At 39.4% G+C, this 115,343-nt stretch carries 88 protein-coding genes and 1 CRISPR repeat array (2 of these 89 cut by a window edge); of the genes, 41 read left to right on the top strand and 47 right to left on the bottom strand.

Features of this window, described 5'->3' with window-relative positions; genetic code table 11:
• The 3 genes from gyrA to KF872_03915 form a co-directional block, all read right to left on the bottom strand.
• Window positions 1-806 carry the start of a DNA gyrase subunit A gene (gene gyrA, locus KF872_03925; GenBank protein MBX2902683.1) on the bottom strand. The gene continues 1,768 nt to the left of window position 1, outside the view, so only the first 806 of its 2,574 coding nucleotides appear in the window; the start codon lies at window positions 804-806; its stop codon lies beyond the left edge, outside the window.
• Window positions 807-930: 124 nt separating this feature from the next.
• Window positions 931-3,564: a hypothetical protein gene (locus KF872_03920; protein MBX2902682.1), complete on the bottom strand. Its 2,634-nt coding sequence runs from the start codon at window positions 3,562-3,564 to the stop codon at window positions 931-933.
• A 101-nt stretch (window positions 3,565-3,665) separates the two neighbouring features.
• Window positions 3,666-4,973: a bifunctional folylpolyglutamate synthase/dihydrofolate synthase gene (locus tag KF872_03915; GenBank protein ID MBX2902681.1), complete on the bottom strand. Its 1,308-nt coding sequence runs from the start codon at window positions 4,971-4,973 to the stop codon at window positions 3,666-3,668.
• Between the two features lie 54 nt (window positions 4,974-5,027).
• On the opposite strand from KF872_03915, the gene KF872_03910 reads away from it, so the two are divergent.
• Entirely contained in the window at window positions 5,028-5,540 is a 513-nt protein-coding gene (locus KF872_03910) for a 3-hydroxyanthranilate 3,4-dioxygenase (GenBank protein ID MBX2902680.1), read from the top strand.
• A gap of 96 nt (window positions 5,541-5,636) precedes the next feature.
• Window positions 5,637-7,772, top strand: coding sequence for a carboxylesterase family protein (locus tag KF872_03905; GenBank protein MBX2902679.1), 2,136 nt, complete (start codon window positions 5,637-5,639; stop codon window positions 7,770-7,772).
• A gap of 183 nt (window positions 7,773-7,955) precedes the next feature.
• On the opposite strand, the gene trxA is transcribed toward KF872_03905, so the two are convergent.
• The 3 genes from trxA to KF872_03890 form a co-directional block, all read right to left on the bottom strand.
• A complete protein-coding gene (trxA, locus tag KF872_03900; protein ID MBX2902678.1) occupies window positions 7,956-8,276 on the bottom strand; it encodes a thioredoxin in 321 nt (106 codons plus the stop codon).
• Window positions 8,277-8,353: 77 nt separating this feature from the next.
• Window positions 8,354-9,436 carry a branched-chain amino acid aminotransferase gene (locus KF872_03895; protein MBX2902677.1) on the bottom strand — a complete coding sequence of 361 codons (1,083 nt, stop codon included), beginning with the start codon at window positions 9,434-9,436 and terminating at the stop codon, window positions 8,354-8,356.
• A 130-nt stretch (window positions 9,437-9,566) separates the two neighbouring features.
• On the bottom strand, window positions 9,567-10,319 hold the full coding sequence (locus KF872_03890) for an RNA methyltransferase (GenBank protein ID MBX2902676.1): 753 nt from the start codon (window positions 10,317-10,319) through the stop codon (window positions 9,567-9,569).
• Between the two features lie 12 nt (window positions 10,320-10,331).
• Here KF872_03890 and KF872_03885 point away from each other — a divergent pair, with 12 nt between their 5' ends.
• A complete protein-coding gene (locus tag KF872_03885) occupies window positions 10,332-12,677 on the top strand; it encodes a BamA/TamA family outer membrane protein (protein ID MBX2902675.1) in 2,346 nt (781 codons plus the stop codon).
• An 88-nt stretch (window positions 12,678-12,765) separates the two neighbouring features.
• The gene (locus tag KF872_03880) at window positions 12,766-13,299 is read left to right on the top strand and encodes a DUF1573 domain-containing protein (GenBank protein ID MBX2902674.1); all 534 of its coding nucleotides are present in this window, start codon (window positions 12,766-12,768) and stop codon (window positions 13,297-13,299) included.
• A 5-nt stretch (window positions 13,300-13,304) separates the two neighbouring features.
• On the opposite strand, the gene KF872_03875 is transcribed toward KF872_03880, so the two are convergent.
• Window positions 13,305-18,695 (bottom strand): gliding motility-associated C-terminal domain-containing protein, encoded by a 5,391-nt coding sequence (locus KF872_03875; protein MBX2902673.1) that lies wholly within the window; start codon window positions 18,693-18,695, stop codon window positions 13,305-13,307.
• Between the two features lie 79 nt (window positions 18,696-18,774).
• Here KF872_03875 and ruvX point away from each other — a divergent pair, with 79 nt between their 5' ends.
• The gene (ruvX, locus tag KF872_03870) at window positions 18,775-19,191 is read left to right on the top strand and encodes a Holliday junction resolvase RuvX (GenBank protein MBX2902672.1); all 417 of its coding nucleotides are present in this window, start codon (window positions 18,775-18,777) and stop codon (window positions 19,189-19,191) included.
• A gap of 20 nt (window positions 19,192-19,211) precedes the next feature.
• Here the strand turns inward: ruvX and KF872_03865 are convergent, their stop codons facing one another.
• Genes KF872_03865 through KF872_03850 form a run of 4 tightly spaced genes read right to left on the bottom strand, consistent with a single transcriptional unit; the run spans window position 19,212 to window position 22,050 of the window.
• Window positions 19,212-19,610: a hypothetical protein gene (locus KF872_03865; GenBank protein ID MBX2902671.1), complete on the bottom strand. Its 399-nt coding sequence runs from the start codon at window positions 19,608-19,610 to the stop codon at window positions 19,212-19,214.
• Window positions 19,607-20,431, bottom strand: a complete 825-nt coding sequence (locus tag KF872_03860; GenBank protein MBX2902670.1) for a hypothetical protein — start codon at window positions 20,429-20,431, stop codon at window positions 19,607-19,609. Before KF872_03860 ends, KF872_03865 begins: the two co-directional genes overlap by 4 nt.
• 44 nt (window positions 20,432-20,475) lie before the next feature.
• A complete protein-coding gene (locus KF872_03855; GenBank protein MBX2902669.1) occupies window positions 20,476-21,042 on the bottom strand; it encodes a sigma-70 family RNA polymerase sigma factor in 567 nt (188 codons plus the stop codon).
• Between the two features lie 51 nt (window positions 21,043-21,093).
• A complete protein-coding gene (locus KF872_03850; GenBank protein MBX2902668.1) occupies window positions 21,094-22,050 on the bottom strand; it encodes a transketolase family protein in 957 nt (318 codons plus the stop codon).
• A 131-nt stretch (window positions 22,051-22,181) separates the two neighbouring features.
• On the opposite strand from KF872_03850, the gene KF872_03845 reads away from it, so the two are divergent.
• The 10 genes from KF872_03845 (at window position 22,182) to rsmG (ending at window position 29,898) form a co-directional block, all read left to right on the top strand.
• The gene (locus KF872_03845) at window positions 22,182-23,387 is read left to right on the top strand and encodes a hypothetical protein (protein MBX2902667.1); all 1,206 of its coding nucleotides are present in this window, start codon (window positions 22,182-22,184) and stop codon (window positions 23,385-23,387) included.
• Between the two features lie 52 nt (window positions 23,388-23,439).
• Window positions 23,440-23,760 carry a hypothetical protein gene (locus tag KF872_03840; protein MBX2902666.1) on the top strand — a complete coding sequence of 107 codons (321 nt, stop codon included), beginning with the start codon at window positions 23,440-23,442 and terminating at the stop codon, window positions 23,758-23,760.
• 97 nt (window positions 23,761-23,857) lie between these two features.
• A complete protein-coding gene (gene yidD, locus KF872_03835; GenBank protein MBX2902665.1) occupies window positions 23,858-24,082 on the top strand; it encodes a membrane protein insertion efficiency factor YidD in 225 nt (74 codons plus the stop codon).
• 72 nt (window positions 24,083-24,154) lie between these two features.
• Window positions 24,155-24,547, top strand: coding sequence for a hypothetical protein (locus tag KF872_03830; GenBank protein MBX2902664.1), 393 nt, complete (start codon window positions 24,155-24,157; stop codon window positions 24,545-24,547).
• Between the two features lie 118 nt (window positions 24,548-24,665).
• The gene (locus tag KF872_03825; protein MBX2902663.1) at window positions 24,666-25,496 is read left to right on the top strand and encodes a FixH family protein; all 831 of its coding nucleotides are present in this window, start codon (window positions 24,666-24,668) and stop codon (window positions 25,494-25,496) included.
• A gap of 29 nt (window positions 25,497-25,525) precedes the next feature.
• Window positions 25,526-27,535 carry a TonB-dependent receptor gene (locus KF872_03820; GenBank protein ID MBX2902662.1) on the top strand — a complete coding sequence of 670 codons (2,010 nt, stop codon included), beginning with the start codon at window positions 25,526-25,528 and terminating at the stop codon, window positions 27,533-27,535.
• 57 nt (window positions 27,536-27,592) lie between these two features.
• Window positions 27,593-28,261, top strand: a complete 669-nt coding sequence (locus tag KF872_03815; protein MBX2902661.1) for a hypothetical protein — start codon at window positions 27,593-27,595, stop codon at window positions 28,259-28,261.
• 2 nt (window positions 28,262-28,263) lie between these two features.
• Window positions 28,264-28,800, top strand: coding sequence for a DUF4442 domain-containing protein (locus KF872_03810; GenBank protein MBX2902660.1), 537 nt, complete (start codon window positions 28,264-28,266; stop codon window positions 28,798-28,800).
• Window positions 28,801-28,875: 75 nt separating this feature from the next.
• Window positions 28,876-29,256 carry an ATPase gene (locus KF872_03805; GenBank protein ID MBX2902659.1) on the top strand — a complete coding sequence of 127 codons (381 nt, stop codon included), beginning with the start codon at window positions 28,876-28,878 and terminating at the stop codon, window positions 29,254-29,256.
• An 18-nt stretch (window positions 29,257-29,274) separates the two neighbouring features.
• Complete coding sequence (gene rsmG, locus KF872_03800; GenBank protein MBX2902658.1) at window positions 29,275-29,898, top strand: 16S rRNA (guanine(527)-N(7))-methyltransferase RsmG; 624 nt, start codon at window positions 29,275-29,277, stop codon at window positions 29,896-29,898.
• Window positions 29,899-29,973: 75 nt separating this feature from the next.
• On the opposite strand, the gene KF872_03795 is transcribed toward rsmG, so the two are convergent.
• From KF872_03795 to KF872_03765, 7 genes are all read right to left on the bottom strand, one after another.
• On the bottom strand, window positions 29,974-31,770 hold the full coding sequence (locus KF872_03795; protein MBX2902657.1) for an acyl-CoA dehydrogenase family protein: 1,797 nt from the start codon (window positions 31,768-31,770) through the stop codon (window positions 29,974-29,976).
• A gap of 75 nt (window positions 31,771-31,845) precedes the next feature.
• Entirely contained in the window at window positions 31,846-33,021 is a 1,176-nt protein-coding gene (locus tag KF872_03790; GenBank protein ID MBX2902656.1) for an acetyl-CoA C-acyltransferase, read from the bottom strand.
• A gap of 104 nt (window positions 33,022-33,125) precedes the next feature.
• The gene (locus tag KF872_03785) at window positions 33,126-35,564 is read right to left on the bottom strand and encodes a 3-hydroxyacyl-CoA dehydrogenase/enoyl-CoA hydratase family protein (protein MBX2902655.1); all 2,439 of its coding nucleotides are present in this window, start codon (window positions 35,562-35,564) and stop codon (window positions 33,126-33,128) included.
• A gap of 201 nt (window positions 35,565-35,765) precedes the next feature.
• Window positions 35,766-36,713 (bottom strand): methylenetetrahydrofolate reductase [NAD(P)H], encoded by a 948-nt coding sequence (metF, locus tag KF872_03780; GenBank protein MBX2902654.1) that lies wholly within the window; start codon window positions 36,711-36,713, stop codon window positions 35,766-35,768.
• Between the two features lie 64 nt (window positions 36,714-36,777).
• Complete coding sequence (locus tag KF872_03775) at window positions 36,778-41,463, bottom strand: PKD domain-containing protein (GenBank protein ID MBX2902653.1); 4,686 nt, start codon at window positions 41,461-41,463, stop codon at window positions 36,778-36,780.
• A gap of 168 nt (window positions 41,464-41,631) precedes the next feature.
• A complete protein-coding gene (locus tag KF872_03770) occupies window positions 41,632-43,152 on the bottom strand; it encodes a HAMP domain-containing histidine kinase (protein ID MBX2902652.1) in 1,521 nt (506 codons plus the stop codon).
• A gap of 7 nt (window positions 43,153-43,159) precedes the next feature.
• Complete coding sequence (locus tag KF872_03765; GenBank protein MBX2902651.1) at window positions 43,160-45,682, bottom strand: AsmA family protein; 2,523 nt, start codon at window positions 45,680-45,682, stop codon at window positions 43,160-43,162.
• A 112-nt stretch (window positions 45,683-45,794) separates the two neighbouring features.
• Here KF872_03765 and KF872_03760 point away from each other — a divergent pair, with 112 nt between their 5' ends.
• The 6 genes from KF872_03760 to KF872_03735 all read left to right on the top strand — a co-directional run bounded on the left by KF872_03760 (window position 45,795) and on the right by KF872_03735 (window position 51,435).
• Window positions 45,795-46,259: a hypothetical protein gene (locus KF872_03760; GenBank protein MBX2902650.1), complete on the top strand. Its 465-nt coding sequence runs from the start codon at window positions 45,795-45,797 to the stop codon at window positions 46,257-46,259.
• Between the two features lie 14 nt (window positions 46,260-46,273).
• Window positions 46,274-47,110 carry an SDR family NAD(P)-dependent oxidoreductase gene (locus KF872_03755; protein MBX2902649.1) on the top strand — a complete coding sequence of 279 codons (837 nt, stop codon included), beginning with the start codon at window positions 46,274-46,276 and terminating at the stop codon, window positions 47,108-47,110.
• A gap of 82 nt (window positions 47,111-47,192) precedes the next feature.
• Window positions 47,193-48,086, top strand: a complete 894-nt coding sequence (locus tag KF872_03750; GenBank protein ID MBX2902648.1) for a 3-hydroxybutyryl-CoA dehydrogenase — start codon at window positions 47,193-47,195, stop codon at window positions 48,084-48,086.
• A gap of 83 nt (window positions 48,087-48,169) precedes the next feature.
• The gene (locus KF872_03745) at window positions 48,170-48,802 is read left to right on the top strand and encodes a hypothetical protein (protein MBX2902647.1); all 633 of its coding nucleotides are present in this window, start codon (window positions 48,170-48,172) and stop codon (window positions 48,800-48,802) included.
• Window positions 48,799-49,494 carry an SDR family oxidoreductase gene (locus KF872_03740; protein ID MBX2902646.1) on the top strand — a complete coding sequence of 232 codons (696 nt, stop codon included), beginning with the start codon at window positions 48,799-48,801 and terminating at the stop codon, window positions 49,492-49,494. The genes KF872_03745 and KF872_03740 overlap by 4 nt, the downstream gene beginning before the upstream one ends.
• Window positions 49,495-49,575: 81 nt before the next feature.
• The gene (locus KF872_03735; protein ID MBX2902645.1) at window positions 49,576-51,435 is read left to right on the top strand and encodes a PDZ domain-containing protein; all 1,860 of its coding nucleotides are present in this window, start codon (window positions 49,576-49,578) and stop codon (window positions 51,433-51,435) included.
• Here the strand turns inward: KF872_03735 and KF872_03730 are convergent.
• From KF872_03730 to KF872_03705, 6 genes are all read right to left on the bottom strand, one after another.
• Window positions 51,432-53,099, bottom strand: coding sequence for a sodium/solute symporter (locus KF872_03730; GenBank protein MBX2902644.1), 1,668 nt, complete (start codon window positions 53,097-53,099; stop codon window positions 51,432-51,434). The two genes, KF872_03735 and KF872_03730, sit on opposite strands and share 4 nt — an antisense overlap.
• An 81-nt stretch (window positions 53,100-53,180) precedes the next feature.
• A complete protein-coding gene (locus tag KF872_03725) occupies window positions 53,181-54,164 on the bottom strand; it encodes a M23 family metallopeptidase (GenBank protein MBX2902643.1) in 984 nt (327 codons plus the stop codon).
• 146 nt (window positions 54,165-54,310) lie between these two features.
• Window positions 54,311-55,441: a serine hydrolase gene (locus KF872_03720; GenBank protein MBX2902642.1), complete on the bottom strand. Its 1,131-nt coding sequence runs from the start codon at window positions 55,439-55,441 to the stop codon at window positions 54,311-54,313.
• Window positions 55,442-55,512: 71 nt separating this feature from the next.
• Window positions 55,513-55,941: a GNAT family N-acetyltransferase gene (locus tag KF872_03715; protein MBX2902641.1), complete on the bottom strand. Its 429-nt coding sequence runs from the start codon at window positions 55,939-55,941 to the stop codon at window positions 55,513-55,515.
• Window positions 55,941-56,897 (bottom strand): PorP/SprF family type IX secretion system membrane protein, encoded by a 957-nt coding sequence (locus KF872_03710; protein ID MBX2902640.1) that lies wholly within the window; start codon window positions 56,895-56,897, stop codon window positions 55,941-55,943. Before KF872_03710 ends, KF872_03715 begins: the two co-directional genes overlap by 1 nt.
• Window positions 56,894-58,336 carry a gliding motility-associated C-terminal domain-containing protein gene (locus tag KF872_03705; GenBank protein ID MBX2902639.1) on the bottom strand — a complete coding sequence of 481 codons (1,443 nt, stop codon included), beginning with the start codon at window positions 58,334-58,336 and terminating at the stop codon, window positions 56,894-56,896. Before KF872_03705 ends, KF872_03710 begins: the two co-directional genes overlap by 4 nt.
• A gap of 81 nt (window positions 58,337-58,417) precedes the next feature.
• Here KF872_03705 and mtgA point away from each other — a divergent pair, with 81 nt between their 5' ends.
• Window positions 58,418-59,140, top strand: coding sequence for a monofunctional biosynthetic peptidoglycan transglycosylase (gene mtgA, locus KF872_03700; protein ID MBX2902638.1), 723 nt, complete (start codon window positions 58,418-58,420; stop codon window positions 59,138-59,140).
• A gap of 140 nt (window positions 59,141-59,280) precedes the next feature.
• Window positions 59,281-63,486, top strand: a complete 4,206-nt coding sequence (locus KF872_03695; GenBank protein ID MBX2902637.1) for a choice-of-anchor L domain-containing protein — start codon at window positions 59,281-59,283, stop codon at window positions 63,484-63,486.
• 99 nt (window positions 63,487-63,585) lie between these two features.
• Here KF872_03695 and KF872_03690 read toward each other — a convergent pair whose 3' ends face one another.
• Genes KF872_03690 through KF872_03680 form a run of 3 tightly spaced genes read right to left on the bottom strand, consistent with a single transcriptional unit; the run spans window position 63,586 to window position 67,166 of the window.
• Window positions 63,586-65,256 (bottom strand): acyl-CoA dehydrogenase family protein, encoded by a 1,671-nt coding sequence (locus KF872_03690; protein MBX2902636.1) that lies wholly within the window; start codon window positions 65,254-65,256, stop codon window positions 63,586-63,588.
• Between the two features lie 59 nt (window positions 65,257-65,315).
• Window positions 65,316-65,819 carry a DUF1905 domain-containing protein gene (locus tag KF872_03685; protein MBX2902635.1) on the bottom strand — a complete coding sequence of 168 codons (504 nt, stop codon included), beginning with the start codon at window positions 65,817-65,819 and terminating at the stop codon, window positions 65,316-65,318.
• Window positions 65,820-65,822: 3 nt separating this feature from the next.
• Window positions 65,823-67,166 carry a peptidoglycan synthetase gene (locus KF872_03680; GenBank protein MBX2902634.1) on the bottom strand — a complete coding sequence of 448 codons (1,344 nt, stop codon included), beginning with the start codon at window positions 67,164-67,166 and terminating at the stop codon, window positions 65,823-65,825.
• Between the two features lie 85 nt (window positions 67,167-67,251).
• Here KF872_03680 and KF872_03675 point away from each other — a divergent pair, with 85 nt between their 5' ends.
• Window positions 67,252-67,707: an NUDIX domain-containing protein gene (locus tag KF872_03675; protein MBX2902633.1), complete on the top strand. Its 456-nt coding sequence runs from the start codon at window positions 67,252-67,254 to the stop codon at window positions 67,705-67,707.
• Between the two features lie 4 nt (window positions 67,708-67,711).
• On the opposite strand, the gene KF872_03670 is transcribed toward KF872_03675, so the two are convergent.
• Complete coding sequence (locus tag KF872_03670; protein MBX2902632.1) at window positions 67,712-69,172, bottom strand: M20 family peptidase; 1,461 nt, start codon at window positions 69,170-69,172, stop codon at window positions 67,712-67,714.
• Window positions 69,173-69,310: 138 nt separating this feature from the next.
• Here KF872_03670 and KF872_03665 point away from each other — a divergent pair, with 138 nt between their 5' ends.
• Genes KF872_03665 through KF872_03655 form a run of 3 tightly spaced genes read left to right on the top strand, consistent with a single transcriptional unit; the run spans window position 69,311 to window position 71,232 of the window.
• Entirely contained in the window at window positions 69,311-69,964 is a 654-nt protein-coding gene (locus tag KF872_03665) for a phosphopantothenoylcysteine decarboxylase (protein ID MBX2902631.1), read from the top strand.
• Between the two features lie 3 nt (window positions 69,965-69,967).
• Entirely contained in the window at window positions 69,968-70,876 is a 909-nt protein-coding gene (locus KF872_03660; GenBank protein ID MBX2902630.1) for a DUF4835 family protein, read from the top strand.
• Window positions 70,877-70,878: 2 nt separating this feature from the next.
• Window positions 70,879-71,232: a hypothetical protein gene (locus KF872_03655; GenBank protein MBX2902629.1), complete on the top strand. Its 354-nt coding sequence runs from the start codon at window positions 70,879-70,881 to the stop codon at window positions 71,230-71,232.
• A 20-nt stretch (window positions 71,233-71,252) separates the two neighbouring features.
• On the opposite strand, the gene KF872_03650 is transcribed toward KF872_03655, so the two are convergent.
• From KF872_03650 to KF872_03640, 3 genes are read right to left on the bottom strand one after another with little or no spacing between them, the layout of a single operon-like run.
• Window positions 71,253-72,218 carry an NAD-dependent epimerase/dehydratase family protein gene (locus KF872_03650; protein MBX2902628.1) on the bottom strand — a complete coding sequence of 322 codons (966 nt, stop codon included), beginning with the start codon at window positions 72,216-72,218 and terminating at the stop codon, window positions 71,253-71,255.
• On the bottom strand, window positions 72,215-73,204 hold the full coding sequence (locus KF872_03645; protein MBX2902627.1) for an NAD-dependent epimerase/dehydratase family protein: 990 nt from the start codon (window positions 73,202-73,204) through the stop codon (window positions 72,215-72,217). Before KF872_03645 ends, KF872_03650 begins: the two co-directional genes overlap by 4 nt.
• A gap of 54 nt (window positions 73,205-73,258) precedes the next feature.
• Window positions 73,259-74,140 (bottom strand): urea transporter, encoded by an 882-nt coding sequence (locus KF872_03640; GenBank protein MBX2902626.1) that lies wholly within the window; start codon window positions 74,138-74,140, stop codon window positions 73,259-73,261.
• Between the two features lie 162 nt (window positions 74,141-74,302).
• On the opposite strand from KF872_03640, the gene KF872_03635 reads away from it, so the two are divergent.
• The gene (locus KF872_03635; GenBank protein MBX2902625.1) at window positions 74,303-74,779 is read left to right on the top strand and encodes a hypothetical protein; all 477 of its coding nucleotides are present in this window, start codon (window positions 74,303-74,305) and stop codon (window positions 74,777-74,779) included.
• A gap of 47 nt (window positions 74,780-74,826) precedes the next feature.
• Here KF872_03635 and KF872_03630 read toward each other — a convergent pair whose 3' ends face one another.
• The gene (locus tag KF872_03630; GenBank protein ID MBX2902624.1) at window positions 74,827-80,124 is read right to left on the bottom strand and encodes a T9SS type A sorting domain-containing protein; all 5,298 of its coding nucleotides are present in this window, start codon (window positions 80,122-80,124) and stop codon (window positions 74,827-74,829) included.
• 174 nt (window positions 80,125-80,298) lie between these two features.
• Between KF872_03630 and KF872_03625 the strand changes: the two genes are divergently transcribed.
• Window positions 80,299-82,737, top strand: coding sequence for an OmpA family protein (locus tag KF872_03625; GenBank protein MBX2902623.1), 2,439 nt, complete (start codon window positions 80,299-80,301; stop codon window positions 82,735-82,737).
• Here KF872_03625 and KF872_03620 read toward each other — a convergent pair.
• The 7 genes from KF872_03620 to KF872_03590 form a co-directional block, all read right to left on the bottom strand.
• The gene (locus KF872_03620) at window positions 82,730-83,554 is read right to left on the bottom strand and encodes an aminotransferase class IV family protein (protein ID MBX2902622.1); all 825 of its coding nucleotides are present in this window, start codon (window positions 83,552-83,554) and stop codon (window positions 82,730-82,732) included. The two genes, KF872_03625 and KF872_03620, sit on opposite strands and share 8 nt — an antisense overlap.
• Complete coding sequence (locus KF872_03615; GenBank protein MBX2902621.1) at window positions 83,535-85,034, bottom strand: hypothetical protein; 1,500 nt, start codon at window positions 85,032-85,034, stop codon at window positions 83,535-83,537. Before KF872_03615 ends, KF872_03620 begins: the two co-directional genes overlap by 20 nt.
• 6 nt (window positions 85,035-85,040) lie before the next feature.
• Window positions 85,041-85,337, bottom strand: coding sequence for a hypothetical protein (locus KF872_03610; protein MBX2902620.1), 297 nt, complete (start codon window positions 85,335-85,337; stop codon window positions 85,041-85,043).
• Between the two features lie 5 nt (window positions 85,338-85,342).
• Complete coding sequence (locus KF872_03605) at window positions 85,343-87,268, bottom strand: ATP-binding cassette domain-containing protein (GenBank protein ID MBX2902619.1); 1,926 nt, start codon at window positions 87,266-87,268, stop codon at window positions 85,343-85,345.
• 122 nt (window positions 87,269-87,390) lie between these two features.
• The gene (locus KF872_03600; GenBank protein MBX2902618.1) at window positions 87,391-88,161 is read right to left on the bottom strand and encodes a TPM domain-containing protein; all 771 of its coding nucleotides are present in this window, start codon (window positions 88,159-88,161) and stop codon (window positions 87,391-87,393) included.
• 26 nt (window positions 88,162-88,187) lie between these two features.
• Complete coding sequence (locus KF872_03595) at window positions 88,188-88,628, bottom strand: TPM domain-containing protein (GenBank protein ID MBX2902617.1); 441 nt, start codon at window positions 88,626-88,628, stop codon at window positions 88,188-88,190.
• Window positions 88,629-88,639: 11 nt separating this feature from the next.
• Complete coding sequence (locus tag KF872_03590; protein MBX2902616.1) at window positions 88,640-89,218, bottom strand: LemA family protein; 579 nt, start codon at window positions 89,216-89,218, stop codon at window positions 88,640-88,642.
• Window positions 89,219-89,435: 217 nt separating this feature from the next.
• Here KF872_03590 and KF872_03585 point away from each other — a divergent pair, with 217 nt between their 5' ends.
• The gene (locus KF872_03585; GenBank protein MBX2902615.1) at window positions 89,436-89,918 is read left to right on the top strand and encodes a tetratricopeptide repeat protein; all 483 of its coding nucleotides are present in this window, start codon (window positions 89,436-89,438) and stop codon (window positions 89,916-89,918) included.
• 8 nt (window positions 89,919-89,926) lie between these two features.
• Here the strand turns inward: KF872_03585 and KF872_03580 are convergent, their stop codons facing one another.
• Window positions 89,927-90,385, bottom strand: a complete 459-nt coding sequence (locus KF872_03580; protein ID MBX2902614.1) for a RecX family transcriptional regulator — start codon at window positions 90,383-90,385, stop codon at window positions 89,927-89,929.
• Between the two features lie 5 nt (window positions 90,386-90,390).
• The gene (locus tag KF872_03575) at window positions 90,391-91,428 is read right to left on the bottom strand and encodes a beta-ketoacyl synthase chain length factor (protein MBX2902613.1); all 1,038 of its coding nucleotides are present in this window, start codon (window positions 91,426-91,428) and stop codon (window positions 90,391-90,393) included.
• Window positions 91,429-91,487: 59 nt separating this feature from the next.
• Between KF872_03575 and KF872_03570 the strand changes: the two genes are divergently transcribed.
• The 3 genes from KF872_03570 to KF872_03560 all read left to right on the top strand — a co-directional run bounded on the left by KF872_03570 (window position 91,488) and on the right by KF872_03560 (window position 94,656).
• Complete coding sequence (locus KF872_03570; GenBank protein MBX2902612.1) at window positions 91,488-92,180, top strand: NAD-dependent deacylase; 693 nt, start codon at window positions 91,488-91,490, stop codon at window positions 92,178-92,180.
• A 65-nt stretch (window positions 92,181-92,245) separates the two neighbouring features.
• Window positions 92,246-93,937 carry a tryptophan 7-halogenase gene (locus KF872_03565; protein MBX2902611.1) on the top strand — a complete coding sequence of 564 codons (1,692 nt, stop codon included), beginning with the start codon at window positions 92,246-92,248 and terminating at the stop codon, window positions 93,935-93,937.
• Window positions 93,934-94,656, top strand: a complete 723-nt coding sequence (locus KF872_03560; protein MBX2902610.1) for a DUF1702 family protein — start codon at window positions 93,934-93,936, stop codon at window positions 94,654-94,656. The genes KF872_03565 and KF872_03560 overlap by 4 nt, the downstream gene beginning before the upstream one ends.
• Before the next feature lie 4 nt (window positions 94,657-94,660).
• Here the strand turns inward: KF872_03560 and KF872_03555 are convergent, their stop codons facing one another.
• From KF872_03555 to pbpC, 3 genes are all read right to left on the bottom strand, one after another.
• On the bottom strand, window positions 94,661-95,482 hold the full coding sequence (locus KF872_03555) for a T9SS type A sorting domain-containing protein (GenBank protein ID MBX2902609.1): 822 nt from the start codon (window positions 95,480-95,482) through the stop codon (window positions 94,661-94,663).
• A 37-nt stretch (window positions 95,483-95,519) separates the two neighbouring features.
• Complete coding sequence (locus tag KF872_03550) at window positions 95,520-96,545, bottom strand: SPOR domain-containing protein (protein MBX2902608.1); 1,026 nt, start codon at window positions 96,543-96,545, stop codon at window positions 95,520-95,522.
• Window positions 96,546-96,694: 149 nt separating this feature from the next.
• Window positions 96,695-98,995, bottom strand: a complete 2,301-nt coding sequence (gene pbpC, locus KF872_03545) for a penicillin-binding protein 1C (GenBank protein ID MBX2902607.1) — start codon at window positions 98,993-98,995, stop codon at window positions 96,695-96,697.
• Between the two features lie 140 nt (window positions 98,996-99,135).
• Here pbpC and KF872_03540 point away from each other — a divergent pair, with 140 nt between their 5' ends.
• From KF872_03540 to KF872_03520, 5 genes are all read left to right on the top strand, one after another.
• Window positions 99,136-99,759, top strand: coding sequence for a Fic family protein (locus KF872_03540; GenBank protein MBX2902606.1), 624 nt, complete (start codon window positions 99,136-99,138; stop codon window positions 99,757-99,759).
• A 373-nt stretch (window positions 99,760-100,132) separates the two neighbouring features.
• Window positions 100,133-100,501 (top strand): hypothetical protein, encoded by a 369-nt coding sequence (locus KF872_03535; GenBank protein MBX2902605.1) that lies wholly within the window; start codon window positions 100,133-100,135, stop codon window positions 100,499-100,501.
• The gene (locus tag KF872_03530; protein MBX2902604.1) at window positions 100,498-102,966 is read left to right on the top strand and encodes a T9SS type A sorting domain-containing protein; all 2,469 of its coding nucleotides are present in this window, start codon (window positions 100,498-100,500) and stop codon (window positions 102,964-102,966) included. Before KF872_03535 ends, KF872_03530 begins: the two co-directional genes overlap by 4 nt.
• Window positions 102,967-103,309: 343 nt before the next feature.
• Window positions 103,310-103,558, top strand: a complete 249-nt coding sequence (locus tag KF872_03525) for a type II toxin-antitoxin system ParD family antitoxin (protein MBX2902603.1) — start codon at window positions 103,310-103,312, stop codon at window positions 103,556-103,558.
• Window positions 103,555-103,797 (top strand): type II toxin-antitoxin system RelE/ParE family toxin, encoded by a 243-nt coding sequence (locus tag KF872_03520; protein MBX2902602.1) that lies wholly within the window; start codon window positions 103,555-103,557, stop codon window positions 103,795-103,797. Before KF872_03525 ends, KF872_03520 begins: the two co-directional genes overlap by 4 nt.
• Before the next feature lie 204 nt (window positions 103,798-104,001).
• A CRISPR array of direct repeats spans window positions 104,002-106,620; the repeat unit is 46 nt; unit sequence GTTGTAAATAGCTTTCAGAATGTATCTTTGACTTATTGGTAACAAC.
• A gap of 487 nt (window positions 106,621-107,107) precedes the next feature.
• On the opposite strand, the gene cas2 is transcribed toward KF872_03520, so the two are convergent.
• From cas2 to cas9, 3 genes are all read right to left on the bottom strand, one after another.
• Window positions 107,108-107,413 carry a CRISPR-associated endonuclease Cas2 gene (gene cas2, locus KF872_03515; protein MBX2902601.1) on the bottom strand — a complete coding sequence of 102 codons (306 nt, stop codon included), beginning with the start codon at window positions 107,411-107,413 and terminating at the stop codon, window positions 107,108-107,110.
• A gap of 35 nt (window positions 107,414-107,448) precedes the next feature.
• A complete protein-coding gene (gene cas1 / locus KF872_03510; protein MBX2902600.1) occupies window positions 107,449-108,381 on the bottom strand; it encodes a type II CRISPR-associated endonuclease Cas1 in 933 nt (310 codons plus the stop codon).
• Between the two features lie 204 nt (window positions 108,382-108,585).
• Window positions 108,586-112,257, bottom strand: coding sequence for a type II CRISPR RNA-guided endonuclease Cas9 (cas9, locus tag KF872_03505; GenBank protein MBX2902599.1), 3,672 nt, complete (start codon window positions 112,255-112,257; stop codon window positions 108,586-108,588).
• Between the two features lie 212 nt (window positions 112,258-112,469).
• Between cas9 and KF872_03500 the strand changes: the two genes are divergently transcribed.
• From KF872_03500 to KF872_03490, 3 genes are all read left to right on the top strand, one after another.
• Window positions 112,470-113,393, top strand: a complete 924-nt coding sequence (locus KF872_03500) for a metallophosphoesterase (GenBank protein ID MBX2902598.1) — start codon at window positions 112,470-112,472, stop codon at window positions 113,391-113,393.
• 208 nt (window positions 113,394-113,601) lie between these two features.
• Complete coding sequence (dnaA, locus tag KF872_03495) at window positions 113,602-115,038, top strand: chromosomal replication initiator protein DnaA (protein MBX2902597.1); 1,437 nt, start codon at window positions 113,602-113,604, stop codon at window positions 115,036-115,038.
• Between the two features lie 75 nt (window positions 115,039-115,113).
• Window positions 115,114-115,343: the 5' portion of a hypothetical protein gene (locus KF872_03490; GenBank protein ID MBX2902596.1), read on the top strand. The gene runs 157 nt beyond the window's last position; only the first 230 of its 387 coding nucleotides appear in the window; it begins with the start codon at window positions 115,114-115,116; the stop codon falls past the right edge of the window.

Genomic DNA, 115,343 nt, shown 5'->3' with positions numbered 1-115,343 from the left:
GATTTTACTACTTGGTAGGGAATTTCGGTGATAACAATTTGTTCGCGCCCGTTGGCTAAAGTTTCTATTTCGGCTTTGCCGCGCAGCACCACTCTTCCTCTTCCGGTTAGGAGGGCTTGGCGCACTCCATCGTAACCATAAATGGTTCCACCTGTTGGAAAATCGGGGGCTTTAACTACTTGTATAAGTTCCTCGATGGGGATGTCTTTATTATCTATGTACTTTACTATGCCGTCTATTACTTCTGTTAAGTTGTGTGGCAGCATATTGGTGGCCATACCTACGGCAATTCCCGAAGCGCCATTTACAAGTAAGTTTGGAATGCGAGATGGTAGAACAGTGGGCTCTTGTAAACTGTCGTCAAAATTAAGACGCATGTCCACAGTATCTTTTTCGATATCTTGGAGGATTTCGCCTGTAATTTTGCGCATGCGTACTTCTGTGTAACGCATAGCTGCGGGAGGGTCGTTGTCTATAGAACCGAAGTTTCCTTGCCCATCTACTAGCGGGTAGCGCAAACTCCAATCTTGTGCCATACGCACCATGGCATCGTAAACGGCTACATCGCCATGTGGGTGATATTTACCTAATACTTCTCCTACTATACGGGCACTTTTTTTGTAGGGTTTTCCGGCTGTTAATCCCAATTCGTTCATTCCGTAGAGTATTCTGCGGTGAACGGGTTTTAGGCCATCGCGTACATCGGGGATAGCACGGCTCACAATTACCGACATTGAATAATCAATGTAGGCGGTTTTCATTTCATCCTCAATGTTAATGGGGATTATTCTTGTATTATCTTCCATAAAATTCTTAACCGCGCGAAGTTAAGAAAACAGCCCTCTTTTTCACTTTAATTATACACAAATGTGGACTGCTGTGTGGCTAAAAATTGATGTAAAACAGGGTGTGCAGCTATAAACTTGGTAACTACCAAGGTTTTTTTAATAAATCTTTTGCTTTTTGCTCTGCTTCGCGCTTTATACGGTCTGCTTCTTGTTTTGCTTTTTGTTCTGCTTCGCGTTTTATTCTATCGGCTTCTTCGCGTGCTTTTTGCTCGGCTGCCTGCTTTTGTTTTTCAAATTCTTCTTGTGCTTTTTGCTTTACCTCGTTGGCTTTATCTTTTACGGTTTCAACTAATTGTTCTTTTACGTTTTCGCCCACCGATTTTCCTCCACCTGCACCAATATTTGTAAGTTTTATTTGTGGCTTGGAGGCAGTACCTGTTGCTTTTAAGAAAAACGAAACGGTTTCGGGCATTTTAAAAGGTACTCCGGGTATTTTGGGAATCATGTTTTGGGCGAGCGAAGCGGCATTGCCTAATTCGCTTTGCGGCACATCGAAACGGAGATCGTAATCTATGCTTTTATCGAATCCGTTTTTACCTTCAAAAGCAAGGGTGTAGTTTCCTAATTTTACGGTGGCCGGCTCTACGGCTACCTTACCGTCTTTAAACTTTAAAACTGTCCAGGCATTTTTAAGTTCGAGATTGCTGAGCGCCTGTATTTTAGCTACTTCGGCAACTTTCTGAAGAATAGGTAGGCCAACGATGCGCGCATTGGGGACTTCTACTTTGCCATCGCCTTTTAAAGAGCTTAAATCTACGCTCATATCGGGGTTTAAGCGGCCGCTTCCTTTTAAATCGCTGCTATAACTTCCTTGTATGTGTTGTATTACAGGCGCCATTTTTCCTGCCATATCTACTAACTTGTAGGTTTCCTGAATGTCGAAATTTTTAATGTCGTAAGAAAAAGTAACATCGGGTAGATTTAAATTTTTGGTGTTATAGCGGGCAGAAATAGTGGCATTTCCACCGAGTAAATTGGCAAATAGTTCTTGTAAATTAATGGCTTCGTCTTTTAACGAAATAGCGCCTCTTACGTTTGAAAGTACTAATTTATCGTAGAAGATTTTTCCTATCTGAGAGTTTGCCGTAAAGTTGATGGCTTTGGGCACTTTAAAGAAAGTAGCATTTGCTGTGTCTGCCGCTTTTGGTGTGTTGCTGCTGCCAGTTGGCGAAAGGAACTGGTTGGCATCTAATACATTGCTTTTTAGGTTGAGTGCGCCTTCTAGATCGCCTTTGCCAAAAGCATAAGCCATAAAATTGTTTAAGGTTCCATTGGCTTGGAAATCGCTCCGTCCAATTTGTGCCGATAAACTGTTTAATGTAACATTTTGCGGGTTGAAAGTTAATGCCATGTTGGGCACTTTTACAGGTAGTGGCGTAGAGGCTGCATCGTAAACTAAATTGGTGATTTGGGCATTTCCGGCAGCTTTAATGTTTTCGTAACGCTTGGCCGTAACATCGCTTTGTTTGCCTTTAAAATCTAAGTTGAGCAATAGCAACCCATCTATTTTCTTTAAACCTTCAATTGGGTAAAACTTGGGTACATTGGCAAGGTTTACTTTCCCTTTTATGGAGGCATCTACATTGGGATCGCTAATAGGAGTTTTAACTAAGATGCGCGCATCTACGGGTTCGGTACCTACATCTACATGCAGTTTAGAAACATTGATGATGGTAGCATCTAAGCTGCCTTGCGGTTTTGCAGCATTCATGGCAATTTGAATATTCTTAACAGCAGTTGGCAATGTTGGATATTGAAACATGGCATTTTCAACTTTAAGGTTTATGCCAAAAGCAGGATAATTTTCGCCTTTGTAGGTTCCTTTTGCAAAGCCATTAAATGCAAATTTTCCATCGGTTTTAATTTTGTCGAAATCTTTTAAAAATACTGCCGGAATCATTGATAGTACATTCTTAAAGGTGGTTTCTTTGGCATTGAATGTAATGTCGGTTGTAAGGTCGTTTTTGGTTTGCACAAAGCCGCTAAATTTCAACCCGAGTGCGTTTAGGGTAATTTCATTTTCTTTAAAGGTGTATTTGGCATTTGGGTTGTCTATTTCCATATCTACTTTAGCATTTAATTTGGCTTTATTTAAGTAGGTAATAGCGCCACTTTTTACTGTTAGTTCATTGATTCCTGTTTGGGTAGAAAATAGATAAATATCCTGTGTAACGTTGCCTGCTCCTTCAAAATTTAGGTTGTTTAGGGCTGCATAGGTGCTGCCTTTTTGGTCGTTGTAAACGATGTTCCCGTTTTTAATAATAATTTTTTTCAGCTCTGCTGCAAACTTGGTTTCGGTGCTGGTCTTTTTCTCCTCTTTAGATTTGGCGATATCCCAGTTGGCTTTTCCGGCATAATTTACCAGTGCATTCACTTTGGGTTCTACCACCTCTAATTTTAGCAACTTGTATTTAGTGCCGTTAAAAACACTCATTAAATCTACCGTAAAATTTAGGTGGTTGATGTGTGTGAGTGTATCGCCTTTAAACTCGTTGATGCCCACAACCGAAACATCGTTAATAGCAAAACTAAAGTTTGGAAACGACCGAATAAGCGAAAGGTCGAAATCGCCATAGTTTACTTTGGCATTCAGGTTTTCGTTGATTGCTTCTTTTACGGCTTCGTTTATTTTGTCTTTAAACAAAAACGGAACCGAAATTATTGCTGCAATTAAAAGTACAAAAAGTAGCCCAATGGCAAGAAGCACCTTCTTCATGAATGATTTTTTTTAAATGGATTTACAAGAGTTTCCGATTGCAAAGTAAGCAACCAAAACGCGAAAGAAATATTTTTATTTTGGAATTATGGATGCCGGAACTATTCTTTTTCAGTTAAAAAAGGAAAAGAGTTTAATATGTCGGCCACTAAAAAAATGCTGCCTGCAACTATAATTAAGTCGGTAGGTACGGCATTTTTTAGCGCTTCGTCTAATGCTGCTTTGGCATTGGAGAAATGGCTGCCCTTGAGTTTAAATGCTTGTGCAGCCTCTGAGAGTTCTTTTTCGTTTTTGCCGCGCGGCACGTTGGGCTTACAAAAGTAGTAAGTAGCATTGAGTGGCAGTTGGCTTAGTACGGGAGCAGTATCTTTATCGGCAACAGTACCAAAAACAAAGTGCAGTTGGGTGAAATGGTTTTGTGCCAATTGTGCTAATAAGTTACGAATACCGGCCTCGTTGTGGGCGCTGTCTAAAATTACTTTTGGATTGTTTTTTACTTGCATCCAGCGACCAATAAAATATGTGGTAGCACATACATTTTCCAATCCGTTTTGAAATGCTTTATGCGATATTTCTATGCCATGTTTTTGCAATACAACTAACGCAGCCAAAGCCGTTTGAATGTTTTTTTGCTGATATGCTCCAGATAAGTCGGTTTGATATGTATAAGGTATGCCACCGGTATGCAAGTATGTACCGCTTATACTTTGTTCTTCGAAAGAGGTAGCATTATTTATTTCGTGAGAAAAGTAAATTGTAGCATTTTGTTCTTTAGCTTTTTGCATAAACACCATTTCTGTTTCGGGTTGGCGTTCTCCAACAACCACAGGAGTATTTTTTTTAATGATGCCTGCTTTTTCTGTTGCAATTTGAGTTAATGTATTGCCCAAGAATTGCTGATGGTCAAAACTTATGTTGGTAATTACCGATAGAAGAGGTTCAATAATATTGGTGGAGTCTAAACGCCCGCCAAGCCCTGTTTCTATTATACAATAATCTACTTTTTTTTGCTTGAAATACTCAAACATCATGGCAGTGGTGATTTCAAAAAAAGAGGCATCTACTTTTTTAAAAAGCAACAGGTGTTTAGATACAAAATCGGTAATGAAATCTTCTTCAATAAATGCATTTCCAATTTTAATCCGCTCCCTAAAAGTGAGGTAATGAGGCGAAGTGTAAATGCCCACTGTATATCCTGCATGAATCAATACCGATGCAACAATATGTGTTACCGAGCCCTTGCCGTTGGTTCCTGCCACATGAATACATTGCAGGTCTTTTTGAGGATTGCCCAGTAAACTACATAACTGCATAATGTTATGCAGGTTTGCTTTGTATGCCGCTGCTCCCACACGCTGAAACATGGGAAGTTGATTGGTTAAATAATCTATTGCCTGCGTATAATTCATTGGTGCAATAATAATGTAGTACGCTTTTTATACTATTGCTTTAAAATAAGTTTTATGATTCAGCGGCCTTTTAGTTTTACAAAGTGGATAGAAGAACACCGCCACTTATTGAAACCTCCGGTAATGAACCAAGTGGTGTATAAAGACAATGAAAACTTTATTGTAATGGTGGTGGGTGGCCCCAATAAGCGAAAGGATTTTCATTACAATGAAACTGAAGAGTTTTTTTACCAGTTAGAAGGAAACATAGTGGTAAAAATTGTAGAAGATGGCAAAATTGTGGACATACATATAAATGAAGGTGAAATATTCTTGTTGCCCCCCAAAGTGCCGCATTCTCCCAGACGCCCCGCCAATAGTGTGGGTTTGGTAATGGAGATAAAACGTCCTGCAGATATGTTGGATGCTTTCCAGTGGTATTGCGAAAGTTGCAGTAGTTTATTGTATGAAGAAAAGTTGCCTGTACACGATATTGTAAAAGATCTTCCCGTTATTATGAATAAATTTTATGAGTCTGAAACATTGCGCACTTGTAAAAACTGCGGCACTGTAATGGAAAAGCCGTAGTTTTAAGATAGTTAAAACGGAATATCTTTTTTAGGACACACATTGTTCTCTTCAATAAAATTTTACATTCACATTCAATTAATAAATCGGTAACAAATGAAATTTTCTACAAAAATTAAATGGATGAGCTTGGCTGTGGGTTCACTGTTTTCAACAGTAGTAGCAGCACAAGTTTGCAGCGGAAGCGGCAGATACATTGATAGTGTATTTCCGGGCTTCACCAAAACAACGGTTACGTATTCTTCAACCAACCAGCAAATGGATATTTACCAGCCGCAGGGCGATACTGCTTCGCAGCGACCGGTAATTGTGTTTGCACACGGAGGAAGTTTTATTGGTGGCGATAGAAATGAATCTACGGTAACATCATTGGCACAGCGCTTTGCAAAAAGAGGCTATGTAACTGCTTCTATAGATTATCGCTTAGGTACAATCACAGATATGCTAGGCGCATCTACTGCTTACGATGTGGTAATAAAAGCTATCAGCGATGGTAAGGCTGCTATTCGCTATTTTAGAAAAGATGCAGCCGACTCCAATAAATACAAGATAAATCCAAATTTAATCTTTGGAGGAGGTAACTCTGCCGGAGCTGTGTTGTTTGTTCATTTAGGTTATATAGATAGCGTAAATGAAGTTACAACCGCAGCTATTAAAACTGCATTAAACAATAATGGTGGTTTTGAAGGAAATAGCGGTAATGCCGGATATTCTTCTAAAATAAATGCCATTGTAAATTTGGCCGGAGGTATAAACGATACTTCTTGGATTAGTGCAGGCAATATTCCAATGGTTAGTTTTCACGGTACTACCGATAATGTGGTTCCATACTACTGTGCAAATGCTCAGAATGGTTTAACACCTGTAACATTATGCGGCACAGGTTCTATGCAGCCAAGAATACTGAATTTGGGAATAGACAATGATGTATTGTTATTTCCTGGCGATGGGCATGTGCCATGGGAAGGTAATGCTACAAAGTTTAATCAGGTAGATGATTTAACCAAAACCTTTTTGTACCGCCAAGTATGCAATGCACTTTCCGGAGGGCCAAGCTGTAACACCGCTCGCTTTAAAGAAGAATTATTTACAGTAGATAGTGTAGAAGTTGAATATACCAATGTGCGTAGCGATAGAAACAAAATGGATATTTTCTATCCTAAAAACGATACTTCGAGCCGCAGACCTTTATTGCTGTTGATACACGGAGGTGGCTTCACCAGTGGCGATAAAGATGCCGATGTAGCAGTAAACTATATGAAGAAATCTTTTGCTAAAAGAGGTTTTGTTACTGCCTCTATTCAATATCGCTTAGCCGGCATTACCGATTTAGCAGACTCTACCAAAATGTTGCGCGAAGTAGTATGGGCAATTTCTGATGCTAAAGCTGCTATGCGCTATATGGCAAAAGATGCAGCTACTACCAATACCTATAAAGTAGATACCAATTTTATGTTTATTGGTGGAAACTCTGCCGGAGCCGTTCTTTCGGTACATTATGCGTACATTGATGATTTAAATGAATTGCCAAGCTATGTTAGAGATACCATGCTTGCCTATGGCGGATTAGATGGCAACAGCGGAAATGCAGGATATGCCTCTAATGTAAAAGCAGTAGTGTCTTTGGCCGGTGGTGTAAACAAAACTTCTTGGATTACCGATGCCAATGAACAACCAATTTTTATGGCTCATGGCGACCAAGATAAAACGGTTCCTTACTACTATGACCAGGTTTATCGCTACCCACCTTACAACTCTTTTACTTTAGTTACTTTATATGGTTCAGGAAGTATGGATACAGCATTAGCCAATCGCAATGTGCATCACGAACTTAAAACATTCCCCAATGACGACCATTGCCCTTGGAATAGCGATTTAGGAAAAATGGTTGAAGTTGATACTTTGGCAAGAAACTTCTTGTATCCAATGGTTTGCAGTAATTTCCCTGATGCTGCACCTGTGGCTCCAACAGGAGTTTCGGAAATTAACGTACCGTTTGCCGTTAGTATTTATCCTAATCCAAATACCGGGGAGTTCTTTATTAAAACAGACAATGTTGAAAGTAATTCTATGGTTGAAGTGTATAATCAAATGGGTCAGCAAGTAGCTGCATTGCCATTGCAAAATAAAATTACTTCGTTGAAGTTGAATCAAGCAGCCACCGGAGTTTATATTGTAAAAATTAGCAGCAATGGTGTTGTTAAGAACATCTCACGAGTTATTGTGAAATAAACGCTTATCTCTTTGCTTAAAAGGCTGTTTCTATAATTAGAAACAGCCTTTTTTGTTTTGTAAAAACTGAAAACGGTTTGTGCCTATGAAGATTGGAAACTGAAAGGCTGTGTTTAGGCATAAAAAAACTGCTTCCACAACTTAATGCAGAAGCAGTCTAAACTTCCAATATAAAAGCAAAAGTTAGTTTAGGTGTTTTTTCAAAATTTCAACAAAGTGATGTTTTGAAGCCGCTCCAACGTGTTTATCTACTACTTGTCCGTTTTTAATAAACAATACGGTTGGAATACTGCGGATGCTATATTTCATAGCTGTTTCCGGATTGCTATCTACATCTACTTTACCAACCACAGCTTTACCTTCATATTCTTTAGAAAGTTCTTCTACAATAGGAGCAATAGCGCGGCACGGACCACACCATTCTGCCCAAAAATCTACAATGGCAATTTTATCGCTTTTTAATACTGTTTGTTCAAAATTGCTGTCAGTTAATTGTAAGGCCATAATTTTTGTTTTGTGTAATTAAACGATTTGGTGATGAAAATATTTTAATGCGCAATTGCAATAAGTGCTAATAAAGTTTAAACTTGAAATACATCTACCGGAACTGTGTGTAGCCAACCAAATACATCTTCTGCTTTTCCGGAACGGATATCAAAATATCTTGCTTTCAGTTTATTAGATATTTCACGCCCTTCTACCGGAGGTAGTTCGTAATCTTCGCCTTTGTAATGGAATGTTTGAATAGGCGCAATGGTTGCTGCAGTACCTGTTCCAAACATATCTTCTAAAGAACCTTCGTGGTAAGCATTGATAACTTCGTCAATTGAAATATCGCGTTCTTGCACAATATAGCCTTCGTCTTCGGCAAGGCGAATCATACTGTCGCGCGTAACACCGTCTAAGATTGTTCCGGCTTCGAGCGAAGGTGTGATAATGATGCCATTAATGATTACAAAAATATTCATGGTACCAATTTCTTGTAAGTATTTATGGTGAATACCATCTAACCAAAGATTTTGGTCGTAACCCATTTTTTGTACATCGCGCATGGGCATCATACAAGCGCCATAGTTTCCTGCTGCTTTTGCAAAGCCAACTCCTCCCGGAAACGCACGTACATAATGGTGGTGTACAAATACTTTTACCGGCTTAGAGTAGTATGCGCCCACAGGGCAGCTAAACATGGCAAAGCGGTAATTTTCTGCTACTTTAATACCAACATATTTTTCGGTGGCAAACATGTAAGGGCGAATATACAGCGATGAATTAGGCTCGCGCGGCACCCAATTGTTATCTAAACTCAATAACTTATCCATTGCCGTAAAGAATAATTCTTCGGGAAAAGTAGGCATTGCCATTCTTTCAGCCGATATATTGAGGCGTTGTAAGTTTTTATTGGGACGAAAAACAATGGGATTTCCATCAGCATCACGCTCGGCTTTTAAGCCTTCAAACAAAGCCTGTCCATAGTGTAAAGCCGATGTAGCAGGGTGCATTGTAAAATCTCCAAAAGGAACAATGCGGCAATCGTGCCAATCGCCATTATAGTAGTCGGCAATAAAGATGTGGTCTGCAAAATGCTTTCCAAAGGGAAGATTTTTAAAGTCCACTTCTCCAATGCGTGATTGCGCAATTTTTTGAACGCTAATTTTGTAAGCCATACACAATATGTTTAGTTGCTTTCAAAAGTAGAATTATTTACCTTTTTTCTATGTCTTATTCATTAGGCAGTTAGCGCTACGGGGCTCGAAGTGCTGATATACAAAGGCTTTAACAGCCTCTTAAAAAATATCAACAGTTGTGGTGAACCCTTCGGTAAAATTCTGAAAGCATAATTCCGGTAGCTACGCCAGCATTGAGCGATTCTGTATTGCCCGTGCCGGGTATAGAGATCTTTAATTTTAAGAAGGGGAGCAATTCATCGGATATGCCGTGCGATTCGCTGCCAATTAAAAGTATGCCTTCGTGTGGTAAATCGGTTTGGTAAATGTTGTTGCCGTTTAAAACAGCACCAAATACCGGAGCCTTACTTTTTTCAAACAATTCTTGTAGTGAACCATAAAATAAGTTGGTTCTAAACAAAGAGCCTTTGGCGGCATTTACAACTTTTGGATTATAGGCATCTACACAGTGCTCGTTGCAAAAAATGGTTTTTACTCCAAACCATTCAGCAATGCGAATAATGGTACCGAGGTTGCCGGGATCGTTTATGTCATCTAGGGCTAAGGTTATTTTGCCTCTTTCGAGTTTGGGTTTTTCGGAAGTGGGAATGTGGGCTACCGCCAATACGCCTGTGGGGGCTTGCAGGGTTGAAATTTGGCTGAGTTCCTTTTCGCTTACTTCCACAATTTCAACGGAATCGGAATAAACGTGTTTGTTTTTCCAAAGCCACCAAGGTTCTGCATATAAGGTTTCCACCTGTAAAGGTGAATTAAATAATTCGCGTACTGTTTTATCTCCATCAACAATAAATCGGTTACTTAATTGGCGGTATTTTTTATGTTGCAGTGAAAGAAGAAACTTAATTTTCGTTTTTGTAAGCATATTTGCGTTCGAGTGTCGAAAGTAGGAATTTCGTTCAGCAATTGGTGTTTAATATTATTGGGAGCTGTATTGCTTTCAACATCGGCATGTTCGGTAACTAAAACTTTACCCGAAGGCAAGAATCTTTTACTGCGTAATAAAGTAGATGTAAAGCGTATTGTAAAGGTGGCGGAGCGCGATAAGTTGCGCGAGGATTTAACCACCATCATGCTGCAAAAGCCCAATAAAAGGTTTTTGGGAATTTTTCCGTTTAGGTTATGGTTTTACCTCACGGCATCAAAAGGTAAAGACAATAAGTTTAACCGATGGATAAAAACTAAAGTAGGGGAGCCGCCTGTAGTTTTCGATTCGCTTATTGCTTCTAAAACAGAAGTTTTAATGGAAAATTATTTGTGGAATTATGGTTATTTCGAAAACAACGTTTCGTACGAAACCAAAACCAATAAGAAGCGAAGAACTTCCATAACTTTTAAAATAGATCCGGGCAGAGTATGGACTTTGGGTGCTATTCGTTTTCCCATGGGCAATACCACCAGCGAGGGAATCACCCAAGTACGATCCGAACATACCCTGCTGCATTCAGGTGAAAGATTTGATGTAACCACACTTAAAGCTGAGCGCAGCAGGATAGAAAACGACTTGCGCAATAGTGGCTTTTATTTCTTTAATAAGGAATACGTTACTTTTGATTTAGATACTAACCGCGAAGCGCATACAGTAGATGTGCGCATTAAGGTAAACCAACCGATAGATGGAATTGAACACAAACCGTTTAGGCTGAATAAAGTAATTGTGTTTACCGATTACGAACACGGCAGTCCACTTACACTAAACGATGAGTATGATACAACGGCACTAAAAGAATTCAGGTTTGTTCAAAAGAAAGAGATATTTAAAAAGAGAATTTTGCGCGATGCCATTTTCTTTAGGGAGGGAGAACTTTTTACTCAGGATAACTACAGTAAAAGTTTAACGCGCTTAAACGAATTAGGCGCATTTAAATTTGTAAGTATAGAAATGCAGCGCAGCAAACGCGATACCAACTTGCTAAATGCGTTTGTGTATTTAACGCCCGCCAAAAAGCAAACCCTTACAGGAGGCGTAAACTTAAACCATAACTTTGAAGGGCTCACCGGTTTAGGTGCTAATGTTGGTTATCGCAACCGCAATTTGGCCAAAGGTGCCGACCAGTTGAACATTGATGCCAGTGCCAACGTGCAATTAAATTTTAGTAAAAAGCAATCTAAGATTGTATCTAAAGATCGCATAAACACCGTAGATGTTACCTTAGATGTTACATATTATCTAAATAGGTTTTTAGTGCCGTGGAAACCTAAAATACATGCCAACACTAATCCTAAAACGAGAATAAATGCACGATACAATTACGAGATAAGACGCGATTTTCCTAGCAATTACTCATTATACAATGCGCATAATATAGGTGTTACTTACGGTTATGAATGGAGCGCCCGAAAATTAGTTCGGCATTACTACAATCCAACCTTTGTGAACTTCTATTTCATAAATAAAGAAGATTCTTTTGTAAGCTTCTTAAACAAAAGACCGGCACTGAGCCGAAGCTACAACGAGCAAATTATTTGGGGAAGCAATTACACTTTTATACTCACCAACCAAAAAAGTAAATACGATATTTGGTACACGTATCTTAAATGTGCAGGTGAAGCGGCCGGCAATTTATTGGAACTTGGTTTTATAGCTGCTAACAAAGGCTATTCGCCCAACCAAACGTTTACTATTTTTAAGAGACCCTTTTCGCAATACGTTCGTTTTGAATTTGATTTTAGAAACTATTTTCGTTTAAACCGCCACAGCCAGTTTGTGATGCGGCAGTATATTGGTATTGGTGTGCCGTATGGCAATTCGCAACAGTTGCCCTATAACAAGCAATTTTTTGTAGGGGGATTAAATAGTTTGCGCGGTTTCCAAATTAGAGAAATTGGCCCCGGTGGCTATCGCGACAGCACTATTCAAATAGATAATCCGAGCAGCAACCAGTCTTCGCTTTTTGTGGACCAAACAGGCGATATAAAACTTGAAATGAATATTGAATTGCGTTTCGATATTTACAAATGGTTGAAAGGTGCTTTCTTTATGGATGCCGGAAATATTTGGCTGGTGCGCAACGACCCCTCGCGCCCTAAGGGCAACTTTGAGTGGAATAGATTTGTGAATGAATTTGGTGTAAACTTTGGTTCCGGTTTAAGATTAGATTTTAACTACTTTGTAATTAGGCTCGATTACGGGGTGCCAATTCGAGATCCGCGCATTGATAGCAATAATAAATGGACAATCAGAAAAGGACAATTTAACCTAGCAATTGGTTATCCTTTCTAACCGCATCTTCAAATTGTTTTAGAATTGTTTTGCTGTTTTCTTATGCAAAACAGTATATTTTTACTTCGTAGAAATTAACTCTTCTTATATGAAAAATGTATTGCTTTTTACATCCATTGCTGCAATCTGCGCTGCGGTGGGCGTGTATTATGTTTCAAACGAAAAGTTGGAGCAGCAAGATTTAAGGCTTGCTACTTTAGAGCGAAAAGTGGCAGAGGTGGAAGGACGCGTTTATTTTCAAGATGCCCACAGTGTAGCTAATCAGCAGTTGCAAAATCCGCCAACCAATATACCATCCACTACTATTTCGTTTGATAAAATGGAGCACGATTTTGGAACAATTAAACAGGGCGATAAGGTTAAAACCAAGTTTAAGTTCACCAACACGGGCAACGAAAATTTAGTTATAGTAAATGCCATTGGCTCATGCGGCTGCACGGTTCCAAGCTATCCAAGAGAGCCGTTGGCTCCAGGCAAATCGGCAGAACTTGATGTGGAATTTGATAGCAATGGCAAAGAAGGTGAACAATCTAAAACCATTACGGTTGAAGCAAATACAGAGCCTAAGCAAACTGTTTTAACCATTAAAAGCAATATTCTAACTTCTAAAAGTACCAAGTAGAAACATTAGCGAACTAATGTAAAACTGCCTTTGTAGTTATGAGTGCTTTTGTTGAAGAAGGTAACTTGCAGCAAATAAACATAAGTACCTGCAGGCTGCAATACACCTTGGTATGTGCCATCCCAACCAATATTTTCATTGCTTGAAACAAATACCATTTCGCCCCAACGATTAAACACTTTCCATTGAATGGTTTTTATACCAATTCCGAGTGGCAAAAGAATATCGTTGTTGCCATCGTTATTGGGCGAAAACACATTGGGCATATAAATAGTACCGCCTATTTTCACATTTATTGTAATCTGCGCTGTGGCACGGCATTGGTTGGAACCAATATAAGTTAAGTGATACGTAATGGTATCTGCCGGGTGTGCAATTGGGTGGGCGCAATCGTTGCACGATATATCAATATTGGGCTGCCATAAGTAGGTGGCGGGCGATGAGCCGTTTGTGATAACCGGATGCAAGCGTACGGCATTGTTTTCGTACACGGTGGTATCTTGCGGTAACTCGATAATAGGTGTAGGCAGTATGGTAATTTGTAAAGAATCGCTGGCGGTACAACCGTTTATATCGGTTACGGTTACGCTGTATATTCCTCCTGTGTTTGCCGTTGTGGTTGCCACAGTACTACCATTGCTCCATACGTATGTTGCAAATCCGGCAGGGGCAGCAAGCGTGGAGCTATCGCCTTGGCAAAAGCTAACATCGTTACCTATGTTTACTGTTACGGGTTGTGCAGATAGGAGTGTAGCTGAATCTTTTACGGAGCATCCTAATGAATCGCTTACAGTTACAACATACTTCCCGGCACTAAGGTTTTGTATAGCTGCTGCCATGGCTCCTGTGTTCCATACATAAGTTATAGTTCCATTTCCTCCTGTGGCATTTGCAGTAATACTTCCGGCATTTACTCCGGCACATCCAGGTTGCACAACATTTAAGGCTACACTCAAAGTATTAGCAATGCTGCCAATGGTTACATGAACTGTATCAATACAACTAGTGGAATCTTTTGCAAATACTACATAGTTTCCTGCTGTTAGGTTTAAGAAGTTGGATGAAGATTGGTAAGTGTTTCCATCTATGCTAAAAGTATATGGCGGAATTCCTGCCGTTGCAATATTGGCTTGAATACTGCCATTGGCTCCCGAACAGTCTGTATTGTTTGCAATAGCTGTTAATTGCAGGTTGCAACATCCGGTAGGCGGAGCCACAATAGTATCGCCAGTAACCATACAGTTATTATTGTCGGTAATGGTATAGTTGTAGGTTCCGGCACTTAAATTAGTAATGCTGTTTCCGGTAGCGCCATTGCTCCAGGTAACTGTTAATGTTCCTGTACCGCCAGTTGCAGTAATACTAATAGCGCCATCTCCACCTGCACAACTTTCAGCAGTAGCATTTACGCCACTTACGGTAGGTGCATTGGGATTAGATAAACTGAAAGAAGTATCTTTTACACAACTGTTGGCTGTATTGGTTATGGTTACACTATAGTTGCCTGCGGCTATATTTGAATTGTTGGCTGTAATGGCATTATTGCTCCATGTGTAAGTATAGGTAGCTATCGGTAAAACAGTAATGTTTATACTGCCATCATTGGCGCCACACGATGGTTGAACTATAGCCGCACTAATATTCCATGTACAGCAAACAGGTCCCGCAGCAACTGTGATATTTCCTGAAGCGGTGCAGTTGGCAGCATCGGTAATGGTTACTGAGTATGTATTGGGTGCAAGATTAGCAATAGCTGCACTGCTTGCTCCATTGCTCCATGCATAAATAAGTGTTCCGGTTCCTCCGTTTACACTTACGTTGGCCGTACCGTTATTGTCGCCAAAACAAGTTTCGGCAGTTGCGTTGATAGAGGTAATTACGGGTGAATTAGGAGCAGTAAAAACAATTGTTTGTGTTGCAGTACAATTATTGGCATCAGTTACTGAAATTATATAGGTGCCTGCTGCCATTCCTGTAACGGGTGCAGTGCCAGCTATTGGTATTACTTGAGTTTGTGGCGCACCTTGCCCATCATCAATTGTAATGGTGTAAGGTGCTGAACCGCCTGCTAAAGTAGCACTTACACTGCCGTTGGCTGTGCCGCAGCCCGGTTCTACTTTATTACTAAATGCAATACTTGGGCCATTGCTATTATTTAGGTTAATTACAGTATCTACACTACAAGCAGGATTGCCAACCTCTGCAACAGTTACAAGGTATTGCCCAGCGGCTAAACTGCTTTGTGTTGCTTGATTGGGTAGAGAATTGTTCCAAGTATAACTATAGGTGCCGGATGGAGATGGTGTTATTGTAATGGAACCAGAGTTTTGCCCACAATTAGGTTGAATTGTTGCAATATCCAAAGTTAAGTTACAACAGTTAGGCCCTGCTGCTATTACAAATTGAATTGTATCTGCGCAACCATTGGCATCTTGTACTTTTAATACATAATTATTAGGAGCAAGATTATTTACCGGAAAAGAAACTATTGCTGTTATATTACCGGGCGTGGCTGCCAGGGCATAGCTCCATTGCAGCGTTCCGGTGCCCCCCGTAACGGTTGCAGAGGTAAGTGCTCCGTTGTTTTGTCCGCTACAGGTTTCATTAGAAGTAGTTGGTGTGCCAATTACAGGAGCATTGGGTGCTATTAGCGTTAAGGTTTGTGTTGCTGTGCAATTATTAGCATCGCGAATAGTGATAATGTAAGTTCCCGCAGCTAAGTTATTTACAGGTGCTGTTCCTGCTATGGGGATGTTTTGAGTAACCGGAGCGCCTTGTCCATTATCTATTGTTGCAATATAAGGGGCGGTGCCACCTGCAAGTGTAATACTTACGCTGCCATTGGCTTGCCCGCAAGCAGGGTTGGTTTGGTTGCTAAGAGTTAGGGTAGGAGTGGTAGGTACTCCAATAGTTACAGTTCCGGTTCCGGTGCAGTTATTGGCATCGGTAGCTGTTACATTGTAAGTACCTGCTGCTAAGCTATTGGCAGTAGCGGTAGAACTTACGTTTGGACTCCAAGTATAGGTATAAGAACCACTACCTCCGGTTGCCGTAAATGTGGCAGAGCCACTATTGGCGCTTTGGCAGTTTGCATCTTGTTTGTTTTGTACAGAAACGGTAATGCTTGGGCATGTGCTACATGGATTTACGGAAGCAAGCGAAGCAATACTAATTACATTGCCGCCACTATCGCGCACGCGGATGGGGTAAGTTCCCGGAGGTGTAACGGTTGCAGTGCTTCCAAAACCTGTCCATGTAGTAGTTGGAGTGCCGGGACAAATAAACGGAATACAATTGCCGCCAGGGCAACTGCTACAATCTTGTATTGTTGATTGGCTTTCCCATGTATAAGGACTAATACCGCCAGATGCTGTTAAATTTCCATTAGGTTGCTTGCAAACAACAAGAGGAGTACAAACCTGCACCACAATTGTAGCAGAATCTAAAGAGCCACAAGCTAAAGTATAATAGACTTTAAAAGATCCGGCACCGGAAACTGCCGGACTAAACTCGCCCGTTGAAGCATTGCTTATTCCTGTGCCGCTCCAAGTGCCACCGGAGGTTCCGGCAGTTAGTATTTTAGGTGCATCGGATGTGCAATATGGACCGGCAGGTGCAATTGTTGCATTACAGCAATTGGTATTTACTATAGTTAGTTTTACATCGTCTTGGCCTTTGCAGCCTGCAGGGCTGGTTACTACTACTCTATAAGTAGTGGTTGAAGAGGGGCTAACGGTAATGGATGCATTTGTGCCTGCAGGTGCGGGAATGGCAGTTCCGTTTCCAAACAATGAAGGATTGGTGTACCATTGGTAGGAGCCACCTCCTGTAGCTGTAAGTGTTTTAGACTCTCCGGTGCAAATAGTTTGGTCGGGAATATTTATTGTGGGAGCATCTTCAACCGGAACGGTTACGGTTGCCGTAGCGGGGCAAGCGCCTTGAGTTACGGTAACGGTATAGGTAGTAGTAGTTTTAGGCGATACTGATACACTTGCACCTATTTGCCCATCGCTCCATTTGTAAAATCCACCTCCGGTTGCGGTAAGCGTTTGCGAAGCGGGCGTATAGGTATAACCAATTCCTAAAAATCCGGGACTGCGGCATATACCTCCGCTCGAACTTGCAGTAGCTGTTGGGCTAGTACCAATTACAATGTTGAAATTGGTATTCATATTATTCCCGCATAAGTCTAAAATATCTTGAGCGTGCAGTGCATAAGTGCCGATGGAGAGGGGTGGCGTTACAGTAACGGCTACGCTATTGGTACTATTGTTGGTGCAGTTAAGTGGATTTAATGAAACTGTATGACCGGGAATAGAAAAATCGGCAGCTTGTATAGTGCTGCAATCTACATACTCAGAAAAAAGCAATTCAAATTGAGCGGCAGTTGGACAAGCATTTGCCGAGGCATTCAGAATTACCGGAGGTGTAACGTCTGTAATGTTTACCGAGCTTGTTTCGTTTTTAAATTGAATGGTAAAACCATCGTTTGAGCCGCTGTAGAAATTGATACAAACGGCATACTTGTGCGTGGAGTTTACGGTTGGTCTTCGATTAAAACGATTACAATCTGAGCCTTTACTATCGGAAGAGCAATCGTTGCCGGTACAGGTGCCATAACTTTCACTACAGTTAACACTGCTTATACCTGTGTTGCCTGTATATTGGGAGTAGTTGCAACTAACTTGTTGGCGTTGTCCATTGCCGCAACCTGAGGTGATATCCCAAAGTACAAAGTCGTAATCGGTGCTTCCGGTGGGAGTAATTGTAAAGTCTAGTGCTCCATTTGCTTGTGGTTGAAAAGAATACCACACTGAGCCACCGGAGCCTGTGCCTCCATAGCAACTGCCATCATCGTCATTCACGGCTCCAAGGTCGGTATAAAGACCGCCAAGTGCAACAGCGGTAAGGTTTTGGCAAAGTGGAATGGCGCCCACACAATCGCTGGCGGGTTGGCTGCGTGCTGCTCCGCTTTTTTCTTGTGGGGTAGATTTTACCTGGCCTCTTATCTTGTAGTTTCCTTTTGCTAAATGCTTTGAAGGGAAAAATTCAAACGTTAAGATTTTACCTTTTAAGTTGGGAATTTTAGCATCGTGAAAAATTCCTAACAACTCTCCATCGGTATCTTTTCCTCTGTAAACTTTTAAAGAAGCCCCATCGGGAATATTGAAGGTTTCAAAATATACCTCTAATTGATTTTCGCCATGCAGCGTGGTAATGAAATATTCATTTTTAAGTTCGGAATTTTTGCCGCCATTATCGTATAAAACACCTTGAGTAACATGTAAGTGTCTTTCTTTTCCTAAAGTATATTCATTGGGTAATAATTGAGCAAAACCATATATACTGCTTGCCAAGAAACATAGCAGCGCTGTGGCCGATTTTCTAAAGTTCATTCGTCTGTTGTTTGTAAAATATGCTTATGGCAAACGTAACTAAAATTTTTAACCTAACATTGCATTCTTCACTTTGCGTATGGGGCGGATTTTGGCAATTGATTATGGGAAAAAAAGAACCGGTTTGGCAGTAACCGATCCATTAAAAATAATAGCCAGCGCATTAGAAACTGTAGAAACTAAGACGTTGAAAAAAACTTTGGTATCGTACTGTGCCAAAGAGGTGGTTGAAGCCTTTGTAGTTGGCAAACCATTTACCCGCGATTTTTCTGTGAATGAAATTGAAACCGAGATAGGTATTTTTGTTACTTGGTTGGAAGAAAAATTTCCCGATATAAAAATTTATAGAGTAGATGAACGCTTTACTTCTAAAATTGCATCGCAGACAATTCTAGCTAGTGGCGTAAATAAAAAAACACGCCAGCAAAAAGAAATTATTGATAGAGTAAGCGCTACAATTATTCTTCAAACTTTTATGGAAATGAAGCAGCCGTAAGTTAATGTTGCTGCATCAAACTATTTTCGATTTTCTTGTAATCTGCGCAGTAATTCTTTTTTAAACTTCTCTTCGGCACTTAGTAAAAGGCCAAATTTTTTAGCTCCAATTGCTTGTTCAAATTGTGGACGGTATTTTTTCTGAAGGTCTAATTTTTTTTGGTCAAATTCCATTTTTTTATCGGCAAATTGTGGGTCGTCTTCGCCTGCTGCATCTAGGCGATATGCTTGCCTTAGTGTTTTAAATTCGCCTCTGTATTGGTTGTAGATAGGCCAAAATTTTTGACCTTCCTGAGGTGTTAATTGCAAATAATCTGTTATGAATGCAACGCGTAGCGATTCTACGCGATCGTTTTGCGCCAAACTTGATTTGGTAAACGCAAAAAGTAGTAGGCAAATAGTTATGGTTATGTTTTTCATATTACCCTGTTTTTTTGTTGGTGTTTTTGTAAATCTAATATCATGTCTTCGTCTAATTCGTGCAGTAGTATTTCCTCTAATTTCTTTTCATCTATTGTTTGCTCGTTTATTATTACTACACTGTGTATTTCGCCCACTTTTTTCTTTATAGAATACTCATCAAACTCATCTAAATTCATAGAAATGTAGTTGTTTACCTCTGCGGTGCTTATGCGGTCTAGCTGATTATCTAATGCTGCAACGGTACCAATGCTTCTTTCGCTTTTGGTTTGCAGAAACCAAATGGCAATAGCTACCGAAAACAACGATGCAAATGCAAATACCAATTGCGGTTTAAAAAGTGGCGCTATAAGCGAATCAATAGTTTCGTTTATCTTATTCCACCACAAATTGGCCGATGAGGTTTGCGGGTGCCGGGTTTGAAGTTGTGCATATACTTGTGAAGGCAGTTGCTTAAAGTAATTTTGCGGCACTGCAAAAGCTTGTTGCTTAGGCAATGTGGCTAATTGCGGAGCAATTTCTTTAAGTTCCTGCTGTACTTCTTCTTTTCTTATATGGGAAAGAACCGTTGCTGCACTTGTTTGAAAGTATTGTTGGGGCAGTTCAAAAGATTGCTTTTTCCGGAGCGATTGCAACAATGGAGAAAGTGCTGGGTCTGGCAATTGTTCCCAAGCCTCTTCTTCCTTAATTCTAGAAAGCACGGTTGCTGGTAATTGCGAAAAATAGTTTTCCGGAACGGCAAACGAATTGCTAGGCTCCAAGCCCGAAAGCGTTGGTGCTATTGCTTTTAGTTCGTTTTGTATTTCGCTCCTGTTTTTCATTGTGCTAAAAATCCGGCTATGAGATATAATAAATGCTAAAAGGTTTAATCTTCTTTTAATAAAAATGCTTCTACTTTTTGTGCAGCGTGGTGATACGATGCTTTTAGTGCTCCAACGCTGGTGCCGAGCACTTCGCTCATTTCTTCGTAGGGCATTTCATCGTAGTAGCGCAATAAGAATACTTGTTTTTGTTTTTCAGGCAAGGTGTCTATTGCTTTTTGGAGTTTAAGTTCAATGGCATCGCCATTAAAATAAGGGTCGCTTTTAAGGTAGTTGGCAGGGCCGAAATTATTGTCTTCATCATCGTTGTTGCCGGAGTTGCCTTCAAATGGAATGGCTGCTTTTTTCTTTTTTACATTTAAGTGGTTGAGGGCTTCGTTGGTAGCAATGCGATAGAGCCAGGTATAAAATTGAGAATCAGCACGAAAGTTTTCGAGTGCACGCCATACCTTTACAAAGGTATTTTGTAGTACATCATCGGCATCATCGTGGTTTAATACCATTCTGCGAATATGCCAATACACGCGCTCTTGGTATTTTTCCATAAGCAGTGTAAATGCTTTTTCGCGTTGCCCGGCATGAAACAAATCTAACAGTTCGCTATCGCTCATTTATTCTAATTTTTACATGCTTTTTTAGGAGCAAAATAATTTTGAATGTATTTATTTTCTCTGAATTACTTTTTGTGCGGCTTCAATTACGTTAGAGGTATCTAAGCCATACTTTTGTAATAACTGATCTGGAGTTCCGCTTTCTCCAAAACTGTCGTTTACGGCTACAAATTCAATGGGCACCGGATGTTTTTTTGCCAGTAAGGTAGCAATGCTGCTTCCTAATCCGCCAATTACATTATGCTCTTCTGCAACTACTGCACATTTGGTTTTTGCTACCGATGTGAGTATGGCAGTTTCGTCTAATGGCTTAATGGTGTGAATATTGATAAGTTCTACTGAAACACCTTGTTCTGTCAATTGCTTGGCAGCTTCAATACTCTTCCAAACCAAATGCCCTGTTGCAAAAATGGTAACATCGCTTCCGGTATTCATTACCAGTGCTTTACCAATTTCAAAAGGTAAATCTTTAGGAATAAATATAGGCCATTTGGGGCGCCCAAAGCGTAGATAAACCGGGCCTTGGTGAGCGGCTGCGGCAACTGTGGCAGCATAGGTTTGGTTGTAATCGCAAGGATTAATAACGGTCATGCCGGGCAACATTTGCATCAAACCAATATCTTCTAAAATTTGGTGGGTAGCACCATCTTCGCCCAAGGTTAATCCGGCATGCGATGCGGCTATTTTTACATTTTTACCACTGTATGCAATTGATTGGCGGATTTGATCGTAAACTCTTCCGGTGGCAAAATTTGCAAAGGTAGTGGCAAAGGGAATTTTGCCGCCAATGGTTAATCCGGCAGCGATACCCATCATGTTTGCTTCGGCAATTCCACATTGAATAAAGCGCTCAGGAAAATCCTTTAAAAAAGCATCTAACTTTAATGAACCTGTAAGGTCTGCACAAAGTGCTACAACGTTTGGATTGGTTTTTCCAAGATAATGCATGGCATCTCCAAATCCGGAGCGGGTATCTTGTGAGCCGGTAGGTGTAAATTGATTAAGCATGGCGTTATTTTCAGCCTCAAACATACAATTCTCGGCAAAAGTGTTTCCCATGAGTGTGGATAATTTTATTCTGTGCAGGCGAAGTTTTGATAGTCGCTGTTTTTTATTTCAATTTTGCCCAAAATAGAAAAATGAAAAAGATACTATTAACGCTTTTAGTGCCTTCTCTTTTGGGAATAGGTGCTTGTAAAAAAGATACTACCACAACCGCCATTGAACCAGAAGCAATTAGTTGTAGCGATATTACGGCTAATAAAGTTTTAAAAGATAGGGGAGAAGGTATTGATTATACTTTAGACTGTGTGGTATCTGTTTTCGCCCAACTTACAATTGAACCAGGAGTGGTAATTCAATGTGGAGCCAATGCCGGGTTTTGGGTAAATAGTGGTGGTGCATTGGTAGCGGTGGGCACTGCTGCTAAACCAATCAATTTTAAGTCGAAGGCTGCTACACCGGGTTTGTGGAAGGGTATTTATTTTCAGAGCAATAGTCCATTAAATGAATTGAATAATTGCACAGTAGAAAATGCCGGAAGTGCAAGTTTTGATGGTGATTTAAGTAGTAAAGCAGCTGTGCGAGTAAGTGCTACGGGAAAACTTAAAATTACCAACACCAAAATAATTGGAAGCGGTTACGATGGACTGCTAATAGACGGAATAGTTTCGGAGCAAAACAATCCTATTGCTGCATTTAGTAATAATGAGTTTACGGAAAATGCGAATTATCCGATTTCTACTTTAGCTACTGTATTAAACAGTTTAGATGGAGCAGGAAGCCAATACCAAGGCAATACACAGAATAAAATTTTGGTGCGTGGCGGTGTTTTAGTTGGCACACATGTTTGGAAAAAACTGGCAGTACCTTATATAGTAAAAAATACGGTAGTGGTTGGTGATTATGGCAATGCCGGAGACCTAACCATTCAACCGGGTGTGGTGGTGCAATTTGCTTTGGATCAGGGCTTGACTATTGGTGATTATGCCAATAGTTCTTCCTTAAAGATTATTGGAACAGCAACAGAAAGAATTGTACTTACAGGTGAATCGTTATTGCCGGGTGCATGGAAAGGAATTGCTTTCCAAAGCAATAGTCCGCTGAATGAAATTAGGTATGCCGATATTAGCTATGCCGGAGCTTCTTCGTTTACAGGCAACACTAGCCAAAAAGGTAATGTGGTTGCCGGAGCATACAGTGCAGGAACTTTTAAGATAAGTTATTCTACTATTTCGGGAAGTGCGGCTTACGGAATTTATGTAACAATGCCATCGGCAAACATTGACACCACCAACCAAGTTACGTTTAGCAGCAATGCTTCGGGCAATTACTACAAGGAATAAACAAACAGTTTCAAAATTTATTTTAAACTTGTTTTCGAAATTGATACTAAAAATGAAATATCTAAAAATTCCATTCGCATTTGTAATCTTAGTTACACTCTTAACTTCTTGTGGAAAAGAACCTTCTGCATGTTTTTCTGTTGGTACCAGCGTAGATAGCTTGTATGTAAACCAGCCAATTTTGTTTGATGCTTCTTGTTCAAAAGATGCCACTCAGTTTAAATGGACATTCAGCGATCGCCCTGATAGCGTTTATTATTCAAAAATGTTTTACCGTTCTTTTGATTCTATTGATTCCAATATAGTTGTAAAACTTACGGCTATTTTAGGCGGTAGAGAAAACGAAAAAGAGCAAACCATATCTATTAAATAACTTTGTTCTTTATCTCATAGTTAAAAAGCCATTGAAATTTCAATGGCTTTTTAGTTTTATGCAACCAGTGTAATATTCATTAGTGTTGCATTCGAGCATGGTTAAAAAAATAATTATTGGTATTGTTGTTTTGCCCATAAGGTTTTACCAAGTATTTCTATCGCCTATATTGCCTCCATCGTGCCGCTATACGCCCACTTGTTCGCAATATAGTATTGAGGCAATTCGCAAACATGGTGTGTTTAAAGGAACATGGCTAGCTGCTAAGCGCATTGCAAGTTGCCATCCGTGGGGAGGGCACGGACACGATCCTGTTCCATAAAATGGATGTCATGTGATTTTCTGATGTAAGTCATCTTTTATCTCAATAATTGGATGTTATATTTGCCTGCAAATGAAGCATACTACCCATAGCTTTCTTTCTCTTCTGTTTATTCTGTTTTTAGCGGCAGGTATTATGGTTGAAAGTACTGGCAAGGGAGGCGTTTTAATTAGTTATTTAATAAACAAAGAATACATTGCTGTAAAGTTGTGCGAAAACCGCGCAAATAAATCGAAACACTGCAATGGTAAATGTTACCTTACCAAACAATTAAAGCAGCACGATAAGCAAGAAGACTCATCGGCTCCTGCTGCGCTTTTGTTTCACGAAGAAATTTTAATGGATATTCCGGAAGGCGGCTTGCCTTTTGCTTTTTATGAAGAGGATGAAACTTTGCAAGCGGATTACGCTCCATTTTTTTATGTTTCTCCTTTGTTCAATAATATCTTTCACCCGCCAGCATAATGTGTTATAGCTTGAACTATGTATAAACAATCTACCATTGAGGCAACGTTTGTAAATTGGTAGTTCAACACGTTTCTTAGTTGCCATTCTTTCTAAATTTTATTGAATACAACACGTTATGAAAAATTATTTTATGGCGGCAACAGCCGTTGTACTTTCAGCTATTATATTATCATCTTGTAAAAAAGAAAACAATCCCAACAAACAATATCCCATTCCTACGAACCTTAAAATGATGGCATCCGGCTATGCTGCGGGCGCTGCAACACGAGTTGAAGTGTATGCTGCTGATAGTTTTTTTACAGGCTACAATGCTTTGTTTATTGCACTGTACGATTCTGCTACTAACGAAAGACAAGTAGATGCTGATATTGAACTTTTGCCTATGATGACAATGATGGGTGGAATGGAACATTCTTCTCCTTTTGAAAATGCTACCAATTCTAAACCAACCGATGGTTTGTTTGAATGTGCTGTGGTATATTCTATGCCCAGCAGTACCGGAAATACATGGAAACTCAATGTTGTTGTAAAGAACAATAAAACAGGGTTGCAAGGAACCGCCAGCTTAGATGTAGATGTAGCACAGCCTGCTTTGAGCAGGCTAAAATCAATTACTACGCTAAACGATGGAACCAAATTGTTTGTATCCGTTGTAAAGCCATTTGTACCAATAGTGGGCGTAAACGATTTTGAAATTGCCATTCACAAAAAAGTGAGTATGACTAGTTTTCCGGCAGCCGACAATTACACCGTAACCGTAGATCCACAAATGCTTTCGATGGGGCATGGCTCTCCGCTAAACGAAAATCCGGTAATAGATAAAAACGGCCATTACAAAGGGAAATTGAATTTTACCATGAGTGGCGATTGGCGCATATTTCTTACGCTTAGTAATAATGGAACTGTTGCCGACTCTACTCTTTACTTTGATGTGATAATACCATAATGAAGCTATTTGTTTGTTTATTGTTTTTTTTGACTTTGCAGGCAGCACCTTCTAAGTGTGCTGCCGGGCAAAGCAATACACTCGAAGACTCTTCTGCAGTGCTTAAAACATTAGAGTTAAGCGAAGTGGTTGTGTGCGATCAATCGCATAGCAATGAAAACACGCAATCTGCCAATTTCTATAAAGCAAACAAACTTGCCACTACCGAAGATGTTTTGGCACGAATGATGGGCGTTTCGCTTATTAAGCGCGGAGCTTATGGTTTGGAGCCGGTGCTGAGGGCATATTCTGCAGGGCAAATAAATGTAACTATAAACGGTATGCGCATTTATGGAGCCTGTACCGACAAAATGGATCCGGCAACTATATATATAGAACCCAATAATTTGCAAACCATACACGCCACACATGGCGCATCGGGTAGTAAAACCGGAGCTTCAATTGGAGGAGCACTTGATATGGAAATGAAACAGGCTGCGTTTTCGCATTGTCGCAAAATTTACACCAACGCAACTTCTTCTTATAGCAGCATAAACAATGCTTTTAATGTAGCAGCTGCCGTTAATTTAAGTTTTGAGAAAGTAGCACTACGCGTTAATGGCACTTACCGAAAAGCCTTTAACTACCGAGCCGGTGGCGGAAGTTTGGTAAAGCATTCGGCTTATGAAAAGGTGAACTTTGGTACTTCGGTGGCATTTCGCTTACCTAAGCAACATAAAATTATATTGGATTATGTGGGCGATATTGGTTGGAATATAGGTTATCCGTCTCTTACAATGGATGCCGGCAAGGCAATTGCCAACATCGCCTCTGTGTCGCATGTATGGGTTTCGAGTAATTTAGTGGTAAGGAATATAGAATCTAAGGTATATTTCAATCATATATACCATGCAATGGACGATACGCAGCGCGAAGACACACTCATGCACATGGATATGCCGGGTTGGAGCTACACTGCAGGTTGGTTCTCTGAAGCAAACTTACAAACCAGTAGCCGTAATAAAATTAAGGTACGTGCAGATTATGCAGGAAATTTTTCGAAGGCAGAAATGACCATGTATCCCGAAAAAGGGCAACCTATGTTTATGCTTACGCTGCCCGATAATTTCCGCCATTTTGCCGGACTTTATGTTGAAGATATCTTTGAATTTTCTAAGCAGCAAAGCATACAATTGAATGCTAGAGTAGAATACATGCGTGCAGCGCTTGTGTCGGATTTTGCTCGCAAGCAAGCAAGTATTTTTTCGGCCGATACTGTTGTAAATAGAGTTACGCCCACGGTGAGTGCCAGCTATCATGCCTTGTTCAAAAAGTATTTCATCTCTAAGCTGTTGCTTTCCTATGGCGAGCGTTCACCTAATGCCGGAGAGTTATTTGGTTTTTATCTTTACAATCGTTTCGATGGGTTCGATTACATTGGCAATACCAAGCTAAAAAACGAACGCACCTTACAGACAGAGTGGAATATTGGGGCTGTACATAAGTATTTTAGCATTAGTGGAGCTGTGTTTTACAATCATATCTACAATTACATTATGGGAGCAAAGCAATCTGGTTTTAGTGCTATGACCGAGGGCGCTAGAGGTGTAAAGCAATTCGAAAATATGGGGCAGGCATTCATTACAGGAGTAGAAGGCAAACTACAGCTCAACGATATTAAAGGATTTAGAAGCATGCACACAGCAAAATACAGTTATGCTCAATTAACTAGCGGTGAGCCATTGCCGCAAATTGCTCCATTAAAATGCTATCACGTAGTGCGTTATTCAATAAAAGGCTGCCATATTCAAGCAGAAGCAGAATGGGCGCTTGCACAAAAAAGAGTAAATAGTTTATCGGGCGAAAGTGCCACACCTGCCTATGGTTTACTGCATTTGCGCACCGGATACCAATTACTATTGCAAAGCCATTTACTACAGTTGAATTTTGCAGTAGAGAATGTATTGGATACCAATTATCGTGAACATTTAGATTGGGGCAATATCCCGCGCCAGGGTCGTAATTTTATTGTTACACTCAGTTATGCCTTCAATCAATAACTTGTAGCAAAACACAGAGCGGTTACATTTGCTTTTGTTTGCTAAATAATTTATAGAATGAAACTTTTACTGGTATGCAATCATCGCGATATCATAAGCGATACACTGCAATGGTTTCAGCAACAACATGCTGTAATCAACGATAATAATATTGCATTTAAGCAGCATAAAATTGAAATTTTAGAAACCGGATTTGGTGGCTTTAAAGTGGGATTTCATCTTACGGAATGTATATTGAAAAGCCACTATAATTTAATTTTGAAGTTAAGCGAAGCACATGCGCTGATGGATAGTATTGCGGTAGGGCAGGTAGTAAATATCGTTCGCGATTTTCCGGCAAGCGATGGGAATTTGATTGAAGATTCGTTTAAAGATTTATACGACACAGGATATATGCACACTGCCGAACACCCGCACCAATTGGGCGGTTTGGTAAATAAAACCAACAGCTATTTGAATGTTTTTCTCCCTTACAAAAAAGTATTCAGTATTACATCAGCCATTAGCTCGCACCATGCCACACTCAAGAAAATTAGAATAGAGAAATATAAACCACATATAGAAACAGTTGATGGTATTTATTTTTCGTATCCTTGTTTATGGAAGCGCGTAAGTTTTTACCACTTAGCCGCAGTAATAGAGAACTTGGTAACTGGCGAAAAAAATATCGCTTTAGCCAAGCAAGAACTCAATAAAGAACTAATAGAAATTATACAGAAATTATAGATATGGAAACAACAACCATTCATCCTCAAGTACAGCAATATCAAGCCAATCAGCTCAAAGTTGATGCCGATTTTATTAAAACTGTGAAGAATCCCATCCTATTCAGATTGTTCCTTTTGCAAAAATTGCCCATGGGTTTTTTAGCAGGATTGAAAGTAAAATCGCTATCGAGCGAAGCCTGCGAAATTACAGTGCCATACAAATGGTTGAATAAAAATCCGTTTCGCAGCACCTACTTTGCAGTATTGGCAATGGCAGCCGAAATGAGCAGCGGCATGTTGAGTATGATGGGGACTTATAAATCGAAGCCATCGGTAGCAGTTTTAGTAACCGGAATTGAAGCCGAGTTTGTAAAAAAGGCAACCGGCATAACTACATTCTCTTGCCACGAGGGAAAACGAATACGCGAAACCATAGAAGAATCCATTGCTTCGGGCGAAGGAAAAACCTGCACTACTATTTCCAAAGGCATTTCTGCCGATGGAACCGTAGAGGCAGTTTTTAAAGTTACATGGAGTTTTAAAGCACGCAAAAGCTAAATCTTTACAATTAGAATTTTGCAGAAAGAAATAGTTTTCTATCATTGCCCCAATAGTTAATTAAAATCCATTGCAATGGCGCGCAAAAAATATACTTTAGAATACATTGTTCGTTCCTCTCCGGCTATTCTTTTTGAATTTGTAACCGAGCCTTCTGCGCTTGCACAATGGTTTGCAGACTATTGCGATGCACAAGAAGACGATTATATTTTTGGCTGGACCGGCCAATACGAAAAAGCCGAATTGCTGGAAATTGAAGACGATGAATTTGTGAAATACCGCTGGTTGAAATCTCCGGAAGATGAGTACTTTTCTTTTAAAGTGTACAAGAGCGAAATTAGTTTCGAAACTGTTTTAGAGATTACCGATTTTGCTGAGCAAAAAGAGATAAAGGATGCTACCACTTTGTGGGATAAGCAAATAGAAGATTTAAAACACGCCATTGGAGCTGCCTAAGCAAGGCACTTTTGATGTATGCAGTTGGAACACTATTTCCCTAATTTATCTGCCGAGCAATTACAGCAGTTTAGCAAGTTGCCCGAGGTTTATGCCGATTGGAATTCAAAAATAAATGTGATTTCTAGGAAAGACATGGAGTGCTTTATGGAGCACCATGTGCTGCATTCATTAGCTATTGCAAAGTATGTACAGTTTAGAGATGGTTCCAAAATTATGGATTTAGGAACCGGAGGCGGTTTTCCCGGAATTCCACTTGCTATAATGTTTCCCAATTGCAGATTTCACTTGGTAGATTCTATTGGAAAGAAACTAAAGGTTGTGCAGGCTGTTGCAGAAGAGGTTGGCTTAAAGAATATTTTTACCTTCCATAGCCGAGCCGAAGAAATGAATTACCAGTACGATTTTGTAGTAAGCCGTGCAGTAGCGCCTGCAAAAGATTTGTTGAAGTGGACAGGAAAAAAATATCTCTCCAAAAAATTAAATGCGGTACCCAACGGACTTATTTGCCTAAAGGGAGGTAATTTGGATGAAGAACTTTCGGGTGTAAAAGTATTGCAGAAAATAGCACTTACAGATTGGTTTGCTTCTCCGCATTTTCAAGAGAAATACTTGATACACATAAAAGGGAAGGAGTATTGATTTTTTTATACCTATATAAAAAAAGAGGCTGTTTTTTTAAGACAGCCTCTTTTTATTTTATGCCAATGCTTTCAATTAAAAGCAGTATGCATTTTCTTCAATCAATTTATCGGCAATACGTCTGCGAGCTGCAATAGTATTGTATGCTTCGTATTTTGTAAAGCGTTTTAAGCCCATAAGCATAATGCGCAACACATCACCTTCGTTGAAAGCGGTAATGGCATGTTTGCCCGAAAGGTTTATCTTTTCCATAGCATCGCTAATGTAAGTTTTAGCAATATCTATTTGCAGGCTGCAAGCATCTGCACCGCGGGTGTTTACTAATTTTTCTACACGTAGCAATACAGATTCACATGCATAGAGTTCAATGAGCATATCAGAAATATTCATGATAATTTCTTGCTCTTTTTCTAGCTTTTGCATGAATTTTTGAACGGCTGCTCCGGCTGTCATTAAAATGGCTTTTTTAGCATTTCTCAACGCCTTCCATTCTGCTGCAAAGAAAGAATCGTCATCGCCTGTTCCAAAATCTGGCACACTCATCAATTCTTTTTGAACGGCTAGAGCAGGAGTCATTAAATCCAATTCGCCTTTCATTGCTTTTTTCACCAATTGCCCAACACTTAGTAAACGATTGATTTCGTTGGTGCCTTCAAAAATTCTATTGATGCGCGAATCGCGATAGGCTCTTGCTACCGGATATTCTTCGCTAAATCCTGTACCGCCAAATACTTGTACGGCTTCATCTACCACAAAGTCTAATACTTCAGAACCAAATACTTTTAGAATAGCGCATTCGATAGAGTATTCTTCGGCAGCAAGTAGCTTAGCTTGAACACGGTCGGTTCCTTTGGCAGCAAGGGTTTCAATCATTTGGTCTATATCGCCAGCTGCGCGGTAAGTTGCCGATTCGCACACGTATGTTTTTATTGCCATTTCTGCCAATTTGTGCTTTATGGCTCCGAATGACGAAATAGGCACATTAAATTGAATACGTTCGTTGGCATAGTTTACTGCAACCGAAGTAGATTTTTTACTACCGCCTAAAGCCAATACGCATAGTTTGTAGCGACCGATATTTAATACGTTGAAAGCAATTTTGTGTCCTTTGCCAATTTCGCCCAATACGTTTTCGGCAGGTACTTTTACGTTGTTGAAAAACACTTGGCGGGTAGAAGAACCTTTAATGCCGAGTTTATCTTCTTCGCTTCCGAGCGATACGCCTTCGCTTTTGGCATCAACAATGAACCCTGTAAATTTATCGCCATCAATTTTAGCGAATACGGTAAAGATATCTGCAAAACCACCGTTGGTAATCCACATTTTTTGTCCGTTTAAGATGTAGTGTTTTCCATCTTCGGTAAGTACAGCTTTAGAGCGTGCACCTAAGGCATCGCTACCGGAACCAGGTTCTGTTAAGCAGTAAGCTGCTTTTATTTCGCCACTTGCTAAGCCCGGTAGGTATTTGTTTTTTTGTTCTTCAGTGCCAAAATACAAGATAGGCAGTGTGCCAATTCCTGTGTGAGCGGCAAATGCTGCAGCAAAAGAATGTCCTTTTCCTATTTCTTCGTTAATAACGGTATCGGTTACTAAATCGCTTCCCATTCCGCCATATACTTCGGGTACCGATGCGCCTAATAGACCTAGGTCGGCCGATTCTTTTAGGAGCTGAACTACTAAGGCATGATCGCCTTTATCTATTTTTTGAACGTTTGGAAATACTTTTCCTGAGATGAAATCTTCGGTAGTTTGACCGAACATTTTTTGCTCTTCGCTTATTTCATCTTTAATGGTTACGTTGTTCCAAGAAAGTTCTTTAATTAAAAATTCTCCACCTTTAAGAAGTGCTTTGGTTGATTGTGTTGTTTCCATTTTGTAAGAGTTGCTAAAGTTTGCCGGAGTTTGTGCTCCGGCAATATGCTTTTAAAAGAGATTAAATTTTTATGATTATAGTTTTTCGAATATTCCTGCAATACCTTGTCCGCCACCAATACAGGCAGTTACCATGCCATATTGTACGTTGCGTGCGCGTTGCTCTTCAAGAAGTTTCATAAATAAATAGGTGCCGGATGCGCCCAGTGGGTGCCCTAAAGCTACGGCTCCTCCATTTACATTTATGATGCTTGAGTCTAATTCTGCGGCTTTAATAACGCCTAAAGATTGTGCTGCAAAGGCTTCGTTTAACTCCATTAAGCCGATGTTACCCAAATTCATATTGGCTTGTTTTAATGCTTTTGGTATTGCAGCTACCGGCCCCATTCCCATAATGGTGGGATCTACACCTACTGATGCCGAAGTTACCATGCGGGCAATAGGTTTAAGGTTTAGTTCTTTTACTACTCTTTCGCTTACTACTAATACAAATGCAGCTGCATCTGATGTTTGCGATGAGTTTCCGGCTGTAACTTGTCCGCCATTTTTAAATACGGGTTTTAGCTTTGCCAAGCCTTCTAAAGAAGTGTCTTTGCGTGGGCCTTCATCGGTATCTACAATAAATTTGCGGCTTTTCTTTTTTCCTGCTTCGTAATATACTTCTTCTACTTCTACGGGTACAATAAATTCTTTAAACTTACCTGCTTCCATTGCAGCAATGGCCTTTTGGTGAGAGTTGAAAGAAAATTCATCGCTTTGTTCGCGAGTGATGCCGTATTTTTCTGCAATGTTTTCTGCGGTTAAACCCATACCGATGTAGTAATCGGGGTTGGTTTTGGCTACTTCGTAGTTAGGTACGGTTTTGTAACCAACGGTAGGTACTAAGGTCATGCTTTCGGTTCCTCCGGCAATAATTACATCAGCCATTCCTGAGCGGATTTTTGCAGTTGCCATTGCAATGGTTTCTACACCTGAACCGCAATAGCGGTTTACGGTAACGCCCGGTATTTCGATAGGTAGCGAACGAACGGCAACCCAGCGTGCCATTTGTAAGCCTTGTTCGGCTTCGGGAACTGCGTTTCCTACAATGAGGTCATCTACGCGTTTTGGATCAAATTCCGGTACTTTTTTTAGAAGATCTGTAATAGCATAATATGCCAAATCTACAGGTGTGGTGAAACGAAATCCACCTTTTTTAGCTTTTCCTATTGCTGTGCGCGATGCAGCTACAATGTATGCTTCTTGTGACATGTTTTTAGATTTTTAAGCCAAGTGCCAGCGTGTTGGTTGGGCTTGGCAATTATTTAAAATGTGATTGTTGTTTCTTTGTATTACTGGAATAAATTATTGGGTTCTTAGTTTCTTAATGGTTTGCCACTGGTTAAAATGCTTTGGATTCTTTCCAATGTTTTCTTTTCGCCACAAAGTTGTAAGAAGGCTTCTCTTTCTAAATCCAAAAGATATTGTTCGCTTACTTTTGTTTCGGCAGAAAGGTCGCCACCGCAAAGCACATAGGCTATTTTACGGGCAATTTTTTCATCGTGTTCGCTGGCATACTTTCCAACGCGGAACGATGCTGCACCTGCGTACAAAGCAGCTAAGCCTGTGCGACCCAATACGGCAATATCTTCGCGTTGTACGGGTTGGACGTAGCCATTTTCGTATAGTTCCAATACTTTTTCTTTAGCTTCTTTAATATGGCGATCGGCATTCATTACAATTTGGTCTTTTTTGCGGTCGAGTACGCCAATGCCAAAACCTTCTACTGCCGATGTTGCTACTTTTGCTGTGGCAATGGCTGTAAAACGTTCTGCCAATTGAGTAATTTGAGTATCGCCTGCATAGTAGGCATCGCTGGCGCGGAGTGCCATTTCTTTGGTGCCGCCACCGCCCGGAATTAAGCCTACACCTACTTCTACTAAACCAATATAAGTTTCGGCAGATGCTACGGCACTATCGCTGTGCATGGTAATTTCGCAGCCGCCTCCTAAAGTTAATCCTTTAATGGCGCTAACTACAGGTATTGAAGAATAGCGCAAGCGCATGGTTGAACTTTGGAATGCGCGGATGGCAAAGTCTAATTCATCGTATTCTTGTTCAATTGCCATCATAAAAATCATGGCAAGGTTGGCACCTGCACTAAAGTTTACGCCACTGTGCCCTAATACTACGCCTTTCCATCCTTGCGACTCGGCAATGTCTATTCCTTTATTGATGGCTTCTAATACTTCACCGCCCAATGAGTTCATTTTGGTATTCCAAGAAACATTGAGTACGCCATCGCCTAAATCGTCTATTCTGGCTCCGGTGTTTTTCCAAATTGGTTTGGTAGAAGATTGAATGTCGGAAAGGATAATAAAAGATTCGCGACCCGGAATGGTTTTGTATGATTTTGAAGGAATATCATAGTAAAAGCGTTTACCGTTTTCAATTTTGTAGAATGTAGAATTGCCTGCTGCCAAGAATTCATCTACCCAAGCGCCTAGTTTGAATCCGGCTGCTTTCATTTTTTCTACAGTTTCTTTTACGCCTACAATGTCCCACTGCTCAAATGGACCAAGTTCCCAACCAAAACCTGCGCGCATGGCATCGTCTATTCTGTAAAGTTCATCAGAAATTTCCGGTATGCGAAGGCTTACGTAGCTGTTTACGTAGAAGGATAATTTTTGAAGGAAATCGCCATGTTTATCTTTTGAAGCAGCAACTGCTTTTAGGCGTTTTGGTAGGTCTTCAATATTTTTTCCGATTTCGATGGTTGCCGATTTTGGTTTTCCTTTTGGTTGGTATTGAAGTGTTTTCCAATCTAAAGTTTCAAATGATTTTTTGCCTGCGGCATCTTTTGTTTTTTTGAAAAATCCTTGACCCGTTTTATCGCCATGCCATTTGTTTTCATCCATTTTTGTAATCCACTCAGGCACTAGGAATACATCGCGGTACTCATCGTTTGGAAGATTATCGTAAGCGCCTTTCATTACTTTAACCATGGTGTCTAAACCAACCACATCGGTAGTGCGGAAGGTGGCAGATTTTGGCTTACCAATTAAGGTACCTGTAAGTGCATCTACTTCATCTATGGTTAAATCCATTTCCTGCATAAGTTTAATTACAGCGCCAATGCTGAATACGCCTACGCGGTTAGCAATAAATGCAGGAGTGTCTTTACACAGTACGGTCTGCTTACCAAGGAATAAATCGCCAAAGTGCATGAAGAAATCTACTACTTCGGCATGGGTGTGTGCTGTAGGAATTACTTCTAACAAGCGTAAGTAGCGCGGTGGGTTAAAGAAGTGAGTACCGCAGAAATGTGCTTTAAAATCATCGCTTCTTCCTTCGGTCATTAAATGAATTGGAATGCCGGAAGTGTTTGAAGAAATAAGCGTTCCGGGTTTGCGGAATTTTTCAACTTTTTCAAAAACTTGTTGTTTGATATCAAGGCGTTCCATTACTACTTCGATAATCCAGTCGGCTTCTTTTACCCAACTCATGTTATCGTCAAAGTTGCCTGTTTTTATGCGCGATGCAAATGCTTTATCGTATGCAGGATTGGGATTGCTCTTTAATGCAAATGCTAAAGAGTCGTTTACTATTTTATTGCGAAGTGCCGGTTTTTTAGCATCTTCTTCGCTTAGGTTGAATGGTACAATATCGAGCAAAATTACTTTTAGCCCAATGTTGGCACAATGTAGTGCAATACGGCTGCCCATAACTCCTGAGCCTAACACCGCTACGGTTTTCACCTTGCGAGCTTTGGCAGGTGTTACATTCACCGCTTGTTTTTCTGTTGATGTTTCCATTTTGTTTGATTATGTATTTGTATAATTAGTAAATAGTTACTTGCCTGTTTGTTTCACGAAGTACTTATTCTTTTTTCATGAAACGTTTTACGAAACTACATATTCTTTTTTACCAAACAAGCGTTTGGTAAAAAAGTTGAAAAGGAGCTTTTATTATGAACATAATTCTTAAATAATTGAGTGGACGGGCGGTGGTTTAAACTAAAATACCGCTTTGGCAATTTCAATAGTTGCCTCACTTCGGCTCATAGTGTAATAGTGCAGGCAAGGCACTTTCTGTGCTTTCAAATCTTTAGATTGCGCAATTGCCCATTCTATTCCAACATGTTTTACTTGTTTATCGTCTTTGCATTTTTCTATTTCAATTACGAGTTCCTCAGGAATATCTATATGAAAAATTTTGGGCAGGTTGCGCAGTTGTGCTTTAGATGCAATTGGTTTTAAACCCGGAATAATGGGTACTGTAATGCCTGCTGCTCTGCAAGCATCTACAAATTCGTAAAACTTTTGGTTGTTGAAAAACATTTGGGTTACAATGTAATGTGCGCCACAATCTATTTTGTGTTTCAACCACTTTAAATCTGATTTTAAATTAGGTGCTTCAAAATGCTTTTCCGGATAGCCAGCAACTCCTATACAAAAATCGGTTTTGAGTTCATTCTCTGTTTCTTCATGTAGAAACCTGCCGTAGTTCATTTCTGAAACTTGCTGTACTAGCTCGCTGGCGTAATGGTGTGCTTTTTTATCGGTTTGCGATTTTCCTTTATCGGAATCGCCTTGTAGCAAGAGTACATTGTTTATGCCTAAGTAGTACAGTGTAAATAGTGCATCTTCGGTTTCTTCGGGTGTAAATCCATGGCAAATTAAATGCGGTACGGCATCTACATTAAACCGTCCTTTTATGGCTGCGCAAATTCCTGCAGTGCCGGGGCGCTTGCGAAGGGGAACTTCTTCTATTAGTCCGTCAATTCTCTTTTTGTATATTATTTCTTCGCGGTGGTATGTAACATCTACAAATGGAGGCTTAAATTCCATGAGTGGTTCAATTACATTCAGCAAATCGTCTATTATTTTTCCTTTCTGTGGTGGAAGTACTTCAAACGAAAATAGGGTGTTGTTGGCTTTAGCAATATGGTCTGTTACTTTCATGATAATACAAAAATGAGAAATGCTGCGTAAGAAAAAGTGAATAGATGCAAAACAAAAGCACGAACTATTTTACAAGTGTAATACTGCCTGTTTTGGTTACTTTTTTATTGTTTAAGAAAGTAACAGTTACAACGTAAACATAGGTTTCGGGCTCTTGCAGTTTGTTTTGATAGAAGCCATTCCAACCTTCGTTTATATGATGTCCTTCGTACACTTTTTCTCCCCATCGGTTAAAAATTAAGAATTCTAAATCCATTACATTGTTAGCATACACCATAGCTATATCATTCAGCCCATCGTTGTTGGGAGTAAATAGATTTGGCACATAAACTACCGGATTGTGCTCTACATTTATACGTGTATAAGCTGAATCTATACAACCTTTTTCGGTAGTGGCGTAAACGGTGTAAACAATATCGTTGTATGGATTTGCAATAGGGTTCTCGCAATCTATGCAGTTGAGTGCTGTTGCCGGAGTCCATTGCCAATGCGTAATATTAGAATAGTTGTAAGTAGGAGTGAGTGTAATATCTTCTCCAAGTTGTATGGTATCTTCCGCCACTAAGTTTACTGCAAATTTTACAGGGTTGGGAAGCAATACGGTTCTTATCAATTCGCATAAATTGGCATCGCTGACGGTTACGGTGTAATCGCCTTCTTTAAGATTGGCATTTTCGTGCTGATGCACTCCATTGCTCCAAACATAGCTGTATTGAGGAGTTCCTCCTGTGGCAAATGCACGTAATTTCCCATCGCTGCGACCAAAGCAAGAAATAGAATCTACCGCAATATACAAACTAAGCGAATCTGGTTGTGTAATAGTTACGCTTAGTGTATCGCTGCAACTATTGGCATCGCTGAAAGTTACAACATACTTTCCTGCAAATACATTTGTTTGAATAGCGCTGTTGCTTAATGCTGGAACCCAAGTGTAATTAAATGGTGCTTTTCCTGCTGTTGCTTGAAGGGTGATTTCGCCATCGTTTTGCGAAAAGCAACTCACATTTTTAGTTTGTGCCGTAAATGCAGGAATTTCAAACACCGATGTGCTTCCATAAGCGGTATCTGCACAGCTGTTGGCAAAGTTGGCAATCATGGTTATGTTGAAGTTGCCTGTATTGGTGTATTGCTTTTGTGGTGTTGATTGGTTAGAAGTAGATCCATCGCCAAAGAACCAAGTAAAATTAGCCGTTGGATATAGTACAGTATCGGTTTGGTTTACAAAAAGACTTGCATTGCCCAAGCACGTAGGTGCTACGGAAAAGAGCGCCTCGCCAACGGTTAATACAGTTACACTATCGGTAATAGTGTCGGAGCATTGTGCGGTAGAAGTTGCAACTAATACTACCGGATAAATTCCGTCTCCGGCATATAAATGTGTTGGGTTATCGTTAGTTGAAGTATTACCATCTCCAAAATTCCAAGTGTAGGCCAATCCGGCAGGAGAGGAGTTGTTGGTAAAGTTGGTATAATTGTTTTCGCACACTGTAGTTGAAGTAAAGGCAGCCGTAGGGTTTTGATGTACAGTTGCTACTTTTGTAATAGAATCAAAACAACTGTTGCCATAATCTAGCACCAACTTTACATTGTAATTACCATAAGTAGCATAAGTATGGGAAGTGTTTTGGGTAGCAGCAGTATTACCATCTCCAAAATCCCAAGCATAACTTGCTACGGTAGTTCCTGTTTTTAAAACAGACAAATCTGTAAAGATAGAAGGCGCAGTTTCGCATACTTCAGGAATGCTAAAGTCCATTACGGAACCCAAAATTACGGTAGCCGTTTGCGAAGCCGTATCTACACAACCTTTGTTGGTGGTAACTGTAACCGAAACGGTATAAGTGCCGGAGCTGCTGTAATTATGCGAAGCAGGAACAATAGAAGAGGTATCGCCATCGCCCCAATTCCAGTTATAGGAAAGCGTGCCGCTTGGCACCGATGAAGTATTGGAAGCTGCTAAGGTACTGTCGTTACAAACATCATTTATAGTAAATGCTGCGGTAGGGTTGGGGTTTACAGTTGCTACTTTTGTGATGGAATCTAAACAATTCTTGTCGGATGTAAGAACTAACTTAACTGTGTAGTTGCCATATGCTGCATATAGGTGTGTTGGAGATATATCGGTAGATGTATTGCCATCGCCCAAGTCCCACATATTGGTATAAGTACCCGATGCAATACTTGATAAATTAGTGAACGTAAGTGAATCTCCATCGCAAGTACTATCTGCTACAAAATCAGGAAGTGGTTTGGGAAAAACTTCTACCTGTTGGGCAAGTGTATCGTTACAGCCTTGGGGAGTAATAATAATTGAAGTAACAGTATAGACTCCAGGTGCTGCATAAGTATGAATAGGAAAAGTGTCTGAACTTTGGATACCATCGCCAAAATCCCAAAATGGAGTAGAGCCGGGAGGCGCACTTGAGGAAACATTAAACACAGTTGAATTGCCAAAACAAGTATCTGTTGCCGTAAAATCTACCGATGCGGTATCGTACACAATTATCTGTTTCGTTAGGGTATCAGAGCAACCACTATCTGTAACAGCAATATATGTAATGGTAAAAGTATCTACCGTTGTATACACATGTGAGGGTGAAAAAGCTGTATCGTTTGTGCTGCCATCGCCCCAAATCCACTGGTTCTGTATACTTCCGCTAACAACAGTGGTGTTATTTATTACATTGGCAGTACCATTAAAACAAACATCATTTACCGTGAAATCTTGATTTAGTAGAGGAAACACAGATACATTTTGTCGTACAGTATCTTTACAACCAAAGGAATCAATTACCGCTAATGTAACTTGAAATGTACCGGCAGAAGCATACGTATGATCTGTATAGTTTAATATGGCAGAGGTGTAGCTGTTTACATTGCCATCACCAAAATCCCAACTAAAATACTGTAAAGAAGTTGAAGCACTTGGCGTGAAACGAATCGGATTGCCAAAGCACTTGGGCGAAGTAGTAAAATCCACTTTGGGATCTCGTACTTTTATTGTGAAGGTATCGGGCATACCGGCACAAGCTACATTTTTGGCATATACAGAATAAGAAGTAGTTACAGTAGGCGATAACGTAATAGATTTGGCTGTATCTCCCGTACTCCACCTAATGGAATCTGTGCTGGTAACAGCAACTGTAATAGAAGAACCTATACAAATAGAGTCATCGGGCACATCGGTAATGGGAGGTCCCAAAATTTTTATATTGCCCGGAATAGTATCTTTATCGCAACTGTTTTGGCGTTGAATAATCATTTTAACGGTAAAATCGCCTAGTGCAGTATAAACGTGATGTGGGTTTTGAGTTCTAGCGGTATCGCCATCGCCAAAATCCCATTCGTAACTTAAAATAGAAGGATCGCCAATACCTTGAAAAAACACTGTATCACCAGGGCAAAAGATTGAATCGAAACGGGAAGAAGCGTATTCGAAATTTGCAAATAAGTTAGAAAGGTTTGCTCCCGCTGAGTATCCAAACGATTCATAACTGGCATATTCATAAATATAAGCTAAAAATCCACTGTCGCTTTTTATGGTATGGCTACCATAAGCAACAGTTGGGGAGGCAATGGAATATGCGGGGTTTGAAGCCACAGGTACAAAACCGGTAATAGGAGCACCATCTAAAGTTATTAACCCAGTACTATTTGATTTGGTTACAATGGTGGCATAATAATTAGGGCTATTACCTGAATTAAAAAGCGTATTAAAAGTTATCTCATTCAGTGTTTGCTCATTGGGGCCTAATAATATCATAAATGGATCGGCACTTGAACCATCTACATCGCCACTCATACTTAACTGCAATACCGAAACCGGATTATTAGAAGTTAAGCTTCCATTTGCCGATAAATCAAACTGATAGTATTGTCCTGCATTTATATTTTGTACAGGACCGCCATTTACTGATACTTGTGTTCCATTTTGCTGCGACACTACTCTAAAACGTGTTTGTCCACGTGTTCTTAAATTAGGAAGTATGTAGTTTTTGCCCCATGAATCGTTATAGAAATTTATATCGTACAAATGGTCGCAGCAGCATTGGCTGCCAACAGCGGTACAAAAATTTCCTGAAAACAAAACAAACTTTTTGCAACCCTGTCCAACATCAATAGATTGTACAAAAGTTCCGGTTAAGTCATCATTCGATTCTAAGTTGTAAACCTGTCCTTGGTTCAAATTTATTTGGAATGGCACACCTGCAGGATTGCCACACGCAGTAGCAACCGAAGGCGTAATTTGTATAGTGGTATTTGGATAGGCCGCTACAATAAGCATTTGTGTTTGGCGCGAATTGCTATAATTTTCCCTATAGGTATTTAAATAATACTTATCGCCAAGCGTGGGATTAGGAATTAGGAGTGTGGCATCGGCAGAATAACCTTGAAAATTTAAAGCATACGCACTTATTTGTTGATCAGATTGAATGTGGCAACCCATTGGCAGCATTGCACCACAGCCCGAAGCCATAGCTGTTGCTTTTGGAATACCAACTGTAACAGACGTATTTGCAGGAATAGTTACGGATTGCGACCAGCCGCTTAGTGGAATTGACACGGTAGCCGAGGCATTAAACCGCGAACTCATGGAAACCATGAGTGTATCGGGAGGAGAGCCTAAAGTGTTTTGCATAAAGCCAAACCAAAACTCTTTACCTTCTGTGGTAAATTGCTGCGCAAATGTGGTTGCGCTTAAGAATGTAGTAAAGCAGAAAAGTAGTAGTGCCCAAGTAGATGTTCGCATGTATGAATCAAAAGATTACTTATTACATTTTATGGTTGCGAAAAGTATAAAATAAATCAATAATCGTGAAGCATTGTTAATAAATTGGCTGGCAAAGTGTGTGAGTAGTTGAATTTAAAAACAACTACTTAACATAATATAAATTATAGAGTAAAATATCGCAAAGCTTTAACTCTTTAGGAATACCCGAAATGTAGTTCCAACGCCAACTTCGCTGCGCTTTACCATAATCTTGCCACTGTGATAATCTTCCACAATTCTTTTTGTAAGCGATAGTCCTAAACCCCAACCTCTGCGCTTGGTGCTGAATCCCGGCTCGAAAATTTTTTCCCATTGACCTTTGGGGATTCCGGCTCCGGTATCGGAAATGTCAATAACTGCATTATTGGCTTGCGAGAAAATAAGAATAGAAATTTTCCCTTCGCCACCCATGGCGTCTATGGCATTTTTTAGAAGATTCTCTAACACCCAGCCAAATAAATCACTATTGAGCATAGCAGTTATAGTGCCGGAATGCTTTTGTGAAACACTAATGCTTACCTTAGTGCTGATACGTTTTTTGAAATATTCCGTATAATTTTCAATAAATGAAACCAAATCTGTAGCATCTAACTTAGGCTGTGCGCCAATTTTAGAAAAGCGCTCTGCCACCAAAGTCAATCGCTGAATATCGTGTTCGATTTCAACTAAAACATCATTGTTTTTCAATAGTTCCATTTCTCTGATGTATTCAACCCAAGAACTTAGAGAAGAAATGGGTGTTCCTAATTGATGTGCGGTTTCCTTAGCCATGCCCACCCATACCAAGTTTTGCTCAGCTTTTCGCGAATTGCTAAATACCAAGTATGAAAGCAAAATGAATGCCGCAAAAATAGCCAGCTGCACAGCAGGAAACCAGCGCAATTGCTTAATAAGCAGTGATTCATCGTAGTAAATGAATCTTTTATCGGTGTTGCCCAATGAAAGTAAAATTGGTTCGTACTTAGCTGCCATATTTTGCACTTTGGTATGAAGCAGTATGCTGTCGGCTACTTCAGAAGAGTCTATATTGCTAAATGCCAGCAGTTGCGAATGCTCATCCAGTAAAATAACCGGAGAGCTTGTTGTATTCATAACTACTTCATAAATAAACTTTTCTACAAGCTCATTTAAAGTTATTTTTAGATTTTGAAACAACTTGCTATCTTGATAGTAAATGTAATTTCTACCAAATCCGGGCAGGTTTTTATATTGAACAATAATGGGCGGATAGCCGGAAAATTCACGCAATTCTGCGATGGTCATTTTTTTACCCGGTTTATCGAATTTGCTTTCGGTGTTTCGTGCCGAGAGTATGGTGCCTTCTTCGTTTACCAAGAGAACTGGAATATTGTCGTTTGAGGTTACAATTTCATTGAAAAAGGTAAGCAATTCATTGTCTTCAACAGTTAAAATAAACTTGGTGCTTTGTGCCCATATATTCACTTTTTCGCGTTCATCGGTTGCCAGTTTGTTGAATAACTCGTAGGTGTAATTGAGCATGTGTGCGCGCTTCTCAATGGCATCTGCCCAAAGTTTTGCTTTGCGCTTTTCGTTTTTTGAAATACTGTTTGCAAGATAATTGGTATAAACTACCGTTCCCATACCAATTAAAATGGCAGTTAGGAATATTATAAGTTTATAGTTGCTTTTTTTCGAGTAGATATCCATTGCTTAGTTAAGGCTTTTCATCTTCAAAATCCATAAAAACAGGTTGCTCGTCTATTTGGAAGTATTTTTCTTCACGCTTCTCCCCTTTTGAATTTTTCTCTTTATTAAATAGGTTTTTCAAGACTTCTTTTTCGTTTTTCCAATCTTCTTTCATTTTAACGGCTGCTGAGGCTTTATCGTATTTAATAGATGGGTTAGAAAGATTTCCGGTCATGCTGAGATACATGTTTAATCCATCGTAAGGATCGTTTTCTATAAACTGTTCGCGGCCTGCTCGGTTAAATTTATTGGCTAAAAGGCGTCTTAAATTTACTTTGAAACGATAATCTACGGTGTTGTCAAAATGGTGTTGTCCTGAAAATACTAAATTTATTGCATTGGTTTTTATTTCAAATGATGGTATAAATATGGTTTTGTTATATATTGATATTCTGTTTCTTATATCTGAAAATTTTATGTCTGAAAGTTCTTCTACTTTAATAAATTTCGAAGCGGCTTTTATAGGCTCAAATTCTTTGAGCCGACCATTTTTAATTTCAAAATCAACAATAGCATTCAGGTTATCTTCATCAATTTTTTCGTAGTTTTTCCAGGTGTTTTTAAGGTAAACTTTGGCATTGGCAATGCCGCTTATGTGCCTATCTGTTAAAGTGGCTTGGCCAAAATTTTGAGTTTCGGAAAATACTTTTGTAATATCAATGTCATTCACCTCTGCTCCAAAGTTCATGAGTAAATCCTTTTCGCCTACAAAAACAAAGTAGCCGTTTCCGCTTGCTTTCCCTCCCATTGCTTGGGTAGAAAAATGGTTGAGGCGCAAATGCAAGGGCGATAGGGTGAGCGAGATTTTTACATCATTAAACTCCATTTTGTTGTAAACGAACTGTTGGATAGCAAGGGAGAGATTGCCGTTCATTCTGAATACATTCTTTACGTCTAGTTTCTCTTTGTTACTTTTGGCTTCAGATTTACTAAAAGTTTCAATTAAATTAGATAAGTCTAATTTGTTGATTTTCAATTCCCCATCGGTATTCAAAACAATGTTATTCATGGGTTTTCGCTGTGCCAAGGCTGTTGTAAATGGTGCTAGGTCTGAAATAATGCCATTAAATTCTGCTTCGGTATTTAAGAATTTTACACTTAAATTTTTTACCGTAAGATTTTGTGCACGGTAGTTTATGGCACCATTTATATTGCTGTATTTAACACCTCCAGCTTGGAAGGCAATATTGCGCAAGGTGAAAATGCCGCTGCCGTTTGCAATAATTTTTGCCGGATCAGCAAAGTCTTTGCTATTGCCGCTGATATTAAAGTTTTGAAAAACAATACTGCCATTTACATCTGTGGCTGTGCTATCCGGGATAAAGGCGCTTAGTTCTTGTAGATGAAGTGTTCCGTTGGCATCGAAATTGAATTCCGGCTCTGTGAGATTTTTTAAGAACAAAGAAAACCGGAAGCTTTCGCTGCTTATCTGCGAACGGCAATCGGTAATGTTTAAATAGTCGGTTCCTCCTCGGTTGTTGCCGTATTCAATATCTGCAAAAACGTGTTTTAATTCCTTCTTTACTTTGGGCAACTCGATATTGCCATTATTCAACTTTGCCTTTACAGTAATTAAAGGGGTTTCGGTTGGTGAAACATTTCCATTTATGGTGGCATTAATTTCAAATGCTCCATTGCCTTTTACGGCTTCCAAAGTTTTGCGCAAGTTGGGTGGCAGCAGCGCAATTAAATCTGCAATATTGTTTCCTGCTGCGCTTGCGCCAAATGCAATGGTTGTTTTGTCTTTATGAAACTTGAAATTTCCATTGAGTTTAAATGGATTTTTTTCGATGGAAAGCGTGCCGTCTTCTATGTAGATTTCTTTCCATGACTGTTTGATATTCAATAAAATAGATGCATCTATTTGTTTGTTTGCTGCAAATATGTTTTCGGAAGTGGCAATTTGCTCGATAAAGAAGCCGCCTTTACCTTTTAGCTTAAAATCTGCTGCCGCAAAGTTACCATCGAGTTCCACCTTGCGCACTCTCGAATTTACCTTAAAGTTATTTTTAAAATCGTTGTAGTTAAGTTTTAGGTTGGCAAGTGTAATTTGGCTTACCTGCAAAGTAGTGCCCGATTGCTCCTGTGGTTTTGCAGGTTTTAGAATATCTAAATTGGATTTCCCTGTTTTATCAACCACAATATTGAGTGAGCCATTTTTCAGTACAATACTGTGAATGGTGAATTTTTTGTTTACAATATCGCTTAAGCTAAACAGAAGTGAAAACTCTTGTAGCTCTGCAAGTTGCTTTCCTCCGGTTTTTAGTTTGTTTTCAATGCTTACTTGTTTAAATTCCAATCCTGCATTTGGAAAATACTTCAACAGTGTAAAGTTGATATTGCCGGCTACTTTTACCGGAACATCTAATTGTTTATTTACTTCTACAATTATTTGGCGCTTAATGCTTTCTTCGAGCAGCAATGCGGTAGTTATTGCCAACAGCGGCACAATAACTACTATTGAAAGCAGGGTTATTACTAATCGTTTCAAAAACAATTTCACTTCTTAATGCCGTATTTTTAAAGTGTATATTTAGCGATTATGGAGAAATTTTATTGCCTTTGCTAACATTGTACTTTCAATTCCATTTTATTTACACATCATGAAGTTTAGAACAACCATTTTAATGCTACTCTTTAGCATTGTTTTTTCTACTGCTGCCGTTGCCAAAGATAAACCAGCACCAAAGGGCGAAATGCTTTCTATGGGGTATCTTGCTGCTCATAACTTTGCAAATGCATTATTAAATTACAAGGCTTTGGAAGATAAACTAAAGGCCAACCCAACCGACCAAGCGGCACTTTGGGAGTTAGGTTTAACCTACTTTGTAATTGCCAACAACGATAAAAATTACATCAACCGCAGTTTAGAAGCGTGGGATAACTATTTGCGACTATACCCCAATGATGGCTTTGCACTTTGGAATAGAGGTTTTACCAAGCATTTCTTTAAAGTTGGGAATCCATGTGCCGATATTCAAGCCGCGGCACAGGTTGTAAAAAAGAAGTTCTTACCTAAAGACCCCGAAGATTTCAAAAACTGCTTTAAGAAGAAAAGTAAACGCTAAACACAACAGTAATTATGTATCAACTATCTAATAAATTCCCCAACAAACGAGCGTTTATTACAGGTGCGGCCTCTGGCCTGGGTAAAGCAATGGCACTTTTACTGGCAAAAGATGGTTGGCATATCGGTATTACCGATATAAATCCACAAGCATTGCAAAAGACTGCCGAAGAAATTGAACAAGCAGGCGGCAAGGCATATTCATACGTATTTGATGTTTCAAAAAAAGATGCCTACCAACAGGCTGCACAGCAGTTTTTAGAGCAAAACAAAGGCATAGATTTATTAGTGAACAATGCAGCCGTTGGCGATGGCGGCTTGTTTGAAGAATACAGTTTAGAAAATTGGGATTGGATTACAGGCATCAACCAAATGAGTGTAATTTACGGTTCCTATTTTTTTGTACCCATCATGAAGAAGCAAAAAAGTGGCCATATTATTAATGTTGCAAGTATGGCAGGAATAGCCAATATGCCCAACATGAGTATGTATAACATTACCAAGGCTGCAGTTATTGCACATGCAGAATCGCTTTATGTAGAACTGGCACCATGGAAAGTTGGCGTGAGCGTGGTATTGCCAACTTTTTTCAAAAGCAATATTATGCAGCACAATCGCGGTCCGGAACATGCCACTTCTATTGGAAAAGTAAAGTCAGAGAAAATTGCCATTGGTCCGGAATTGGTGGCAGAAAAAATACTGGTGCAAAGTGGAAAAGGCAAATTTTACATCTTTCACCCATTTCAGGCAGTTGGCATAAACTGGCTGAAGCGCTTGGCGCCCAACTTCTTTTTAAGGATGAAAGTGAACATGTTTAAAAAGAAAAGCTGGGTAAAAAAAGCAGTAAGCTAAATAGATATTACTACACTCCTTTTGCTAACGCATGGTGTAAAGTTGCTATTGCATTTCCATGCTAAATTTCTTGTTTTGCGATATGATAAAACAAGTAAGTGTAATAGGTGCAGGTACCATGGGAAATGGAATAGCACACGTTTTTGCCATGAATGGTTTTAAAACTACTGTAATTGACATATCGGAAAAATCTTTAGAGAAAGCCAAGCTCACCATCGAAAAGAATTTAGAGCGCATGGTTGCAAAAGGCAGCCTTACCGATGTTCAAAAAAGTGCAACACTTACCAATTTAACTTTTGAAACTAACTTAGAAAGCGGAGTAAAGAACAGCCAGTTAGTAGTAGAGGCTGCAACAGAAAACATTGATTTGAAGTTGAAAATATTTGCACAGCTAGATGCCTTTTGTGCTCCCGATACTATTCTTGCCAGTAACACATCTTCAATTTCTATTACCAGAATTGCAGCGGCAACTAAGCGAGCCGATAAGGTAATTGGCATGCACTTTATGAATCCCGTTCCGGTAATGAAATTAGTTGAAGTAATTAGAGGATATGCCACTAGTAATGAAACCACTCAATTGGTAATGGATACTTCTAAACAGCTATCGAAAATTCCGGTAGAAGTAAACGACTATCCCGGCTTTGTGGCCAATAGGATTTTAATGCCTATGATAAACGAAGCTATTTATACTTTATTTGAAGGAGTAGCAGGTGTAGAAGAAATAGACACAGTAATGAAACTTGGCATGGCGCATCCAATGGGGCCGCTTCAGTTAGCAGATTTTATTGGTTTAGATGTGTGCCTTGCCATATTGCGTGTTTTACACGAAGGTTTGGGAAATCCTAAATATGCACCTTGCCCGCTTTTAGTGAATATGGTTACTGCAGGTTATCTTGGGGCAAAATCGGGTGAAGGCTTTTATCAATACACTGCCGGAAGTAAAGATTTGATAGTAAGTAAAAGATGGAAGAAATAGTTTGATAGATTGTTTATTGTTACATATCTAATTTTACGGTGCGGATTACTTTTTTTCTTGTTGCGATATTTCTTTTAGCCTTAGTGGCAGATGCGAGGGCGCAAGATACTACCACCGCTTCTCCCCTATCTGCTGCTACACTTTCAACCGATAGTGTAAAGCCGTCCGGCATTGTAATAGATTCATCGGTAGTGGCTGTAGATTCTGTTCCATTTAAAAAGAAAATAGAAAAAAGGCATAGTGCTAAAAAAGCAGCATGGATGAGCGCTGTATTGCCCGGTTTAGGTCAAGCATACAATAAACGCTGGTGGAAGATACCAATTGTGTATGCAGGTTTTGCAGGTTTGGGATATGGATTATATCACTTTGGAAGTAATTTTACGGGCTATAGAAATGCCTATCGCATACAAGTAGATGGCGACAGCTCTACCATTGGAAGTTACAAGGGCGTTACAAATGCGCTTGAGCTAAAAAGCTATCGCGATTACCATAAGCGCAATTTAGATATTATGGCAATTATTACAGTGGTGTGGTATGCTTTAAATATTGTGGATGCTGCTGTAGATGCCCATCTTTTCCATTGGAATGTTGATGATAAACTGGCGTTGGATTTATATCCTGTGGCGCCTTCACTTTCAAATAGTACCGCTTCGTTTGGTTTTTCTTTTCAATTAAGTTTCAGGCAACCTCCTGCAAAAAAATTGTTTCAATTATGAATAAAACAATTCTAATTACCGGAGCCTCCAAAGGAATTGGTTTGGCTATTGCTACCTTTTTTTGGGAAAGAAAATGGAATGTGGCTTTGTGTTCGCGTCATGTAGAGTCGCTGCAGCAAACATTCGTTTCTACCAATATACAAACTGCCTTTATTCAATCTGTGGATGTAAAAAACAAAGTTGCCATTCAAGCTTTTGGCAAAGCAGCTTTGGCACAGTTTGGAAGTATAGATGTGCTTGTAAACAATGCCGGACAATTTATTCCGGGCAAAGTTCATGATGAAGAAGATGGTACTTTGGAACACTTAATTGAAACCAACCTTTATTCGGCATACTACTTAAGCCAAGTAATTGTGGAGCGTATGAAAGCTAAGCAACACGGTAGTGTATTTAATATCTGTTCGGTAGCAAGCATAATGGCGTATCCAAATGGCGGCAGTTATAGTATTTCAAAATTTGCCATGTTAGGTTTTTCTAAGGCGCTGCGCGAAGAATTAAAAGAACATCAAGTAAAAGTAACAGCACTATTGCCGGGAGCTACACTTACCAATTCGTGGGCAGGTGCGCCTTTTCCCGAATCGCGCTTTATGAAACCGAGCGATGTGGCGCAGATTATATGGGATATTGAACACCTTTCGCCCAATACGGTGGTAGAAGAAATTTTGCTGCGCCCTGTTTTAGGCGATATTTAATTTATTACCTTCGTAAATACTCGTACATTAAATACGAACCGGCTTCAACATACGTTTAGTTATTTTGGTTTAAGGCAATTCATGCGGTTCAAATTATTTTTTGCTTTTCTTCTGGTTCTTTGGTGCATATCGGCAAATGCTGCCGACACGGTTGAAGTGCGCATAAAATTGCAAAAGTTACAAGATGGGGCACCCGAAGTTGTAATGCACTTTCCTGAATTAAAGCAAGGTAAGTTGAGAATTGTTTTTCCAACCTATGTACCGGGCTCGTTTAATGAGTTGGCACCGGGAAATTTAGTAGAAAACATTGTTGCCTTAAAGAAAGATACCGAAGTAATTGTGCCAAAACAAACAGGAATAAATACGTTTGAAATTGCTTCACCCAAAGACATAAATACGCTTACTTACCGTTTCAGTTTTTCGTGGAAAATACCCGTAACACAACATGGCTTTTTTCCGCAGTTAGGTACCGCATACAAAAATGAGCATTACATTTTATTGAACTTTGGTTCCATGCTCCCTTTTATTGAAGGAAGAGAACGGTTGCCTATAAAAATAACTATTGAAAAAAGCGCCATTTATACCGCCTTTTCTCCTTTAAGCAAAATACAATCGCAGCCCGATAAAGAAGTTTTTTTTGCAAAAAATTACCTGCAACTTATTGATAATCCTGTGGTGCTCACATCTAATTATGAAACTACATTTAGAACAGGCGGCACTCAATTTCATTGCATTACCAACACCTTCGGAAAGCTCAGTGAACAAGCATTGCTTAAAACGCTGAAACCAGTATGCGAGGGCGTTACAAAATTTTGCAAAAGCCTTAATGTGAAAGACTATTATTTCTTTATTTTTTTGGTGGACTCCGGTGATATTGGCACTAAAGTAAATGAAGAAGATTATGGTGCTGTGCAGCACTCGGCATCTTCTGTAATGGTTTTTAAGAATCATCAAGATTTATACAAAATTCAAAAGGAAATTCAGCAAACGGCATCGCACGAATTATTTCATTTGTTTCAACCACTGAACTTAAAAACAGATGCTACCAGCAAACTGAATGTAAAAGCAAAATTACCTACCGAACATTTATGGTTGTTTGAAGGCGTTACAGAATATTTCTCGCTGCTCATGCAATGGCGCGAAGACTTAATTACGCGGGCAGAATTTATACAAGAGGTAAGAAATAAAATGAGTTTGATGCAGTTTTTTGAACCTTTTTCTTTAACCGAAAAAAGTACAGAAAGCATTTTGAATGGAAACGAAACCTATTATCGAAATTTTTATTACAAAGGTTGTGTAGCAGCCATGATGCTCGATTTGCGCTTATTAGAGCTAAGTCAAGGACAGTTAAATCTTCAAGAATTGCTATTGCGATTTAAAAGAAGCATGGGCGAAAATTATGTAGTAAAAGATGAAGAGCTTATTGCAGAGTTGGTAAAAATTTCATCGTTTACAGAGCTAGACGATTTCTTTAAGAATTACATTTCCGGTGTAGATAGCTTTCATTACAATAAGTACTTATCGCTTATTGGTTGGGCACACGAGCCGGTGAAGGAAGATACTTCTAAAATGTATGTGAATGCTTCGTTTCGTTACGAAAAAGGCAGTAAGAATGTGTATCTCACCAATATAAATATAGACCAACTGGGATTTGAAGAAGGCGATGTACTTTTAAAAATAAACAATAAGAAGGTTTACAAAGACAATGTAGAAGATCTTATGGAAAAAGTATCGGCTTTAAACTCCGGGAAGAACGCCACCTTTACCGTAAAGCGAAAAGGAAAAGAGTTGAAGTTAAGCGGCAAACCTTTAATTGTAAATAAGAATCAGCGCAATGTAATTAAAGTAGAAAAGCGTCCGCCACCGGAAAAGCAATTTTATAGAAACGCCTACAAGAGCGGGCAGCTAAACACCGGAAAACCTTACCGAATGCTGAATTAAAATATCAAGTACAGCGCAGCCAATACACCAGCAATAAGAATAGAACCAACGGCAAAAGCAGGATGTACACGGTACATTTCTTGAGCACTTTCAATTTTTGAAGAAGGGCTGGATTGTTTTTCAACTAAACTGATGGCAACCATTCCAAGTATGCAGCAAACAAACACTATTGCCATTCGATCTAAAAATGGAATTTCGTATAAGCCACTGGCGGTCTGCACCGAAAACCCGATTGGTTCAAGAAACGAAAGATTAAGCCATTGCGGTAAAAACTTAAAAACAATGGAAAGAATAAATCCACCTACAATTGAAAACATTGCAGCATTGGCTGTGGCACGTTTCCAAAATAAACCAAGCAAGAATACGGCAAACACACCAGGGCTTACAAAGCCAGTGTATTCTTGAATATATTGAAAACCTCCTTTTTTGTCTATTCCTAAAAATGGAGCTACCAATACGGCAATAAGCATAGACGCCACAACGGTTATTTTACCTACGGTAATTATGGTGCTTTCTGATGCCGATACGTTTATTCTTTTTTTGAAAATATCTAACGAGAAAATAGTAGCAATACTGTTGGTTTTTCCGGCTAGCGAAGCTACTACCGCTGCTGTGAGTGCAGCAAAAGCTAAGCCCTTTAATCCAACGGGCAATAAGTTGAGTAGTAACGGATAAGCACTATCGGGGTTTACCTCTCCCCCACTGTTCATGGCGGTGGCAAAATTGCTATCTTGTGCATACAATACAAACGCTGCGATGCCCGGAATTACTACAATTACTGGCATGAGTAGTTTTAGGAAGGCTGCAAATAAAATTCCATTGCGAGCTGTAGGTAAATCGGCACCTAATGCTCTTTGTGTAATATATTGGTTGCAGCCCCAATAGTTCAAATTGGCAATCCACATACCGCCCAACAATACGGTGAGTCCGGGCAAATCAATATAACTTGGATTAGAGCGCGGCAGCAGCATCTCAAAATGTTGCGGTGCGGCTCGCAGCATATACGAAAAACATCCCAATACTCCTGATGTACCAGTTTTTTCTGCTACTAAATTCAATGCAAGATAAGTAGTAGCCAAACCTCCAAGTACCAAGAACAGCACTTGAATGATATCTGTGTAGCCAATTACTTTCATGCCTCCAAGGGTAATAAGGATGGCAAAGAATGCAAGCGCATACATGCAGAGATTAAAATTGAAACCCGAAATACTACTTACAGCCAAGGCTCCTAAATACAAGATAGAAGTTAAGTTTACCAGTACATACAGTAGCAACCAAAATACTGCCATTATCATTGCCACAGAAGTGCTGTAACGCTGTTCTAAAAACTGCGGCATGGTGTAGATTTTGTTTTTTAAGTACACAGGCATAAAAAACACAGCCACAATAATTAGTGTGGCTGCAGCCATCCATTCGTAACTGGCGATGGCAAGCCCCATTTTAAAGCCGGCACCGCTCATGCCAATAAACTGCTCGGCACTTATATTGGATGCAATAAGCGAAGCCCCAATTGCCCACCATGTAAGTGAGCCTTCTGCTAAGAAATAGTCTTTAGAATCGGTGGTGTTTTTCTTTTTACGGTAGTAAATGAATAAGCCATAGGCTGCTACTACAATAAAATAAAATAGAAAAACAATATAATCTGCGGATTGAAGTTTTTGCATGAGCCGTATTTACGGCAATGTTATGAAGATATTTTTGCTGTCAAATAGCATTCAACAAACGAACTCCAATTAAAACAATATTTAATCCAACGCTTGCCCTTGGCTGGAGCTTTTCTCTAGCATTTTTACAAACATGTCGTCTTTTAAATCGTTGTAGTAATAGTAAACAGGGTTTACGGCATTACCTCCTTTTATTACTTCGTAATGCAGGTGCGGCCCGGTTGATTTTCCGGTACTGCCTACCAGGCCAACCAAATCGCCACGCTTTAATTTTTGCCCCACTTTTACTTTAAATTTAGAAAGATGCGCGTAGCGCGTTTTATATCCATAGCCATGATTTACTACTACTTGATTGCCATAGCCGCTGTAGGAATATTCGACCGTTTCTACCACTCCGTTTCCGGTTACATACACTTCGGTGCCGGTGGGCGCTGCAAAATCCATTCCTTCATGAAACTTAGAAATTTTATATACCGGATCGGTACGCATACCAAAGCCGGACGCCAAATGCTTTAAATCTTTATTGGTAACGGGTTGTATGGAAGGCATTGAACTTAGCATGTCTTCTCGGTTTTGTATAAGGTCTGCAATTTGGTCGTAGCTTTTACTTTGTATTGCCATTTGCCTACGCAGCTTATCTACCTTTATTGATAGGTTTTTTATTAGTTCTCCGTTGTCGTATTTTTCGAGGTTGCGGTACTTGTTTACACCTCCGCTGCCGACTTGCCAAACTTCGCTAGGAATGGGATCGCTTTCAAATAGAACGCGGTAAACATTTCCATCGCGGTAGTGTAGTTCTTCCAATACTTCACTTATGCGTTGCACTTCGCTGTTTAGAATGGCATAGCGGTCTTTCATAGTGCTGAGTTCATTCTTTAGTATTTTTTCTTTTGGAGAATCAATAAATGTATATGCCAGCGTAGAAATACCTAATGAAAATACAATAGATGCACATATAAAGGCGAACACTCTAAAAATTCGGGTTCCCCAAGTTACTACTACTTTTTCGTAACTAAGCGTAGTGGTATTAAAAACGAACTTTTCTTTACGTTTAAAAATTGCCATTTCGCTAATATAATAATTATGAAGCAGTTGCAGTAAGTTCTGCTACTAAACGCCAACATTTCTTCACAGAATAATACAGTTGCGATTAGAAATTTGACTAAGGTTTGAATAACCATGTATCTTCTATAGGCTTGAAAGTATTCATATTACTTAAAAACACCTACTAAACTCCGCACCAAGTGGCGCCTAAATTCGGGAAATTGAAATCTTTTATTGGGCTTGTACCACTCTTTTGCTCCAAAGCGCACAATTACAAGTTTATGCTGTGGAATTACAATCACATACTGCCCGCGCATTCCTTCCATTGAAAATTCATTCATATTGTCGGTATTGCGTAACCACCATAAGTAACCATAATTTTCACGGTGTTTTCCTTTGGTATCAGGCGCATTTACCGGAGTAATAGTTTGCAGTACAAAATTACTATCTACTAATTGCTTGCCGCGCCAATTGCCAAAGTTTTCATATAGCAAGCCGAAGCGAGCCATGTCGTGCACATTGGTATTGAAGCAACAATAAGATTTCTCTATTGCCGTTGCGCTATCTTTGCTATCTACCATCCACCTGGCTGCATGTGATGCTCCTAATGGTTTCCAAAGTTTTTCTGAGGCGTAGTCGCTCATATTCATACCAACTGCATTTTGCAATGCCAACGTAAGAATTTGTGGATCGCAATTTTTATAGCGCCATTCTGTACCAGGTTCTTTTTCATAATTTATTTGATTTACAAGTTCTGGTAAATTGTTGCCATAATACAGCTTGGCAAGGCTGCCAAATGGGTTGAGGTATTGCTCATGGTAATCTACTCCCGAAGTCATGGTAAGTAAATGCTCAAAAGTGATTTTACTGCGCTCGCCTTGCTGCCATGGTTTGTAATAGTTAGAAATAGGTTCACTTAGGCTTTTAATTTTACCTTCGCGCAATGCAATGCCGGTAAGAATGCTTACTATGGCTTTGGATGCCGAAAATGGGTTGGAATAACTGCTGTCTGAAAATTTCTTTGCATACCATTCGTAAATAATACTGTCGTTTTTCAGCACAAGTAGTGCTTTGGTTCTTGTTTTCTTCAAGTGTTTTTGAAGTGTATCGGGTAGTTGTGTTTTATTGTATTCCACATGTAGTGAAATGGGTTGCGGAGTGCCTGCTTTTACTTCTCTGTAAGGTAAAAATTTGTAATCTTTTAAGCCCGGATCGTTGTACACGATTGCTTTCCAGCCATAAGGATTGCAGGAGCTTAGGAAAAGTAATAACAAAGGAAACAGCAATACTTTTTTCATGAAAAGTAAAGTGCAATGTTGGAGAGATTTTATGTAAACTTTCGCTAAAAAAGTAATCGTTTTTTAAAGGCTTACAGTTTTGTTTCCATTACTACATGAGGAATTCCAACTTCCAAGAATTCACTACTTACAATTTGGTATCCCATGCTTATATAAAATGGAACGGCTGTTTTTCTGGCGTGGCAAAATATAGTTGTATAGCCATTTTTTTGTGCCTTATTGGCTGCAAAAGTTGCCAGCTTTTTTCCTAAACCTTGCCGCTGCCGAGTGGCTTTTATAGCTACTTGCCGCATTTTTACTTTTTGAGAATTGTATGCAGAAAGTGTAAGGCAGGCAAGTACTTCATTATTTTCAACTATTGCAAAGTGCATATCGCTTTTATCTTTTTCCAGTTCAGCAGGTGTAAATTCTAAGCCGAGCGGCTGGCGCAGTACTTCGTGCCGCAGTGCCAATGCTTGGCTATACCACTTAGAAGAAACAGAAAACGAAACTATTTTCATCAATTTAAAGTTGGGAAATATCCCTTTACTACTTTTCTATTGAAGAAAAGTTGCACACCAATTTCGTGCGTTAAGCCAATATCGGGGCGATATGCTTCTAATATAAAATCCATTACATAACCAATGCGTAGGCGGTCTTTAATAGTAACGCCTGCTTCCATATTTAAAGCATTCATGGTACGGTAATTAAAGCCAACCCAAAACCATTTAATAAACGATAAGCGAACGCCAGCTACGGCTTGAAATGGGGCGTGGTGCACCCAGCGCATACTTAGCACCGGCTCTATCCAAATTTTATTGGTGGCTACTTCGTAGCTACCTGCAGCCACAAAATACAAGTGTGGAATTTTGCGAATTTTAATATCGGCAGAAGAACTTTTATAGTTAATATCCAATGCAATTAAATTGGGTACGCTTATGCCTACATTAAAATAGTTTTTATACTGGTAGTAGATGCCAAATCCTGCATCAGGGAATACCTTTGTTGCATTGTTGAATGTAAGTTCTGGATCGCCCAAATCGTTTACCTTTAGCTTGCTTCCATCAATTCTGTATTGGTAGATACTTGCCTGCACGCCTAAACTTAAAAAGTGGGAGTTTTTACCAAGATAGGTTTCGCGATATTTCTTGTTTAAGTTTATGGGATAAGCCAACTGAATACTTGCTCCACCTTTGCTGGTTGGGCCGGTGGCATCGTAAATGCCTGTAATTCCCATGCTGAAATGATTATCGGCCAACTGGGTATTAAAATTCAGAAAGGTAGTATAAGGAGAATTGTTTACTGAAGTAAATTGGCGCTTAAAAGCTGCTGTTACATTTATGAACCCACCTGTGCCTGCCAATGCCGGATTTAATGCAATAGCGTTTTCGCGTACTAAATTAAACTCCTCTACTTGTTGAGCCTTCAGCCAACATGTCATCCAGATTAAAACCAATGCAAGTACTGTTTTTTTCATCGCACAATGGTTAATGGTCCGCTAAAAGTTTTCCATTCATCTTGCATCTTTACTTTTAAAACATAGTAGTAAGTGGCTCCCGGAAGCGGTTGTGCATTCCAATATCCTTGCCAAACATTGCCGTATGGTTCTTCAAAAAAAACTTCATCGCCCCATCGGTTAATAATACGGACATTGTTTTCCGGAAAGCGCTCTAATCCTTTAATATACCACACATCGTTGTAGCCATCGTTGTTAGGTGTAATAGTGTTGGGAATAAAAAAGAGCGTATCAACTTCTTTTGTTATTTCTTCTTTTGGACGTGGTAAAACTTTTACTCGTACACTATCGTAATCCTCACAACCTAAATCGTTGGTTACGGTTAAAAAATAAGTAGTGTGTACCAACGGAAAAGCATAAGGATTTGCAATAGCGCTATCGGTTAAAGTGGTAGCATCGCGCCATTTGTAATCGGTGCCACCCGATGCATTCAGTTGCACAAAATTTCCGTTAATAACAGAGGTGTCGGCACCGGCATCGGCAAACGAAACACTAGTATTTGCCAATGCATAAGGCGAGTAAGAAAAATTAGACCAATTATTGCGCTGCATATACGCAAAAGGTGTTCCTTGTACTTGTAAAGTTTTAGGCATGGCTTGCCATTCGGGAATAATTTGCCAATGAGCCATATCATTCCATGCACCATCTGAAAGTGGATCGTAAAATATTTTCATGGCAACGGAGTCGCTTCCCCATGTTCGCCAAATTCTATGATACCAATTGGGATTTACTTCGCACACTAAATGAAATTTTTGATTCCTGTCGAATCCTTCGAGCGAAGCATCGGCATTGGCAAATCGCACTTTGTAGCGGTTGAATTTGCTTGAAGTTGGTGCTAACTCCACAGGGCGGTAGCGTGCTACACCAAGTGTTGAACCTACGGGAAATAAATAAACAGAATCGCTTTGTGTGTGGCGCGAAAGTCCGCCATCTTGCAGCGAAGCCACAAAGCCCGAAGTGCGCTGTACAGCAGTGGTATAAGCATTGGTTACAAACACTGTGTTCTTATCCATATTGAACTCTCTATCCGTTAAGAACAAATTGCCATTTACAACCACATCTGTATCGCCAAATTTTACGCCTTGGTTGGTAAGTACCAAATGATGAAAGTGCGTAACAGAACTACCTGAAATATGTTGGTTGCCACCGTGTAAAACAACCCAACCTGTTTGAATAGAATCGAAACAACGATTAGGCGCATTATGTTGCCAATCGCCCGTAACAAATATGGTATCGCGATTATGGTAAAAACCGGAATCTGCATTAAAAGCATCGCCTTGAATAGAAAGAAATGTTTTTTCGCGCACACTTACCAATGCACCTGCATTACTCCAAAAGTTCTGCTGAGCATTAACTGCCAAGATAAAACCAAAAGAGAGGATAAGTAAGTAGTATTTCACATTTAAACTTATGGTAAAGTTATTGGAAACATCGAAACAACAAAGTGTTTTGAAAAGAGTATTTAAATTATGTTGTTTGCAATGTTACAAGGCAACTTTGTGAAGCAGTTTTTTAAACGTTTAAGATTATTTTTACTGAAAACCATTCTTTGGTTTTTGGGGCTGTCAATCGGTTTTACCTTACTGTATCGTTTTGTACCTGTGCCATTTACCATTTTAATGGTGCAGCGCAGTGTGGAACAATTGATAGATGGAAAAGAAATGCGATTAAATAAGAACTGGGTTTCTTGGAACGAAATTTCTACACCTATGAAATTGGCAGTAATAGCTTCGGAGGATCAACAATTTTTCAACCACTCCGGATTTGATTTAAAAGCAATTGAAAAGGCAACAAAATTCAACGAAAAGCAGGCCAAGAAAAAGAAGAAAAAACTACGTGGAGCCAGCACCATCAGCCAGCAAACGGCAAAGAATGTGTTTTTGTTTCCAGCAAGAAGTTGGTTTAGAAAGGGTTTAGAAGTTTACTTCACCTTTTTAATAGAAGTTTTTTGGAGCAAAGAGCGAATTTTAGAAGTGTATTTGAATGTTATTGAAACCGGAGATGGCATTTACGGTGTAGATGCTGCAGCACAAAATTATTTTGGCATTACAGCCAAGGCGCTCAACAGAAACCAAGCAGCAGCCATTGCTGCCATTGTGCCTAATCCAAGAAAATGGAGTGCCGTTCGCCCTTCTGCATACGTTGCCCGAAGAAAGGCGTGGATACTTAACCAAATGAACAATGTTTCATTAAATGCAGAATAAATTCTATCTTACCCCTTGCGCTCGGCTCAATGTGGTTTTATATTTACAAGAAATGAGGTTTTACGTACTTTCAAAATAAGAGTCTGAAAATGTTTTGAAAGGAAAGTGAGGTCTCAAGTCTGAAATTTAAACTGAACAAGATGAAAACATTATTAACCGGAGTATTTGCTCTTGCATGTATTGGTGCGCACGCGCAACTTACTGTAACAGCATCTAACAATGCCGCAACGTTGGCGCAATCGTTGGAAGGAAATGGTGTTGCCATTTCTAATGCCATATTAACTGCTGCAAACGATGCCGCAGGTTCATTTAATGCCAACTTCAATACCAATTTAGGTATTTCAAACGGTATAGTTTTAACTACAGGAAGAACTTCAGACGTTTCCAAAACTGCCAATATAGGCTCTTCAAAAATTGGCGCCAGCTACGATAATGGAGCCATTGGAGATACACTTTTACAATCGCTTTCAGGCTATCCAACTTACAATGCATCTTCATTAACCTTTGATGTGGTACCTATTGGTGATAAACTAACCTTCAGGTATGTGTTTATGTCGGAGGAGTATCCCAATTTCGTATGTGCCAACTTTAATGATGTGTTTGGCTTTTTTGTAAATGGGCCACGCCCTACACAATTGGGTGGTGGCAGTTACGTAAATAAGAATGTTGCCATTGTACCCAATACCAATCAACCTGTAGGTATAAATACGGTAAACTCAGGTGTGTCCGGACCATACTCTACTACTGCAGGATGCCAAGGTTTCAATACGGCTTATTATAGAAATAATGCGGGAAATGCGTATGTGGTTTACAATGGAGGCACCGTTGTATTAACTGCCACTGTTGATGTAATTCCATGTGCTACTTATACATTCAAGTTATCAATTGCCGATGGAAACGATGAGTTTTATGATTCAGGAGTATTTATTGAAGCCGGTTCTTTTACTTCAAACAGAGCAACATTAAGCACAGCTTATGCTTACAATGGCTATAGCGCTGCTTATGAAGGTTGCGCCAATGCACGTGTGCAATTCAACTTCAATCCTCCTTATGATAGTTACAATGCGTTTAAATATCAAATTTCCGGCACTGCCATAAATGGTGTTGATTACCAACATATACCAGACAGTATTATTGTTCCTATTGGTGCTACTTCAGCATCAGTAAACATAGTTCCCATTGCCGATAATCTTACCGAAGGAAGTGAAACTATGGTGATATCTTTGGTAGATGCCTGTACGCAACAGCCATATACCCAAGCATCCATTACCATAAATGATACACAACACGTAAGTATATCGGCAGGGAAATTGCAGTTGTGTGCCAATGAAAGCACCGTTTTAACTGCTACAGGAACAGTTTCGTATAGCTGGACTCCTGCTGCCGGGCTTAGCACTACCAATACTGCACAAACTACAGCAACACCTTCGGGTACTCAAACATATGTAGTAACAGGTACAACAGGAGCTTGTGTTTCTACTGCATCAGTTACATTAGAACAACGAAACATGTTGGTAAATGGCACAACCAATGCCGCAGCTTGTGGCGGTGCAGGTGGTTCAATAAATTTGAGTGTTTCTAACGGGCAGCCTGCCTATTCTTTTGTGTGGAATGACAACAATATACAACAAAACAGAAGTAATGTAGCTGCTGGCAACTACACGGTTACAGTTACCGATGCCACCGGTTGTACACAAACTGCAAACTTCACAGTTGGTAGTAATAGCCAGTTGCAGGTAAATGTAGCTCATGCCGATGTAAGTTGTTTTGGGGCTGCTAATGGCAGCGCTACGGCATCTGTTGTAGGTAATGGTGCTTATAGTTTTAGCTGGTCTAATGGCGGCATAGGTGCAACGCAAAATAATTTAGCAGCCGGAAATTATACTGTAACTGTGCGTGATGCCGGCCAATGCTCTGCTATTGCCAATGTGGTGATTCAGCAGCCGCTGGCAGCACTTGATGCAACTTTTACTAAAACAGATATTACTTGCAGTGGCAGCAATTTAGGAAGCGCCCATATTGCAGTAACTGGCGGACAACAACCTTATACCTATACTTGGAATGTAGCCAATGTATCGGGTGCAGGCTCCAATACACTTACTGCCGGAAACTACGATGTAACCATTACCGATGCTAATCTTTGCACTGCATTTGTTACGTTTATTATTGAAGACCAAACCGACTTAACTGTTACTGCCACTGCAACCAATGTGGTGTGTAATGGTGGCAATAACGGTGCAGCAGTTGCTACTGCTACCGGAGGTAGCGGCAACTATAGTTATACTTGGAGCAACCAAGCAGTATCACCCGGCATACAAAACTTAACAGCAGGGAATTACACCGTAACTGTATTAGATGCCAATGGTTGCTCTGCAACAGCCAGTGCCGTATTAGTACAACCGCAACCTCTACAAATAAATGAACAACATACTGATGTTTCTTGCAGCCTTGCAGGCAGTATAGATATAGCAGTTACAGGAGGCAATGGTGGATATTCATTTGCATGGAACGATATGGCAACAAGCGAAGACAGAACCAATATAGCAGCCGGAAATTATGCTATCACGGTTTCTGACTCTAAAGGTTGCTCTGCAACTGCTGCCATTATTATTGGAAACAGTGTCAATGCAGTTTCTATTAGTGAAACTATTGTGCCGCCACTTTGCCATGGAGGTACCGGAAGTGTTGTATTGAATAGTAGTGGCTCTAATAGCGCCACATATACTTGGGCAGATGGTGCTACCACCAAAGATCGCACACAATTAAGTGAAGGAAACTATGCAGTAACTGTAACCGATAATGTATCGGGCTGCACAGCGGTAAAAGCATTTACCATTGCAGCTCCTACTGCTATTGCTGTGAATGCCGTAGTTAATGAATTGAACTGTACCGGAAATGGCAATGAAGGTGCTATTACACTTCATGTAAACGGAGGCACACCAAATTATACATACCTATGGAATGATGGTGTAGCAACAAAAGATCGTAGTAATTTAAATGCAGGAACATATACCGTGCAAGTAAGTGATGCCAATGGATGTACCACTGTGTATAGTGTTGTGTTGCAAACTGTATCTTCTATTCAGTCTTCTGTTCAATTTACGCAACCATTATGTTTTGGTGGTAATAATGGCACTGCATCTATTAGTGTTTCCGGTGGAGATGGAAACTATTCTTTTATTTGGTCAAACAACGTTTCTTTATCTTCTTCTGCATCTAATTTAACTGCAGGTTCATATAGTATTACGGTAACCGATGGAAAAGGTTGCACTTCTGTTGAAAATTTTTCAATTGCTCAACCTGCTCGCCTTCAAGTAACTGCAACTCCAACTCCCAATGTTTGTTTTGGTGTTTCTGATGGTGCTGCATTGTTGGTTGCCACCGGTGGTGTTTCGCCTTTGCAGTATTCAGTTGAGTTGTTAAACAGTTCATCTCCTATCAATCGTGTTACAGGTGAGTTTACGGAACTTTCTGCAGGAAGTTACATTGCAACTGTTAAAGATAGCAACAGCTGTACTGCCACTACCAATTTTACTATTGCTGCCGCAAGAAAAGATTCATTAAGTTTTGAAACTAAAGCTACTACTTGTTTTGATGAAGCAACTAAAGATGGGAATGTTACTGCAATAATACTTTCTACCGAAAACGGTCCTTATCAATTTGCATATAGCAATCATAATTTTACTACCGAAACCTTCTTTGCTGAAATGGCTGCGGGTAACTATATTTTCACCAGTAAAAATAACAGTGGTTGTGTAGTAAACCACCAAGTAACCGTTGAACGTGCCGCAGAAATTGTAATTGAATTACCTGCCGACACTCTTTATGCAGAAGCCGGACAGCCAACCCAACTTACTGCTACCGCCAATAATGTGAGCGATGCAGTAATGGAATGGAGCGCTGTTTCGCAACCGGATTATTTAGATTTTTCTTGCAGCACTTGCAGCCAAAATGCTCCGGTAAGCACCACTCCTTTTACGAATGAATACCAAGTAAAAGTTTACAGCAGCAGCAATAAAGGTTGTTTTAAAACAGCAAATATAGTAGTGGCAGTTGCAACAGAAATGGTTATGCCTAATGCATTTACACCTAATGGCGACCAAGTAAACGATCGCATCTTCCCTATCTTCAATAACAACAATATTAAAGTTACTACTTACAGTATTTACAATAGCTGGGGGCAATTGGTTCATGGCGATATAACTCAAGGCTGGGATGGCGACTTTGGTGGCATTAACCAACCAGCCGGAACTTACACCTATTTTATCAGTTACGAAAGAAACAATACTGCTGCAGGAAAAACTGAAACTATTACTAAAAGCGGCAGCGTAACCTTACTTCGATAACACACATCTTCCCTCCTTTCTTTTGCAATTAGCAGCAAAAGAGCTCTATGGACTAAAGCGAACTAATGATTGGTTCGCTTTATTTTTTTTGATTAGAAATCAGTTTATATTTAAAGGAAATGCGCGCTCAAGTATAGCATTGCTATCTATATTGTGAACTATAAACGCACCGTAATTTGTAGCTGTGGGTTGGTTCAATCTAACCTCAATAAATGCTTGGCTTACAAAATTGGGGGAATGTTGTTTCAATAAGCAAGCCTGTACTATCAACATCAACTTTTCGGTTAGCAACCTCGATGTGGCTTCTAAAGTTTGCGGATTAGTGGCAATCAGTTTTTTTAAGATTGCAATGGCTTTTAGTATTACCTCATCGCCTGCTGCCATTTCTGCAAGTTCTTGCAGTATAATTGTTACCATTTCCGGCTCTTTATGCATAGCTCTAAGCACATCTAAACACATAACGTTTCCGGAGCCTTCCCAAATAGAGTTTACGGGAGCTTCTCTATATAAACGAGCCATGATTCCATCTTCTACATAACCATTTCCGCCAAATACTTCCATAGCCTCGGCTGCTAAACTCTCTGCCCGTTTGCAAACCCAATACTTTGCTGCGGGTGTTACAAAGCGCTTCCAGGCTTTGGCAGAATGGCTGGTATCGCCTTGTTCAAAGGCTTCGGCAAGTTTTAGTGAAAGCACTTCTGCGGCTTCACTTTCCAATGCAAAATCTACCAATACATTTTTCATGAGTGGCTGGTTGTACAGCGCATTGCCAAATGCTTTTCGTTTTCTTGCATAGGCAATGGATTGAACAGTAGCTTGGCGGATGATGCCGGTGCTGCCTAACACACAACACAAGCGCGTATAGTTTGCCATTTCTATAATAGTGGGGATACCTCTCCCCTCTTCGCCCATTAAAATACCATAGGCATCTTTAAACTCTACTTCACTGCTGGAATTAGATTTATTTCCCAATTTGTTTTTTAACCGCTGAATTTCTATGGGGTTTTTAGTGCCGTCCGGCCTCCAACGCGGCACGTAAAAACAGCAAATGGCATCTGTGTTGCTAGTGCGGGCAACTACCAAATGTGCATCGCACATAGGAGCAGAAAAAAACCATTTGTGTCCACGAATTAAGTATGCTTTTCCCCTGCCAGGTTCTGCAATGGGTGTGGCAATGGTGGTATTGGTGCGCACATCGGAACCGCCTTGCTTTTCGGTCATGCCCATTCCAATCCAAACAGATTTTTTTTCGGCAATAGGAATATCGCGTTGGTCGTATGCTCTTGAAAGTAATTTATCTTTAAGCAAGTGCCATAGTTCCGGCTCGCGTGCTATGAGCGGAATGCAAGCCAACGTCATGGTGGCAGGACACATTGCGCCTGCTTCTACTTGCGATTGAAGTATAAAGTTAGCTGCAGTATAGCTCCACCTCAAAGGTATATTGCTTTCAAACGGACTTGATATTAACCCATACGATTTACACCAAGAAGAAAAAACATGCCATGAAGGATGAAACTCAACGGCATCTATTCTATTGCCTCTGTTATCGAACGCCTTTAGTACCGGAGTATATTCGTTTGCCAGTTGTCCATTTGCAAAAACTTCTGCAGTGCCTAACACTGCTCCGAACTCAGATAGTTGCTGGGTTGCCCAATCGGCTTTTTTTTGTTGAAAATAATCTTTGAGGACATTATCGGTTGTAAATAAATTATAGTTGGCAAGTTCTGTAAACTGATTTAAAACACGGTGTGTTTCCCAAGAATGTTCCATATTCAGACAATTAAATTTTGAAATGGCAAGGTAGCTTTAAATTCTAAAGTTGCACAATGCTATTTAGCTTTCAATGAACGAATCATTTCGGCATAATTCATATTGCGCGAAAGAGCATCTACCGCTTGCGACAGTCGTTTTGTTTTGGTGGCATCTGTTTTTGCTGACTGAATCCAATTTGAAAAATATCGCTGATGCGATAGCGGTAGTTGAGAAAAATGCTGTAATGCGTTTTCATCAAAACTTAAACACTCTAATAAGTCTGCATCAATTTCAAGTATAGTATTGTCGGCTTCTAATGCAACGGAAACCATAGCACCTTCACGCTTGCCAAGTGCTTTTCGCATGGTTGCGTTTACGGGTAGTATAAAACTTCCGTCTCCCATTGGAAATACAGAAACTGCTGCTAAAACAACTGCATCTAAATTTCCTTTAACCCTGAATATTTTTTTATTGCCGGGTTTTAAAAGTTGTGCATCGCTAGCGGAGATTTCTATATATACCCACCCTGTTTTTTCTCCCTTTTCAGCAAACTTTTCCAATATGGCATTGAAGGAAATCATCCTCTATATTCTGTTTAAATCCATTCCTCCAAAGGTACCGGAACTCATCAATAAAAAGCAAGTGTGCTGCGATTGCTGCTGCGCCTGTAAACGTTCTAGCAGCGCTTCTTTAGTATGCAGTATTTCTATACTTGAATTTTGAAAACCGGCTTTCACTTTTGCACCTTCCAACAGTGTCATATTCTTTAATTTAAAAGCATGCTCGTCTAAAAATACAATTGCCGTATCGGCTGCGTCTAAAGCACCTTTGTATTGGGGAAGAAAGGTTTCGTTTATACTGCTGAAAGTATGCAACTCCAGCACTGCCACCAGTTGGCTATCTGCAAACTGCTCTTTTACGGCTGCAACTGTGGCACGTACTTTTGATGGCGAGTGCGCAAAATCTTTATATACTGTTTTATGGTTGTTTCTGGAAACAAGTTGAAGCCTATTAGCAGCGCCTTCAAAGCTTTTTATGGCTTGGTAAAACACTTCTGAAGTTACGCCCAATGCTGCACACACCAAACGAGCACCTTCTAAGTTCATTAAATTATGCTTTCCAAATACAAGTAGTTCTACCTCGCCTTGTGGTGTAATAAGTTGCGTAGTACCTTGTTCAATTTCGTGCGAAGGTGTTCTGTATGGAAACTGTGCTAAATCACTTCTAAAATCTGTAGAAATTCGCATAAGTTCTTCATCTTCCTCGCACCAAACTAAAGTGCCATTTGGCTCTATACTATTGGTGAATTTTAAAAATTGGTGTACATAACCATCGTACTCAGGAAATACATTGATGTGATCCCACGCAATGCCAGTAATGAGTGCAATATGTGGATGGTAGAACATAAACTTACTTTCGGGTTGCAGAGGCGAAGCCAAATACTCATCGCCCTCTAAAATAGTTATGGGGGCAGTTTCCGACAGCTTCACAGAGGTGTCAAATCCTTTCACTCTGGCACCAACCATATAATCAAATTCAAGCCCTGCAAATTTCAATACGTGCATAATCATAGATGTAACGGTGGTTTTGCCGTGGCTGCCGGCAATTACCACCCTCTTTTTATGCTTTGAAATTTCAAAAACATATTCGGGAAACGACACGATTTTTATGCCTAATTGCTGTGCTTTCAACAGTTCCGGATTGTTTGCCCGCGCGTGCATTCCAAGTATTACCACCTCTATATCGGGCGAAATATTATCTTCATAAAAACCTATACGCTGCGGCAGCAGCCCCTCCTTTTCTAAATTGGTTTTAGCGGGATCGTTTATGGCATCATCGGAGCCTGTAACTTGGTTTCCTTGTCTGGAAAGCACTATGGCTATATTGTGCATTACGGCACCGCCAATGGCAATTAAATGGATTCTCATAAAAACGAAGTAGCACAAAAAAGAAACTTCGTAAGTAACATAGTGTTGATAGCAATTCGCAATTTTTGCACACTATTGAAATAGAATGGAAATAACGCGATTTAATGTTCGGGTATATGGCATACTAAAAAACAGTTTAAATGAAATTTTGGTAAGCGATGAATTGGTAAAAAAAGGTACACTACGCGTAACAAAATTCCCGGGTGGCGGCTTAGATTTTGGCGAAGGTTTGCGCGAAGGTTTGCAGCGTGAATTTATGGAAGAAGCCGGAGTGCATGTTGAAGTGCAATCGCATATTTACACCACCGATTTTTTTGTACCATCTGCTTTTGATAATGATAGTCAAATTATTGCCGTTTATTTTTGGGTAAATTGTGAAGAGTGGCAAAAAATAAAAGTAAGTACTACAAAGTTTAATTTTGAAGCAAAGGAAGGGCAAGATGCAGAATGCTTCAGATGGGTTCCACTAGATACCCTTGCATACGAAAGCCATCTTACGCTGCCAACCGACAAAGCATTGGTGCAGCTAATTACAGCATAGTTGTTTATTTTAAATCTCGCAAGAATGTTTCGTAAAAGGCAATACACTCGGCATGGGCTTTTACTGAAATTCGCTCATTTACTCCGTGTATTTTCGCTACTTCTTCTTTTCCCATCCGTACGGGAAGGAAGCGATATAAATTATCGGCAACTTGCTCAAAATGCTTTGAGTCTGTACTACCAATCATAAGAAATGGAGCTACTTTTGCATCTGGAAAAACTTTGGCTATACTTCTTTGCAGCAACAAAAATCCGGGCGCATCGGTACTGGCATTTTTAGATGGTTCAAACGTAATGCCGAATGGTTTTATCTTTACTGTATCGTTATCTATAATAGCCTTAACTTTCTTAATTACGTCTTGGCTGGTTTCACCTTGCAGTACTCTAAAATTTACTTTGGCACTTGCTTCGCCCGGTACAATATTTTCTTTTACTCCGGCATGTAATACTGTGGGCACTCCGGTAGTTCTAATCATGGCATTACCTTCTATGCTTTTTTGATATTCATCCATGATAAGTCCTTTAAAAATCCACTTATTAGCGAAAACCATTTTTAAAGGCATTTTTAGTTCAGGTCCCACAAAGTCAATAAAATTATTTACTGTAATGCTTACCGTACGTTCAAAAGTATGTTCCTCCAGTTTTGCTAAAGCTGTAATAAGCGTACCCAATGCAGTTTGGCGGGGCGGACGGCTGCTGTGTCCACTTTCCATTTTTACGCTAAGTTCCAAAGTAAGGAATCCTTTTTCTCCGGTTCCAATAAGTGCAAAATCTTCGTTTACACCGGGCACCATACCGTGCGAAACAAGCCCGCCCTCATCTACATAAAATTCAGCATGTACTTTCTTTTGTAGCAGCAGTTCGGCAATTTTCTTTGCACCTTGTTCGCCTCCAATTTCCTCATCGTGCCCAAATGCAAAATACACATCGCGCTCCGGCACAAAGCCCACTTTAAGTAATTTTTCTGCCGCTTCTAGAATTGCAAGCACACTGCCTTTATCGTCTAATGCACCTCTGCCCCATACATAACCATCCTTTATTTCGCCACTAAATGGCGGCACTTCCCAATCAGCCAAATTGATGTCTTCTACAGGTACCACATCCATGTGAGCATACATAATTATGGGTTTTGCAGTATTGTTTTTTCCTTTCCATGTGTACAGCAAACTGTGTTTGTTTACTACTGTTCTGCTCAAATTTTGATGCACCAACGGAAATGAAACCCGAAGCAGTTCATGCAAGCTGTCGAATGCTGCTGCGTCTACTTTTTCGGGTTCATCGTACGATACTGTTTTTATTTGAATGCTTTTGCCTAAGCGCATGGCTGCAGAATCGTCAATTTGAACCGAAACCACTTCTGATGCAGGCACTTTTATTTGCTTACTCTTCAGCATTAGCGTATTAAATAGCAATATACCTATCAATACTAGCAGCAAAAACAAGATGCTCCACATCAATTTTTTCATAACCAATAATTGTATTACAATGATACATTTTTAGCTATTGAAAAAGCAACAACTTTTTTTTGTAAACACCTGCCGCTTTATGTGAAATATGGAATAGAAGAAGTAAATGGAATAGCTACTTTAGCAACTTTAAATTGAATGAAGCAGCCTTTAAATATCTTAATTACAGCCGGCCCCACCCGCGAAGCCATAGACCCAGTGCGCTACATCAGCAATCACAGCACGGGTAAAATGGGGATTGCCATTGCCAATGCCTTTGCCAAGCATTCATGTAAAGTTAATTTGGTGTTGGGATCTACACATTTATTACCTGAGGCGGAAGTAAATGTAACGCATGTGGAATCTGCATTGGATATGTATAATGCTTGTTTATCGGTTTATCCTTTTGTAGACATAGCAATTTTTGCCGCTGCCGTTGCCGATTATACTCCCAAGCATGTTGCAGACAAAAAGATAAAGAAAAGCAGCAGTGAGTGGCAATTGGAGTTGGTGAAAACAACCGATATAGCTTACGAATTGGGAAAGCAAAAAAGAGAACAACAAGTAAATGTTGTATTTGCCCTTGAAACCAATAATGAAACTGAAAATGCACTTGCAAAATTAGAGAAGAAAAATGCCGATTTTGTGGTATTGAATTCTATGCGCGATGCCGGTGCCGGATTTGGACACGATACCAATAAAATTTCAATACTTTTTAAAAACGGATTAACTGCTAATTTTGCTTTGCAAAGCAAACAATCTTTAGCCGAAATTATCGTTAATGAGGCGCTTAAATGCTTTTACAAACAATAAAGAATGACAAAAAAAATACTTGCTTTTCTCTGCTGCATAACTTTGTTTTCGGCAATACGGGCACAAGAGTTAAACTGTAAAGTTTCGGTGCTGGGGCAGCAGATTACCACTGTTGATCAAAGCATTTTTATCAATATGCAACAGCAGATTTTCGACTATATGAATGCCCGTTCGTGGACACAAGAAACTTATGCCGCCAACGAAAGAATTGAATGCAGTATTTTTATTCATATAGAAAGCAGCCCTTCGCAAGATGCCTACAAAGCAACTATTACGGTTGCCAGTTCGCGCCCTGTGCTCAACAGCAGCTATATTACACCTATGCTGAATTTTATTGATAAGGATTTTATTTTTAATTATTCACCCGGGCAGCCATTGGAATTTAATGCCAACAACTACAATGGTAATTTATCGGCTGTGCTTTCTTTTTACGCTTATTTAATAATTGGTTTAGATGCCGAAAGTTTTGCAAAAGGTGGTGGCACCAAGTATTTTACTATTGCAGAAACTATTATGAATACCGTACCAAACAATGCACCGGAATCTAAAGGCTGGCGTCCATTTGACGGTATAAGAAACCGCTATTGGATTGTAAACAACTTAATGAGTGGAAAGTACGATGAGTATAAAGAAACAATGTATAAGTATCACTTCCTTGGCATAGATCAATTTTATGAGAAGCCGGAAGTTGCCAGAACCAATATTACTGCTGCCATAGAAGGTTTGGAAAGAATTGCCCGCGAGAATCCCAACAATGTTTTGCTGAATATGTTTATGCAAGCAAAGAGCGATGAACTTACCGGAATTTTTACCGGAGCACCACAAAACGAAAAAACAAAAGCCGTGGTTAGTTTGCGAAAAATTGACCCATCAAACGCATCTAAATACGATAAAATTCTCCGCGGAAATTAGGAATGGAGCAAGATGTTATTCGTAAAATAAGGCAAACAGAAAACCAACATATTCTTCTGTGGCTCATAAAGGATACTTGTTGGGTGCTCGATTTTAAATGGGGCGGCATGGCATTGATTTTGCCTACACTATTGGTGGCTATGTATATTACATGGAAGTGGCGGATGTACCGCGCAGAGTTGTTTCACAATATTGCTATTTGCTGCTGGATTTCTGCAAATATTACATGGATGATTGGTGAATTTTACTTCAACGATTCCACACGCCCAATAGCTACGGTGTTTTTTGCAATGGGATTGTGCAGTATTGCCTATTATTATTTGGTTGAAAAATTGCTGCTAAAAAAAGCTGGTTGATATACTGCCTTTTTTAAGGTCTATTTTGTTTCAGCAACTTGTTTTTCTATCCACCAATAAAGTTGCTCTATACCATATTGTAAAGGCAAAGTGGGTTGCCAATTCAATTCTCTTTGTATGAGTGAATTATCGGAATTTCGTCCATTTACCCCGGTGGGACCTTCAATATTTTTTATGCTTAATTCTTTTCCCGAAATTTTAATAATCATGTGTGCCAAATCATTGATAGATATCAACTGATTAGAGCCAATGTTCAACACCTGCCTGCAATCGGAGTCCATTAGTTTTCTAATGCCGGTTAAGCACTCTTCAATATAAAGGAAACTGCGGGTTTGGTTACCGCTGCCCCAAATTTCGATACTGCTGCCATTGGCTGCCATTGCCACTTTGCGGCAAAGTGCTGCAGGGGCTTTTTCGCGGCCGCCTTTCCAAGCCCCTTCGGTGCCAAAAACATTGTGGAGGCGTGCTATGCGCACCTTCATTTTTTCGTTGCGATGAAATGCTTGAAAGAGTCGCTCGCTAAAGAGTTTTTCCCACCCATAATCGCTATCGGGGTTTGCAGGATACACAGAATCTTCTCTGCAATTGGGATTGGCGGCATCAAGTTGGTTATGCTCCGGATACACACATGCCGAGGATGCAAAGAAAATAGTTCCGTTTTTTTGTTTTGAAAACTCATGAACCACATTCAAATTGATGAGTGCGGAATTATACATTACTTGTGCATCATTTTCGCCCGTAAAAATATATCCTGCACCGCCCATGTCGGCTGCAAATTGATATACTTCATCGAAAGTGGAATTAAAAACGCGAGCCACAAACTGCGGATCTTTTAAATCGCCCAACAAAAACTCATCGGCAGCAGAGGGTGAAAACTCCGGCAATTTTATATCTGCTCCAATTACATGAAACTGTTCTTTTTTTAACTGTTTTACTACATGGCTGCCAATAAAACCTCCGGCTCCTAACACTAATGCCCGCTTCATTTATAGTATGTTTTATACCAGTTTACAAATTCGGTTAAGCCTTTCTTTAAATCGGTGCCGGGTGTAAAACCAATGGCACCTTTTATGGCGCTTATATCTGCAAATGTTTTAGGCACATCGCCTTCCTGCATGGGCAAATGGCGTATAATTGCTTTTTTGCCAATTATGGTTTCCAAAGTTTGAATAAAGTAATTTACGCTTACAGGTTGGTGATTACCAATATTGAAAATTTTGTAAGGAACGCCTTGTTCTTGATCGGGCAACAGATGCAGCGTTTTTTCTACTGCTGCTACTACGTCAGAAACATAAGTAAAGTCGCGTTCTAAATTTCCATCATTAAACACATCTATGGCTTCATTATTTAAAATGGCGCGTGTAAATTTAAAGTACGCCATGTCAGGTCGCCCCCAGGGTCCGTACACGCTAAAAAAACGCAATCCGGTACATGAAATTTTAAATAGATGGCTGTAAGTATATGCCATCAATTCATTAGCTCTCTTTGTGGCTGCATAAAGACTTATTGGCTTATCTGCAACATCACTTTCGGCAAACGGAACCTTTGAATTGGCTCCATAAACAGAACTGGAAGAAGCAAATACCAAATGCTGGATATTGTAGTTGCGGCAACATTCCAGCATATTTACAAAACCTGAAAGATTACTATCTGCATACGTAAGCGGGTTTTGCAATGAATAACGTACACCTGCCTGTGCTGCCAAATGTACCACAGCATCTGGCTTAAAGGTTTCAAACAAGGAGCTTAGTCGGCCAAAATCGCTCAATTCAACTTTTTGAAATTCAAAACTCGGCAGCGCCTCCAATAATTTCAAACGATTTTCTTTTAGTGAAACATCGTAGTACGTATTCAAATTGTCTATACCCAACACAACAGTGCTACTTTGCAGTAATTGCTTACTTACATGGAACCCTATAAAACCTGCCGCTCCGGTTACTACTACTCTTTGAATATGATTCAAACGTTTCATGTTTTGCAATGATAAAATTTATACAGACTATTTGCACCAATTGCATCATTCAAATTACTTGCTACTGCTTATTTGCGGTTTAAGCAGTAGTGTAATCCATGTTCCTGCTACAAATGGAAATGTAAACACGCCCCCCACTATGGCAAAAACATTCCAATCAACCAAAAGGTTGTTCAGCGCAATGGTAATTAGTACGCCTACTACAACCCAAAGGGCGTGCTGTTTGGTGTTCCCGGCAAAAACTAAGGCGGTTAATACGGCATTAAAACCAAATAAGCCTGCTTGAACCGTTTCAATATCTTGTCCCCAAGCTAAGGAAAGTAAAGCGCCCAGCAGCGATGCCGCCAAGCCATAGAGCGCTGCAATTTTATTGCCAATAAACACTGCTATAAAAAACAAGAGACTCGGTATAAGCCCAACTTGGAAAATAACTTCGCCATAGCCATTCAACACCATTAGTAAATAAGTATTGTCTAAAGGTGTTTCGGATGGTAAAGAATTCTGTGCCGGAGCAAATGCTGCATTGTGCAACAACCACACCAATAACCATGTAATGGCAATAAAAGGGAATGTATATACAGGAATTTTGCGAACAATAAAAAAGTGCTGCAATACCGCAGCAAAGGCGCTTCCTCCAACTATAATTAACCAAACTAATGGTGATGCTTCAAATAGAAAAACTAGCGCTACTCCTACCAATGCGGGACTAAAACCATATAAACCTGCATTTATTTCGCTGTTGCTGTATTGAAGCAATTTAGCGGTAATAGCGCCAATTAGGGCAGCCAGCAATGCAGCTGCGCCATACTGCCAACCTCCTATAAACAAACCTGCCAAAAACAGTAGTCCTGTATAGCTGTTTTCTTGTAACATAATTTGCCCAACACCTTTTAAAACTGCGTTTGCCAACGGAATTTTATCTAAAAGTTTCTCCATAGTAGTTTCAACTTACTTAAGGTTATTTGAAGTGAGGCAAAGCAACAATATTTTAAGCAACCACAGCTATTGCAAAAATCTTTAATGGAGCATTGTGAATTTTCACACCGAAAATTCTACTTTCGTACGTTCCTATTTAAAAATGTATTTTTTAGAAAGTAAATGAATAACAGAAATAACGTTTTTGCATTAGTGCCGTTGGCTACGTTGCTGGTTGCCATGAGTGGTTTGTTTATGATTCATTCTTGTGAAAAGGAAGAAGAAACAACTAAAATATATGAGCCGATTACAGTGGTTCAGCCAGATTCTGTGGTGGCAAAAATTAAGCAAAAAGAAGGCTTGCCGCTCGAAATTAAATTTGTTACCGATCGCCCGATTGTGTATGCTTTAGGTTTATTCTCCATTGATTCAACCAATCTAGGGCAATTTGATGTAAACAACAGCGATACTATCTTCAGGATTTTCGATTCCATTCCAAAAGAAAATAAGAAAACCTATTCAGGTGAATTTAAAATTGATAGCTCAAAAGCCGGACAAAAAGTACGCGTTAAAATCATGATGCAAGCATTAGGTAATTCTGGTGTGCCGGAGCCCACGCATTACTTTGAAAAATATTTGCGTTTTGATGTGGTAAAGTAACCACACAAAGTTTTACGCTTCTTGTTGTTTCTTCTTGTTAGGCATTTTTAATACACTACTAATTTTTTACTGTGTTTACTGTCGCTGGTGGTGATGGCAACAATGTAGTTTCCTGCCACAAGTTCATTGATGTCGAAATAATACAAGTGCGAGCCTTTGGTGAAAGAAACTAATCCTTGTTTGGCCACTTTACCCATCATATCAATAAAAGTAAATTGAGCATCCATATCGCTATCGGTTGTAATGTTTATTGCAGTTGAATTCTTTGCAGGGTTGGGTGTAAAATCTCCAATCTCTAAAACGCCACCATGATTGCGAATTTCGGCAGAAGCAATTGGGCTAAATTCAGAGTCTCCATCAAAGTCAATTTGCTTCAAACGGTAGTAGTATCGGATGTTAGCATCAATGGTTTTATCATCGTAGCTGTATGTTTTGGTTTCTGTGGTATTGCCATTACCATTTACCCATCCTATATTGTTAAAGTCTAAACCATCTGCCGAACGGTGAATTTCAAAACCCATATTATCTATCTCTGTTTCTGTAACCCATTTAAGGCGAATAAACTTATTCTCAATAGGTTTAGCTTCAAACAAGGTTAATTTCACAGGTAGTGCGCTGCCTCCTTCATTCCCAATTCCAAATTCAGAAAAGGAGGTTAAAGTATTTAATGCGGTGTTTAAAGAAGAGATCAATCTAAGTGGATCGCCAAGTGCAGGCAATAATCCGCCACCTTTTCCCCAGCTGCTTACCGAACTTCCTCTTGGGCGCTTCAATAAACCGAATTTGCCATCTACTAATCCCGAAAAGTTTTGGGTTGAAACTGTTACATTGTAAGAACCCAATATCGGTTGTGCATTCGGTTCTACTCTCCAGATTCCTTCGGGCGATAGGTTTTGTGCATTCATATCATTATCGCTGAAATTAATACCTGCTTTAGTATCTTCTGGTACAGAATCAAATTCCACACATACATAACTGGTTCCCACCAAAAGATTGTTTTTAAGTTCAAACCAATATTCACCTTGCTGCCCGCTTCTACCTACACTCCATCGGTATGTTTTTCCCGATTGGCCAATATATCGGCAAAATTGCCCTATTACAAAACTATTATTGCTTCCGCCTGTTACAGAGGTGTGCTCATTATTGCTAAGCATTATGGTGTCTCTTCCCATATCAATACAGCCATTCTGTAAAGCAATGGAGTTAAGCACATCCACTCTTCCTTCTGCAATAAATGCAGGGCTAATACCCGATGAATTATTGAATACTACATTCTGATATTCTATACCATCGCTGCCTCTTCCTCTACTAGTTGCAAGCACTTGCTGTGCTGTTCCATTCAGGTAAATGGTAGATGCCTGTGCAGAGGTTATTTTGCCGTAATTCATTGGTGGTTGGTTACGCACTATGGTGCCGCCTAAGAATAATTTTGCATTTCCTGCCAAGTCTATTTTTACGGTATTTTGAGCAGATGCATCTAATTGAATATCTTTTACAATAGTTAGCTGCCCGCTATTGTGGATATTTAAGGATGCCACTCCCAATTCATTACTCATTTGCAATAATTGGCATGCAGAGGTTCCGGACACTGTAACTGTTTTCCCTGAAATAATTGCCGTGTCGTTAATGCCCGGATAGCCGTTGCCGCCATTGCAATTCCCTGCCCAAGTAGTGGCTACATTCCATTCGCCCGAATTGATGGCAACACAGCCTGAATATGGGAAAATGTGCTTTATCTGCATGGTGTCGCGTGCTTCGCAATTGCCTTTGGTAACTTTCCACTCTAGCAAGGCTTCGTTTCCAACCAATACGGTTACATTGCTATTTTTTGAAGATGGTGAAGCAATACTTGCTGTTCCGCTTACTAATGTCCACAATCCGGTAGCGCCTGATGCCGGTGTGTTTGCAGCCATTACAAAAGTAGAAGAGCCATTTACTCTAGTAATATCTGCACCTGCATTGGCAGAAACAGATGCTACTGTATTACTTAAAACTACATTATCGGAGGTGGAGCCACAAGATCCGTTGGTGATTGTCCATTTTAAAGTTGCAGAAGTACCCGTAACTGTAACCAACGAAGTGGGTGAAGTAGGCGCGGTTATTACTGCAATGCCACTTACTACGCTCCATGTACCGGAACCAATAACAGGCGTATTGGCAGCCATAGTAAACAATAAGCTATTGCAGTTACCAATATCCGCTCCGGCATTGGCAACAGTGGCGGCCTCAGGTTGTGTAATGTTGGCACTTTTCTCTAAAGTACAACCTTTGCTATCTGTAATGGTTACTGAATATGTTCCTGCCGGGCGACCACTAATATTGGCAGTAGTAGCTCCAGTACTCCAAGCATAAGTGTAAGGCGCAGTGCCGCCAGATACGTTTTGTGCAATAGCACCATTACTACCACCATTGCAACTAACATTGGTTACATTTAGTGTTGATGCCAACACAGCATTGGGCTGCGTAATGGCTGCAGCGGTTATGGCAGGTGTGCAGCTATGCGCATCGTGTACAGTAACACTGTAAGTGCCGGGTGCTAAGTTTGTTATATTTTGAGATGTAGCACCATTACTCCATGTAAAAGTATAAGGAGCTGTGCCTCCACTAATAGCTAATGAAACACTTCCATCTGCTGCACCTTTACAACTTACATTGGTTGGTGTTGCCACCACCGAAAGTACTGCGGGTTGTGCAATTGCTATAGAGCCTGCTTTGGTACAAGTTTTGTTGTCGCGCACTGTAACGGTGTAAGTACCAACCGCTAAGTTTGAAATCGTAGCATTAGTAGAGCCATTACTCCATGTATAAGTATATGGGGCAACTGTTCCGGAGCCTGCAACCGTTGCAGTTCCGTTAGTTAAACCTCTGCAAGTAATATCGGTTTTGGTAAAGCCCACCACTGGTGGTTGGTTTACAGTAACTGTAAGTTGCGAAGAAGAAATGCAGGTACTTGTAAATGAAATATCATCTAATCCAAAATCGTTTCCTCCGGCAATAGTGTTGTCGTTTATAATCGCTATTTGAGCTGAGGTGTTTGAGCCTGAATACCATGTAGCAGTAAACTTATCCCATCTACCCACTGTTGTTGAAGCAACTATATTAGGACCAAGCACCACTCCATTTATCTGAAACCGCAAGTTGGCAGGATTGGCAGGGTTCACAGATGAGATGTAAGTAGAGAAATTATAGGATGTATTGGGTTGCACCAATATAGTTTGTTTCCAAACTGCTTGCCCTGCAATAACGGCACCGTTTATTATCATAAAGTTGCCACTGCCACCTCTACCTTTTCCTGCAAAATTGGGATGGTAGTCTTTAGCATCCGCATCTATGGCATATCGTCCTTCGGGGTATAAACCTTTTCCTCCCACTGCATTATTATCGGTTTCGCTCACAAATCCGTAAGCTCCGGTAAAGCCCGTATTGCTTAAACTAAAATCTCCGTTTGTAACCAAATCGTTTGTGCTGGCAATAGTAGATACGGTATAAGTTGTAGTTGAAGTAGGATTAGCAATTGGGTTGGCAATATTAGAAGCGCTTAAACCCGTAGATGGCGACCAACTATAAGACAATGCACCACTCGCTGTAACTTGAATGCTACTGCCACTACAGATTACAGGTGCTGCGGGACTAAATGAAATATTTACAATCGTATTAGAAATTGTTACAGTCTGCACTGCCGTATTGCTTTGTCCATCTGTTACCGTTACTGTATAATTTCCAGAGGTTAAATTCGAAATGTTTTGTGTGGTTTCGCCTGTGTTCCAACTGTATTGATATGGAGCTTTTCCTCCACTCGGATTTGCTTGTGCCGCACCGCCACTTGCAATATTGCAGGCACTTAAACTTGCAATATTTACTGCTAATGGAAGGTAAATGGTATCGTTGTGGGTAATGGTACAACCATTATTATCTCGCACCGTTACCGAATAACTACCTGCTGCCAATCCTGTTCTGTTTTGGCTTGAAATACCATCGCTCCATGTAAAATTGTAAGGAGCGTCTCCTCCGTTTGGTGTAATAGCAATAGTACCATTGCTACATAAACCGCAAGTGCTGTTTGTAGTAGTAGAGTTTACTGTAAAACTCGATAGAGAAAGTGAAACATCGCTACTGCTAGATGTACAAGAGTTGCTTAATGTCCAACGTAGTGTAGCCGCAGAACCGCTTGTAATAGTAACCACCGCAGTAGGAGATGAAGTATTGCTTATAGTAGCGGTACCGCTTACAACAGTCCAAACTCCGGTAGCACCGGAAACTGAATTTGCAGACATTGTAAATGAGCTTGAGCCATTGCAACTTGCCTGATTGCTTCCGGCATTGGCACTTATGGGCGAACAATAGTTAGAAGAACAATTTCCGGGAGCCGCCCCTGCAGTATCGCTTGGCGTAAAAGCAGTTCTAACTACAGAATTATGGGGACTTGAATTTTGGTTGTCGAATTTTTTTGAGCCCCCACCGGAAACTTGTACATCGTAAAAGTTAATGCCTCCACCATCGCTCCCAAAGCTACTTGTGTTAGTAGTGGTTCCCGTAAAATAGTATTTGCCTGAACCTTTAACAGTAGCAGCATTTTGAAAATGCACGCCTCTTACTTCTCCATTAGACGTTTGCGTAAAAGTTCCTCCATTAAATTGCACGGCAGAAGATCCACCCGCAACCCATATTAAACCCTTATTGGTAGTTGAGGAACCTGTATTGGTAAAAGACAAAGCCACCAAACGGCAGTTATTTACAAAAGTGCCTCCCGTAACAGCAAAAGCATTTACTGCCACTAACAAGCCACTATTTGTAAAAGAACCTCCGGTAGAGATATTGTTTGAAAAACGTGCAATATTGTTATTAGTAAAAGTATTGCCCGATGGCACCGATAAATCGCCAGCAAAATATATTTTACCATTATTGACAATACTGGAATTGTTGCCTAATGTAGTAGATGATGCAAAGTGCATCGTACCATTTGAACTGTTTACAATATCTAAATCGTTATTAAAAGTAATGCCTCCCGTAAAATTTACAGTACCGTAGTTGTTTATCTTAGCACCCGAAGATGGCGTAAATGCAGGTAAGTTGGCCGTGCCATACACATCAATAGTTCCTTCGAAGTTTTTAATTTCCGATGGAGAAAATGTAGCTCCGGCAGCAACACAAATTCTACCATTTGACTTTATTTTGGTAATTTTTCCTGTGAATGTACCTCCTATAAAACATAGTTTTTTGTTGTTATCTACCGACCGATTAGTGCCATTGCTGCTGTTTACGGTAGTGTTACAACCCGAACATTGGGCATAAATGCAAGCCACATTAAATGCTAGCATTACCAATAGGGAGAGAAATTTTTTCATGGTAAGGATAGTTTTCCTCCCGTTCTATACTGATTTTAACTAAAAATGTTGCAGTTGTGGAACAAAAAGTTAGTATTCAGGACTTCCTGTTCTAAAAAAAATAAATATGAGTGCTTTGTTTTGGCAAATGTATCCATAGTGTATCTTTGTTAAAATAATCCAAATTACATCCTTATGAAAAAGGCACTACTCATTCTTTCTACCATCATACACCTTACGCCAATCGTGGGATTTTCTCAATACTTTCTTGGTTTACGCGCCAGCCAATATGGCGGTGTTACCAATGTAGGTTTTAATCCTGCCATTGCAGGCGATAGGCATCGTTTCGATATGACATTGATTGGGCTAGGCGTTTCGGCAGGTAACAACTATGTAGGTATCGATCCTAAGGTTTTCTTGAAGAAGAACTATATAAATTCCGATGTAGATTTTCAAGAAACATACTTAAAAGAAAGACTCAACGGAAAAAATAAAAACGTGTATGCCGCACTCCAAGTACAAGGCCCACTTTCATTCATGTTTACTTTCGGAAAAAAGAAAGAAAATCATAAAAATGCCATTGCCGTTACTTGGAATATCAACCACGTTACCAATATTGATAATGTAAGCCAAAAACTTGCACGTGTATCGTATTGGGGCGTGGGAAATAAAGCAGATTCAATAGAGCCATTTAATTACCAAAGAATAAAAGAGGGCGATTTAAGTGCTCAAACTATGACTTGGGTAGATTATAGCTTTACATACTCGCGCGAGGTTTACAATAAAGGCGACCATTATGTAAAAGTTGGTGGCACACTTAAATTTATTCAAGGTATAATTAGCGGCAATGCAGTTTTAAGAAATGCAGATATTCGTTGGCAGAACTACGATACACTTTCTATTTACAACACATCCGGAGTTTTAGATGTAAACTCGGTAGCTCCTACCACTAAAGAATATTTTGAAAAAGATCGTGGCGATAATGCTGGGCAATATGTAAAGGATGCATTTAAACTATTAGATGGAGGTTTTTCTGCTGCCGGAGATTTGGCTGCTGTTTACGAATGGCGGCCACAACGCGATAAATACCTATACAAAATGGATGGAAAAGAGTGGTACGATATAGGTAAAAGTTTATACACCATTCAAGCAGGCTTTTCTATGACCGATTTAGGCAGGGTTCGTTTTAAACGTTCAGAGTATAGCTATGAATTTAATGTAAACAAGCAAGATTGGTATGTTAATGATTTCAAGGCCAACGATGGATTGCAAAGCATTGGCGACACCATTCGCTTAACACCCGGATTTGATATAGTACAATCACAAAAAACAAAACCTACTTATACCATGTGGTTGCCAACACGGTTCAATTTTTGGGTAGATTACAATCCATTTCATTTCTTCGGCATACACGCATTAGCAAGTGTGGCACCGCGCATGAGCCGCGATAATAGTGTTCACCATATCACCACATTTACCTTTACACCGCATTTAGACTGGACTTATTTTGGGTTTTACCTACCTGTTTCGTACGATATGCTTGGAAATGTAGGACTTGGAACTACATTAAGAATTGGTCCGCTCATTGTAGGTACAAGTGATCTATTGGGCTTAATGGGAGCCAAAAAATTCATGTATAATGGAGATGTACACGTGGCGTTGAAAGTGCCGATACTTGCACGCAAACACCGCGATCGCGATAAAGATTTTGTATCAAACAGAGAAGATAAATGTAAAAAAGAAAAAGGAAGCTGGGAAGCCCGCGGTTGCCCAGATCGCGACAATGATGGTATTTTAGATACAGAAGATAAATGCCCAGATGTACCCGGTCCGCGTACAACACAAGGCTGTCCGGATCGCGATGGCGATGGCGTGCTGGATATGAACGATAGTTGCCCCGATGAAAAAGGCGTGGTAGAATTACATGGCTGCCCGGATATGGATAGTGATGGCGTAGCCGATAAAGATGATGAGTGTCCGGAATTGGCAGGTGTTGTTGCTTTAAAAGGTTGCCCGGATCGCGATGGCGATGGCGTACCTGATAAAGATGACACGTGTGTAGATGTACCTGGCGATCCTGCTCACAAAGGTTGCCCCGATAGCGATGGCGATGGCTTGTACGACAATGAAGACGATTGCCCTCGCGAAGCCGGACCAAAAGAAAATAAAGGCTGCCCTTACAAAGATACCGATGGCGATGGCGTATTGGATAAAGATGATGAATGTCCAACAACTTTTGGAGATAAATCCAATAAAGGCTGTCCTAAATTGGCGAAGAAAGAGTTGGAAATAATTAAGTACGCATTTGAAAATTTAGAGTTTGAAACTGCCAAAGATGTTATTCGCCCAAGCAGTTTTATTTCGCTGAATGGATTGGCAAAGTTATTGGTAGATAAACCAACCTATGGATTGACAATAGAGGGACACACCGATAGCGATGGCGATGAACAAAAGAACCTTGTATTGTCGCAAAAACGTGCAGAAGCTGTAAAACGCTACTTAATCGGAAAAGGTGTAGATGGTGCCAAACTTGAAACCGAAGGTTTTGGCGAAACCAAACCTATTGCCGATAACAAAACCAAAGAAGGTAAACAGAAAAACCGTAGGGTAGAAATGAAGATAGTGTTTAAATAAGCAGCTGTTTGTTTAATGCTCTTGTAATCCTTTCTGCCAGTAAAGATTGATAAGAAGTGGCAGCAATTTTTGCCACACTTTGTATTCCTTTCGAAGCATTTGTGAAAAACACTTCTTGTGCATTCAAGAGTGCTTCGGGAGGAATATTTTTTTCTACCACATTTACTCCTAAAGAATGTATAATCTCCATTGCTACATGGCGCATTACACCACTAACACAGCCAGAACTTAGTGGTGGAGTAACTACGCATCCATTTTTTTCAACCATAAAAATATTCGAACTCGATGCTTCGCACACAAAGCCTTGTTCGTTCAGTAAAATTATATCGCACCATTGCTGCGCTGCTGCTTCCAGCGAAGCCATAACATGCAACAAGGCACTGGACGATTTTATATTTCCTAAAAAGTGGGTAGATTTAAAATATCTAGAACTGATCCCAACTCTATTCACTGAATGGCAATGGTAGCGCAACACACTATCGTTTTCTACCTCAATTACAAATCCGGCTTTATGACTTAATGGCAAATAGCGCCCCTCGCCCACTCTATAAAATTGAATCCGAACTCTACCATTTTCAACCATGTTTTTTTTCAATAGCTTTTCAACTTCAGCAGCTAAATTAAAGGCTGAAAGTTCCATTTGTAGGGTATTTGTATTCCGTTCAATTCTACCGATATGGCTTTCTGAAAATGCAATGGAGCCATTGAAAATCCGCATACTTTCAAAAAAGCCATCGCCCATGCGCAATCTGTTATGCGCAGAAAATATTGCAGCATCTTCTGCCATTAACTCACCATTAAAGTTGATATACTGCATAGCTATTGTTTTGCAAAATGGGTTGAAGTGAATCTATCTTTACCGATGAAAAAGTAAGCAGATGCGTTACCCCTTCTTGCTTTAAATGCTGCAACTGCTGTAAGTTTAAATGGCTGAAGTTATAGTTGGCTTTCTGTTGTAATGCAAAGCCTTTTACACCGTCATTTGCTGTAATTCCATACACTTCTTGCAGCCTTCGGTACCATTCTCCCACAAATTGTTTGTTGCGTACATTTGCCTTAAATTCCACATAGCTGCTGCGTTTTCCCAACCATTTGAGTTCTGTATTTTCAAATGGCTGAATAAACACCGCCTGCACCGGAGTTTCAATTTCAATTTGTTTGCAAATGGCAACCATATCTGCATCTCCATGCCAAAATAAAGCCTGTTTGCTATTGATGTTTTTAAATGCAAATGCAAGTATCACTAAGAATGCAGTTACACCTAATGCCGCCAGCCTTCTTTCGCTAAAACGTACTACCAAAAAAGAATGCAGCCATTTCGCCATTGCTACTACACCAAAAAACTTTATCCATTGCGCTACCTTGTAAAATTGAAAATTTGCAACAGGAATAAAGTGCAATACATCGGTAAACAAAGCGTATATCAATATGCCTACTAGCCCCAAAACTATCCAAAAAGAAAGCTGAGTATATTGATGGAAAAACAACGTTGCTGCTGCCATGCCAAGCAGAAAAGTAGCTGCAATTTTATGAATGGGAAATTCACTGAAAATAAAATGGTGCGGATGCCTAAACAAGAATAAAATAGAAAACAAATCCGTTGAATTTATTGAGCTTTGTGCATTCGATTTTGCCATAAACAGCAATAGCATAAACACTCCCGCAGTGAGCAAATACAGCGCAATTGCAAATACAACTTTGGGTTGAATCTGTTTGGTTTTCCTCCAGTTATATAAAGAAAAAGCAACCATGCCGAAAAACACATTTAAGCCTTCCAAAGGTTGAATGATACTGGCAACTGCCAACAATAAAAAAGCAATTGTATTGTACTGCTTTGCATAAAAATAAAAACACCATACAATTATTGCTGCGGCAAGGTTGCTTGCTTGGAAAGAGGCAGTCCAAACTTCATTATTACCAATGCCATAATCGTTTAGCACAACAAGCGAAATTGCCACAGCTAACATGGCAATAAACAAACTTCCGGATAGCAATGTTGCTAACCGCAATAAGCCTGCAAACAAAAGCAGCGATGTGGCAATATGAAAAACAATATTCCACCATGCTATATTATCTATAAATGGAAGTAGTACAGATGCCATTACCGTCCGTTCATTTGGCAACGAAGCGTGTAATCCTTGAATAAAAAAATCGTGCGTGTAAAATTGTTGATGTGCTAAGTAATAGGAATAGGGCAGCAATTCAACTTGATCGTTGTAGCCAAACTCATAACCAAATTTTATGGTTAAAAGCAGCAACAGCACTGCCATAAATAAAAAGGAGAAAAAAGCCCGCATGTGCGGCTAAAATAAACTGGTTAAAGCATAAACCAGCAGATTTATTAAAGGCATGGCGATACAAAATAAACTCCAACGTAGTTCATCATTAAAATAAGTACTCCAAGCAGAAAATATACCGGTAAGAACCACAGCAGGAAAACTAATAATGGCAATGTAGTTTATCCACTCTATCGCAGAGCCGCTTAGCTCGCCCTTACGAATAAAGGGGCTGTTAAATGCCAAAAATGAAGCAGGTAGCACCAATAAGGTGTATGCAACACTCGAAATTATTAGTGTAAAAAATAACTTTCTTTTAGTCATGCTATTTATGCTTCAATAAGTTGCGCAGTGGCCTCCCAATTTTGCATCTGTGCTGCCAACTCCTTTTTTAAATCATCATATTTCTTAAAAAAATCTTGGTTGCTCTGCAATTTCTGAAACTCTTCCGGGTCTTGCAATTTCTTTTCGGCATCGGCAACCTGCTTTTCTAGCTCTGCAATTTTAGACTCTATTTTTTGCAGTGCCATTTTTAGCTTTTTATCGTCTTGCGGTTTACTCTCTTTCGCTTTGTTCTCGGCAGGTTTAGACTTTTCTTGCTGCTTAGCTTTGGCTTCTTTTTCGGCTTCCCAGGCGCGCATATCTTCCGCAGCTTTTTTATCTAAGAATTCATTTATGCTTCCTAAGTGTTCGTTGATGCCATCTTTGGTGAATTCAAAAATTTTATTGGTAAGCCCTTCTAAGAAATCTCTATCGTGGCTAATTATCAATACCGTTCCTTCAAAGTTATTGAGGGCATTTTTCAAAATTTCTTTTGAAAGCATATCTAAGTGGTTGGTGGGCTCATCTAGTACCAAAAAATTTCTTGGCTCCAATATCAATCGGCAAAGTGCTAGTCTTCCTTTTTCGCCACCGCTCAGCACTTTTACTTTTTTGTAAGCATCATCTCCTTTAAAAAGGAAAGCGCCCAGTAAGTCGCGCAATTTGGTTCTTATATCGCCAACGGCTACTCGATCAACAGTTTCGAGTACGGTGTCGTTAGGGTCCATACTGTCGGCCGCATGTTGGGCGTAGTAGCCAATAGTTACATTGTGGCCTAAAGTAATGGTGCCGCTGTTGGCAGTTAAATCATTTACTAATATGCGCGAAAAGGTAGTTTTTCCCATGCCATTTTTGCCAAGGAAAGCAACTTTTTCGCCTCTGTTTATTTCTAAGCTTTGGTTGTTTATTACTATTTTTTCTCCGTACTTTTTGGTAATGTTTTCTGCGGTTAAAACCACTTTGCCCGATGCCTGTGCCGGAGGAAAACGCAAGTTTATTGCTGCTACATTTTCTTCTTCTACTTCTATGCGCTCCATTTTATCGAGCTTTTTAATGAGCGATTGAGCGAAGGTGGCTTTAGATGCTTTGGCTCTAAAACGCTCTATGTTACGCTCTATTTGTGCAATTTCGCGCTGCTGGTTTTTAGCGGCATTAGAAACTTGCTCTCTGCGCTCTGTACGCAACACTGTATATTTGGTGTAAGGCACGGGATAGTCTTCAATATCGCCACTCACAACTTCTATGGTGCGATTGGTAATATTGTCTAAGAAAGTTCTATCGTGGCTTACCATCATAATGGCTCCGGGATAGTCCTTCAAAAATTTTTCGAGCCAGATTACAGACTCAATATCTAAGTGGTTGGTAGGCTCATCTAACAAAACCAAATCTGGTTTTTGCAACAAAATTTTGGCCAGTTCAATACGCATTTGCCAACCTCCGCTTAGTTGGCTTACATTCTTTTCAAAATCGGCTTGGTCGAAACCTAATCCTTTAAGTACGCGTTCGGTTTGTTCATCCATACCATACGCATCATGAATTTCTAACTGATGCTCTATTTCCTGCATTTCGTTAATCAACTCCATGTATTCATCGCTTTCGTAGTCGGTACGGGTTTCTAGTTCATGTACCACTTTATCTTTGCGAGTAAGCATTGCTAAAGTTTCTTCAAAAGCGCGTTTGGTTTCGTCTATTACCGAAAGTTTAGACTGTGAGTTTATTTCTTGCGGAAGGTAACCTATGATGGTTCCCTTGGGATACATAATATCGCCACCGTCAATTTGCTGCACGCCTTTCAACACTTTTAGCAGTGTAGATTTTCCGGCACCATTTCTTCCAACTAAGCCAATTTTATCGTTTTTGTTGATGAGGAAACTTATTTCATCAAACATGGTTCTTCCACCAAAAGCAAGGAAAACATTAGATATAGCAATCATAAGCGGGCGCGAAAGTACAAGGTAATTCGGGATTTGCGATAGTGTTTTTCAGTAATTAGCAAAAAAGATGATGCCAATATGTGTTACACCCGATAAACACAAGCAGTTGAGTGCCTAAAGCACTACCAACTACCTCCGGCTCCGCCTCCTCCAAAACTTCCACCTCCAAAGCCTCCAAAACCGCCACCACCACTACTGAAGCCTCCTCCACTCCTTCCAAAACCGCCTCCCCACACAACAGGGCCGCTCCCAAAACCTCTTACGCCTCTGCCCGAAATAGTACCTCCGCCATTACTACCAGAACTTGCCACAGAGATAATTACTATAATAATTATGAGAATCAATATGATAACCCATAAAGGAATACCCTCTTTATTGGCTTCGGGTTCTGCATCGAACTTTCCGGTGGTGCGCGCTATAATTTCATTGGTGGCGTTATCGAACCCTTTGTAAAAATTGCCTGATTTAAAATTGGGTATAATTATTTGCTCTACAATTCTTTTACAAATAGCATCGGGCAACACATCTTCTATTCCATACCCTGTGGCAATAAAAACCTTGCGCTGAGCTTTGGCTGCCAAAATTAGTACTCCATTGTTTTTCTGCTTCCTCCCAATGCCCCACTTTTCGCCTAATTGAAAGGCATAATCACTAATGTCGTAAGCGCCAATGTCGCTAATGGTAACAATAGAAATTTGGGTAGAAGTAGAATCGTCAAAAGCTACCAATTTTTGCTCCAGAGCTTGCACTTCGTTTGCCGAAAGAAATCCGGCAAAATCATTTACCAATTTGGGAGGATTGGGACTTTCGGGGAATTGCGCAGCAATGCTTCCGTGCCAAAATAAAAGCACCAAAAGCAATCCTCTCCAACCGATATATTTTCTACAAGTCATGTTTACAAATTAGAACTTACTGCACATTAAGAAAAACTAACATCATCGCTCAATTCATTTTTATCGCCCTGCATGTAAGGAAAAAATGTTTTGAGTTTTTCGCCCGCCAAATGAATTCCGGCAATAATACCTTCGGCAATTTGCTCTTGTTTAAAATGCTGAAGCATTGTGTGCTTGGTGCTTTCCCAAAAATCGGGAGGCACTTTGGAGTCAATTCCCTTATCGCCAACTATTGCAAACGTTTTATCGCCTAATGCCACATAAATAAGCACGCCATTTCGGGCTTCGGTTTCATCCATCTTTAAAGAATGAAAAATTGCAGCTGCACGATGCAATACGTCTTGCTTGCAATGCTTTTCTATATGCACTCTAATTTCGCCCGAGGTGTTTTTTTCGGCCTGCTGAATGGCGCGTTTTATTTCCTCAATTTGGCTATTGCCAATGAGTTGTTTAGCAAATAAACTCATAGGTTTTCTAGTTAGAATTTCACGCTTGGTGCTTTCTCGGTTCCGGCATCGGCTTTAAAGTATGCCTTAGCTTGGAAGCCAAACATTTTTGCAGTAATCAATGCAGGAAACGATTGCGTATGCGCATTGTATTCTTGCGCCAACTGATTGTATTTATTGCGCTCTACACTAATGCGATTTTCAGTGCCTTCTAATTGAGCTTGCAACTCTAAAAAGTTCTGATTTGCCTTTAATTCCGGATAGCTCTCTACGGTTGCCAACAAACGCGACAATGCCCCTTTTAGCTCACTTTGTGCTGCTTGGAATTTTGCAATGTTTTCTTCAGTTAAATCATTGGCATTTACCTGAATGCTAGTGGCTTTTGCACGCGCTTCTACTACGGCTGTAAGTGTTTGTTGTTCAAAGTTGGCATAACCTTTTACGGTATTAACCAAGTTGGGAATTAAATCTGCTCTGCGCTGGTAGGCAGTTTCTACATTTGCCCATTGTGCTGTAACTGCTTCGCGCTCTTTTACTAAACTATTATAGCTGCAAGACGAAAGCGATAATGCAAGAATAAATACAGATAATAATTTAAGAAGGTTTTTCATGGTGTTGCTTTTTTTTGAAGTTTGAAGATGTTAGACGCGTAAAAGTAGAAATTATTTTGAGCGCTCATTTTTTTCTATAGCTCTATTGAGAGTAAACTATAAAAAGAAGATTAGTGAATTTAAAAGAAAGCAGTGTGCTTAAACCACAATAGCACAATAATTCTTGCTAAATAAATTTTAAGACCGCCTAAGTTTTAGCAATTTTGGGCATTGTATTATGAAGACAGATAAGCATCCAAAGCACTACACATTAGTTTTTACACTGCTAATTGCCATGCCAATTGGCTACTTGGTTTATGCCAATTTAATTAGAGAAACACAGGCGCCTATATTGCCAAGCAACAACCAAGTTATTACAGCGCCCTCATCTTCTTCCGCCTCTTTTGCATCTGCGGTTGAAGCAGCCGAAAAAGCCGCTACCGCCAACCCGGGGTATCAATCTTATTTGAATTTGGGTTTGGCATATTTTCAAGCAGGTATGTATGAAAAAAGTATCGAAGCCACCCAAAAGGCAATTGATTCCGATGGCAAACAAGCTGTGGCGTACAATAATATTGCAGCCGCGTATGGTGCATTAGAAAATTGGGATATGGAAATTGCAGCTTGTGAAAAAGCGCTACAATTGAAGCCCGATTTTCAATTGGCTAAAAACAATTTAGAGTGGGCAAAGAGCCAAAAGGCAAAGGCTGAAAAGAAATAAAGAATAACCTACTGCTGAAAATTTTTCTTTATCAATTCTTTTACAACAGCAAACTCAAAGCCTTTACCTAATAAGAATTTTTGCAACTTTAGTTGACGCTCCATTGTGGTTTTTCCTTTTATGGATTTCCATTTTTTTTCTGCTACCCACAGCGCTTTTTGCTCATAGCTTTCCGAATCAATTTCTTCGGCAAGCACCTGTTGAATAATAGACTCCTCAACTTTTCTTGCTGCTAATTCGCGCTTTAGTTTGCCAACTCCCCAGCCTTTATTTTTAAACCTGCCGTTTACAAAGCCTTTTGTGAAACGCAATTCATTCAAAAAATTTTCGGCTTGCAGTTTGGCTATCCAGTTTCCAAATTCTGCCGGAGGCACTTCTAGTTGCTGCATTTTCTTTACCACATCGCTTTTGCACCGTTCTTGATAACTGCAATAGCGCACTAAGGCAATCCATATATCTTTGGACATAAGCACTACGGTCTTTTAAGCAATATAAAACTATGCTGCTCGCCTCTGTAGTTGTTGTAAATTAAGATATACTTAGGAATTATGGCAGCATTGCCTGTAACCAACATAAAACCGGGAATTTCTTTTTGGTGAAGTAATTGAACCGCCCACCACACTGCCAATGCACTTACTGTTTGAAAATCGCCCGTTAGCTGCTTAAATCGAGCAATGCCTTTTGAAGCAAAGGCAGCCTCTACCATATCGTAAAAATGAGTAAAGCGTTCATCTGCATTATAGCCACTCAATAGCAAATCAACTTCCTGCACATCAATGTTGTTGGCTGCAAGAAAGGAAGCCAACTGCGCTTGTAAGGTTGCTTCGTCTTTACCAAAAAACGAAGTGGTTGCACACATCTGTGCCACAGCACCTTCAGATTGATTGCTCACCAAAAACATGGCGGCACCTTCTCCCGGAATCATTCCTGCCGAAATATGGCTAAACATTTCATTGCTTGGAATAATCTCCTTTTTATACCAACCGGCAAGCGATTCCATGCGGTAATTACGCACCGAAATTTCATCTACTGCACCAATTAAATATTGATGACTAGTATTTTCCTTAAGTAGCATGACGGCATCTATAAGCACATTTTCAAATGCAGCTCCGCGATGCACATGCGTGGCATTGTAGCCTTTGTTTTTTGTAATTAAACCCATCATGCCTGCAATGGCATTAAAAGTACTTTGCACAAAATGTGTTGGCGTTAAACGCCCTTCGGCATATTCTTCAATTTGATTTAAAAAACTGATACTGTCTTCTATGCCACCATTAGCCGTGCCAATAATAATGCCATCTACCACATGATGTTTCAATAAACTCATGCCGCTGCCCACACCCATTCGCAGCGCCTTGCCCATTCTGCGCAACTGTCCGGGAGGAACACCTTCATAAACAGGCTCAATAGCGTGCATTTGGTTATTATCATACACCTTTTGTTGCTCTAAAACCGGAGTGCCAAAGGTGTGTTGAGGCGAAATGCATGCACTTTTATGAATATAAAACATGGTTGTTTTTTAGTTGAAACTTTGGGCAAGTTTACGTTCTAATTTTATATTTTTCATTCATGAGCATAAAAGAAAAGATTGTGGTACTCACAGGTGCCGGAATAAGTGCCGAAAGCGGTATTCAAACATTTAGAGATGCCGATGGGTTATGGGAAAAACATAGGATTGAAGATGTGGCCACACCCGAAGCATGGCGTAAGAATCCATCATTGGTACTAGAATTTTACAATGCTCGAAGAAGTCAATTATTGCAAGTAGAACCTAATGCTGCACATTTGGCATTGGTTGCTTTAGAGCAACAGTTTCAAGTAACCATTATTACTCAAAACGTAGACGATTTACATGAGCGTGCAGGATCTTCGCATGTAATACATCTTCATGGAGAATTGCTAAAAGCACGCAGTACCAAAAACGAAATATTGGTTTATGAATGGAGGCAAGATATTAGAATAGGCGACACTTGTACGCTTGGCTCGCAATTGCGCCCGCATATTGTGTGGTTTGGCGAAGCAGTTCCTAAAATGGAAGAAGCCATTGCTGCAATGCCGGATGCCGATATTGTTATCATTATTGGCACTTCCATGCAAGTGTATCCTGCTGCAGGTTTGGTTCATTATGCTTCTAAATTTTCAAATAAATTTTACATAGATCCACAAGCGCACCAAACATTTATTCCCGGAGTAGAATCTATTGCAAGCAAAGCAGGCAATGCCGTGCCGCAGCTGGTAAAAAGGCTTTTAGCCTCAAAATAAACAAGGAGTAATATCATAATTTTGTTCTTGTAAATTCCATACTTTGTGCCGCCAACAATATTCACATGCAACAATCATACGATGTAATTATAGCCGGAGGAGGATTAGCCGGACTCACCCTTTCCATTCAACTTAAACAAAGCAATCCCAATATCAATATTTTAATACTAGAAAAAAGAAAAGGTTCTGCCGCCATTGCTGCACATAAAGTAGGCGAATCTTCGGTAGAGTTAGGCAGCCATTACTTGCGCGAAGTATTGGGTTTAAAAGATTATTTAGAAGCACATGAACTGCCCAAACATGGTTTGCGTTTCTTTTTCAAATCGCATAACAAAGCTGAAATTACTTCGCGAGTGGAACTGGGTCCCCGCCAATGGCTAAAAACTCCTAGCCACCAGTTAGATAGAGGAACATTTGAAAATTACCTTACAGAAAAAACAATTGCATTAGGAACACAGCTGCAGTTAGATGCCCGCGTTACCGACATTTCTATTGAAGCAGGAAACAACAGCGTTACTTATTTAGCAAACGGAATACAGCAAACAGCACATGCCACATGGATTGTAGATGCCGCCAGCCGCATCAACTTATTGAAGAAGAAACTAAATTTTCAAAAACCAATGGAGCACCATTGCAATGCTGTGTGGTGGCGCATAAAAGGTGTAATTGATATAGACAATTGGAGCGAAAACGAGCAGTGGAAGAATTATTTGGTTTCGGGCCTGCGCTACTTGAGCACCGTGCATTTTATGGATAAAGGATACTGGGTTTGGATAATTCCATTAGGAACAAAAAATACCAGTATAGGCATTGTGGCCGACCCTGCCGTTCACCCTTTTGAAACGTTCAATACTTACGAGGCCGCCATAGAATGGCTGCGGATAAACGAGCCGCTGTGCCATCAGAAATTGGCACCCGAAAAAGAAAATGTATTGGATTTTAAAATTCTACGCCACTTTGCGCATCACTCGGCACGGCTTTACGATGGTGTAGAAAAATGGGCTACCACCGGAGAATCCGGTGCATTTTTAGATCCGCTTTACTCGCCCGGCACAGATTTAATTTCGCTGAGCAACACACTGCTTAGCGACCTTATTCTGCGCGACAAAAATGGTGAAGATGTATCTATAAGAGCCGAAATATACGAGCAAACTTACCTAGGCTTAATTGATAGCTGGATTCCCATTTACCAAAATAAATACTTACTAATGGGCAGTTCGCAAATAATGGTGTTTAAAATATTTTGGGACTGGGCAGTGTATTGGGCTGTACCAACCTTATTGTTTACCAATAAAGCATTTACCGACTTGCGCCTTCTAAAGCAATTATTTGCCACACCCGATAGCTTAGGGCGAAAATTGGGTAAGTTGGGCAATAATGTACAACAACTATTTTTAGACTGGCTGCCTTATGAAAATGAAATCTTTGAGCATAAATTCATAGATCCCTACGACTTAGAAATACTGCGCAATTTCCAACAAGATTTAGATGTGCTGCACGGCAACGAGCTAATAGAAAAAGTTGCAGCCAACATGCAACTGTTAGAGAAATTTGCTGCTGAAATTTTTAGACATGTAAGTGCACAGGTAAAAGGAACAGGTATGGATATAAAAGTAAATCCTTACGAAATGAAATTAGACCCGGAAAACAAACTGCCACCAACCGAAGTAGCCGATGAACAAAATGTAGCTCCGGATTTTGCTATTCGAAAAGATGTTGCCACCATGTGGTTTTATGGTGAAAAAGTAACAGCGTGATTGCATCCATACAAGAAAACATTACTGCGGTACAGCAATCTTTTTTGCAAGGCAAAGCACTTGCCGAGCAATGCAACGTTGCCGCCTTTCACCCACCGAAGGCAATATTAAGCAACCCATTTTTGTCGGCCTATTACGAGGGGGCATCTTATTACTTTGCATGTACTTTCATAGATAACTTAGCTACCAACTGGCATCATTTCTTATTGCAGCACCCTGCTCACGAAACTCAAATTTGCGTAGGACTCGGTTGGGCATTGGCCGAAAACAGTAAAACTGATATAGCTGCTTTATGTTCATTTCTTCCCGAGCATCTTCAACAAAAAGTAGCCGATGGGTTTGGCTTTTATGAAGGCACCTTTAGAAAAAGGAAAGTGCTTGCATCTACATTGCCGCAGCTAAATCCAAACTATCATCATAGCTATTACACCGGAGTGGGGCGCAGTTGCTGGTACAATTGCAAAGGCGATGCTGTGGCTGTGCAACAACAAATTAGTAGCCTTCCTGAGCAATACCAACCATATTGCTGGCAAGGAATAGGCATTGCATTTACTTATGTTGGCGGCTTCACTGCAAGTGAAATAGAAGCAGTAAAGGCACTAGCAAAGCAGCACCTTAGTAATGTAGTTGCAGGCGTAGGAGCATGTTACGCTTCTAGAGATAAAGCCATGCTACTCACACATGATACCATAGCAGCACATAATGCTTTTAAGTTATAGAAACCTAATTTTTCTGCCAATATTTTATGGTGTATGGTAGTGATGCAGCATCGGTAAGCACAAAAAAGTATAAACCCTTGGGTAAGTAAAACGGTTTATTGCTTTGTGTTGTTACAATCCGTTGCCCAATACAATCAATTACATTAAGCGTGAGCAATACATCAGACTGTAGTATCACTTCGCTCCCATTTCTTTGTATGGCAATATCGGCACGATTTAAGAAAGAAGCCACACTCGCTGTACTGTTACCCACAACCACTACACCCTTACAACTAGAAGAATCTTGCATAAAATACTGCACATAGCTACTCGGTGTTTGTGCACTTACCGCGAATGCCCAATCGTAGCTACCCTGTGGGAGTATGGTATCTATTTCAATTTCAGCCATCCCCCATCGGTTCAATAGCTTATACGTAACTCTATCGCCTAAAGAATCTATTATTTCAAAATGTAGATGAATGGTATCGCCTAAAGTATTGGAACTAAAAGGGCAGGTAAATACTGCATTATCAACCTTGCTTACCTTTTTTAAAAACACACTGTCGCCCATAGCCAATTTCACAAAATAGACACCGTGGTTTAAGTAATTCAAATTTGAAGTAATGGAGCAGTTGCCTCCGGCAAGTAATGTATCCGGCAATATAATTGCTACCTGCCTGCCTACTATGTCAAAAACAGAAACAGACACTACTTCAGCACTATCCAATACCCAATGGCTGGTAAGTGTTTGCGAAAAAGGATTAGGATATACTTGAAAATTAGGTTGCTGTGCCCTTACCGAAAAAAAGGTAATTGCAGTAAAGAGTATGGGGAAAAGACCTTTCATTCAATAAAGAAAATACAAAATTTTCAAAAAGGCAAACCTACATTTTAAGTAACCAAACGGCACTGTCTTTTTGCTTTGCACGTGCCAACACAGTGGCTGCATCTGTTACATTCTCTGCTGAATAGAAGCCAACAGCGGTTAAACCGTTTCTATCGAATTTAATAACAGGAGTTGCACTACCCAGTTCATGTTGCAGTTGTGTGTATAGTGCATGTGCATTTTCCTGCTTAGAGAAAGCACCCACAATTACATAGTAACCATGTTTTAATTCCTGAGTTTCATTTGCCTCGTCCACCTCATTATTGGCAGCTACCTCATCCACCGGTGCTGCTATGGTTTCGGCAGGCTCTTGTATTGTGGGCAACATCTCTGTAACTTCTGCAGAAGCAACCGAACCACTATCTTGGTTTAAATCATCGTGCGAACTATCCATAGCCGGAACCAACGATGCTGTATGCTCTACATTGGTATTGCTATTATCTAAAAAGCCAATAATGCCGGAAATGGTTAATGCAAGCACCACCACTGCGGCCGCAGCATATTTCACAAATGTATTAAAGCGCTTACGCTGTCTTGCTTTCTTAAACGAAACTACTTTGCCAACCTTTTTAGGCTCTACGGTAATTATAGGAGTCTCAATTTTTTCTCTTTCTACCGGAAGTGCAGTTATAGACTTTAATCCAAAAAATGCAGCAAACAATTCTTGCTCTTGGTGTTGCACAAATTGCAGATTCCCTTCGGTATCAAAGTTTAAAGAACCCACTTTATCGAAATGTACCGCCTCGTTTTGCTGCAATAATGCAATGGCAGTTTGCACAAATTTCTCTACCTGCTGTTGCGCCTCGGCAAATGCAATGCCGCTGCTGTTTGCCAACGAATGCACCAGCAATCCATCGTTGCCATTCAATCTGGCATTAAAAGAAAGTATTCTGGCAGGAGGCAGCAGCAAATTGTTATCCTGCAACGATGCACTCTTGTTTTGCGCCAAAAAGCCACCCAAACCCGGCATAATTACACAATCATGGGTTTGTAGCAATTCAAAAATAAGCGCAGCTATCTTCATTTGAGGGCGCAAAGAATAAATTTTGAGTGGAATTTTTAATGCTCGGCAGCGGCATGTGGAATCATTGTTGAGAATTAACACTCCACTCACACCTTTTCAACAGTTTACCAACAAACGGCAGCTATGAACCCGCATTACCAAATGTAATTCTACCAATCTACCTGCCGCACTTTTACCCTGCAATCGGTATTGCGGCCTTTATCGTCTGTGCACGAAATTTTTACATCGCCCTCCGGCAGCAGACAAAAATACTTCTCCCCTGCTTTAACCTTGCTAACCAATTTATTGTTTACCCACCAAAAAACATATTCCACATCGCCAGCTGTTTCGCAACTCAATTGTATAGAGGGCGGCTGCCCTTTTTCGATATAATACTCACTACCGTTTACGGGCGAAATAATGGTAGGTTCATTGCCTTTAAATATCCTGCTGCATAAAGGATTGTGTGGCGGTATTCTTTTTATGTTCACATGGTTTTCATCGAACCAACGAATAATTTCGGGCGAATAATTCTCGAACAGCAACCGTTTGTAGCCCGCAGTTGGCAGGCATTCTGCACAATATGAAATTTGCATCTTGGCATCGGTGGCTATTTCCTTCAAATGCTCGCAACGTTTATTGCTCGATACCAGCGGAATAAAATAATCGCTCACCAAATTGCGGCAAAAGCTATTGGGTTCTAAACCCGAATGGCTGCAAACGGTTCTTACTCCGCACTCACGCGGCATGGCATACCATTCGTTGGGCGAATTATAGTCTATGGTATTAAAAAGTTGAAACAACAAAGGTGTGGCAATGGCTGCACCGTTTAAATCCGGCACGCCAACATTACTAAAATTTCCTACCCAAACCCCAATGGTATAATTCTTATTAAAACCTATGCTCCATGCGTCTTTTCTGCCGTAACTGGTGCCTGTTTTCCATGCAATGCGTGGCAATGTTTTGCTGCCTTCCCAATTTACAGGCAAATCCGGGCGTGCTACTTTAGAAAGTATTTCGCAGAGCATAAAAGATGCAGTAGCAGAAAGTATCGTATCGCCTGTAGCAGCTTTCTTCACTCCCTTTAAATAATGAATGGGTGAGTAAATGCCTTTATTGGCAATGCATCTATAGAGGTTGCTCATTTCTTCTAAAGTAACACCGCAGCCTCCTAAAATAAGCGAAAGCCCCAGCCTCTTTTCGTGTTTTGAAACACTGCTGAAACCACACCGCTTTAATGCCGTTAGCATATTTTCTTTCCCCAGCGCTTCCAATGCCTTTACGGCAGGAATATTAAGTGAATTTTCAAGTGCATACTCCACCGTAACCTCGCCTCTAAACTTGCTGTCGTAATTTTCCGGCACATATCCATCGAAATTGCAAGGCACATCTGCCACCATTGTTTTGGGCGTGTAAATACCTGCATCAAAGCACAAGCCATACAATAAAGGCTTGAGTGTGCTGCCGGGTTGTCGTACAGCTTTTGCGCCATCTACCTGCCCCGCATCGGCAGCGTGGTAAAAATCGGCAGAGCCTACATACGAAATTACATTGCCACTGCCATTTTCAATTACCATTACAGCAGCATTTTGTATGCCTCTACTGCGCAGCCCGTTTACATACGTTTGAACTATTTGCTCGCATTTGCGCTGCTTTTCTAAATCTATAGTGGTAAAAATATTACCTCCTAAAGATTTTATTCTGTATGAAAAATGTGGGGCAAAACGTGGCAATAATCTCCTTTGTGCATTTACATGCTCTTGCAATGCATCGCTTATTTCACTACTTAAAAAAACACCCTCCTCCTCAAATTTTCGCAGCCATTGGTTGCGCACTGCTTCTACCGCACTATTATTCTTTCCTAACCTTAAACTCGAAGGGCGGTTGGGTACTACACTTAGCGTGGTTAATTCACCCACACTTAAATAAGCAGGATGTTTATTAAAAAAAATAAGAGCCGCAGCCTTCACGCCTTCTATGTTTCCACCGTAAGGAACTTTATTTATATAGATTTCAAACAGTTCATCTTTAGTAAATTTCAATTCTAGTTGCAAGGCTCTAAACACTTCCACTAGCTTACTTATATACGTGCGCTCTTTGGGTTCCAGCATACGTGCAACTTGCATGGTAATGGTAGAAGCGCCCGATGTTCTTTTCCCTTTAAATATATTGTTTGAAATGGCTCTTACAATCGAAAACGGATTTATGCCCGGGTGGTAATAAAACCATTTATCTTCCTTGTTTAAGAACACCTTTTTAAGTTCCGGAGAAATTTCGTGCCGCTCTGTCTTGAAGCGCCATTTATCATCGGGTGAAAGGAAGGCATGTATTATTTTCCCTTGCGAATCGTACACCAACGTAGAATATGTGGGCGTATAGTTTAAAGGGAAAAGAAAATGCAGCAGCAAAAAAGCTATTGCCAACACTACTCCCAGCACTCCAATTCTAAGTAAGTACTTTTTAAACAACACCTTGATGCTACAATAGCTATTTCCTTAAAAACTTAAAAATAGATTTTTCCGATAACTCAAAGTTGTAAATAGCTTTCAGAATGTATCTTTCACTTATTGGTAACAACGATTTTGCATATTGGGCGATTTAGCAGTAGTGCTTGGTAGCCGCTGCAAACAATAAAAAATATACCTTTGAGAAAATGGACAATAACACCAACTGGACACCATCGCCTGATGAGAATAAACTCGAACTTACTGATAAAAATCTTATCAATGAGTATGAAGCCAAAGGAATTGCTGCGGCTGAACTTTTTATGTTTGAGTTGGATAGTGAAATAGAAATTTCAACACAACTTCTTTTAGAAATTTACAGAATTGCATTCTCAGAACTTTATGACTGGGCTGGCTCTTGGCGAACAACAACTGTAACGGTTGGACAACTAACACCTCCTGAACCATCGAAAGTATTGCAACTAATGTATCAGTTCATTGACAACCTAAATTTTAAAATTCGAAACTCAGAAACACTTCAAGACCACATTGGTTGCTTAGCTTTTGCCCACTATGAATTTATCCGCATACATCCATTCAATAATGGCAACGGCAGAACGGGACGGATTTTGATGAACATTGTTGCTCTCAAGTTTGGATACAAACCACTTGAATTCTATTACAGAGAAGGTGATAGTAGAAAAATTTATATTGATGCGATGAAATTGGCTGACAATGGAAATTTTGAGCCTTTAATGACCTTGATTAGAAAAGAATTGACCGCCTTTTAATTCTTGCTCCTTCAATAATGACAAAACAATCTGTTCAACTTTCGACATTGACACTTGCTGGTTCTCCAACAACATTGTTGAGAACACAGTTTTAGTGAGCACTTGAGTCAAGTAACCTTTTTCTTTTAGTTGTGGATATTTATCGTAGAATTTCATTGTTGCCAACAAAGATACGAACTTATGCAACCAAAGACAACTGTTTTTTGCTTGCAGTATTCCTGAAGGCTTCCCATTTTTAGTACAATTCAAAAGTAGAATATTTTATTCATTTTCTATCAACAGGTCGAAACACAAGAAAAGAAAAACTTATAAAGAAATTGGTGCAGAACGAAGAAAGGCAATTAAAGAAAAAATCAATACCAAGAAAAAATCAATGAAATCTTGGATGGAGAAAGCAAAAAACTGGACAAAAGCAAAGGTGGAAACTGTGGTTGAACATACACTTGCCACTCCTGAAATGGCAAAAGATGCAATAAACCACACCAAAGAATCATTGAAAAATAAATTCAATGCTACCGTTGAAAAAGGGAAATCAAGTATCGATAACGCGAAATCAAAAATAAATCAAGCTTCAGAAAAATTAAGAATGATGAGAATGATTCGCGCAATAGAACAAGCTGCGATAGAAGAGCATGAAGCAAAGCGTAAATTGGTAGAAGCTATGAAAAAGAAAATGATTTATTATCATCGCTTTTCCCAGCGCAAAGCGTATCATAATTCCTATATTATAAATAAAAAATGAAAAACAAATTCCTTTTTATGGCAGTGATGATCATGGGCATGATAACTGCCCATGGTCGTGATTTTTTTTATGCGGTGAAATATCCAAATTCGTACACTATTTATCAAAATGAAAAGGTGATCGGGACGATTAATGCTACCAACGAATCACAAATGCTTACAATTTTAAATGCTTCAAAAAGCACACAGCCTACTGTTGTGGGAAATGTTGTAAGTACTTCTCAAGGAGGTATTCAGCTTCCCTACTCGGGCGATACGGTACTTGTTACAGGTTCAAATTCAAAGTTTATTGCTATTGCAAATGATACTATTTGGTACCTAAAGACGAATAATTCAACAAATTGGCAACCTGTTATACCAATTGATTCAGTATTAAGTATAGACTATCAAAATAATAACGACACTTTTGTTGTTTTAATGCTGAGATATGATTCAGATGAGAGTGTTCTTGTTTGTTCGTATGGATCTCCTGATTATGGACCATCTGGTGGAGATGTTGTTTTGGGTGACTCTGCTATTTCGGCCATGTTTTTGTTTGGTGTAAACTATTTCTTTTCAGAAACAAGCGCAATATTGGGAACCTTAAATGTTTCCATAACAGAGCTTAACTCCATTGAAAATAGTCATAAATTCTGCGAACCAAACGGATGTGTTTATGTATATTTCGATGATTTACTACCCTTGCAGAACCTAAATTATTTAAGAGAGCCTTACCTTTTGGGGCTTGATGATACTCTTCATAATAAATATTTGTATCATTTACCTAATATAGAACTGAAGGTTGTTAAAAAATTAGTGGGTAGTGTTTCTGCTTCAATAGATTGCCCTGGTATTATAAACTGGGATACAAGTTTTAGTCGCTCAAATCAACACTATTCTATTAATAAGGGAGGCGATGGTGTTAATCTTAAAGGTAAAGAACAACGATTTTTCTTGCGTAGGATTGAATTTCCTGGGTATGGACGACAAGGGTTTTGTTGTGGATTTAATTTAGGTAAAACATGGTATCAAAAAGGTCATTTTTGGTCAGTTGATGATATAAATGCGGTAAACAATTTTAATCAGCTAAACCAGTATGACTCTCTAGGAAGATTTAAGGCTACCTACCCAGCATCTGATTCGCATGATGGAATGGTTTGTGATAGTTTTTCGGTGCTTTTTGGGTGGTTTGCTGACAGTGTGGCTACTTATCAACCACCATTAATTATAAATAATAATTCACAACAACAATACACTATCCATCCACCGAATAATTTTCCGCCCATGAAATGGGATAGTTGTAGTGTGGCAAATGCTCTACCTAGTCAACTAATAGATGCTGATCATGTTAATAGTATTTTTATGACATGGATTGAGCCGTTGAACTGTTATCTTGTATTACGGAGTTCCCGCAATTTAGCAAAATGGCCTATTTCTTGGCCTTTAAGTGCGTGGAGATTTTATCCAAACGCACCAGAGCCTTTTTTGATTGATACTCAACTTGTTCAACTTATAAACAGCAGTGCGTTTGGATTTGATCGTGACGCAGGTCATGACTTCCAATTTGAAGCAGAGGGTTTTGGTCAAAACAGTTGGATAATTAGTCAATTTGATAATCGTTCATGCGAAGTAAACTCTGGTGGCCACTCTAATGCACACTACGCACAATTAACTTACGACTCAATTGTAGGATGGGCACTTTCTAAGATAAAAATTTTTCCAGGCTTACCAACAGGCTCAATGTCAAATACTGATATGTGGACAATGGACGATGACACATTTGTTATAGTTAATAGCTCTGCAGGACCATCACAAAATGCAATACCTGGGATTATTAAAAATAGCCCGGTTAGTTTTTTTGATTTTCACTCACATAATCAAATTGGAGCATGGGAATGGGGTACGGTTCGTTCAGGGGCTAGACCTGTTGCTTATCAAGTAAATGCAACAGGTGAAAAATTCAGTAAGCCAGAGTTTGACTTTGACATTAAAGAATCAAAATTAAAAGATTCGCTTGTAATTACCTCTTTGAATTTACCCAAACAAGGAACATGGTATTGGTGGTTGGGTAACAAGCTAGCAAGCATGCCCCTTGTTATTTCTAAAAACGACATCCCTTTTGAAGGTCTTTCCTTATACATATCTGGCCAATTTGATTCATCAGACACTATTCCGAATAACCAAGGCCCGCTCAGCAGATTTATTTCAAACCCAAAGGAACTTAAGTTTAATCATTTAAATAGTATAGAAGAATCTAATTCGTTGAGCAAAATTACTTTGTACCCAAATCCAACAAGTGGAAACCTTTTTATTAAAGGAGTACTTGTAGATGCATTTACCCAAGTAACAATTACAGATTGTCATGGAAGAACGGTTGGTTATTATTACTCAAACGAGTTAAATATCGGAGATATTCCGAAGGGGTTTTATTTTCTTACTATTAAGAAAGGAAACTCTATTGCTACCAAAAAATTCGTTCGACTTTAAATTCTTTTAAAAAGTTATTCCGAACCACCTCTTAGGAGGTGGTTTTTTGTTTAATTGTGCAGTAAGGTTATTATTACCAGTGATAAGAGCCAATACTCTCTTGCAAAATTTCTAAAATAGTGTAGACTAGTTGAGTCTTTGTGTAGAGACATCATAGCGTTGTAAATAGCTTTCAAAATGTATCTTTCACTTATTGGTAACAACGATTTCGCATATTTCCGTGTTATGTGTAACCAGTTTTAAACGCTACTTTTAAAAAGAAACTCCTCTTCCTCCTTAAAATCAACTTAAAAAGTTTGCACAAAATACCAACATTTGGTTTTTTTGACAAAACCATAAAGTTATGGCAAAAAATACTTCAATACTATTAGGAGATTATTTTGATGCTTTCATAAATCAACAAGTTCAATCCGGAAAATTTTCATCTGCAAGTGAGGTTGTAAGAGCTGCATTGAGAATGTTTGAATATGAAGAAACTAAGAAAACAGAACTTATTAATGAACTCAAAAAAGGAGAAAAATCTGGTTTTGTAAAAGACTTTAATAGAAATAACTTACTGAAAACGCTTCATCAAAAACACATCACAAAATGATGATGTTCAAAATAAGTAATGAAGCCCAAAATGACCTCAAAAATATTTGGCTTTACACCTTTGAAACTTGGTCTGTAGAACAAGCTGACAGATTTCACAATCTTATACTTGACGAAATCGAATACTTAGCCGAAAATCCTGACACTGGAAAAGATTATTCTCACGTTAGAAAAGGTTATTTACGCTCAAATGTGAAATCGCATTTTATTTTCTACAAAATCAATAAAAAGAGAACCTAATTGAGATTATCAGAGTTTTACATCAACAAATGGATATTGAAAACAGGTTGAACGATTAATACTAGCTACACATAACATCGGTTTGGCAATATGGCGGATGAAGTGCTTCGTTTGAATAGTTTTATGGCAGGTTCAAATTCGTTTCTTCAATAGAAGTGTAGTGCCAAAACGCCCCGTCCATCGCCAATACGTTTCCTGTTATTGGTTGTAAATAGCTTTCAGAATGTATCTTTGACTTATTGGTAACAACGTGCGTTACTTGTGCATTCACGAGCGATTAGTTGTAAATAGCTTTCAGAATGTATCTTTGACTTATTGGTAACAACATTTCGAGAAAAAAGAAACGGATGCTTTAAGTTGTAAATAGCTTTCAGAATGTATCTTTGACTTATTGGTAACAACAGATTTTGAAAGTGGAAGTGCAAAGAAAAAGTTGTAAATAGCTTTCAGAATGTATCTTTGACTTATTGGTAACAACAGTTGGCGATAAATTTAGCCCAAGAGTTTGGTTGTAAATAGCTTTCAGAATGTATCTTTGACTTATTGGTAACAACCGTATTTGCTGCACATACTGCTGCTTTGGGTTGTAAATAGCTTTCAGAATGTATCTTTGACTTATTGGTAACAACTGGCTGTAAATAATCTTGTTGGCCTTAATAGTTGTAAATAGCTTTCAGAATGTATCTTTGACTTATTGGTAACAACTAGAAGGTGCAGACCAATCCGCAAGCGACAGTTGTAAATAGCTTTCAGAATGTATCTTTGACTTATTGGTAACAACCGCAATGTTTGCAGCCATTGCAGCGTTCCGTTGTAAATAGCTTTCAGAATGTATCTTTGACTTATTGGTAACAACTTATTTTTTAGTCAAAATGCTGCATGCTGCGTTGTAAATAGCTTTCAGAATGTATCTTTGACTTATTGGTAACAACTACTCAAATAGATATTTCAAAAACGTGTAGTTGTAAATAGCTTTCAGAATGTATCTTTGACTTATTGGTAACAACTGATTTTAATTTTATTCGTTTAACAAATCTGTTGTAAATAGCTTTCAGAATGTATCTTTGACTTATTGGTAACAACTTGTGAATGTTTCAAGGTAATTGTAAGCTGGTTGTAAATAGCTTTCAGAATGTATCTTTGACTTATTGGTAACAACTTGGAGTATCCTCTAAACAAATTAGAGAATGTTGTAAATAGCTTTCAGAATGTATCTTTGACTTATTGGTAACAACAATTTTGGTTTTGCCATTCATGGGGAAAATGTTGTAAATAGCTTTCAGAATGTATCTTTGACTTATTGGTAACAACTTGAATATCTATTTCGCCATCTCCTTTAAGTTGTAAATAGCTTTCAGAATGTATCTTTGACTTATTGGTAACAACAACCCTTCTTTTAAAGAGTATATTCTCATAGTTGTAAATAGCTTTCAGAATGTATCTTTGACTTATTGGTAACAACTGTAAAGGTAAGGTCGCGGCTGCTTTCGCTGTTGTAAATAGCTTTCAGAATGTATCTTTGACTTATTGGTAACAACTCCGCTCACTACGTACTCATGTTGGTGGTTGTTGTAAATAGCTTTCAGAATGTATCTTTGACTTATTGGTAACAACATAATGGCAGAGCATAAACTTTCCGGCTCAGTTGTAAATAGCTTTCAGAATGTATCTTTGACTTATTGGTAACAACAACATTGTAAATGAAAAAACTCTTCATGTTGTTGTAAATAGCTTTCAGAATGTATCTTTGACTTATTGGTAACAACGCAAAACAGGCAGGACAACTATACGGCTAGTTGTAAATAGCTTTCAGAATGTATCTTTGACTTATTGGTAACAACAGAACCTATATTGCAAGCCTCGCGCGATGGGTTGTAAATAGCTTTCAGAATGTATCTTTGACTTATTGGTAACAACTTGGTTCGGGAATATCGAAAATTAGATTTTGTTGTAAATAGCTTTCAGAATGTATCTTTGACTTATTGGTAACAACCTTTTTAAAATGAAAATAGTTTTTATTTAGTTGTAAATAGCTTTCAGAATGTATCTTTGACTTATTGGTAACAACCTATGCAAAATGGCGATAGCATTGATTTTGTTGTAAATAGCTTTCAGAATGTATCTTTGACTTATTGGTAACAACGTTCTGCTTTGATGGCGCAAGGTGTTAGCGGTTGTAAATAGCTTTCAGAATGTATCTTTGACTTATTGGTAACAACACTTCATGCGCATCAACCGCTTTTGCGCAGTTGTAAATAGCTTTCAGAATGTATCTTTGACTTATTGGTAACAACATAATAGGCATATATTACACCATAATTTTGTTGTAAATAGCTTTCAGAATGTATCTTTGACTTATTGGTAACAACTATCATGGCTTTTTCATCTTCGGTCTTACAGTTGTAAATAGCTTTCAGAATGTATCTTTGACTTATTGGTAACAACGTGCTGCCGCAGTAGTCGTACTTCATTATGGTTGTAAATAGCTTTCAGAATGTATCTTTGACTTATTGGTAACAACCGCTTTCAATCATATTCAGACCAACACATTGTTGTAAATAGCTTTCAGAATGTATCTTTGACTTATTGGTAACAACAAATGGATTTGGCTTTGCAAATGAGTAAGGTTGTAAATAGCTTTCAGAATGTATCTTTGACTTATTGGTAACAACTCCCGGCAAATACAAAGTAGTAAAGCGATAGTTGTAAATAGCTTTCAGAATGTATCTTTGACTTATTGGTAACAACTGTCGCTCCACTCCCCATCGGTGGTTAAAGTTGTAAATAGCTTTCAGAATGTATCTTTGACTTATTGGTAACAACCTCGCTGCTCAACTGATATATTTTACCGCTGTTGTAAATAGCTTTCAGAATGTATCTTTGACTTATTGGTAACAACAGGTGGCTAATGAGTGTGCTCCACAACGGAGTTGTAAATAGCTTTCAGAATGTATCTTTGACTTATTGGTAACAACATTTTCGCTTCGTACCATTGAATCACACTAGTTGTAAATAGCTTTCAGAATGTATCTTTGACTTATTGGTAACAACATAATGTAACCTGCGGGAAGTAAAAAATCTGTTGTAAATAGCTTTCAGAATGTATCTTTGACTTATTGGTAACAACTTTCAAAAGTTCAAGAAGCAACCGTTTATTGTTGTAAATAGCTTTCAGAATGTATCTTTGACTTATTGGTAACAACAGATAAGTCGAAAAAGTAAGCAACAGCAACCGTTTCAGTTTGTTTTGCCAATAAAAAAAGTGAAGTTCTTTAATTGAAAATCCGGGCAAAACCCGGATTTTTTTATTTCAAAACATTTCTAATTGTTGTGCTACTTGGGGCAATTGTTGAGGCTTAGCTCCGTAATAAATTTCCATTTGTGCAAATTGTTTATCGGTAATTTGCAAAATACCTACCTTACCTAATTCAGGTAGTGCTGCTTTTACTCTGCGCTTATGCACTTCTGCATTTTCAGAGCTGGCACTATGCCTTACATACATACTAAATTGAAACATACTAAAACCATCATTCAACAGTTCTTTCCGAAAGGTGGCTGCTGCTTTGCGCTCTTTCTTGGTTTCGGTTGGCAGGTCGTACATTACAAGGGTCCACATAACGCGATATGCATTTAGTCTATCTGTATTTACTTTCATATTAGTTCGGGATAAAGCATTTTTCTTTGTTCGCCATTAAAGCATTTTACCAAACTTACGGCTGTGCGCTGTGTGGCATTCATTAAAGGACTCTTTTCGCCATCCAGCATTACATCTATGGCAGGTACTTTTAAGAAATAGGCCTTCATTTCTTTTGAAAGTTCTGCTGCCGTTTCAGATGTTTTTACAATGTGGCAAACCATTTCATCAATATACGGACGATAAGGTTCCATAAGGTCATCGGCTAAGCAATAAGCATTATAGCGGTTGCTATGATGAATACCGAGTGTGGGCAATAAACCCGCTGCCACAATGCTTCTTGCCATGGTGGCTCTTAAAATTGCATATCCGTAATTAAGGTAGTGGTTGGGTGGTGTACCTTCCCTAGCCCGCTTGAAATTTGGAATAGATGGAAATACACGTTGCCAATAGTAGGCTGCTGCCGAAGCCTCGCAATTATCGGAATCGCCACTTTTTACGCTTTTATATAGCGTGGTAAGATAATTGGCATCAACACCTTGCTTGCATAAAACGGCATATTGATTTTTTATTTTCTGAGAAACTGTTTGTGCCCACAGCTGCTTTTTTAACGGTTCGCTGGCAGCCAACTGTGCCTTAAATCTTTCGCTCTGTATGGTATTGCCGCTCAACGGCATTAGTAAACCTGTGGGGTGGTGAGTACTGTCGCAAGTAATAACCACAGCATTATTTTGAAGCAATGCCTCCATTAAGGCTTGGGTAATAGTTACTTGTTTGTGATCCAATACCACAATGCCAATATCTTCTACCGGAATAGTAGTAACAGCATTTTTTTTAAACAATTCCGGCAGGGTATCGTTGTTTTCAACTTCCGGTAAGCGAATTTGAAGTTGAGCATTTCGTAAACTCAAATAAACGGGATTCCCAAAATAAATGGTGCGTTTTATCATGATTTTATTGGGTTCTAAAATTTATTATTTACCACATTCAAGGTTCAACCCCTTGAATGTGGTACTGTGCTTTTAACTTTAGTAAAAAATAAAGAGTTTTAGTTAGTATGCTATAATGTTGGGAATAGTATAATATTAGGTTGGTGCATTAGTCTTGTACTTTAGAAATATTGCCTAATCTATTTGGAAATAGTTTATATATACTTATACAACTTCTCCTAGGTTACTAACTCTAACTTTTCTTGGATTTAGTTTTTCAAATGAGCCTATACTCTTAATATTGTAGTATCGTTTTGAATCCTGCTTAGCTTTTTCTACGTCTTTGCTAGCATCTTTGGCAACAGAGGTTTCTAAATGATGTCTAAATACATATTCATTAGAGGATATTTTTTGCACTCGATACAAATGCTGATTTAAAAGTCGTTTATTATTGGTTGAAAGAGCATGTTGTATTTCTTCCTCATTCAACCCCAAAACAAACATTTCATTTTGCTGTAAACTTTCTACAAAGGTCCAATTATGCTTTGGAAGTTTGTCTAAAAAGTCCTGTGTATATTCATCTTTCAGCAACAGAATTTTATCCCAAAGTTCGTTAGGGTTTTTGATGATAACAGGCAGGTCATATTTTTTACGTTCCACTGCGTGCCAGAAAGTACAAATGTGTTCTATTTTCTTTCCATTTTCATCAACATAGAAAGCAATGTGATGATTGTTGCCGGGTTTTACAAAACCCAATCCATCTTTATTTACCGGAACAATAGATGAAAGTCCTCTAAAGATTCGAACTGTTTTAATTGGAATTTGTTTTTCCTCGTTTAAAAATAAAGGTGTTTTAAACGCTTCTTTTTCCTTGTTCCCGAATTGTTCTAAACGAGCTTTTATAACGGCTTTTACTTTTTCATCAACAATATATTCTACATCTTTCGCCTTAATCGTTTCAAGAGGATATTTAATTACGTATTCTTCTTTGTAGCAAGTGGCATATTCCAGCACTTTTTTATTCTCTTCATCAAGATATATCGTCTCTTTCTTTAATGATGCAATAGCTTTTTTTGAATCGTTTTCATGTTTTGCTAATCGCTCCTTTACTAACTTCTTAATATAACCTTTTAGTATTAAATCAGGATTTTCAAACAAATACTTTAGAGGCTTGTTTTTGTCAAGCGATTTAATTTTTCCATAAACACTTTCTTCGCTTAATGCACCACGCGGCACAATAATTCCTGTTTGGACTACTTGTTTTTTACCGTCTTTCTTTATTTTTCGTTTGCCGAATGAAGCAACCTTTTTTCCTGCTTTGAATGAAATTAAAATTTCAGCGGCTTTGTTTTCTACTTCTTTGGTTGTAAATGGACGGTGTTTAACGATATAGTTTTCTAATAGAGAGCCTTTTCTTGTGGTACCAACTTCAGCATACATTTCATCACGATTGCCTTGTGAACTTAAATTATTGATGCGCTGTATAAAGCCCTGTTGTGTGCATGCAATTACGAGTGCATCAACTGCGTGGTGGCGGTGATCATCGCGCTTGCTCCAATCTTTGATTACTTCCTGCTTGTGCTTTTGACCGTCATTTGTTTCCCATTCTTTCCATTCGATAAGTCCTAATTCGCGATATTTGGGCAGTTGCAAATTCATTAGCACATCGTCCCACCCCCACAATCTGCGCAAGTATTCCGTTACTGTTCCGCTCGTACTCCAAACGTTTGTGCACACTTGCTCCAAAATTTCTTTTGATTTTCGGGCTATATATTGTGTTTCGCGTAGCTGGCGGTCAATAAAATCTTTTGGAATTTTTGCTTCGGGCATTAATAACCTATCGCGTTTCGCCTTGTTGATTAGTTTGTTTTTGAAAAGGTTATCTACTCGCTCGATATAGGTATTTAATTCATCGCTAGTTTTTGACGACATAAAATCATAAGCCGTTTTATTGCCTTTTGCTTCGTTACAACTTCTGTGACTAAGCGTTTTGTTGCTTTGCGAATCATCAAACAACAATGATTTAGGAATAATATGCTCTACGTCCACATTGTTACCACTTAAAGCATCAGTAATTCCGAATGGTTTTCCACAATAAACACAAAAAGCATTCAATTTGCTTTCTTCATTATTGATTTCATGAAACAAACGCCATTTAATTACGTTATTTCTTGTCGCACGTAATTTGTATTCATCAGTAAGTCGTTTCCTAATAGTTTCATTCTCGCGTTCTCTCTTATTTAAGTCCGTGAAAGTCTTGTTTCGTTCTTCTTTATTTTGTTTCAGATCGCGTGCTAATTCAATTCTAATTTCATCAGGTTTTCCGTGTTTTTCAATAATTGCGTTTACTACGTTTATCATTTGGTTGAGAATTTTCTCCACCACAGGTTGGCGCAAGCTATTTTTCGGAAGATTTGGAATGCTGTCTAACAAAATACGTTTTATATTTTCGTCTTTCGTAAGCGAGTTTGAATGATTGTAACCCGCATACGAACAAGCATCACTGTAAACATCGCCTTGCATTAAGTAAGGCAAAATTTTACGTATTGCTTTTGAAGACTTATTACCGAAAGCGTATTTTGTAAAATCTATGTTTGCCAATTTTTCAGCTATTTCTCGGTCGAGGTTGAATTTTTTAATAAGCACATTCACACATTCTTCTACATCAGCAATCGAATAAATGGTGTGCCACAATTGGTAAAGCGGTTGCTGTTCAATATCTGCATCAATTATTAAGTGTTGCTTACTTCCCTTTACATCGCCTGTTTTGCGGTCTACCAAATAGGTCTCTTTATCGCTGTTTTTTACAGTTAAGTTGAATGTAAGTAACTCATTGTCTTGTGGCAAGTACTTTAAAAATTGTGTCTTGGTGATATTACCTTGTATGCCTCGTTCAATTTGCTTATTTGTATACCAACCATCATTTTTTTTCAGATTTAAAATCTTAAGTAGGTCAGTTGAAGTTAGCTTTTCATGGTTGTCAAGATGTTTAAACAATTCTTGTTTTTGCTCTATTGAAATTTCAAAAGTTTCGCCCGATTTGTTTTTTAGTGAGATGGTGTTAATGCCTTCCCAAATCTTACAAATCTGGAAAAGTGGCGAGCTTTTGGGTGCAACTTTAGGACCAACGAAAGCATCCTTACCTTCTTTATTTTTAGTAGAGAAGCCCTCAAATTCGCAAATGTTTACCAAACCTTTTTGTGACTTCAATTTGCGTTGATAGTAGATGATTTCATCGCGCAGTTGAGCGATAAATTCATCGGTAATTATTTGTGGATAATGTTTTTGCTGTTGCTTGCAAATCGCTTCAAATTCTTCGATGTAAGCTTCGCGCGGAAACACTTGCTGTTTCACACGGTAGTATTGGTCTTTCTGTAATTCAGCAAAAAACTTTTGTCCGATAGTAATGCCTTGTTCTTTTATTTCTTGGTGGCGGCTTTTCACTTCGGCTACATACTCTGTATCTTTTTTATCCAAATTCGCATCGCTTCTACTGCTTTTGTATCCGCGCTTTTGGTTAAGATGGTACAAAACACGACCGAGTTCTTTTAACTCAATTTTTTCATTTACAGCTTTTGCTCGCAAGCCCCACAATTCCAATGGTTGTAATTTGAAAAGAGCATCATTGAACATTTCGTTTTTGAGCAAAAGGTTTGTTAATGATTTTCGCCTTAACTGATAGCGGTCATAACCTTTTCGTTGAGTGCGTTTGGATGTTCGTTTCTGATTTTTAGAAATCGTATTGCCTGATGTAAATTCATCTTTATCATCAGTACTCATCGGAATAATCCGACTTCCCATTCCAAGAATTTTCCCCTGTTTGTTTTCAAAATCTTGCTGAATGAGCGCCCAACCAATGGAGTTGGTTCCTAAATCTAATCCTAGTATTGTAGTCATGGGTAAATAAATTTTACCCGCAATATAAATTTTAAAAAATAATTCTAAGTTTGCCTTACATTTTGAAGCTATTTACAATAAGGATTATTCCGTTGTGAAAACATTTAAGGCGGGGCGCAAGTTTCGCCTTTTCTTTTTGCTCAATTTCCAATCGCTCTTTTCTATTCACAATTCATTGCTTATCCGAATAGGCAATTCTATATCTTTGCCAAATGCAATTAAACAGAAGAGACTTTTTAAAGAAATCAGGAACCGCAGCAGGTTTACTATTAGCCTCGCAATTTCCGTTTGAAGCCTTTGCTCATGGCGATGTAAAAAAACTCACCATCTTACATACCAACGATCAACATTCGCGCATAGAACCATTTCCAATGGATGGAAGTCGCTTTCAAGGTTTAGGCGGATTTGCCAACCGTGCTGCCGTAATCAATAAAATTCGCAGTCAAGAAAAAAATGTATTGCTCTTAGATAGTGGCGATATTTGGCAAGGCACTCCGTACTTTAATCTATTTAATGGCTCTCTTGAGTTTAAACTCATGAGCGAAATGCGTTACGATGCCTCTACCCTTGGCAATCACGATTTCGATAATGGTTTAGAAGCATTGGCAAAACAAATGCCTCTTGCCAATTTTCCATTCTTGTGTGCAAACTATAATTTTAGCAACACAGTTCTAGCTAAGAAAACACAGCCCTACAAAATTTTCAAGATAGATGGTATTGATGTAGGCGTGTTTGGTATTGGCATTGAATTAGATGGTTTAGTAACCAAACCCAACTATGGCGAAACCATTTATGAAGACCCAATTAAAACAGCCAACCGTATTGCTGCCCGTTTAAAAAACGATTACAAATGCGATTTGGTTGTTTGCCTTTCGCACCTTGGCTATAAATACAAAGAGAAAAAAGTAAGCGACCTCACACTTGCATACAATAGTCGCAACATAGATTTAATTCTTGGCGGCCACACGCACACACTCATGCCTAAACCCGATGAGCTAACCAATGCCGATGGCAAAAAAGTATTGGTAAATCAAGTAGGTTGGGCAGGCATTGCATTAGGCAGAGTAGAATATTATTTCGAGCCTAAAAAGAAAGGTATTGTGGTTGCGAATGCACCTGTAAAAATTGGCACATAGTTTGCTTTTTACCAACAATTGAGAAATAAAAAATTCTATTTCCACAGTTGCACGAAACAAAGTTTTTCTTAAGAAAAATTGAGACGTATTTTTCTTGAAAAAATCAAGTGGAAAAAAATTTTTTTTTCACACCGTAATGTACATTTTCACACCCTCAACTGCTAATTGTTCAAAATTCAATTCATCTAACATAAAAACGGACTCAAACATGGTAAAGGAAAAATCGGCCGCATCTGTATGGAGTGCTTGCTTAGAAATTATCAGAGACAATGTAAGTGCTCAAAGTTTCAAAACATGGTTTGAACCAATTAAACCTGTTGAATTAAAAGCGGCTGTGTTAACCATCCAAGTGCCTTCGCAATTTTTTTACGAATGGCTCGAAGAACATTATGTTTCGCTATTACGCAAAACCATTAAACGCGAATTAGGAAACGAAGCCCGCTTAGAATACCGCATCGTGGTAGAACACAATGGCTCTACTCCCAGCACCGTAGATTATCCTAATTTCAATTCAGGCAACGCCTCTAATCCCGAAACAAGTTTTCCATTAACGCTACAAGGAAGCAACATTAAAAACCCGTTTGTAATTCCGGGTTTAAAGAAAATAAATATAGACCCTCAATTAAACGCCAATTACAACTTCGATAATTTTGTAGAAGGCGATTGCAACCGCTTAGCACGCAGTGCCGGCTATGCCGTTTCGCAAAAGCCCGGTGGCACCGCTTTTAACCCATTGGTAATTTACGGTAGCGTTGGTTTAGGTAAAACACACTTGGCACAAGCAATTGGCAACGAAGTAAAACAACTATTCCCCAATAAAACCGTGCTATATGTTTCCAGCGAAAAATTCACCAACCAGTTTTTCGATGCTGTAAAGAATAATTCGGTAAACGATTTTATACACTTCTATCAGCTTATAGATGTATTGCTGGTGGACGATATTCAGTTCTTCAGCAACAAAGAAAAAACACAAGATATTTTCTTCCATATATTTAATCACCTTCACCAAAATGGCAAGCAATTGGTACTCACTACCGATCGCTCTCCACGCGATTTAGAAGGAATAGAAGAAAGATTACTTTCTCGCTTTAAATGGGGATTAAGTGCCGATTTGCAAGTGCCGGATTTTGAAACCCGCATTGGAATTTTAGAAAAGAAAATGTATGCCGATGGCATTGAACTGCCGCGCGAAGTAGTAGAGTTTGTAGCATACAACATCAATACAAACGTGCGCGAATTAGAAGCTGCCTTAATTTCATTACTAGCACAAGCATCGCTCAATAAAAAAGATGTGGATGTGGAGTTAGCTAAAAAGATAATTAAGAACTTTGTAAAAACAATGAGTCGCGAAGTAAGTATAGACTACATTCAAAAAACAGTTTGCGAATACTTTAATGTACCCGTAGAAACTTTAAAAGAAAAAACCCGCAAGCGCATGGTAGTGCAAGCACGCCAACTCTCTATGTTCCTTGCTAAAAACTATACTAAAAACTCATTAAAAGTAATTGGGAAACATTTTGGCGGGCGCGACCACTCAACCGTAATCCACTCTTGCCAAGCGGTACAAAACTTAATTGATACCGACCAAGAATTTAGAGAAAGCGTGAGCGATATACAAAAGAAAATACAAATGAGTATATCGTAATTTATAGTTCCCTTATTGGGAATGAAACAACCGCTTCATTTTTTCGTATTGCACCATAAGCAGTAAATGGAAAACATGAAGCGGTTTTTATTTTTATCGGTTGTAGGCTGTTTGCTTTTTTCTTCTTGTAAAAAGAACGAAACACCTTACGAAATCTACTTCTTTACTTCTAATAAAAGCTTACCTACATTGTTTGCTACCGAAAACAATCAGTTTATTGCACCTGTGCAGTTGCGCAAAACAAGAGATTATGTAACCGATACTTCTACCAACAAACTACTTACCTACGATAAAGAAGTACGCAT

The sequence above is a fragment of the Chitinophagales bacterium genome, from assembly GCA_019638515.1.
Classification (GTDB): domain Bacteria; phylum Bacteroidota; class Bacteroidia; order Chitinophagales; family LD1; genus UBA7692.
This window is presented reverse-complemented; position numbering and strand designations above follow the sequence as displayed.

Bases quoted from the DNA above. Each gene is read 5' to 3' on its own strand.
- KF872_03840 (MBX2902666.1), top strand. From the start codon at position 23,440: ATGAAATATCTAAAAATTCCATTCGCATTTGTAATCTTAGTTACACTC.
- KF872_03735 (MBX2902645.1), top strand. From the start codon at position 49,576: ATGCGGTTCAAATTATTTTTTGCTTTTCTTCTGGTTCTTTGGTGCATA.
- cas9 (MBX2902599.1), bottom strand. From the start codon at position 112,257: ATGACTACAATACTAGGATTAGATTTAGGAACCAACTCCATTGGTTGG.
- KF872_03860 (MBX2902670.1), bottom strand. From the start codon at position 20,431: ATGAAAAACAGGAGCGAAATACAAAACGAACTAAAAGCAATAGCACCA.
- KF872_03550 (MBX2902608.1), bottom strand. From the start codon at position 96,545: ATGAAGATAGCTGCGCTTATTTTTGAATTGCTACAAACCCATGATTGT.
- KF872_03600 (MBX2902618.1), bottom strand. From the start codon at position 88,161: ATGACTTGTAGAAAATATATCGGTTGGAGAGGATTGCTTTTGGTGCTT.
- KF872_03890 (MBX2902676.1), bottom strand. From the start codon at position 10,319: ATGCTTACAAAAACGAAAATTAAGTTTCTTCTTTCACTGCAACATAAA.
- KF872_03715 (MBX2902641.1), bottom strand. From the start codon at position 55,941: ATGAAAATAGTTTCGTTTTCTGTTTCTTCTAAGTGGTATAGCCAAGCA.
- KF872_03785 (MBX2902655.1), bottom strand. From the start codon at position 35,564: ATGGAAACATCAACAGAAAAACAAGCGGTGAATGTAACACCTGCCAAA.
- KF872_03685 (MBX2902635.1), bottom strand. From the start codon at position 65,819: ATGATTTCCTTCAATGCCATATTGGAAAAGTTTGCTGAAAAGGGAGAA.
- KF872_03625 (MBX2902623.1), top strand. From the start codon at position 80,299: ATGAAAAAGGCACTACTCATTCTTTCTACCATCATACACCTTACGCCA.
- KF872_03750 (MBX2902648.1), top strand. From the start codon at position 47,193: ATGATAAAACAAGTAAGTGTAATAGGTGCAGGTACCATGGGAAATGGA.
- KF872_03830 (MBX2902664.1), top strand. From the start codon at position 24,155: ATGAAGCATACTACCCATAGCTTTCTTTCTCTTCTGTTTATTCTGTTT.
- KF872_03555 (MBX2902609.1), bottom strand. From the start codon at position 95,482: ATGAAAGGTCTTTTCCCCATACTCTTTACTGCAATTACCTTTTTTTCG.
- ruvX (MBX2902672.1), top strand. From the start codon at position 18,775: ATGGGGCGGATTTTGGCAATTGATTATGGGAAAAAAAGAACCGGTTTG.
- KF872_03790 (MBX2902656.1), bottom strand. From the start codon at position 33,021: ATGTCACAAGAAGCATACATTGTAGCTGCATCGCGCACAGCAATAGGA.
- KF872_03525 (MBX2902603.1), top strand. From the start codon at position 103,310: ATGGCAAAAAATACTTCAATACTATTAGGAGATTATTTTGATGCTTTC.
- yidD (MBX2902665.1), top strand. From the start codon at position 23,858: ATGGTTAAAAAAATAATTATTGGTATTGTTGTTTTGCCCATAAGGTTT.
- KF872_03635 (MBX2902625.1), top strand. From the start codon at position 74,303: ATGAATAACAGAAATAACGTTTTTGCATTAGTGCCGTTGGCTACGTTG.
- KF872_03710 (MBX2902640.1), bottom strand. From the start codon at position 56,897: ATGAAAAAAACAGTACTTGCATTGGTTTTAATCTGGATGACATGTTGG.
- KF872_03795 (MBX2902657.1), bottom strand. From the start codon at position 31,770: ATGGAAACAACACAATCAACCAAAGCACTTCTTAAAGGTGGAGAATTT.
- KF872_03695 (MBX2902637.1), top strand. From the start codon at position 59,281: ATGAAAACATTATTAACCGGAGTATTTGCTCTTGCATGTATTGGTGCG.
- KF872_03680 (MBX2902634.1), bottom strand. From the start codon at position 67,166: ATGAGAATCCATTTAATTGCCATTGGCGGTGCCGTAATGCACAATATA.
- KF872_03905 (MBX2902679.1), top strand. From the start codon at position 5,637: ATGAAATTTTCTACAAAAATTAAATGGATGAGCTTGGCTGTGGGTTCA.
- KF872_03815 (MBX2902661.1), top strand. From the start codon at position 27,593: ATGAAACTTTTACTGGTATGCAATCATCGCGATATCATAAGCGATACA.
- KF872_03740 (MBX2902646.1), top strand. From the start codon at position 48,799: ATGAATAAAACAATTCTAATTACCGGAGCCTCCAAAGGAATTGGTTTG.
- KF872_03775 (MBX2902653.1), bottom strand. From the start codon at position 41,463: ATGCGAACATCTACTTGGGCACTACTACTTTTCTGCTTTACTACATTC.
- dnaA (MBX2902597.1), top strand. From the start codon at position 113,602: ATGGTAAAGGAAAAATCGGCCGCATCTGTATGGAGTGCTTGCTTAGAA.
- KF872_03655 (MBX2902629.1), top strand. From the start codon at position 70,879: ATGGAGCAAGATGTTATTCGTAAAATAAGGCAAACAGAAAACCAACAT.
- KF872_03615 (MBX2902621.1), bottom strand. From the start codon at position 85,034: ATGCGGGCTTTTTTCTCCTTTTTATTTATGGCAGTGCTGTTGCTGCTT.
- KF872_03915 (MBX2902681.1), bottom strand. From the start codon at position 4,973: ATGAATTATACGCAGGCAATAGATTATTTAACCAATCAACTTCCCATG.
- KF872_03675 (MBX2902633.1), top strand. From the start codon at position 67,252: ATGGAAATAACGCGATTTAATGTTCGGGTATATGGCATACTAAAAAAC.
- KF872_03895 (MBX2902677.1), bottom strand. From the start codon at position 9,436: ATGGCTTACAAAATTAGCGTTCAAAAAATTGCGCAATCACGCATTGGA.
- KF872_03595 (MBX2902617.1), bottom strand. From the start codon at position 88,628: ATGAGTTTATTTGCTAAACAACTCATTGGCAATAGCCAAATTGAGGAA.
- KF872_03645 (MBX2902627.1), bottom strand. From the start codon at position 73,204: ATGAAACGTTTGAATCATATTCAAAGAGTAGTAGTAACCGGAGCGGCA.
- KF872_03690 (MBX2902636.1), bottom strand. From the start codon at position 65,256: ATGGAACATTCTTGGGAAACACACCGTGTTTTAAATCAGTTTACAGAA.
- KF872_03570 (MBX2902612.1), top strand. From the start codon at position 91,488: ATGAGCATAAAAGAAAAGATTGTGGTACTCACAGGTGCCGGAATAAGT.
- KF872_03520 (MBX2902602.1), top strand. From the start codon at position 103,555: ATGATGATGTTCAAAATAAGTAATGAAGCCCAAAATGACCTCAAAAAT.
- KF872_03850 (MBX2902668.1), bottom strand. From the start codon at position 22,050: ATGCTTAATCAATTTACACCTACCGGCTCACAAGATACCCGCTCCGGA.
- cas2 (MBX2902601.1), bottom strand. From the start codon at position 107,413: ATGTGGACCCTTGTAATGTACGACCTGCCAACCGAAACCAAGAAAGAG.
- KF872_03650 (MBX2902628.1), bottom strand. From the start codon at position 72,218: ATGAAGCGGGCATTAGTGTTAGGAGCCGGAGGTTTTATTGGCAGCCAT.
- KF872_03825 (MBX2902663.1), top strand. From the start codon at position 24,666: ATGAAAAATTATTTTATGGCGGCAACAGCCGTTGTACTTTCAGCTATT.
- KF872_03755 (MBX2902649.1), top strand. From the start codon at position 46,274: ATGTATCAACTATCTAATAAATTCCCCAACAAACGAGCGTTTATTACA.
- KF872_03580 (MBX2902614.1), bottom strand. From the start codon at position 90,385: ATGTCCAAAGATATATGGATTGCCTTAGTGCGCTATTGCAGTTATCAA.
- cas1 (MBX2902600.1), bottom strand. From the start codon at position 108,381: ATGATAAAACGCACCATTTATTTTGGGAATCCCGTTTATTTGAGTTTA.
- KF872_03910 (MBX2902680.1), top strand. From the start codon at position 5,028: ATGATTCAGCGGCCTTTTAGTTTTACAAAGTGGATAGAAGAACACCGC.
- KF872_03760 (MBX2902650.1), top strand. From the start codon at position 45,795: ATGAAGTTTAGAACAACCATTTTAATGCTACTCTTTAGCATTGTTTTT.
- KF872_03665 (MBX2902631.1), top strand. From the start codon at position 69,311: ATGAAGCAGCCTTTAAATATCTTAATTACAGCCGGCCCCACCCGCGAA.
- KF872_03500 (MBX2902598.1), top strand. From the start codon at position 112,470: ATGCAATTAAACAGAAGAGACTTTTTAAAGAAATCAGGAACCGCAGCA.
- KF872_03865 (MBX2902671.1), bottom strand. From the start codon at position 19,610: ATGAAAAACATAACCATAACTATTTGCCTACTACTTTTTGCGTTTACC.
- mtgA (MBX2902638.1), top strand. From the start codon at position 58,418: ATGTTACAAGGCAACTTTGTGAAGCAGTTTTTTAAACGTTTAAGATTA.
- KF872_03875 (MBX2902673.1), bottom strand. From the start codon at position 18,695: ATGAACTTTAGAAAATCGGCCACAGCGCTGCTATGTTTCTTGGCAAGC.
- KF872_03855 (MBX2902669.1), bottom strand. From the start codon at position 21,042: ATGAGCGATAGCGAACTGTTAGATTTGTTTCATGCCGGGCAACGCGAA.
- KF872_03725 (MBX2902643.1), bottom strand. From the start codon at position 54,164: ATGGCAATTTTTAAACGTAAAGAAAAGTTCGTTTTTAATACCACTACG.
- KF872_03620 (MBX2902622.1), bottom strand. From the start codon at position 83,554: ATGCAGTATATCAACTTTAATGGTGAGTTAATGGCAGAAGATGCTGCA.
- KF872_03670 (MBX2902632.1), bottom strand. From the start codon at position 69,172: ATGAAAAAATTGATGTGGAGCATCTTGTTTTTGCTGCTAGTATTGATA.
- KF872_03575 (MBX2902613.1), bottom strand. From the start codon at position 91,428: ATGTTTTATATTCATAAAAGTGCATGCATTTCGCCTCAACACACCTTT.
- KF872_03845 (MBX2902667.1), top strand. From the start codon at position 22,182: ATGAAAAAGATACTATTAACGCTTTTAGTGCCTTCTCTTTTGGGAATA.
- KF872_03720 (MBX2902642.1), bottom strand. From the start codon at position 55,441: ATGAAAAAAGTATTGCTGTTTCCTTTGTTATTACTTTTCCTAAGCTCC.
- rsmG (MBX2902658.1), top strand. From the start codon at position 29,275: ATGCAGTTGGAACACTATTTCCCTAATTTATCTGCCGAGCAATTACAG.
- KF872_03605 (MBX2902619.1), bottom strand. From the start codon at position 87,268: ATGATTGCTATATCTAATGTTTTCCTTGCTTTTGGTGGAAGAACCATG.
- KF872_03585 (MBX2902615.1), top strand. From the start codon at position 89,436: ATGAAGACAGATAAGCATCCAAAGCACTACACATTAGTTTTTACACTG.
- trxA (MBX2902678.1), bottom strand. From the start codon at position 8,276: ATGGCCTTACAATTAACTGACAGCAATTTTGAACAAACAGTATTAAAA.
- metF (MBX2902654.1), bottom strand. From the start codon at position 36,713: ATGAAAGTAACAGACCATATTGCTAAAGCCAACAACACCCTATTTTCG.
- KF872_03660 (MBX2902630.1), top strand. From the start codon at position 69,968: ATGACAAAAAAAATACTTGCTTTTCTCTGCTGCATAACTTTGTTTTCG.
- KF872_03535 (MBX2902605.1), top strand. From the start codon at position 100,133: ATGAAATCTTGGATGGAGAAAGCAAAAAACTGGACAAAAGCAAAGGTG.
- KF872_03730 (MBX2902644.1), bottom strand. From the start codon at position 53,099: ATGCAAAAACTTCAATCCGCAGATTATATTGTTTTTCTATTTTATTTT.
- KF872_03630 (MBX2902624.1), bottom strand. From the start codon at position 80,124: ATGAAAAAATTTCTCTCCCTATTGGTAATGCTAGCATTTAATGTGGCT.
- KF872_03565 (MBX2902611.1), top strand. From the start codon at position 92,246: ATGCAACAATCATACGATGTAATTATAGCCGGAGGAGGATTAGCCGGA.
- KF872_03590 (MBX2902616.1), bottom strand. From the start codon at position 89,218: ATGAAAAACCTTCTTAAATTATTATCTGTATTTATTCTTGCATTATCG.
- KF872_03530 (MBX2902604.1), top strand. From the start codon at position 100,498: ATGAAAAACAAATTCCTTTTTATGGCAGTGATGATCATGGGCATGATA.
- KF872_03880 (MBX2902674.1), top strand. From the start codon at position 12,766: ATGAAAAATGTATTGCTTTTTACATCCATTGCTGCAATCTGCGCTGCG.
- KF872_03805 (MBX2902659.1), top strand. From the start codon at position 28,876: ATGGCGCGCAAAAAATATACTTTAGAATACATTGTTCGTTCCTCTCCG.
- KF872_03810 (MBX2902660.1), top strand. From the start codon at position 28,264: ATGGAAACAACAACCATTCATCCTCAAGTACAGCAATATCAAGCCAAT.
- KF872_03610 (MBX2902620.1), bottom strand. From the start codon at position 85,337: ATGACTAAAAGAAAGTTATTTTTTACACTAATAATTTCGAGTGTTGCA.
- KF872_03770 (MBX2902652.1), bottom strand. From the start codon at position 43,152: ATGGATATCTACTCGAAAAAAAGCAACTATAAACTTATAATATTCCTA.
- KF872_03920 (MBX2902682.1), bottom strand. From the start codon at position 3,564: ATGAAGAAGGTGCTTCTTGCCATTGGGCTACTTTTTGTACTTTTAATT.
- KF872_03640 (MBX2902626.1), bottom strand. From the start codon at position 74,140: ATGGAGAAACTTTTAGATAAAATTCCGTTGGCAAACGCAGTTTTAAAA.